At 66.3% G+C, this 111,559-nt stretch carries 81 protein-coding genes (1 of these 81 only partly in view); 42 read left to right on the forward strand and 39 right to left on the reverse strand.

Annotation, left to right across the window (positions count from 1 at the left end):
• A protein-coding gene (locus tag ACZ92H_RS16335) for a TonB-dependent receptor plug domain-containing protein (RefSeq protein ID WP_465050141.1) crosses the window boundary here: on the forward strand, positions 1–2,680 show its 3' portion. Its footprint begins 266 nt before the window's first position; 2,680 of the gene's 2,946 nt are visible here — the last part of the coding sequence; its start codon lies off the left edge, out of view; its stop codon occupies positions 2,678–2,680.
• A gap of 46 nt (positions 2,681–2,726) precedes the next feature.
• On the opposite strand, the gene ACZ92H_RS16340 is transcribed toward ACZ92H_RS16335, so the two are convergent.
• Complete coding sequence (locus ACZ92H_RS16340) at positions 2,727–2,894, reverse strand: hypothetical protein (protein WP_465050140.1); 168 nt, start codon at positions 2,892–2,894, stop codon at positions 2,727–2,729.
• Positions 2,895–3,200: 306 nt separating this feature from the next.
• Here ACZ92H_RS16340 and ACZ92H_RS16345 point away from each other — a divergent pair, with 306 nt between their 5' ends.
• The 6 genes from ACZ92H_RS16345 (at position 3,201) to ACZ92H_RS16370 (ending at position 13,347) form a co-directional block, all read left to right on the forward strand.
• Positions 3,201–6,245 carry a TonB-dependent receptor gene (locus tag ACZ92H_RS16345; protein WP_465050139.1) on the forward strand — a complete coding sequence of 1,015 codons (3,045 nt, stop codon included), beginning with the start codon at positions 3,201–3,203 and terminating at the stop codon, positions 6,243–6,245.
• A gap of 65 nt (positions 6,246–6,310) precedes the next feature.
• Entirely contained in the window at positions 6,311–7,708 is a 1,398-nt protein-coding gene (locus tag ACZ92H_RS16350; RefSeq protein ID WP_465050138.1) for a Gfo/Idh/MocA family protein, read from the forward strand.
• Between the two features lie 134 nt (positions 7,709–7,842).
• Positions 7,843–9,159 carry a DUF3472 domain-containing protein gene (locus tag ACZ92H_RS16355; RefSeq protein WP_465050137.1) on the forward strand — a complete coding sequence of 439 codons (1,317 nt, stop codon included), beginning with the start codon at positions 7,843–7,845 and terminating at the stop codon, positions 9,157–9,159.
• Positions 9,160–9,287: 128 nt separating this feature from the next.
• Complete coding sequence (locus tag ACZ92H_RS16360) at positions 9,288–9,800, forward strand: sigma-70 family RNA polymerase sigma factor (RefSeq protein WP_131370152.1); 513 nt, start codon at positions 9,288–9,290, stop codon at positions 9,798–9,800.
• Positions 9,797–10,789, forward strand: a complete 993-nt coding sequence (locus tag ACZ92H_RS16365; RefSeq protein WP_465050136.1) for a FecR domain-containing protein — start codon at positions 9,797–9,799, stop codon at positions 10,787–10,789. The genes ACZ92H_RS16360 and ACZ92H_RS16365 overlap by 4 nt, the downstream gene beginning before the upstream one ends.
• A gap of 95 nt (positions 10,790–10,884) precedes the next feature.
• The gene (locus tag ACZ92H_RS16370) at positions 10,885–13,347 is read left to right on the forward strand and encodes a TonB-dependent siderophore receptor (protein ID WP_465050135.1); all 2,463 of its coding nucleotides are present in this window, start codon (positions 10,885–10,887) and stop codon (positions 13,345–13,347) included.
• A 15-nt stretch (positions 13,348–13,362) separates the two neighbouring features.
• Here the strand turns inward: ACZ92H_RS16370 and ACZ92H_RS16375 are convergent, their stop codons facing one another.
• Together ACZ92H_RS16375 and ACZ92H_RS16380 are read right to left on the reverse strand one after the other, a co-directional pair.
• Complete coding sequence (locus tag ACZ92H_RS16375; protein WP_131370147.1) at positions 13,363–13,740, reverse strand: SirB2 family protein; 378 nt, start codon at positions 13,738–13,740, stop codon at positions 13,363–13,365.
• A gap of 87 nt (positions 13,741–13,827) precedes the next feature.
• Positions 13,828–14,274, reverse strand: a complete 447-nt coding sequence (locus ACZ92H_RS16380) for a GNAT family N-acetyltransferase (protein ID WP_131370145.1) — start codon at positions 14,272–14,274, stop codon at positions 13,828–13,830.
• A 323-nt stretch (positions 14,275–14,597) separates the two neighbouring features.
• On the opposite strand from ACZ92H_RS16380, the gene ACZ92H_RS16385 reads away from it, so the two are divergent.
• Genes ACZ92H_RS16385 through ACZ92H_RS16395 form a run of 3 tightly spaced genes read left to right on the forward strand, consistent with a single transcriptional unit; the run spans position 14,598 to position 17,952 of the window.
• The gene (locus tag ACZ92H_RS16385; RefSeq protein ID WP_465050260.1) at positions 14,598–15,821 is read left to right on the forward strand and encodes an MFS transporter; all 1,224 of its coding nucleotides are present in this window, start codon (positions 14,598–14,600) and stop codon (positions 15,819–15,821) included.
• Positions 15,818–17,203 (forward strand): NarK family nitrate/nitrite MFS transporter, encoded by a 1,386-nt coding sequence (locus tag ACZ92H_RS16390; RefSeq protein WP_465050134.1) that lies wholly within the window; start codon positions 15,818–15,820, stop codon positions 17,201–17,203. The genes ACZ92H_RS16385 and ACZ92H_RS16390 overlap by 4 nt, the downstream gene beginning before the upstream one ends.
• 56 nt (positions 17,204–17,259) lie before the next feature.
• Complete coding sequence (locus ACZ92H_RS16395) at positions 17,260–17,952, forward strand: carbonic anhydrase (RefSeq protein WP_131370139.1); 693 nt, start codon at positions 17,260–17,262, stop codon at positions 17,950–17,952.
• A 106-nt stretch (positions 17,953–18,058) separates the two neighbouring features.
• On the opposite strand, the gene ACZ92H_RS16400 is transcribed toward ACZ92H_RS16395, so the two are convergent.
• Positions 18,059–18,430 carry a ribonucleotide reductase subunit alpha gene (locus ACZ92H_RS16400; RefSeq protein WP_465050133.1) on the reverse strand — a complete coding sequence of 124 codons (372 nt, stop codon included), beginning with the start codon at positions 18,428–18,430 and terminating at the stop codon, positions 18,059–18,061.
• 252 nt (positions 18,431–18,682) lie between these two features.
• Between ACZ92H_RS16400 and ACZ92H_RS16405 the strand changes: the two genes are divergently transcribed.
• The 9 genes from ACZ92H_RS16405 (at position 18,683) to ACZ92H_RS16445 (ending at position 31,422) form a co-directional block, all read left to right on the forward strand.
• Positions 18,683–22,381: a nitrate reductase subunit alpha gene (locus ACZ92H_RS16405; RefSeq protein ID WP_465050132.1), complete on the forward strand. Its 3,699-nt coding sequence runs from the start codon at positions 18,683–18,685 to the stop codon at positions 22,379–22,381.
• Position 22,382: 1 nt separating this feature from the next.
• Positions 22,383–23,933 (forward strand): nitrate reductase subunit beta, encoded by a 1,551-nt coding sequence (gene narH, locus ACZ92H_RS16410; RefSeq protein ID WP_131370130.1) that lies wholly within the window; start codon positions 22,383–22,385, stop codon positions 23,931–23,933.
• A gap of 9 nt (positions 23,934–23,942) precedes the next feature.
• A complete protein-coding gene (narJ, locus tag ACZ92H_RS16415) occupies positions 23,943–24,611 on the forward strand; it encodes a nitrate reductase molybdenum cofactor assembly chaperone (protein ID WP_465050131.1) in 669 nt (222 codons plus the stop codon).
• Between the two features lie 35 nt (positions 24,612–24,646).
• A complete protein-coding gene (narI, locus tag ACZ92H_RS16420; RefSeq protein WP_131370127.1) occupies positions 24,647–25,333 on the forward strand; it encodes a respiratory nitrate reductase subunit gamma in 687 nt (228 codons plus the stop codon).
• Between the two features lie 140 nt (positions 25,334–25,473).
• Positions 25,474–26,220: a peptidylprolyl isomerase gene (locus ACZ92H_RS16425; RefSeq protein ID WP_465050130.1), complete on the forward strand. Its 747-nt coding sequence runs from the start codon at positions 25,474–25,476 to the stop codon at positions 26,218–26,220.
• A gap of 102 nt (positions 26,221–26,322) precedes the next feature.
• Positions 26,323–27,309, forward strand: a complete 987-nt coding sequence (moaA, locus tag ACZ92H_RS16430) for a GTP 3',8-cyclase MoaA (RefSeq protein ID WP_465050129.1) — start codon at positions 26,323–26,325, stop codon at positions 27,307–27,309.
• A 177-nt stretch (positions 27,310–27,486) separates the two neighbouring features.
• Entirely contained in the window at positions 27,487–29,373 is a 1,887-nt protein-coding gene (locus tag ACZ92H_RS16435; protein ID WP_465050127.1) for a type IV pili methyl-accepting chemotaxis transducer N-terminal domain-containing protein, read from the forward strand.
• Between the two features lie 21 nt (positions 29,374–29,394).
• The gene (locus ACZ92H_RS16440; RefSeq protein ID WP_131370115.1) at positions 29,395–30,057 is read left to right on the forward strand and encodes a response regulator; all 663 of its coding nucleotides are present in this window, start codon (positions 29,395–29,397) and stop codon (positions 30,055–30,057) included.
• Between the two features lie 153 nt (positions 30,058–30,210).
• Positions 30,211–31,422, forward strand: coding sequence for an NnrS family protein (locus ACZ92H_RS16445; protein WP_465050125.1), 1,212 nt, complete (start codon positions 30,211–30,213; stop codon positions 31,420–31,422).
• A gap of 7 nt (positions 31,423–31,429) precedes the next feature.
• Here ACZ92H_RS16445 and ACZ92H_RS16450 read toward each other — a convergent pair whose 3' ends face one another.
• The 4 genes from ACZ92H_RS16450 to ACZ92H_RS16465 form a co-directional block, all read right to left on the reverse strand.
• Positions 31,430–31,555 carry a hypothetical protein gene (locus ACZ92H_RS16450; protein WP_465050123.1) on the reverse strand — a complete coding sequence of 42 codons (126 nt, stop codon included), beginning with the start codon at positions 31,553–31,555 and terminating at the stop codon, positions 31,430–31,432.
• A gap of 81 nt (positions 31,556–31,636) precedes the next feature.
• Positions 31,637–32,008, reverse strand: a complete 372-nt coding sequence (locus ACZ92H_RS16455) for an Hpt domain-containing protein (protein ID WP_465050121.1) — start codon at positions 32,006–32,008, stop codon at positions 31,637–31,639.
• Positions 32,009–32,021: 13 nt separating this feature from the next.
• Entirely contained in the window at positions 32,022–32,645 is a 624-nt protein-coding gene (locus ACZ92H_RS16460; RefSeq protein WP_465050119.1) for a response regulator, read from the reverse strand.
• Between the two features lie 83 nt (positions 32,646–32,728).
• Complete coding sequence (locus ACZ92H_RS16465) at positions 32,729–33,364, reverse strand: hypothetical protein (RefSeq protein ID WP_131370104.1); 636 nt, start codon at positions 33,362–33,364, stop codon at positions 32,729–32,731.
• Between the two features lie 355 nt (positions 33,365–33,719).
• On the opposite strand from ACZ92H_RS16465, the gene ACZ92H_RS16470 reads away from it, so the two are divergent.
• Together ACZ92H_RS16470 and ACZ92H_RS16475 are read left to right on the forward strand one after the other, a co-directional pair.
• Positions 33,720–36,170, forward strand: a complete 2,451-nt coding sequence (locus tag ACZ92H_RS16470) for a membrane-bound PQQ-dependent dehydrogenase, glucose/quinate/shikimate family (protein WP_465050116.1) — start codon at positions 33,720–33,722, stop codon at positions 36,168–36,170.
• Between the two features lie 167 nt (positions 36,171–36,337).
• Positions 36,338–36,916, forward strand: coding sequence for a hypothetical protein (locus ACZ92H_RS16475; RefSeq protein WP_465050114.1), 579 nt, complete (start codon positions 36,338–36,340; stop codon positions 36,914–36,916).
• A 65-nt stretch (positions 36,917–36,981) separates the two neighbouring features.
• Here the strand turns inward: ACZ92H_RS16475 and ACZ92H_RS16480 are convergent, their stop codons facing one another.
• Positions 36,982–40,455, reverse strand: coding sequence for a DUF748 domain-containing protein (locus ACZ92H_RS16480; RefSeq protein ID WP_465050113.1), 3,474 nt, complete (start codon positions 40,453–40,455; stop codon positions 36,982–36,984).
• 256 nt (positions 40,456–40,711) lie between these two features.
• Between ACZ92H_RS16480 and ACZ92H_RS16485 the strand changes: the two genes are divergently transcribed.
• The 6 genes from ACZ92H_RS16485 (at position 40,712) to ACZ92H_RS16510 (ending at position 48,182) form a co-directional block, all read left to right on the forward strand.
• A complete protein-coding gene (locus ACZ92H_RS16485; RefSeq protein ID WP_465050111.1) occupies positions 40,712–42,856 on the forward strand; it encodes a TonB-dependent siderophore receptor in 2,145 nt (714 codons plus the stop codon).
• Complete coding sequence (locus tag ACZ92H_RS16490) at positions 42,856–43,551, forward strand: hypothetical protein (RefSeq protein ID WP_465050110.1); 696 nt, start codon at positions 42,856–42,858, stop codon at positions 43,549–43,551. The genes ACZ92H_RS16485 and ACZ92H_RS16490 overlap by 1 nt, the downstream gene beginning before the upstream one ends.
• Complete coding sequence (locus ACZ92H_RS16495; protein ID WP_465050108.1) at positions 43,541–44,566, forward strand: PstS family phosphate ABC transporter substrate-binding protein; 1,026 nt, start codon at positions 43,541–43,543, stop codon at positions 44,564–44,566. The genes ACZ92H_RS16490 and ACZ92H_RS16495 overlap by 11 nt, the downstream gene beginning before the upstream one ends.
• The gene (locus ACZ92H_RS16500) at positions 44,563–45,570 is read left to right on the forward strand and encodes a PstS family phosphate ABC transporter substrate-binding protein (RefSeq protein ID WP_465050106.1); all 1,008 of its coding nucleotides are present in this window, start codon (positions 44,563–44,565) and stop codon (positions 45,568–45,570) included. The genes ACZ92H_RS16495 and ACZ92H_RS16500 overlap by 4 nt, the downstream gene beginning before the upstream one ends.
• 55 nt (positions 45,571–45,625) lie before the next feature.
• Positions 45,626–46,018, forward strand: coding sequence for a DUF2946 domain-containing protein (locus ACZ92H_RS16505; RefSeq protein ID WP_465050105.1), 393 nt, complete (start codon positions 45,626–45,628; stop codon positions 46,016–46,018).
• Positions 46,019–46,106: 88 nt separating this feature from the next.
• Complete coding sequence (locus ACZ92H_RS16510) at positions 46,107–48,182, forward strand: TonB-dependent receptor (RefSeq protein WP_465050104.1); 2,076 nt, start codon at positions 46,107–46,109, stop codon at positions 48,180–48,182.
• Between the two features lie 292 nt (positions 48,183–48,474).
• On the opposite strand, the gene ACZ92H_RS16515 is transcribed toward ACZ92H_RS16510, so the two are convergent.
• The 3 genes from ACZ92H_RS16515 to ACZ92H_RS16525 all read right to left on the reverse strand — a co-directional run bounded on the left by ACZ92H_RS16515 (position 48,475) and on the right by ACZ92H_RS16525 (position 49,858).
• Positions 48,475–48,852: a response regulator gene (locus ACZ92H_RS16515; protein WP_465050103.1), complete on the reverse strand. Its 378-nt coding sequence runs from the start codon at positions 48,850–48,852 to the stop codon at positions 48,475–48,477.
• 164 nt (positions 48,853–49,016) lie between these two features.
• On the reverse strand, positions 49,017–49,340 hold the full coding sequence (locus ACZ92H_RS16520) for a hypothetical protein (RefSeq protein ID WP_465050101.1): 324 nt from the start codon (positions 49,338–49,340) through the stop codon (positions 49,017–49,019).
• Positions 49,341–49,666: 326 nt separating this feature from the next.
• Positions 49,667–49,858 (reverse strand): hypothetical protein, encoded by a 192-nt coding sequence (locus tag ACZ92H_RS16525; RefSeq protein WP_465050099.1) that lies wholly within the window; start codon positions 49,856–49,858, stop codon positions 49,667–49,669.
• 24 nt (positions 49,859–49,882) lie between these two features.
• Here ACZ92H_RS16525 and ACZ92H_RS16530 point away from each other — a divergent pair, with 24 nt between their 5' ends.
• Genes ACZ92H_RS16530 through ACZ92H_RS16540 form a run of 3 tightly spaced genes read left to right on the forward strand, consistent with a single transcriptional unit; the run spans position 49,883 to position 52,981 of the window.
• Complete coding sequence (locus ACZ92H_RS16530; protein ID WP_465050098.1) at positions 49,883–51,202, forward strand: D-serine ammonia-lyase; 1,320 nt, start codon at positions 49,883–49,885, stop codon at positions 51,200–51,202.
• The gene (dsdC, locus tag ACZ92H_RS16535; RefSeq protein WP_465050259.1) at positions 51,202–52,125 is read left to right on the forward strand and encodes a DNA-binding transcriptional regulator DsdC; all 924 of its coding nucleotides are present in this window, start codon (positions 51,202–51,204) and stop codon (positions 52,123–52,125) included. The genes ACZ92H_RS16530 and dsdC overlap by 1 nt, the downstream gene beginning before the upstream one ends.
• A gap of 43 nt (positions 52,126–52,168) precedes the next feature.
• Positions 52,169–52,981 carry a ferritin-like domain-containing protein gene (locus ACZ92H_RS16540; protein WP_465050097.1) on the forward strand — a complete coding sequence of 271 codons (813 nt, stop codon included), beginning with the start codon at positions 52,169–52,171 and terminating at the stop codon, positions 52,979–52,981.
• A 19-nt stretch (positions 52,982–53,000) separates the two neighbouring features.
• Here ACZ92H_RS16540 and ACZ92H_RS16545 read toward each other — a convergent pair whose 3' ends face one another.
• Complete coding sequence (locus tag ACZ92H_RS16545) at positions 53,001–56,369, reverse strand: hypothetical protein (protein ID WP_465050095.1); 3,369 nt, start codon at positions 56,367–56,369, stop codon at positions 53,001–53,003.
• 311 nt (positions 56,370–56,680) lie between these two features.
• Here ACZ92H_RS16545 and ACZ92H_RS16550 point away from each other — a divergent pair, with 311 nt between their 5' ends.
• The gene (locus tag ACZ92H_RS16550; protein WP_131370059.1) at positions 56,681–56,899 is read left to right on the forward strand and encodes a hypothetical protein; all 219 of its coding nucleotides are present in this window, start codon (positions 56,681–56,683) and stop codon (positions 56,897–56,899) included.
• Positions 56,900–56,922: 23 nt separating this feature from the next.
• On the opposite strand, the gene ACZ92H_RS16555 is transcribed toward ACZ92H_RS16550, so the two are convergent.
• Positions 56,923–57,990 carry a DNA topoisomerase IB gene (locus ACZ92H_RS16555; RefSeq protein ID WP_465050094.1) on the reverse strand — a complete coding sequence of 356 codons (1,068 nt, stop codon included), beginning with the start codon at positions 57,988–57,990 and terminating at the stop codon, positions 56,923–56,925.
• 92 nt (positions 57,991–58,082) lie between these two features.
• Here ACZ92H_RS16555 and ACZ92H_RS16560 point away from each other — a divergent pair, with 92 nt between their 5' ends.
• A complete protein-coding gene (locus tag ACZ92H_RS16560; protein WP_131370053.1) occupies positions 58,083–58,466 on the forward strand; it encodes a YkvA family protein in 384 nt (127 codons plus the stop codon).
• Here ACZ92H_RS16560 and ACZ92H_RS16565 read toward each other — a convergent pair.
• The 3 genes from ACZ92H_RS16565 to ACZ92H_RS16575 all read right to left on the reverse strand — a co-directional run bounded on the left by ACZ92H_RS16565 (position 58,463) and on the right by ACZ92H_RS16575 (position 62,240).
• Positions 58,463–59,641, reverse strand: a complete 1,179-nt coding sequence (locus ACZ92H_RS16565) for a serine hydrolase domain-containing protein (RefSeq protein ID WP_465050093.1) — start codon at positions 59,639–59,641, stop codon at positions 58,463–58,465. The two genes, ACZ92H_RS16560 and ACZ92H_RS16565, sit on opposite strands and share 4 nt — an antisense overlap.
• 109 nt (positions 59,642–59,750) lie before the next feature.
• Complete coding sequence (locus tag ACZ92H_RS16570) at positions 59,751–61,046, reverse strand: cation:proton antiporter (RefSeq protein WP_465050092.1); 1,296 nt, start codon at positions 61,044–61,046, stop codon at positions 59,751–59,753.
• A gap of 51 nt (positions 61,047–61,097) precedes the next feature.
• On the reverse strand, positions 61,098–62,240 hold the full coding sequence (locus ACZ92H_RS16575; protein WP_131370044.1) for a mechanosensitive ion channel family protein: 1,143 nt from the start codon (positions 62,238–62,240) through the stop codon (positions 61,098–61,100).
• A 261-nt stretch (positions 62,241–62,501) separates the two neighbouring features.
• On the opposite strand from ACZ92H_RS16575, the gene ACZ92H_RS16580 reads away from it, so the two are divergent.
• From ACZ92H_RS16580 to ACZ92H_RS16600, 5 genes are all read left to right on the forward strand, one after another.
• Complete coding sequence (locus tag ACZ92H_RS16580; protein WP_465050091.1) at positions 62,502–64,769, forward strand: alpha,alpha-trehalose-phosphate synthase (UDP-forming); 2,268 nt, start codon at positions 62,502–62,504, stop codon at positions 64,767–64,769.
• Entirely contained in the window at positions 64,769–65,560 is a 792-nt protein-coding gene (gene otsB, locus ACZ92H_RS16585) for a trehalose-phosphatase (protein ID WP_465050090.1), read from the forward strand. The genes ACZ92H_RS16580 and otsB overlap by 1 nt, the downstream gene beginning before the upstream one ends.
• Positions 65,532–67,385, forward strand: a complete 1,854-nt coding sequence (locus ACZ92H_RS16590) for a glycoside hydrolase family 15 protein (protein ID WP_131370036.1) — start codon at positions 65,532–65,534, stop codon at positions 67,383–67,385. Before otsB ends, ACZ92H_RS16590 begins: the two co-directional genes overlap by 29 nt.
• A gap of 212 nt (positions 67,386–67,597) precedes the next feature.
• Entirely contained in the window at positions 67,598–68,806 is a 1,209-nt protein-coding gene (locus ACZ92H_RS16595) for an energy transducer TonB (protein ID WP_465050089.1), read from the forward strand.
• Entirely contained in the window at positions 68,803–69,831 is a 1,029-nt protein-coding gene (locus ACZ92H_RS16600) for a DUF4034 domain-containing protein (protein WP_465050088.1), read from the forward strand. The genes ACZ92H_RS16595 and ACZ92H_RS16600 overlap by 4 nt, the downstream gene beginning before the upstream one ends.
• A 49-nt stretch (positions 69,832–69,880) precedes the next feature.
• On the opposite strand, the gene ACZ92H_RS16605 is transcribed toward ACZ92H_RS16600, so the two are convergent.
• The 16 genes from ACZ92H_RS16605 to ACZ92H_RS16680 all read right to left on the reverse strand — a co-directional run bounded on the left by ACZ92H_RS16605 (position 69,881) and on the right by ACZ92H_RS16680 (position 100,465).
• The gene (locus ACZ92H_RS16605; protein WP_465050086.1) at positions 69,881–72,211 is read right to left on the reverse strand and encodes a TonB-dependent receptor; all 2,331 of its coding nucleotides are present in this window, start codon (positions 72,209–72,211) and stop codon (positions 69,881–69,883) included.
• 382 nt (positions 72,212–72,593) lie between these two features.
• Positions 72,594–73,853 (reverse strand): PepSY-associated TM helix domain-containing protein, encoded by a 1,260-nt coding sequence (locus tag ACZ92H_RS16610; RefSeq protein WP_465050085.1) that lies wholly within the window; start codon positions 73,851–73,853, stop codon positions 72,594–72,596.
• A gap of 84 nt (positions 73,854–73,937) precedes the next feature.
• Positions 73,938–74,645, reverse strand: coding sequence for a 4'-phosphopantetheinyl transferase family protein (locus ACZ92H_RS16615; protein ID WP_465050084.1), 708 nt, complete (start codon positions 74,643–74,645; stop codon positions 73,938–73,940).
• Positions 74,638–75,261 carry an HAD-IB family hydrolase gene (locus tag ACZ92H_RS16620; protein ID WP_465050083.1) on the reverse strand — a complete coding sequence of 208 codons (624 nt, stop codon included), beginning with the start codon at positions 75,259–75,261 and terminating at the stop codon, positions 74,638–74,640. The genes ACZ92H_RS16615 and ACZ92H_RS16620 overlap by 8 nt, the downstream gene beginning before the upstream one ends.
• Entirely contained in the window at positions 75,258–76,016 is a 759-nt protein-coding gene (locus ACZ92H_RS16625; RefSeq protein WP_465050082.1) for an SDR family NAD(P)-dependent oxidoreductase, read from the reverse strand. Before ACZ92H_RS16625 ends, ACZ92H_RS16620 begins: the two co-directional genes overlap by 4 nt.
• On the reverse strand, positions 76,013–77,305 hold the full coding sequence (locus ACZ92H_RS16630; RefSeq protein ID WP_465050081.1) for an FAD-binding oxidoreductase: 1,293 nt from the start codon (positions 77,303–77,305) through the stop codon (positions 76,013–76,015). Before ACZ92H_RS16630 ends, ACZ92H_RS16625 begins: the two co-directional genes overlap by 4 nt.
• A complete protein-coding gene (locus ACZ92H_RS16635; RefSeq protein ID WP_465050080.1) occupies positions 77,302–78,264 on the reverse strand; it encodes a lysylphosphatidylglycerol synthase transmembrane domain-containing protein in 963 nt (320 codons plus the stop codon). Before ACZ92H_RS16635 ends, ACZ92H_RS16630 begins: the two co-directional genes overlap by 4 nt.
• Positions 78,261–79,145, reverse strand: coding sequence for a decaprenyl-phosphate phosphoribosyltransferase (locus tag ACZ92H_RS16640; RefSeq protein ID WP_465050079.1), 885 nt, complete (start codon positions 79,143–79,145; stop codon positions 78,261–78,263). The genes ACZ92H_RS16635 and ACZ92H_RS16640 overlap by 4 nt, the downstream gene beginning before the upstream one ends.
• Positions 79,146–79,259: 114 nt before the next feature.
• A complete protein-coding gene (locus tag ACZ92H_RS16645; RefSeq protein ID WP_131370007.1) occupies positions 79,260–81,500 on the reverse strand; it encodes a carbohydrate binding family 9 domain-containing protein in 2,241 nt (746 codons plus the stop codon).
• Positions 81,501–81,525: 25 nt separating this feature from the next.
• The gene (locus ACZ92H_RS16650) at positions 81,526–83,049 is read right to left on the reverse strand and encodes a glycosyltransferase family 87 protein (protein ID WP_465050078.1); all 1,524 of its coding nucleotides are present in this window, start codon (positions 83,047–83,049) and stop codon (positions 81,526–81,528) included.
• Entirely contained in the window at positions 83,049–84,416 is a 1,368-nt protein-coding gene (locus ACZ92H_RS16655) for an FAD-dependent oxidoreductase (RefSeq protein ID WP_131370001.1), read from the reverse strand. The genes ACZ92H_RS16650 and ACZ92H_RS16655 overlap by 1 nt, the downstream gene beginning before the upstream one ends.
• Positions 84,413–85,207 (reverse strand): DUF6875 domain-containing protein, encoded by a 795-nt coding sequence (locus ACZ92H_RS16660; RefSeq protein ID WP_131369998.1) that lies wholly within the window; start codon positions 85,205–85,207, stop codon positions 84,413–84,415. Before ACZ92H_RS16660 ends, ACZ92H_RS16655 begins: the two co-directional genes overlap by 4 nt.
• A gap of 148 nt (positions 85,208–85,355) precedes the next feature.
• Positions 85,356–86,693: an MFS transporter gene (locus ACZ92H_RS16665; RefSeq protein ID WP_465050077.1), complete on the reverse strand. Its 1,338-nt coding sequence runs from the start codon at positions 86,691–86,693 to the stop codon at positions 85,356–85,358.
• Positions 86,690–91,234: a non-ribosomal peptide synthetase gene (locus tag ACZ92H_RS16670; RefSeq protein WP_465050076.1), complete on the reverse strand. Its 4,545-nt coding sequence runs from the start codon at positions 91,232–91,234 to the stop codon at positions 86,690–86,692. Before ACZ92H_RS16670 ends, ACZ92H_RS16665 begins: the two co-directional genes overlap by 4 nt.
• Positions 91,231–94,587: a non-ribosomal peptide synthetase gene (locus ACZ92H_RS16675; RefSeq protein WP_465050075.1), complete on the reverse strand. Its 3,357-nt coding sequence runs from the start codon at positions 94,585–94,587 to the stop codon at positions 91,231–91,233. Before ACZ92H_RS16675 ends, ACZ92H_RS16670 begins: the two co-directional genes overlap by 4 nt.
• A gap of 4 nt (positions 94,588–94,591) precedes the next feature.
• Positions 94,592–100,465: an amino acid adenylation domain-containing protein gene (locus ACZ92H_RS16680; RefSeq protein WP_465050074.1), complete on the reverse strand. Its 5,874-nt coding sequence runs from the start codon at positions 100,463–100,465 to the stop codon at positions 94,592–94,594.
• A gap of 1,356 nt (positions 100,466–101,821) precedes the next feature.
• On the opposite strand from ACZ92H_RS16680, the gene ACZ92H_RS16685 reads away from it, so the two are divergent.
• From ACZ92H_RS16685 to ACZ92H_RS16695, 3 genes are read left to right on the forward strand one after another with little or no spacing between them, the layout of a single operon-like run.
• Positions 101,822–102,640, forward strand: coding sequence for an alpha/beta fold hydrolase (locus ACZ92H_RS16685; protein WP_131369983.1), 819 nt, complete (start codon positions 101,822–101,824; stop codon positions 102,638–102,640).
• 11 nt (positions 102,641–102,651) lie between these two features.
• Entirely contained in the window at positions 102,652–104,187 is a 1,536-nt protein-coding gene (locus ACZ92H_RS16690; RefSeq protein ID WP_131369980.1) for a hybrid sensor histidine kinase/response regulator, read from the forward strand.
• Between the two features lie 34 nt (positions 104,188–104,221).
• Positions 104,222–104,743, forward strand: coding sequence for a hypothetical protein (locus tag ACZ92H_RS16695; protein WP_465050073.1), 522 nt, complete (start codon positions 104,222–104,224; stop codon positions 104,741–104,743).
• A gap of 344 nt (positions 104,744–105,087) precedes the next feature.
• Here the strand turns inward: ACZ92H_RS16695 and ACZ92H_RS16700 are convergent, their stop codons facing one another.
• From ACZ92H_RS16700 to ACZ92H_RS16710, 3 genes are all read right to left on the reverse strand, one after another.
• On the reverse strand, positions 105,088–106,305 hold the full coding sequence (locus ACZ92H_RS16700; RefSeq protein ID WP_131369974.1) for an MFS transporter: 1,218 nt from the start codon (positions 106,303–106,305) through the stop codon (positions 105,088–105,090).
• A gap of 319 nt (positions 106,306–106,624) precedes the next feature.
• The gene (locus ACZ92H_RS16705; RefSeq protein WP_465050071.1) at positions 106,625–107,041 is read right to left on the reverse strand and encodes an SRPBCC family protein; all 417 of its coding nucleotides are present in this window, start codon (positions 107,039–107,041) and stop codon (positions 106,625–106,627) included.
• 28 nt (positions 107,042–107,069) lie between these two features.
• Positions 107,070–108,086: an aldo/keto reductase gene (locus ACZ92H_RS16710; RefSeq protein ID WP_465050070.1), complete on the reverse strand. Its 1,017-nt coding sequence runs from the start codon at positions 108,084–108,086 to the stop codon at positions 107,070–107,072.
• A 102-nt stretch (positions 108,087–108,188) separates the two neighbouring features.
• Between ACZ92H_RS16710 and ACZ92H_RS16715 the strand changes: the two genes are divergently transcribed.
• Positions 108,189–109,091, forward strand: a complete 903-nt coding sequence (locus ACZ92H_RS16715) for a LysR family transcriptional regulator (protein WP_131369966.1) — start codon at positions 108,189–108,191, stop codon at positions 109,089–109,091.
• Here ACZ92H_RS16715 and ACZ92H_RS16720 read toward each other — a convergent pair.
• The 3 genes from ACZ92H_RS16720 to ACZ92H_RS16730 all read right to left on the reverse strand — a co-directional run bounded on the left by ACZ92H_RS16720 (position 109,088) and on the right by ACZ92H_RS16730 (position 110,700).
• The gene (locus ACZ92H_RS16720) at positions 109,088–109,561 is read right to left on the reverse strand and encodes a DUF6328 family protein (protein WP_465050069.1); all 474 of its coding nucleotides are present in this window, start codon (positions 109,559–109,561) and stop codon (positions 109,088–109,090) included. The genes ACZ92H_RS16715 and ACZ92H_RS16720 overlap by 4 nt on opposite strands.
• 75 nt (positions 109,562–109,636) lie before the next feature.
• Entirely contained in the window at positions 109,637–110,362 is a 726-nt protein-coding gene (locus ACZ92H_RS16725; protein ID WP_465050068.1) for a hypothetical protein, read from the reverse strand.
• A gap of 125 nt (positions 110,363–110,487) precedes the next feature.
• A complete protein-coding gene (locus ACZ92H_RS16730) occupies positions 110,488–110,700 on the reverse strand; it encodes a hypothetical protein (RefSeq protein WP_076568831.1) in 213 nt (70 codons plus the stop codon).
• Between the two features lie 263 nt (positions 110,701–110,963).
• Between ACZ92H_RS16730 and ACZ92H_RS16735 the strand changes: the two genes are divergently transcribed.
• Positions 110,964–111,383, forward strand: a complete 420-nt coding sequence (locus ACZ92H_RS16735) for a YidB family protein (protein ID WP_131369956.1) — start codon at positions 110,964–110,966, stop codon at positions 111,381–111,383.
• Positions 111,384–111,559 lie beyond the last annotated feature (176 nt).

Consider the following 111,559-nt stretch of genomic DNA (forward strand, 5'->3'; position numbering starts at 1 on the left):
TGGCGGCTCGCAGGCGAACTTGCGCGGGATGGGCGCCCAGGGCACGCTGGTGCTGTTGAATGGCCGCCGCCTGTCATTCTATGGCGCGCCGGCCGGCTTCCAGACCATGTTCGTCAATATCGACGCGATTCCCGCCGCCGCCATCGAGCGCATGGAAATCCTCACGGATGGCGCGTCGGCCGTGTACGGCTCCGACGCCGTGGCCGGCGTCATCAACGTGATCACCAAGAAATCGTATCAAGGCCTGGAAGCGCGCGCCAATGGCGAATTCGCACCCAGCGTGAAAGCCTATGGCGAGCGCCAGGCCAGCCTGCTGTACGGCGTGGGCGACCTGGCCAGCGATGGCTACAACGTGTATGGCTCCGTGAATGTGTACCAGCGCGACCGCATCGCCCTGGCCGATACCTGGCAGAAGCGTCCCTCGTATTTTTACGTGAACAATCCCAATTTCATCCCCAACATGCGCGTGGGCGTGGGCAGCGAGCCGGGCGTGATGAACCCCGGCACCTTCTTTGTCTTCGACAAGGCCAACAACAATGCGCGCACCCAGCGCGCGGCGCCGGGCTGCAACAACAGCATCACGGAAGCGTCGGGCACGCGCTGCGTGTGGAATGCGCTGCCCAACCAGCTCGACACGGGGCCGACGTCGGAGCGTGCCACGGCCTACCTGAGCGGCCGTCTGAAACTGGGCGGCGACATGGAAGCGTTCGCGGAAGGCGCTTTCACCCACATCAAGATGCGTGGCGAGAATGGCCCGTCCAGCTTCAATAGCGGCAGCACGAACAACTGGTTTGCGCGCAACACGGGCAATACCCTGAACACTTTCGCCACGCCTTTCCTGAGTCCCAACAACGTCTACCTGAAAGGCAAGCTCGATGCCGACATGGTGGCCAAGATGGGCGGCGCGGCGGGCTTGAACTACCTGCTGCAGGATGCGACGGGCCACTTCGGCCAGAAGAACGTCGATGAAAACTACCGCGCGCTGGTGGGCCTGCGCGGCAGCATCGGCGGCGGCTGGGATTTTGAGACGGCGCTCAGCGTGGCGGGCAGCCATTCGACCCTGTTCCAGACGGCGAACATCAACATCAAGGGCTTCGAACAGGCATTCGGCCCGTTCACGAAAGACCCTGTCAGCGGCCGCACGTATATTTCGGACAATCCCGCCTACAAGTTCGGCGAAATCAGCGAAGCCAATGCGGCGCTCTTGCGCGCTGCCTACCCGACGTTTGCCATCGAATCGTGGACCAAGCTGATGACCTGGGACGCGAAGCTGGAAGGCACCCTGTTCAAGCTGGGCGAACGCGAAGTGCGCGCCGCCGTGGGCACCAACGTGATGCGCGAAAGCTTCCTCACGCCCGGCAACGCGGATGCGGCCAATGGCCTGATCACGCAGCAGGGCGGGTCGTGGTTCGACGGCAGGCGCACCATTGCCGCCGTGTTTGGCGAAGTGGTGGTGCCGCTTTCCGATACGCTGGAAGTCAACGCGGCCGCGCGCCTGGACAAGTACCCGCATTTTTCCGCCAACCTGGCGCCCAAGCTGGGCGTGATCTGGCGCGCGCGGCCCGACCTGATGCTGCGCGGGACATATTCCGAGGGCTTCCGCGCGCCCAACCTGGCCGAATCGGGGTCGGGCGGCGTCTTTGCGCAGGTGGGCGGCATCCGCGACACCGTGCGCTGCGACGAAACGAATGCCATGGCGCGCGCGCTGATGAAGTCCGCGGTGGCGACGGATGCGGACCTGGGCAAGAGCCTGCTGAACTCGAACTGCTCCACGACGGTGGGCGGCCTGACGCCGCCGAACCAGAACCTGCGTCCGGAAAAGGCCAAGATTTCCACCGTCGGCCTGGTCCTGCAGCCGGCCAAGGACGTGAGCATCTCCATCGACTACTGGTTCATCAACCGCCGCGACGAAATCGTGCGCCAGGACTTCAACGAGTTGTTTACGGAACTGGTGGACAAGTACGGCCCGACGCTGGCCGGCACCGCCAGCGCCATCCGCAACGACCTGACGGACGCGGACCGCGCCAACGTGGCGGCGGTGGCGGCCATGTGCGCCAATCCCGCCAATGCGGGCGTGTGTTCGGGCGGCGTGCCCGGCTACTCGGTGGGCAACCTGGGCGGCTTGATCAACTCGTACTCGAACCGCGGCCGCACGCTGATGGACGGCGTGGACATCGACGCGCGCACGCGCTTTGCGCTGGGCGACTGGGGCAAGCTGAGTACCGGCATCGCCGCCACCATCCGCAAGCGCGATACCCACGACGGCGAAGACGGCAGCGACATCAAGGGCAATACCGTCGGCTACTATGATTCGCCGCGCTACCGCGCCACCGTGAATGCGGACTGGAGCTACCGCAACTTCGTCAGCAGCGTCTTCATCAACTATTCGGGCAAGACGCGCTGGGCCTACGGCCCGTGGGACAAGGACAACACGCCGGAAAACTGCACCGCCGCCTCGGTGGCGCTGCCGGCTGGCCAGTGCAAGGGCGCGCCGTCGTACACCACGGTCAACCTGGCGTTCAGCTGGAAGCCCATCAAGCACCTGGACGTGGGCCTGAACGTGAAAAACGCCTTCAACAAGCAGCCGTACTACGACCCGAATGGCTGGGAAGGCTACAACCATAGCCAGAACCTGTTTGGCCGCCAGTTTGCCCTGTCCGCCAGCTACAAGTTCTTTTAAGGCATGCGGAGAGGGGTGTGACGATCGCTCCGGTCCGCTGACGCATTCATGCCTGGCGGACCGGAGTATTGCCAAAAAGAAAAAATAATATTTCGAAACGTGAAATACGAAAGAAAAGCGTAAGTCTCGAGTCAGCGGAACGCGGTTTTTTTGGGATTTTTGCGCCATCGCTCATGTTGATTTCTCCCTGGTGATGCCAGTTTTTCGTTTTCATGTATCCGTCATACCACGATAACGAAAGTTATGTGTGGGAAATTGCCGTATAACGAAAGATATTGGGCGTTTTTATACGTTTTTTAAGGATAAATTGCCGTCCTAACTTTCTTTTCATTGACGATACTTATTTTTCTTTTTAAAGTATTCCCAAGAAAACGAAAATTGGCCGATACGGACTGATTTTCCGGAAGGGCCGGCCGCCTGGCTGCGCCGTCCGACGATCACCATAACAATGGCGCCCTCCACAGCTTCGCCCTGGAGCGGGAAGGGCGCTGATAACCCTCGAAATAGACGGAGAGACAGCATGCATAGCACCCGACTCAAATTGCGCGACATCAGCCGCGCCGCCGCCATCGTCATCGCGCTGGCGGCCGGCGTGCCAGGCCAGGCCTGGGCACAGTCGAACGCCACCAGTACCATTTTCGGCGAAGTGAGCGCGCCGGCCGGCGCCACCGTGGTAGTACAGAATCTGGCGACGGGCGTGCAGCGCACCCTGACGCCCGATGCGTCGGGCCGCTATGTGGCCAATTCCATGCCGCCGGGCCGCTATGCGGTGCGCGTGCTGCGCGCCGGTGCGGTCGAAGCGACGCAGGAAGTCGAAGCACTGATCGGCGCCGGCGCCGAAGCCAATTTCGGCCCGTCCAGCGCGGCCGGCCCCGTGGGCCAGGAACAGACCGTCGTCGTGAAGGCGTCGCGCAACCCGATCGACGTGTCGAACACGAACAATGGCGTGATCTTCACGGCCAAGGAATTGAAAGCGCTGCCGGTCGGGAACGACGTGGCATCCATCGTCCAGCTGACGCCTGGCGTGGCACGCGGCACGAATAGCGTGTATGGCAATGCGCCGTCCATCGGCGGCTCGGGCCAGTCGGAAAACGCGTTCTATGTCAACGGCTTTCCCATCACGAACATCCTGACCCAGGTGGGCGCGTCGGAACTGCCGTTCGGCGCCATCTCGAACATGCAGGTGCTGTCCGGCGGCTATGGCTCGGAATTCGGCCGTTCCACGGGCGGCGTGATCAACATCACCACCAAGAGCGGCGGCAACAAGGCGGAATTCGGCGGCAAGGTGTCCATCATTCCCCGCTCGCTGAAAGGCAGCCCGGAAAACAAGTATTATCCGAACACGGGCGCCAATCCGGAAACGGATGGCAGCTTGCAGTACTGGAACCGCGACAACGGCAGCACCAGCAAGGTCGTCGGCCTGTACGGCAGCGGTCCGCTGATCAAGAACAAGCTGTTTGCCTTCGTGGCGCTGGAGCAGACGCGCACGGACGGCGGCGCCGTCGCCGGCGCGCGCGACGACTCGGACAAGGTCCTGCCGAACGGCTGGCGCGAGAGCAAGAGCAAGGTTGACCGCATGATGGCCAAGCTCGATTACAACCTGACGGACAACCATCACTTCGAATACACCAAGCTGTATGACCGCACGACAACCGACAGCCAGAGCTATGGCTTTGACTATGGCACGCTGAAGCGCAACAACGTACCGGGCGGCGGAAGCGAGACCACCGTCAACTGCTGCGGCTCGTCGGCTGCGCCCGGCGCCAATGTCGACATCTTCAAGTACACGGGCTACCTGACGGACAATCTGACGGTGACGGCCATGATGGGCCAGTCGCGCACCAGCCACCGCCGCACTCCCGACGGCTATGATCCCGGCCTGGCGCAAACCCAGTCCATCAAATCGACGCAGGTCCCGGGCCTGACCTATGTCAATCCACAATCGGTGACGGGCACCCTGACGGACCCGTCGTCGGAAGACCGCCAGAAGGCCAAGCGCCTGGACCTGGAATACAAGCTGGGCAAGCACTCGCTGCGCGGCGGCATCGACCGCATCGACGTGGAGTCGCAGGTGGGCCTGAGCCTGGCCGGCGGCTACCGCTGGCGCTATCTGAAGGCCGACGATCCGGCCGCGCCGATCAACGGCGCGTTTGAAACCCCGGCGCAGGGCGGCGGCTATGGCGCACAAGGCTATTATGTCAGCAAGGACCTGAACGCCAACCTGGCGCGTCCCACCAGCGTGCAGTCGGCGCAGTACATCCAGGATCACTACCAGGTCACGGAACGGGTGCTGCTGGACCTGGGCCTGCGCCGCGAACAGTTCACCAATTACAGCACCGACGGCGTGGCCTTCATCTCGCAGCGCAATATGATCGCCCCGCGCGTGGGCGCCACCTGGGATTACCTGGGCGACGGCACCCTGAAGTTCTTTGCCAACGGCGGCCGTTACCACCTGCCGGTGCCGTCGAATTTGTCGAGCAACATGGCCAGTCCCTTCCTCGCCACGAGCGAAATGTTCACCTACACGGGCGTCGATCCGGTGACGGGCGCGCCGACGGGCCTGCACGCCATCAGCAAGCCGTATTCGGCCAACAACGCGTATGGCCAGAGCCGCGATGCGCGCGAAGTGACGGCCGTTGGCCTGAAACCCCTGTCGCAGGACGAATTCTCGCTGGGCTTCGAGCGGGCCCTGAGCAAGAAGCTGGTGGTGGGCGCCAGCATCCTGTACCGCAAGCTGAACGACACCAACGACGACACCTGCGACGAGCGTCCGCTGCAGGCCTGGGCCGCGCGCAACAGCGTCGACACCAGCAACTGGGGCGGCTTCCAGTGCGCCATCATCAACCCGGGCCGCGACAACAGCCTGATGGTGGATTTCGACGACGGCAAGGGCCTGCGCCGCGTGGATATTTCGGCGGCCGAGTGGGGCAACCCGCTGCCGTCGCGCACCTACCGCGCCCTGAACCTCTTCGTCGAGCACCCGTACACGAATGGCTGGTACGGCAAGCTGACCTACACCTTGTCCGGCCTGAAGGGCAATATGGAAGGCCAGACGGACAGCATCGGCGGCGGCGACGTGGGCCTGACGGTCAGCGACGACCACAAGGAACTGATGTACAACGCGTATGGCTACCTGCCGGGCGACCACCGCCACGCGTTCAAGGCCTACGGCTTCATGCAGGTCATGCCGGACGTGACGGTGGGTGCGAACATGTCGCTGATCTCGGGTGCGCCGCGCAACTGCATCGGCGCGCTGCCCGACGACCTGAAGTTCGACAACGACTATGGCGATTCCTACTTCTACTGCAATGGCAAGCCGGCGCCGCGCGGCAGCCAGGGCCGCCTGCCATGGCAAGCCCAGCTGGACATGAATGTGGCCTATACTCCCAGCGCCATCAAGGGCCTGAGCTTGAAAGTGGACGTGTTCAATGTGTTCAACAGCCAGACCGTGACCCGCTACAGCGAAACGCGCGAAGACCATGGCGCCATCGCCCGCAACTACCTGCAGGTCGATGGACGCACGGCACCCCGTTCGGTGCGCTTCACGGCTGAATACACTTATTAACCGCCTGCCGGCCTGCCTTGCGCGGGCTGGCTTCAACGATTACCAACGGAAGTGAGAAGAGACCAATGACGACACAAATCAATCGCCGCAATTTCCTGTCCGCCAGCGCCGCGCTGGCCGGTGGCGCCATGGCCGGCAGCGCCTTGCTGCCTGGCGCCGCCGCTGCCGCTCCCGCTCCCGCCGCCGGCCGCGACAAGGTCCGCCTGGGCGTGATCGGCACGGGCATGCGCGGGCAGGTGCTGCTGGCCGAACTGGTGCGCCGCGACGACGTGGAAGTGGTGGCGCTGTGCGATATCGAGCCGATCATGCTGAAACACGCGCTGGGCCAGGTGGAAAAAGCCGGCAAGCCGCGTCCGCGCACGTATGGCGAAGACCGCGACCAGAAAGCCTACAAGCGCATGCTGGACGCGGGCGGCCTGGATGGCGTGATCATTGCCACGCCGTGGGAATTCCACGCGCCGATGGCGATTGCCGCCATGCAGGCGAAGATCGCCGTCGGCTGCGAAGTGGTGGCCGGCATCACCCTGCAAGACCACTGGGATGTGCTCAATACCCAGCTGAAAACCGGCACGCCGTACATGCTGCTGGAAAACGTATGCTATCGCCGCGACGTGATGGCGGCGCTGCAGATGGTGCGCGCCGGCCTGTTCGGCGAACTGCTGCACCTGCAGGGCGGCTACCAGCATGACCTGCGCGCCGTGAAATTCAACAGCGGCAATCCGGCCAAGCCGTATGGCGGCGGCGTGGAGTTCGGCGAAAAGGGCTGGTCCGAAGCCCATTGGCGCACGCAGCATTCGGTGGAACGCAATGGCGAACTGTATCCGAGCCACGGCATCGGCCCCTGCGCCATGTACACCAACATCAACCGCGGCAACCGTTTTACCCGCATCAACGCCTTCGCCACCAAGGCGCGCGGCTTGCACGACTATATCGTCAAGCAGCCGGGCGGCGCGCAGCATGCGAACGCCAAGGTCAAGTTCAAGCTGGGCGATGTCGTCACCACCACCCTGGCGTGCGAAAACGGCGAAACCATCATCCTGCAGCACGACACGAGCCTGCCGCGTCCGTACTCGCTGGGCTTCCGCGTGCAAGGCACGGACGGCCTGTGGATGGACTTGAACAATGCCATCCACATCGAAGGCGTCAGCAAGCCGCACCAGTGGGACGACTTCAAGGCTTACCAGGACAAGTATGACCATCCCGTCTGGCGCAAGTACGCGGCGCAGGCGGAAGGCGCGGGCCACGGCGGCATGGACTTCTTCGTCATCCACGCCTTTGTCGAGGCGCTGAAGGCGAACGCGCCGATGCCGATCGATATCTACGACGCCGTGACGTGGAGCGCCATCACGCCGCTGTCCGAGCAGTCGATCGCCGCCAACTTCCAGACCCTGGATTTCCCCGACTTCACGGGCGGCCAGTGGAAGTCGCGCAAGCCGATCTTTGCCCTCGACGGCAAGTACTAAGCCTTCGCAACCCGCTACCGCGCCTGCCGCCGTAGCGGGTTTTTTCTGTCCCTATCCGTTTTTCAACCGCGGCGCGCGCCGCAGGACGCTTTGCGCCTGCCGCCCGCCGCAAGCTGTACCACCAGGAGACGTCGATGAAACACAGAAGTGCAGTACTCTACGCAGTCCTTTCCAGCGCACCGCTGCTGCTGGCCGCTTGCGGCAGCGGTGGCAGCAGTGCCGGCGCCAGCGTGATCCAGGCAGCCACGGGCCTGGCACCCGTGGCGGGCACGCCGGCGACCGTGGCACTGGCCGGCAATGCCTTCATCACCAGCGCCGACGCCAGCGCGCAGGAAGTCATCAATGACAATGGCCTGGCCAACTGGACCAGCCCGAACACGGTGACGAGCGCGTACTTCCGCGTCGGCGCGGCCGGTCCCGTGACGGTGGCGCTGGACGCCAGGCTGGCCGGCAGCACCAGCAGCGTGGTGCGCGTGACGGTAGACGGCCAGCCTTTCGACGTGGCCCTGGCGGGTACGGCCAGCAAGACGTATGCGGTGGGTACCGTCAACGTGGCCGCGCCAGGCTATGTGAAGGTGGACTTGCGTGGCGTGAGCAAGGCGGGCGGCTATTTTGGCGATGTCTCGGCGCTGAAGGTGACGTCGAACGCCGCGCTCAATTACGCCAGCGATCCGGCCAATTACTACTGGTCGCGGCGCGGCCCGTCCGTGCACATGGGCTATACGGTGCCGGCCAATACCGAGTATTTTTATAACGAGATGACGATACCCGTGGGCCAGGACGCCATCGGTTCCTACTTCATGGCCAACGGCTTCGGCCAGGGCTACATGGGCATCCAGGTGAAATCGGCCAGCGAGCGCTGGATCCTGTTCTCCGTATGGGACGCGGACAATGGCGCCAAGACCACCCTGGTGAGCAAGGGCGCGGGCGTGGTCGACAACGCATTCGGCGGCGAGGGCACGGGCGGCCAGACCTATTTGTCGTACAACTGGGCGGCCGGCACCACGTACCGCTTCATCACGCGCGCGCGGCCCGACGGCAATGGCGGCAGCGATTATTCCGCCTGGTTCTACGCGCCGGAGACGGGCAAGTGGCGCTACATCGCCACCTGGAAGCGGCCGGCCATCAGCACGTATTTGACGGGCGTGCATTCCTTCCTCGAGAACTTCATCGACACCAGGGGCTATACGGAGCGCCGCGTGCAGCTGGGCAACCAGTGGGCGCGCAATGTCTCGGGCACGTGGTCGGAGGTGACGGCCGGGAGGTTCACGGGCGACGCCACGGCCACCAACGCGCAGCGCATGGACTACGCGGGCGGCCTGGAAAACGGCAAGTTCTACCTGCATAACGGCGGCTTCTTCGCCGACTACGTGAACACCAGCCAGAACTTCACGCGTCCGGCGACGGGGCAGGCGCCCGCCGTCGACGTGGCGGCCTTGCCGCTGCAGTAAGCGCGGTGGCGCGGTAACGCCCGCCCCGCGCCTGCCACGCGCGGGGCCTGGCTTTCTCAGGATGGTTGCGCGGGACCAGGTCGCCAGTTAGAATGCGAATCATTATTGTTTGCGCATGGGGATATCCAGTGTCGGCTGCCCAACCCGGCGTTCACCAGGAGGTGGGCAGCCTGTATCACGATCATCACCGCTGGCTGCAGGGCTGGCTGCGGCACAAGCTGGGCAACGCCTTTGACGCTGCCGACGTGGCGCATGACACTTTCATGCGCCTGCTGCACCGGGAAGAGCGCATCGCCGCGCGCGAGCCGCGCGCTTTTCTGACGACGGTGGCCAAGGGCGTGCTGGGCAATCTGTACCGGCGCCGCGACCTGGAAGCGGCCTACCTGGAAACCCTGGCCAGCCTGCCGGCGCAGTGCGCGCCCGATCCGGAAGCGCAGGCGATCCTGCTTGAAGCGCTGTTCGACATCGACCGCCGCCTCGATGGCCTGGCGCCGCCCGTGCGCCGCGCCTTCTTGCTGTCGCAACTCGATGGCATGCCGCAGGCGGCCATCGCGCTTGAATTGAATGTCTCGCTGGCCACCGTGCAGCGCTACCTAGTCAAAGCCATGCACCAGTGCTTTTTCTCCCAGCCTCAAGCATGAGCATGGGCGACGGCGCCGCGCCGGAAGCGGCCAGCCTGCAAGCCGTCGAATGGCTGGTGCGCCTGCAGGCCGGCGATGGCGCGCCCGACGTCGAGCAAGCATGGCGGGCCTGGCGCGACAGCGACCCGGAAAACGAACAGGCATGGCAGCATATCGAAGCGTGCATGGCGCGCATGCGCGGCTTGCCCGCGCCGCTGGCGCACGGCACCCTGGCGCGCAAGCCCGTGCACGCGCAGGCGCATGCGGCGCGGCGCCAGTCCCTGAAACTGCTGGCGCTGCTGGCCGCGGGCGGCGGCGCCTGGCTGGCGGGCGGCGATGAACAGGCGCGCTTCTGGCTGGCCGATTACCGCACCGGCACGGGCGAGCTGCGCCACATCGTGCTGGAAGACGGCACGCGCATCGCGCTCAATACGGCGTCCAGCATCGACGTGCGTTTCGCTGCGGACCAGCGCCTGGTGACGGTAATCCAAGGCGAGATCATGGTCACGACCGCGCGCGATGCGGCGGGCCGGCCCTTTTTCGTGCAGACAGCCCAAGGCCGCCTGCAGCCCGTGGGCACGCGCTTTGCCGTGCGCGTGGTAGGCGAACGCACGCAGCTGGGCGTGTTCGAAGGCGCCGTCGATATTCTGCCCGGGCCGGCGTCCGAGGCGGCGCGCAGGCTGCGGGCGGGCCAGCAAGCCAGCTTCACGGCGGCGGGCATCGGCGCCGTGCAGGCGCTGCCGGCCGGCGCCGATGCGTGGACGGCCGGCATGCTGGTGGCGCACGACATGCCGCTGGCCGATTTTGTGCAGGAACTGGCGCGCTACCGCCACGGGCGCCTGGCGTGCGACCCGGCCATCGCCCGCCTGCGCGTGTCCGGCATCTACCCGCTGGCCGACACGACACAGGTGCTGGACATGCTGACGCGCACCTTGCCCGTCGACGTGCGCCAGACCACGCGTTTCTGGGTGACGGTGACGCCGCACCGGCCCGGCGCCGGTCGCGCCTGACGTGCCGAATAACTATTTTCAGAAAAATGAGGGGTTTGCGGTTTTCGCGTGACAAGCACAGTGAACCCTTCATTCACTTTCTGGAAAATCGTCCCATGCCTGCTCAAACCTCTGCTCTGTTCCCCGCCGTTTCCACCCGCTGCCGGCGCAGCGCCGCCGCCATCGCCGTCAGCCATGCCCTGTGGCTGCTGGCCGCCGGCGGCGCCGTGGCCGTCGCGCCCGCCGCCATGGCCGCCAGTGCCGGCCGTGTCGCCATGACGATACCCGCCGGCACGCTGGAACAGGTGCTGGTGCGCTTCGGCCAGCAGACGGGCACCATGATCTCCTACCAGGCCGCCACGGTGGCGGGCAAGCGCAGCGCCGGGCTGGCGGGCAGCTACAGCGTGCCCGAAGCGCTGGGCGCCATTGTCGCCGGTGCGGGCCTGCGCGCCGTGCCGCAGGCGAATGGCGGCTACGTGCTGGAAGCGGCGCCGGCCAGCGCGGGGCAGACCATGCCCGAGATGACCGTGACGGCCGCCGCCGAGGCGAAAGGCACGACGGAAGGCAGCGGCTCGTATACGACGCAGGCCATGCGCTCTGCCACCCGCCTGGGCCTGTCCGTGCGCGAAACGCCGCAAGCCGTCAGCGTGGTGACGCGCCAGCAGATGGATGACCAGAATTTGCAGACGGTGGAAGAGGTGCTGCAAAACGCGGCCGGCGTGGCCATCAACCGTTACGACAGCGACCGTACCTCGTTCTTCGCGCGCGGTTTTTCCATCGCCAGCTACCAGTACGACGGCATTCCCACCACGGTCGACAATGCCTACAACGTGGGCGACAGCACCCTGGACATGACGGCCTACGACCGGGTCGAGATCGTGCGCGGCGCCACGGGCCTGCTGACGGGCGCGGGCGAACCGTCGGCCACCATCAACCTGGTGCGCAAACGCGCCTCGTCGACGCAGCTGGCCGGCGCTGCCGCCCTGAGCCTGGGCTCCTGGAACAATGCGCGCGCCAGCGCGGACCTGTCCGCGCCGTTGATGGCAGATGGCAGGGTGCGCGGACGCGTCGTGGCCAGCTACCAGGACAGCGAATCGTATGTGCGCCTGTACCACGGCAAGAAAGCCATGGCCTACGCCACCGTGGAAGCGGACCTGGCGCCCGGCAGCGTGCTGATCGCCGGCTATGAATACCAGGACAACCGCCCGCGCGGCGGCATGTACGGCGGCTTGCCGCTGTGGTACGCGGATGGCGAACGGGCCACGTTTTCCCGTTCCACCACCACGGCCGCCACCTGGAGCCGCTGGTTCAGCAGCAGCCAGACAGCCTTTTTGCGCCTGGAGCAGGAGCTGGGCAGCGGCTGGAACCTGACGGCCATGCTGAATCACGGCTGGGGCAACTACTCGGCCGCCGAAACCTTTGCGTATACCTGGCCGGACAAGGCGACAGGGCAGGGCGTGACGGGCAGCCCCGGCTTTTATTCGGGCACGCGGCGCCAGGACAGCGTCGACGCCTATGTGCAGGGGCCCGTGCAGCTGCTGGGGCGCACGCACGACCTGGCCTTCGGCGTCTCGGGCAGCAACCAGTTCGCCAGCAATCCGGGCATCTCGGGCGGCAGCATCGACTATGGCAATTTTGACCGGTGGCAGGGCGCGGCGCCGGAGCCGGACTGGAACGACCCCGACTTTTACCGCTGGAAGCTGCTCGACACGGTGCAGCAGCGCGGCATCTATGGCACGGCGCGCTTTTCGCTGGCCGATCCCCTGAAGCTGATCGTCGGCGCGCGCTACAGCCGCTACAAGGCGGACCATGTCGACGACTGGGGCGGCAGCTACGCGTACGCCAAGCATGCCGTCACGCCGTATGCGGGCCTGGTGTGGGATATCGATGCGCGCCATGCGCTGTACACCAGCTACAGCAAGATCTTCAAGCCGCAAGGTAACCAGGACCGCTACGGCCGCTACCTCGATCCCGTGCAGGGCAAGAATCTGGAAGCGGGCGTGAAGGGCGAATATTTCGGCGGCAAGCTCAATGCGGCGCTGGCCGTGTTCCGCATCGCGCAAGATGGCCTGGCGCAGGAAGACACGGGCCAGTTCGTGGGCAATTCCCTGACGCAGGCGTATTACGCTGCCGATGGCACCACCAGCAAGGGCGTGGAACTGGACCTGTCGGGCCAGCTGGCGCAGGGCTGGAACGTGTCGGCCAGCGTGTCGCACGCGGCGGCGGAAGACAACAAGGGCGCGCGCCTGAACAGCTATGTGCCGCGAACCCTGGCCCGCGTGTTTTCCACGTACCAGATGCCTGGCGGCTGGCGCGCCTTGTCCGTGGGCGGCGGCGTGAACTGGCAGAGCGGCGCCTACCGCGACGCCACGGGACCGAAGGGTGTCGAGCGCGTGGAGCAGGGCGGCTACGCCGTGGCCAGCCTGATGGCGAAATACGCGCTGTCGCGCCAGCTGTCCGTGCAGGCGAACGTCAACAACCTGTTCGACAAACACTACTACAGCCAGGTCGGCATGTATAACCAGGGCTACTGGGGCGCGCCGCGCAATGCCAGCGTGACCCTGCGCTACCTCTTCTGATGGCGTGATTGCTGCTTACAGCGGCCAGGCCTGCTTGGTGACGGCGACGGCGACGATGTAGGCGAAGACCAGCACGGCGAGGGCGAACGCGGCGCCGCGCACGGCGGGCGTCTTGCCCCGCTTCAGGGCGATGGTGCCCAGCGCGATGTAGGCCACCAGCGCGCACAGCTTGGCGGCCAGCCACGGCGCGCTGCCGGGCGACTGGCCGCTCCACACGGCCAGGGCGATGGCGCTGGCCAGCAGGGCCGTGTCGACCAGGTGCGGCAGCACCTTCACCCAGCGCTGCTGCAATTTCGCGGGCGCGCGCAGCATCCACGCGCCGCGCAGGAGGAACAGCGCGCCGCTGGCGGCGGCACAGCCCATGTGGAAGTGCTTGAGACTCAGATAATCCATGTGGTGTCGGCAGGTGCGTTGATTGACGGAGGCGCCAGCATAGCCGCCTTTGCCGCGCCGCGCCATACGCCTTCGGGAGGACGGCCCTCAGCGCAGGAATGCGACATACACCAGTTCAGGGTCGCCCTCGTCGAGGTGATCGATCTGCCCGCTGGGCACGAAGCCCGCGCTGGCGAACAGCCGCTGCGCGGCCAGGTTCGACCGGTTCGTCGACGTGAACAGCTTGGCCGTCCGGCATGCCGCCATGGCGGCGGCCAGCAGGCGCAGCCCCACGCCGCGGCGCTGCTGCGCGGGCGCGACCACCACCAGCGGCACAAAGCCGTGGTCGAAAAAGTCATGCCGCAGCACGACATAGCCAGCCACCTGGCCCGCATGCAGAGCCACGTGGCAGTGGCCCTTGCCGGTGTCGGCCCGCACGGCGTCGCCCCGGCCAGAGTGCGCCTGCGCATACGTGTCGCAGGCCAGCATGGCCTCCACATCGCCGGGCAGGGCCACGCGGGTGATGATCTCGTCTGCTTCCCTTGCATTTTCCATGGCGTTCCTCTTGATGTCGGCGCCCAGTGTGCCTAAAACCGGCCGTCTTGTAAAAGTTTTGTCACCGTGCGCCGCCATCCAGCCTAGCCGGCCCTTGCCCCGCCTAGTCACTTTTGCCGATACGGCTATCCAGATTGCCTTCCCAGAATCACCCTGTGGCCGATAGTGCCTGGCGCGCCTGCCACGTAAGCTGGTCGGGACGGCTGGCCAGACGGCCAGTGCATTCATGGAGAAACATCGTGGCTACCCTAGATGGCACCAACAAGAACAGTAACAACAATTACCCGGCGGTTGACGGAGGCAGGCGGCGCAAGCAGGCGTCCGTGCTGGTCAGCAGTACCTTCGCCTTCACGATCTGCTTCGCGGTATGGATGATGTTTGCCGTACTGGGCATCCCCATCAAGACCAGCCTTGGCTTGAGCGAAACGCAATTCGGCCTGCTGGCCGCCATGCCCGTGCTGACGGGTTCCCTCGTGCGCGTGCCGCTGGGCATCTGGACGGACAAATACGGCGGACGCCGCGTGTTTTTCCTGCTGATGCTGGCCAGCGTCGTGCCCATTTATCTGATCGCCTACGCCACCGCCTACTGGCATTTCCTTTTGCTGGGCATGTTCGTCGGCCTGGCGGGCGGCTCGTTTTCCGTCGGCACGCCCTACGTGGCGCGCTGGTATGAAAAGGAGCGCCGCGGCCTGGCCATGGGCATTTTCGGCGCGGGGAACTCCGGTTCCGCGCTGACCAAGTTCGTCGCCCCCGGCATCGTCGCCGCCTTCGGCTGGCAGATGCTGCCGAAGGTGTACGCGGTGGCCATGCTGGCGACGGCCATCCTCTTCTGGCTGTTCTCGTACACGGACAAATCGCACCTGGCGCCGTCGGGCGAAAGCTTTGCGGAGCAGATGAAGGTGCTGAAGGACCCGCGCGTGTGGCGCTACTGCCAGTACTACTCGGTGGTCTTCGGCGGCTACGTGGCGCTGGCGCTGTGGATGACGAAATACTACGTGGCCGAATACGGCTTTGACCTGAAGCACGCGGCGCTGCTGGCGGCCTGCTTCTCGCTGCCGGGCGGCGTGCTGCGCGCCGTGGGCGGCTGGATCTCGGACAAGTATGGCGCCGCCAAGGTGACGTGGGCCGTGATGTGGGTGTGCTGGGTGTGCTTCTTCCTGCTGTCCTATCCGCAAACGCAGATGGTGGTGGAAACCGTCACGGGGCCGCTGGCTTTCCATATCGGCCTGTCGCCGCTGTGGTTTACCGTCCTGCTGTTCATCGTCGGCATCGCCATGGCAGTCGGCAAGGCGTCCGTCTTCAAGTTCATCGGCGATGATTTTTCCCATAACATCGGCGCCGTCTCCGGCGTCGTCGGCCTGGCCGGCGGCTTGGGCGGCTTCATCCTGCCCGTGATGTTCGGCGCCCTCGTCGATTTCACGGGGGTGCGCTCGAGCGCCTTCATGCTCTTGTACGGCACCGTCTGCGTTTCCCTCGTCTGGATGCATTTTTCATTCAAGCCGCTGCGCGCGGCACCCGCCAATCAACCTGCAGGAGTATCAACATGAGCCGCTACATGATCAATACGTGGGAGCCGGAAACCCCGAGCTTCTGGCAAACGACAGGCAAGGCCACGGCCGCGCGCAATCTGTGGATTTCGATTCCCGCGCTGCTGCTGGCCTTTGCCGTGTGGATGGTGTGGAGCGTGGTGGTGGTGAACCTGCCCAACATCGGTTTCACCTATAGTAACAACCAGCTGTTCTGGCTGACGGCCTTGCCGGGCCTGTCCGGCGCCACCCTGCGCATCTTTTATTCGTTCATGGTGCCGATCTTCGGCGGGCGCCGCTGGACGGCCATTTCCACGGGATCGCTGCTGATTCCCGCCATCGGCATCGGCCTGGCCGTGCAGGACGTGAACACGGGCTATCCGACCATGCTGATCCTGGCGCTGCTGTGCGGTTTCGGCGGCGGCAATTTCGCCTCGTCGATGGCCAACATCAGCTTTTTCTATCCGAAGGCCAGCAAGGGCTTCGCGCTGGGCATGAATGCGGGCCTGGGCAACCTGGGCGTGTCGGTGGTGCAGTTCGTCGTGCCGCTGGTGATCACCTTTGCCGTCTTCGGCGCCTGGGGCGGCGAGTCGATGACCTGGGTGAAGAATGGCGTGAGCAAGGAGATGTGGCTGCAGAACGCGGGCTTCATCTGGGTGCCGTTCATCGCCTTGAGTACCTTGCTGGCCTGGTTCGGCATGAATGACCTGGCCTCGGCCAAGGCCTCGTTTTCCGAGCAGGCCGTGATTTTCAAGCGCAAGCACAATTGGCTCATGTGCTGGCTGTACACGGGCACCTTCGGTTCCTTCATCGGCTATTCGGCCGCTTTTCCGCTGCTGATCAAGATCCAGTTCCCCGACGTCAATCCGCTCGATTACGCCTTCCTCGGGCCCCTCGTCGGCGCCCTGGCGCGGGTGGCCGGCGGCGTCATCTCGGACAAGCTGGGCGGCGCGAGGGTGACGCTGTGGTCGTTCCTGCTGATGATAGGCGCCGTGCTGGGCGTGCTGTACTTCATGCCGCAAAACGGCATCGGTGGCCATTTCAACGGCTTCTTCTGGATGTTCATGCTGCTGTTTGCGGGCACGGGCATCGGCAATGCGTCGACCTTCCGCATGATACCCGTGATCTTCCTGACGGAACACCAGCGCGCCGCCGAAGGCAAGGGCAAGGCGGCGCAGGAACAAGCCATCGTCGACGCCAACAAGGAAGGCGCGGCCGTCTTGGGCTTCACCTCGGCCGTGGCGGCGTATGGCGCCTTCTTCATCCCGAAAAGCTACGGCACCTCGATTGCGCTGACGGGCAGTCCCGACGCGGCCCTGTGGTGCTTCATCGGCTTTTATGTCAGCTGCATCGCCATTACCTGGTGGTGCTATGCGCGCAAGAACGCGCCCATGCCTTGCTGACGTTGGAACGCCTGGCAAGCCGGTCTTGCCAGGCGTTGAGGAAATGAGAGAGTGTGATGGAAGAACTGGAAAAATTCGTCAACGGCTTCAGCCTGTTTCAGCAGCAGTATTTCAGCGAGCCGCAGACCTTGTATGATAGCCTGCGCGATGGCCAGCACCCGAGCACCTTGCTGATCGGCTGCTGCGATTCGCGGGTCGACCCGATGCTGCTGACGGGCAGCGACCCGGGCGACATGTTCGTGGTGCGCAATATCGCCAATCTGGTGCCGCCATGCACGCCGGAGGCGCCGCCCGGCGTCAGTTCGGCCATCGAGTTTGCCGTCTGCAAGCTCGAAGTGGCCAGGGTCATCGTGCTGGGCCATGCGCGCTGCGGCGGCATCCGCGCGCTGCTGCAGCCGCAGCCGCGCGCGCAAGGCCAGGAAACGGACTTCGTGGGCCAGTGGATGCGCATCGCCGAACCCGTGGCGCAGCGCGTGCGGCGCGAGCTGGCGCACCGCTCGGCGGAGGAACAGCATCACGCGTGCGAGCTGGCCAGCATATTGCAGTCGCTGGACAACCTGCTGACCTACCCTTGGCTCAAGCGCAGGGTGGAGCAGGGCGCGCTGAAACTGCACGGCTGGTATTTCGACATCGACAGCGGCGCCCTGATGGCGTATTCGGCGCGCCAGCAGCAGTTTTTGCCGCTGGTCTGTCCGATCGAGCGGGCGCGCCACCTGCATCAGCGGCCGTGGCCGGATGCGGCCAGCTAGGCCGGCACGTGGGCCGGCAATGTGCCGGATGACGCTGCGCTAATCCGACCTACTCCTACTCAAGGCAGGTCGGATTAGCCCGCAGGGCGTAATCCGACAAGCTCCCTCAGCTAAACCGCAGCAAATCCCCGCTGCGGTCAAACGCCAGCAATGTATCGATGCGGCCTTGCTCGATGGCCGCCACCATGGCGCGCAGGGGCGCCTCGCAATCGTGCGGCGCTGGTGCCTGGCCATTCGTGCCCGCCAATCCCGCCACGAAGACCACGTCCCAGTGCGTCTGCATCTGCGTCGATTCCTCCTTCAATGCTGCAAAGCTGTCCAGTTCATCGGGCAGCTTGTCGGCGCACATCACGGGCGTGAGCGACTTGCCCCGGCCGCCGGGCTGGGGCTGCGCCTGGGTAAAGGTAAACAGCAGGCGTTGCGGCTGCTCCTGGGCGCGGGCGCTGCGCAGCAGGCTGGCGTAATCGGTGATGGGCATGGTTTTCTCCTGGTTGAATGATGGCGGCAGCGATGGTGATAGATATACCGCAGCGCGCGGGCCGCGCCCATAGGCACAAGTGACTAGCCGGGTAACTACCCGCCTATGCATTCCTGGTGCGCGAAACCGACTTCTTGCCAATACCGTGGCGCGGGGCGCCTCGCTAGACTGGTTGCATCGACGCTCGGGCCATCCGGCCTGCGGCGTTTTAATGACCTGGCGCCGCTGCCTGCGGCGCAATGTGGAGGTAGCATGAGTCACTTTCTGGACCGTCTGAAATTTTTTAGCAAGAGCGCCGAACCGTTCTCGAACGGCCATGGCAGCGTGGTCGATGAAGACCGCACGTGGGAAAACGCCTACCGCCAGCGCTGGCAGCACGACAAGATCGTGCGCTCCACGCATGGCGTGAACTGCACCGGCTCGTGCAGCTGGAAGGTGTATGTCAAGAATGGCCTGATCACCTGGGAAACCCAGCAAACGGATTATCCGCGCACGCGGCCCGACCTGCCCAACCACGAACCGCGCGGCTGCCCCCGTGGCGCCAGCTATTCCTGGTACGTGTATTCGGCCCAGCGCGTGAAATACCCGATGGTGCGTGGCCGGCTGATGGAAATGTGGCGCGAGGCGCGCAAGACCATGGATCCCGTCACGGCCTGGGACTGGATCAGCCAGGACGAGGAACGCTCGAAGCAGTACAAATCCATTCGCGGCCTGGGCGGCTTCGTGCGCGCCAGCTGGGATGAAACGAATGAAATCATCGCCGCCGCGAATGCGCTGACGATCAAGAAATACGGCCCGGACCGCATCATCGGCTTTTCGCCGATTCCCGCCATGTCCATGGTCAGCTATGCCTCCGGCACGCGCTACCTGTCGCTGATCGGCGGCGTGGCCCTGAGTTTCTATGACTGGTATTGCGATTTGCCGCCCGCCAGCCCGCAAGTGTGGGGCGAGCAGACGGACGTGCCGGAATCGGCCGACTGGTACAACTCGACCTATCTGATGGTGTGGGGCTCGAACGTGCCGATGACGCGCACGCCGGACGCCCACTTCTACACGGAAGTGCGCTACAAGGGCACGAAAACCGTGGCCATCTCGCCCGACTATGGCGAAATGGTGAAGTTCGGCGACATCTGGCTGGCGCCCAAGCAGGGCACGGACGCGGCGCTGGCGCTGGCCATGGGCCATGTCATCCTCAAGGAATTCCACGCCGAAGGGCAGAGCGCCTACTTCCGCGACTATGCGCGCCAGTACACGGATTTCCCCATGCTGGTGCTGCTCAAGGAGCACAACGGCACCCTGGTGCCCGACTACTTCCTGCGCGCTTCGCACCTGGACAACAACCTCGACGAGACCAATAACCCGGAATGGAAAACCCTCGTCATCGACGAGAGCACCGGGGCGATCACGGCGCCGGCCGGCTCCATCGGCTTCCGCTGGGGCGAGTCGGGCAAGTGGAACCTGGAACAGAAGGCGGGCGGCAGCGGCGCGCCCATCGTGCCGATGCTCTCCATGATCAACGACAGCGACGCCGTCACGGAAGTGGGCTTTGCCTACTTCGGCGGCAAGGACGCGGCCGACATGCTGCTGCGCAAAGTGCCCGTGAAAACCATCCGCTTGGCCGATGGCACGACGGGTATCGTCACCACGGTGTTTGACCTGACCCTGGCCAACTATGGCATCGACCGCGGCCTGGGCGGAGCCAACGTGGCGGACAGTTATGACGACGATGTGCCCTACACCCCCGCATGGCAGGAAAAGCACACGGGCGTGAAACGCGCCGACGTCATCACCGTGGCGCGCCAGTTCGCGGAAAACGCCGACCAGACGCGCGGCAAGAGCATGGTCATCGTGGGCGCCGGCCTGAATCACTGGTATCACATGGACATGACCTACCGCGGCATCATCAACATGCTGATGATGTGCGGCTGCATCGGCCAGTCCGGCGGCGGCTGGGCCCATTACGTGGGCCAGGAAAAGCTGCGTCCGCAAACGGGCTGGACGCCGCTGGCCTTCGCCCAGGACTGGGTACGCCCGATGCGCCAGATGAACGGCACTTCATTCTTCTATGCCCACACGAGCCAGTGGCGCCATGAAAAGCTGGAAACGGGCGACATCGCCTCGCCATCGGCGGCCGGCTCCACGGGCGAGCTGACCCTGCTCGACTACAACGCCAAGGCCGAGCGCATGGGCTGGCTGCCATCGGCGCCGCAGCTGCAAACCAATCCGCTGGAGGTGGCGAAGGCCGCCAAGACGGCAGGGCAGGCGCCAGCCGCATATGCGCTGGACCAGATCAAGGCGGGCCAGCTGCAGTTCTCGTGCGACGACCCGGACAACCCGGCCAACTTCCCGCGCAATATGTTCGTCTGGCGCTCGAATATCCTGGGCAGCTCGGGCAAGGGCCACGAATACTTCCTGAAATACCTGCTGGGCACGCAGAACGGCTTGCTCAGCGACGAAGACGATTGCCTCAAGCCGCAGCAGGTGAAGGTGCGGCCGGCCGCCGAAGGCAAGCTCGATCTGCTGGTGGTGCTGGACTTCCGCATGTCGACCACGTGTTTGTATGGCGACGTGGTGCTGCCGACAGCCACCTGGTATGAAAAGGATGACTTGAACACGTCGGACATGCACCCGTTCATCCACCCGCTGTCCGAAGCCGTGCAGCCGCTGTGGCAATCGAAATCGGACTGGGAAATCTACAAGGGCATCGCGGAGAAATTCTCGGAAATCGGCGGCGAGCTGCTGGGCACCCAGCAAGACATCATCCTCACGCCGCTGATGCACGATACCCCGGGAGAACTGGGCCAGCCATTCGATCCCAAGGACTGGCGCGCGGGCGAATGCGAGGCCATTCCCGGCAAGACCATGCCGAACATGACGGTGGTGGAGCGCAATTACCGCGACGTCTACAAGAAATTCACCTCGATCGGCCCGCTGCTGGAAAGCATCGGCAATGGCGGCAAGGGCATCTCCTGGAAGACGGGTCATGAGGTGGACGTGCTGCGCGGCGTCAACCGCACGGTGCTGGAAGAGGGCGTGTCGCAGGGCCAGCCGCGCCTCGATACGGCCATCGATGCGGCCGAGATGATTTTGTCGCTGGCGCCGGAAACGAATGGCCACGTGGCCGTGAAAGCGTGGGCCGCGCTGTCAAGCATCACGGGGCGCGACCATACGCACCTGGCGCTGCCGCGCGAGCATGACAGCATCCGCTTCCGCGACGTGCAGGCGCAGCCGCGCAAGATCATCTCCTCGCCCACGTGGTCGGGCCTGGAAAGCGAGGAAGTGAGCTACACGGCCGGCTATACCAATGTGCATGAACTGATCCCGTGGCGCACCCTGACGGGCCGCCAGCAGTTTTACCAGGACCATTTGTGGATGCGCGATTTCGGCGAAGGCCTGTGCGTGTACAAGCCGGCCATCAACACGAAGACGACGCAAGCGCTGCTGGGCACCAAACCGAATGGCAACAAGGAACTGGCGCTGAACTTTTTGACGCCGCACCAGAAATGGGGCATCCACTCCACCTATTCGGACAACCTGCGCATGCTGACCCTGTCGCGCGGCGGTCCCCACGTGTGGCTGTCGGAAACGGACGCGCAGGCGGCCGGCATCGTCGACAACGACTGGATCGAGGTCTTCAACGTGAACGGCACCCTGACGGCGCGCGCCATCGTCAGCCAGCGCATCCCGGCCGGCATGACGATGATGTACCACGCGCAGGAAAAGATCATCAACGTGCCTGGCGCGGAGATGACGGGCAAGCGGGGCGGCATCCACAACTCGGTGACGCGCGCCGTGCCCAAGCCCACGCACATGATAGGCGGCTACGCCCAGCTGGCCTACGGCTTCAATTACTACGGCACGGTGGGCTCCAACCGCGATGAATTCGTATTGGTGCGCAAGATGAACAAGGTCGACTGGCTGGAAGGCCCGTTGCAGGAAGAAGGAGCATAATATGAAAATCAGAGCGCAAATCGGCATGGTGCTGAACCTGGACAAGTGCATCGGCTGCCACACCTGTTCCGTCACGTGCAAGAACGTGTGGACCAGCCGCGACGGCGTCGAGTACGCGTGGTTCAACAACGTCGAGACGAAACCGGGCATCGGCTATCCGAAGCAGTGGGAAAACCAGGACAAGTGGAATGGCGGCTGGCGCCGCACGGATGCGGGCAAGATCGAGCCGCGCCAGGGCAGCCGTCTGAAAATCCTGGCGAACATCTTCGCCAACCCGAACCTGCCCGCCATCGACGAGTACTACGAGCCGTTCACCTACGACTACGAGCACCTGCAAAGCGCGCCGCTGTCGCAGACGCCGCCGACGGCCCGCCCGATCTCCGTGCTGACGGGGAAAAAGATGGAGAAGATCGAGTGGGGACCGAACTGGGAAGATGACCTGGGCGGCGAATTTGCCCAGCGCAGCAAGGACAAGCTGTTCGACAATATGCAGAAGGAGATGTACGGCACCTTCGAGAATACCTTCATGATGTATCTGCCGCGCCTGTGCGAGCATTGCCTGAACCCCACGTGCGTGGCGTCCTGCCCGTCCGGCTCCGTCTACAAGCGCGAAGACGACGGCATCGTGCTGATCGACCAGGACAAGTGCCGCGGCTGGCGCATGTGCATCTCCGGTTGCCCGTACAAGAAGATTTACTACAACTGGTCTTCCGGCAAGGCGGAGAAGTGCACCTTCTGCTTCCCGCGCATCGAGGCGGGCCAGCCCACCGTGTGCTCGGAAACGTGCGTGGGCCGCATCCGCTACCTCGGCGTGCTGCTGTACGACGCCGACAGGATCGAGGCCGCCGCCTCCGTGCCGCAGGAGCAGGACCTGTACCAGGCGCAATTGGGCCTGTTCCTCGACCCGCACGACCCGGCCATCATCGCCGAGGCGCGCCGCCAGGGCATCCCCGACCTGTGGCTCGATGCGGCGGTCAAGTCGCCCGTCTACAAGATGGCCGTCGAGTGGAAGGTGGCGTTTCCCCTGCATCCGGAGTACCGCACCTTGCCGATGGTGTGGTACGTGCCGCCCCTGTCGCCGATCCAGGCGGCCGCCGAATCGGGCAAGCTGGGCGTGAACGGCATGCTGCCGGACACGCAAAGCCTGCGCATTCCCGTGCAGTACCTGGCAAACCTGCTGACGGCCGGCGACCAGCCGCCCATCGTCTCTGCGCTGGACCGCATGCTGGCCATGCGCGCTTACATGCGCAGCAAGACGGTGGAGAAGGTGGAAAACCTCACGGTCCTCAAGCAAGTAGGATTGACCAAGGCGCAGGTGGAGGACATGTACCACATCATGGCCATCGCCAACTACGAAGACCGCTTCGTCATCCCCGGCAGCCACAAGGAAATGGCCGAGGACAGCTTCAACGAGAAGGGCAGCTGCGGCTTCAGCTTCGGCAACGGCTGCTCGGACGGGGTCAGCGAGCCGACCTTGTTCGGCAAGAAAAAACACGGTTCGGCCATCTTCATGCAGATGCCGAAGTCGCGCAAAACGGCGCCAGGCGCCTGAGGAGCCGAGATGAACAACCCGATGAACCACTATCACATCCTTTCGCGCCTGCTGCTGTATCCGGAGCCCGAGCTGGTCGCCCACCTGCCGCAGCTGGATGCCGCGCTGGCGGCCATGCCGGAACAGCACGCGCTGCTGCAGCCCCTGCTGGCGCATTTGCAAACGAGCGCCCTGATCGACCTGCAGCAGCAGTACGTGGCCACGTTCGACCGCAATCCCTCGCATTCGCTGCACCTGTTCGAACATATCCACGGCGAATCGCGCGACCGGGGCCAGGCCATGGTCGACCTGATGGAGGAATACAAGCGCCACGGCCTGCAGATGGTGGGCGACGACTTGCCCGACTTCGTGCCCCTGTTCCTGGAATTTCTGGCGCAGCTGGACGAAGCCGCATCGGCGCCGCTGCTGGGCGACGCCGTCCACGTGCTGGCGCACATCGGCCGCAAGCTGGCGGCCAACGGCAGCCCGTACGCGCCCGTCTTCACGGTGCTGGAGCGCCTGAGCCCCGTGGCGGCGGAAACATTGGCCGAGCCGCCCGTGCGCGACATGGACGAAGCGCTGGAAACCTTCGGTCCCGGTGCGGACGGCGTCGAGCCGCTGCTGCGCCCGGGCCAGGGCCAGGTCGCGGGCGGCGTCCATCCCGTGCATTTTCACCCGCAGCCGCGGCGCGCCGCCTGAATGGCATTCAGCGCCCGCATGAGGAGGAGTACATCATGAATCACTATCTGCATCAATTCATCTTCGGGATTTACCCGTACATCGCCCTGGCCATCTTTTTGCTGGGGAGCCTGATCCGCTTTGACCGCGAGCAGTACACGTGGAAGTCCGATTCCAGCCAGCTGCTGCACAGGGGCAGCCTGCGCCTGGGGAACATCCTGTTCCATATCGGCATCATCGGCCTGCTGTTCGGCCATGCGGCCGGCTTGCTCACCCCCGTTTGGGTGTGGGATGCGCTGGGCGTGTCGCACACCTTGAAACAGGGCGTGGCCATGGCGGCCGGCGGCGTAATGGGCGGCCTGTGCCTGGCCGGCATCCTGATCCTGCTGGCCCGGCGCTTCGGCAATGCGCGCCTGCGCGCCGTCACCACGGCCGGCGACAAGCTGGTGATGCTGTGGATCCTGCTGACCCTGCTGCTGGGCCTGTCGTCGATTTTCGTCTCCGCCTCGCACATGGATGGCCACATGATGGTCTTGCTGATGACCTGGGCGCAGCATATCGTCACCTTCCGCGCCGATGCGGCCAGCTTCATCGTCGACGCGCCGCTGGTCTTCAAGCTGCACCTGTTCATGGGCATGTCGCTGTTCGTCATCTTCCCGTTCACCCGCCTGGTGCACGTGTGGAGCGGTTTCGGCGCAGTTGCCTATTTAGGCCGCACCTGGCAGCTGGTGCGCCGCCGTTAAAAAAACGCCATGAAAAATCTGCTGCGCGCAGCGATTTGCGGCCTGCGATGCTCACTGTGCATGCGCACAGCTGCGCTTCTCAGCCGCAACTCATCTCCGCTCACGACGATTTTTCAGGCTATTTATGGAAGGAAAGTAAGATGGGAATCTCCGTCAATGGCATCGATATCGACGATGCCGACATCGCCCGCGAATTGCCGCATCACGACGGTGCCGGCAACCCCTTGAAACAGGCCGTGCATGAACTGGTGCTGCGCCGGCTGCTGCTGGACGAGGCGCAGCGCCTGGGCGTGCAGGGCGGCAGCGATGACGACCGCATCGAAGCGCTGTTCGCGCAGGAAGTGCGCGTGCCGCCCGCCGACGATGCGGCGTGCCGCACGTTTTATGCGCAGCGCCCGCAGCTGTTTCGCAGCGGCGCGCTGGTCGAGGCGCGCCACATCCTGTTCCAGGTGACGCCGGAGGCGCCATTGGAACTGCTGCGGGCCACGGCCCAGGCCGTGCTCGATGCCTTGAAGCTGGCGCCCGATCGCTTCGGCGAACTGGCGGCGCAGTACTCGAACTGTCCGTCCGGCGCCCTGGGAGGCAGCCTGGGCCAGCTGTCGCCGGGCCAGAGCGTGCCGGAATTCGATGCGCTCGTGTTTCGCCTGGAAGCGGGCGCGCTGGCCGGCCATTTGCTGGAAACGCGCTTCGGCTACCACATCGTGCAAGTGCTGCGCCGGGTCGAAGGCCAGGCCATGGCCTACGAGGCGGTGCAGGCGCAGATCGCCGACCGGCTGGCGCGCGCCGCCTGGCAGCGCGCCGTGCACCAGTATCTGCATGTGCTGGTGGGCCGCGCCGAGATCGCCGGCATCGAGCTCGAAGGCACGGCCGGCCCGCTGGTTCAGTAAGTAGAAATGCGTAGTCCGGAAGGCGTAGGCCGCTAGGCATTCTGGGGCACAGCCAAATCATGCCCCAGCCTTTACAATCAAGGAAGAAACAGGAGTAGCGTCATGGGTAGCGTCAAGTTGCAGGACCGTTTTGGCCGTGCTATCGATTATGTGCGGCTGTCCGTCACAGACCGCTGCGACTTGCGCTGCAATTACTGCATGCCCAAGGGCTTTCGCGGTTTTGAAGAGCCGAAGGACTGGCTGACATTCGACGAGATCGAGCGCCTGATTGGCATTTTCGTGCGCCTCGGCACGCGCCGCGTGCGCCTGACGGGCGGCGAGCCGCTGTTGCGGCGCAATCTGCCCGACCTGGCGCGCAAGCTGTCCGCGCTGCCCGGCCTGCACGACCTGTCGCTGTCGACCAACGCCACGCAGTTGGGCAGGCACGCCGCGGCCTTGCGCGCGGCAGGGGTGGACCGCATCAATGTCAGCCTCGATTCGCTCGACCGCGCCTGCATGCAGCAGATCACGGGACGCGACAGCCTGCGGCCCATCCTCGATGGCCTGATGGCGGGCAAGGCGGCCGGCTTCGATCCCATCAAGATCAATATGGTGGCCATGCGCGGCGTCAACGACGGCCAGATCGAGGCCATGGCGGCCTTCTGCATCGAGCAGCAGTTCATCCTGCGCCTGATCGAAGCCATGCCGATGGGCAGCACGGGCCGCAACGCCCGCTACATGCCGCTGACGGTCGTGCGCGAGCGCCTGGCCCAGCGCTTCGGCCTGGTGCCGCAGGCGGCGGAGCTGGGCGGCGGGCCGGCGCGCTATCTGGCGACGCCGGACGGGCGCGCCAGCATCGGTTTCATCACGCCCATGTCGCAGCACTTTTGCGCCACCTGCAACCGCGTGCGCCTGTCCGTCGATGGTACCCTGTATCTGTGCCTGGGCCAGGAAGAGAAATTCGCCTTTGGCCCCATGCTGCGCGGCGGGGCCACGGATGCAGAGCTGGAGGCGGCGATCCGCGCCGCCATCGAACTCAAGCCGCAGCAGCATGATTTTAATACGCAGCCGGACAAGATAGTGCGCTTCATGGCGCAGACCGGTGGCTAGGATGGACACCTGGCCAAACCTGCTACGCGTCGCGCCTTGCGGCCGGCGATGCTCACCGTACTGGAGTACGGTTGCGCTTCTCGGCCGCAAATCACTGCCGCTCGCTACGGTTTTGCCAGGTGTCGCGGCAACTGGGGTGCGCTTGTTAAAGCTAAAGGAACTATGAAATTCAAGGCGATGTTTTCCTCCTGGCAGAAGCTGTCGACCAAGATCGTCGGCGCGCTGCTGCTCATGCTGGTGCTGGCCTTGAGCGCCATCGGCTGCACCTTGTTCCTGTCGTGGCAGCTGGAAGGCAGTTCGGCCGCCATCAACGAGACGGGCCGGCTGCGCATGCAGACCTACCGCCTGACCCTGCTGCTGGCCAGCGACGCCCGCGATCAGGCGCAGCAGCAGGCGCTGCTCATCGACGAGACCCTGGCCAAGATCGCCCACGGCGACCCACAGCGGCCCCTGTTCCTGCCGCCCAGCGGCGCCATCAAATCCGAATTCGAGCGCATCGGCCAGGCCTGGCGCGCATCCCTGCGTCCGGCCGCGCTGGCGGCCGATTCCACGCTCAAGGCGCGCCAGTTCGGGCATGACGCCGACGTGTTTGCCGGCCAGGTCGACCAGCTGGTGCGCTTGATCGAGCACGACAGCGAGCAGCGCACGTTCTGGCTGCGCGCCTCGCAGATGGTGCTGCTGGCCATGGCCATCCTCGGCACGGTCAGCATGATCTACCTGATGTTCATGCTTATCATCGAACCCGTGACGCGCCTGCGCCTGGGCATGCAGCGCATGAAGGAGCGCGATTTCAGCGTGCGCCTGGCTGTCGAGAGCAATGACGAATTCGGCCAGCTGGCCAGCGGCTTCAACCAGATGGCCGACCGCCTGCAGGCGCTGTATGGCAATCTGGAAGAGGGTGTGCGCAGCAAGACGGCCACCCTGGAATACCGCAACCGCGAACTGGCGCTGCTGTACGAGAGCGCGGCTTTCCTGCAGCGCCCGCAGCCTTTGGAAGCCATCTGCGGCGGCTTCATGCAGCGCATCGTCGAGCATTTCGAAGCCGATGGCTCCACGGTGCGCGTGCTCGATGCGGAGCGGGGCAACCTGCACATGGTGGTGCATACGCGCCTGTCCGAGGAACTGGTGGCGTCCGAGCACTGCCTGAAGGTGGGCGACTGCCTGTGCGGCACGGCCGTCGAGATGAATGTGGCGAAGGTGCACGACATGCGCCGCATCGACAGGGCGCATGAACTGCGCTGCCACCGCGAAGGCTTTGCCACCGTGTCCGTGTTCCAGATCCATGCGCACGAACAGCACCTGGGTTTTTTCAACCTGCATTTCCGCCTGGCGCGCGTGTTTTCCGCGCGCGAGCTGGCCTTGCTGGAAACGCTGGGCCAGCTGCTGGGAATCGCGCTGGAAAACCTGCGCCTGGCCGCGCGCGAACGGGAAATGGCCGTTTCGGAAGAGCGCAACCTGGTGGCGCAGGGCCTGCACGACAGCATCGCGCAAAGCCTCAATTTCCTCAACCTGCAGGTGCAGATGCTCGACGACTCGGTGCGCCATGCGCGCTTCGAGGAAGTGGCGGGCATCGTCCCGGCCCTGCACGCGGGCGTGAAGGAAAGCTACGAGGACGTGCGCGAGCTGCTGGCGAACTTCCGCAGCCGCCTGATGGAAGACGACTTGATCGGCTCCCTGCGCGCGGCGCTGGACAAATTCCGCCGCCAGACGGGCATCGCCGCCGACCTGCTGGCCGATGTCGATGGCGCGCCATTCCCCCGCGAACAGCAATTGCAGCTATTATTCATCGTGCAGGAAGCGTTGTCGAACATCCGCAAGCACGCCCAGGCAAGCCACGTCGAGGTGCGCCTGGCCGATGACCAGGACTTTACCCTGACGATCAGCGACAATGGCGTGGGCTTCGATGCGTGCGCCGTGCTGGAGAAGGGCGACAGCCATGTCGGCATCCATATCATGCGCGAACGCGCGCAGCGCATCGAGGCCACGTTCGACGTGCATGCCAGCCCTGGCGGCGGCACCACCGTCGAACTGCACTTGTCGCGCGAACAGCGGCGCGCCGCATAGCAACTACCTGAAAGTAAAAACATGGAGACTCCCGATCAGCCCATCACCGTCATGCTGGTGGACGACCACGCGCTGTTCCGCAGCGGCATCCGCTCGCTGCTGCAGCGCCATACCGATTTTGCCGTCGTCGGCGAAGCGGCCGATGGCGTGGAAGGCATCAAGCGCGCCATCCAGCTGCAGCCCGACGTGGTGCTGCTGGACCTGAACATGGCCGGCATGTCGGGCGTGGAAGCGCTGCAGCTGATGCAGCACGACTGCCCCGACACGGCCATCGTCATGCTGACGGTGTCCGAAGATGCCGACGACCTGGCCACGGCCCTGCGCGCGGGCGCCTGCGGCTATCTGATCAAGAATATCGACGCCGACTACCTGGTGCGCGCCATCCGCCGCGCGGCCGCCGGCGAAGTGGTCATCGCCGAAGCCATGACGGGCAAGCTGGTGGCGCAGCTGCAGGCGGGCACGCGGCGCGAGGAGCCCGTGTCGGAACTGGACAAGCTGACGCCGCGCGAAAAGGAAATCATCGATTGCCTGTCGCGCGGCGAGAGTAACAAGGGCATCGCGCGCACCCTGGACCTGGCGGAAAGCACGGTCAAGATCCATGTGCAGAACGTGCTGAAAAAACTCAACCTAAATAGCCGCGTGCAGGCGGCCGTGTACGCGGTGGAGCACCGGCAGGGCAAGTAGCCTTGGCCTCATGTGGGTCTGACGCGCCGGGTCAGCCCCCATGGCCATTTTCTGCCGTCCCGTTTCCGGCCATCTTACTAGTCCTTTTTGCCGATGGCTGTTCTTGTGCTTTTAAAGTAGTATATTGAATATATCTTTTAATGCGAGCCGACCATGGCCATTACGCCCATCCGCGAACCTTCCATTTCCCGCGCCACCGCAGGCACGGCGCCCTGGCGCCCCGGCCACCCCGTCTGGCAGTTGGGCTTTCGGCCGTTTTACCTGCTGGCTGCGCTGTTTGCCGCCGTCAGCATCCCCCTGTGGCTGGCCAGTTACCTGGGCTGGCTGCCGGACGGCCTGCAGGTGGGGCTGGGTTGGCACATGCATGAAATGGTGTTCGGCTTCGCCGTGGCCGTCGTCGTGGGGTTTTTATATACGGCGGGGCGCAACTGGACGGGCTTGGCCACGCCGCATGGCGCGCCGCTGATGGCGCTGGCGGGGCTGTGGCTGGCGGGACGCGTGGCCATGGCGGGCTTTCCCGGCGTGGCGGCGGCGCTGGCCGACTGGCTGTTCCTGCCGCTGGCCGCCTGGCCCTTGTACCGCGTGCTGCGCCGCGCAGGCAATACGCGCAACCTGTTCCTCGTCGGCTTGCTGGCCCTGCTGGCGCTGGCCAATGGCCTGTACCATGCAGCCGCGCTGGGCTGGCTGGCGCTGGCGCTGTCCGTCCCCGTGCAGGCGGCCATCTTGATCATCGTGCTGATCGAGTCCGTGATCGGCGCGCGCGTCATTCCCATGTTTACACGTAATGGCGCGCCGGGCAGCACGCCCGTGGCCAGTCCGAAACGGGCCATGCTGGCTGCGGCGTGCATGGCGACGGCCGGCATCGCCTGGCTGGCGGGCGCGCCGGGAGCGCTGACGGCGCCGCTGAGCCTGGCTGCAGGCGCGCTGTCACTGGCCAGCCTGCTGGCCTGGCAGCCGCAGCGCACCTTGCGCGTGCCGCTGCTGTGGATCCTGCACCTGTCGTATGCATGGATAGGCATCGGCTTTGCGCTGCTGGCGCTGGCCAGCCTGGGCTGGCTGCCTGCCAGTGCCGCGTTTCACGCGCTGGCGGTGGGCTCGATGGCGGGCCTGATCATCGGCATGATGACGCGCACGACCCTGGGCCACACGGGACGTCCCCTCAAGGCGGGCAGGGCGGAGGCGTGGATGTACTGGCTGATCCAGCTGGGTGCGCTGGCGCGCCTGCTGGCGGCGGCGGGGCCAGGAGCCTTGTATATGCCGGCGCTGCTGGCGGCAGGCTTGTGCTGGTCGCTGGCGTTTGCCTTGTTTGCGCTCGTGTATGCGCCCAGGCTGTGGCGCGCCAGGGTGGACGGGCGCGAAGGCTGAGGGCGCTTCAGGATGGGCGCCAGGCCAGCAGTTTCTTGATGTCGGGCGCCCAGTAGGACAGCGATTCGCCGACGACGAAGATCAGCATGCCCAGCATGAAAGCTTTCAACAGCAGGTCACGGCACCAGATCATCTTGAACTCCCTCGTATAATTGAGATAAGTATAACACTTGCATTTAAGAATTAATCACTGATTGACAAGTAAACGCGCTGTTCAGACCCGGCTATCCTGGTACTCGGCCATGCCGCGCCGCACTTCCGTTTCCACCTGGGCCAGCATCTGCGCCGTCTCGTCGAGCCAGCCGGACGCCGGGCATTCCTGCCGGCGCGCCAGCTCTTCCAGCGCGGCCAGGCGGCTGGCCAGCGCATCGGCGCCCAGCAGCGCCACGCTGCCGCGCAAGCCGTGGCTGCTGTGCGCGATGGCCTGAGGCATGCCGCTGCGCACGGCCTGTTCCAGCTGGGCCGCCTGGGCCGGCGCCGTGTCGAGATAGGTCTGGCAGAGCGCGCGGAACAGGGGCAGGTCGTGGCAGGCGGCATGCAGCAGCCGGGCCGGATCGATATGCTGATAGGACGCCGTGGGCGACATGGCCGGCCGGGATTCAGGCGCTGGCGGCGCGCCGCGCATGGGCGGCGCAGCAGGCGCGCAGGTAGCCGCGCAATTCGTCGTAATTGACGGGCTTGGCAAAGAACACCACGCCCGGCGGCACGCCGCCCCGGTCGTGCAGCGCTTGCGGCGGCAGGCTCGACAGCATGGCCACATGCATGTCCGCCAGCAGCGGGTCGGCCAGGATGGTGCGTATCACTTCGTAGCCGTCGATGCCGTCCATGATGATGTCGCTCAATAGAATGTCGGGTTGGTCGCGGGCGATTTCCATCAGCGCCTGGTAGCCGTTTTCGCAAAAGCGCAAGCTTGCCGGCAAGCCCCAGGAAGCGATCTGTTGCTGATACAGCGCCCGCTCCATGGGATTATCCTCGATCACCAGGATGGAGGGCGGCTGGCCGTTCTGCGCCTGCTTTCCCGGGCGTGGCGGAGGCGTATCCTGACTATGTTGTGTGTAGCCGCTCTTGTAGGCATGCACGGCGGACAGGGGAATGCGCCGGTGGCCGCCACGGGTTTTCCACGCCTCGATGATGCCCGCTTCCACCAGCTGCTGGACCGAGGTGACGGAAATGCCGAGAATTTCGGCAGCTTGTTGTGTGGTACAGACGTCGGCTGCTTGCATGGGAGCCCAGGTTCGGTGAGGATGAGGCCATCATACGCAGGCATGGCGTGAAAATCAAATTTGCCAAATCTCACGAATTGCAGTCAGCGCTGGCTGGCCGTATCGCTGCGCCGCTCTTCGTGGCGCTGCGGCTGCTGCAGCCGCGTCACTTCGCCAGAGAGCACCTCGAGCGCCACCAGCAGGTCCGCATGCAGGCGCCGCTGCGCCTCGATATCATTGTTGAAGCTGGCATGCACGGCCGCGCCGGACAGGTGCCGCAGCTGGACCAGGCCCAGTGCCGTGCTGGTATCGAAGATTTCCTGTTCCAGCACGCGGGCCGATGCCGTGCGGGCGTAGCGCAAGGCATGGGCGATGCCGGCCAGGCGGTCGCGCGTCTCGGCCACGAACAGCGACAGGATTTCGCCTTGCACCAGCCGGTCCTCGCCAAACATTGCATCCAGGCGCGCCTGCTGGAAAGGGGGCGCGCGGCGCTCCGCGGGTGCCGGTGGTGCCAGGCGTTCGGCCATCATGGCAGGGGCATTGCGCGCCTGCAGCAGCTTGGGCAAGCCGCCAGGCGTGCCGGGCGCCGCTGTCTTGCCAGCAGCGGCCATGCGCCAGCGGGGACGGCGCCACAGCACGGCGGCCAGCAGCAACAGCAGTCCCGCAAGCGCCAGCCCTGGCCGTACCAGGGTCATGCCGTCGTGGCGGGCCAGCAGATAGGTGTAGATGAAGGCGCTCATGGCAGTGCCTGCCAAGGGGACGCGTGACGGAAAGAGGCGTGCGGCATGGTGGAACTCCTGTCGAAGACGTTGCGCCGCGCCTGCTGTGCGACGAATTAAACGTTTTTCACAAAAATCACGATTAATTCATTTTAAGGCAATATTCATTTTATTTGAGAAATTTATTTTTTCCTGATGTGCCACTGTCGTGGCGGCCCCGGCAGGGGCGGTGTGGTGAAAAGCAACACCGCATCAAGACTGCGTTCTGGCGTGTGCCACGCTTTGTTAATTAGTGAAAAAATGTAATTTCCTTGATTGCCCTCAATACGGTGCGCAGGCGCGCACCGCCGAATGACAACGCCTCTAAAGGAGCATCATGAGTGCCTCTCCCCGGCCTGGACCCCTGCTCATCATCACCGCAGTCATTTTCATCTTGCTTGGCCTGGCGCTTGCCGGTGGCGGCGCCTGGCTCGTCAGCCTAGGCGGCTCCTGGTACTACGTCGTCGCCGGTATCGGCATGATAGTTGCCGGCGCGCTCGTGTGGAAAGGGCGGCGCAGCGCCCAGCCGTTTCTGGCGCTGCTGCTGTTCGCCACCCTGATCTGGTCCGTGATCGAAGTCAAGTTCGACTGGTGGCAATTGCTGCCGCGCCTGGATATCTGGTTCGCCGCCGCCGTCTGGCTGCTGCTGCCGTTCATCGACCGGCGCCTCGATCCGCCCCTGGCCGCGGGAGTGAAGCCGCGCGACGCGGGCAAGAGCGCCTTGCTCGCCGCCGTCGTGGTGACGGCTGCCGTGGGCGTGTTTTCCCTGTTCCAGGATTACTACACCCTGCACGGCGAGGTGCCGGCCGAGAACATGGCGGGCAAGCCCGAGGGCGACTACGCGCCTGGCGTGGCGCCCAACGACTGGGCCGCGTATGGCCGCTCCGGCTATGGCGACCGCTACGCGCCGGCCGCGCAGATCACGCCGGCCAATGCTTCGCAGCTGAAACAGGCATGGGTCTACAACACGGGCGACTTCAAGGGGCCGAACGACCCGGGCGAGATCGCCAACGAAGTCACGCCATTGAAAGTGAACGGCATGCTGTACCTGTGCACGCCGCATAACATCGTCATCGCGCTGGACCCGGACACGGGCAAGGAGATCTGGCGCCACGATCCGAAGATCAACCGCGACGCATCGAGCTACCAGCACATGATCTGCCGCGGCGTGGCGTACTGGGACGTGAACGCGGGCCGCGCCAAGGACAATCCGGCGCCGGAAGCGGCCGGCATGGAATGCCCGCGCCGCATTTTCGCGCCCACCATGGATGCCACCCTGATCGCCGTCAATGCCGACACGGGCGAGGCCTGCAAGAGCTTTGGCGAAAATGGCGTGATCGGCCTGTACCATGGCATGGGCATGAAGAAGCGGGGCTTTTTGATGCCCACCTCGCCACCGGCCGTGGCGCAGAACGTGGTGGTGATGGCCGCCAGCGTTACCGACAACTTTTCCACCGAAGAGCCATCGGGCGTGATCCGCGGCTACGATCCCGTCACGGGCAAGCTGATGTGGAACTGGGACGCCTCTAACCCGGACGACACGGCGCCCATCGCCGACGGCAAGACCTATACCAATAATTCGCCCAATTCCTGGGGCGTCTCCAGCGTGGATGAAAAGCTGGGCATGGTGTATGTGCCGATGGGAAATGAGACGCCCGATACCTGGGGCGGCAACCGCAATCCCCACGGCGAGAAATACAATAGTGCCATCGTCGCGCTGGACCTGGCGACGGGCAAGGTGCGCTGGGTCTACCAGACCGTGCACCATGATATCTGGGACATGGATATCGGCGGCCAGCCCACCCTGGTCGACATCGACACGCCAAAGGGCAAAGTGCCTTCCGTGGTGGCCACGACGAAACGCGGCGACATCTACGTGATCGACCGGCGCGACGGCAGCCTGGTGGTGCCGGCGCCGGAAAAACCCGTGCCGACCGCCAACGCGGCGCCTGGCGACAAGCTGTCGCCCACGCAGCCGTTCTCGGCGCTGACCTTCCTGCCCGAGAAAAACATCAGCGAAACGGACATGTGGGGCACGACGCCGTTCGACCAGCTGGCGTGCCGCATCATCTTCCGCCAGCACCGCTATGAAGGCCCGTTCACGCCGCAAACCGTGGCCGAAGGCAAGATCAAGGGCGCCATCATCTCGCCGGGCCCGCTGGGCATCTTCGAGTGGGGCGGGGCGGCCGTCGATCCAGGCCGGCAATTGCTGCTGGTCAACCCCGACTATATGGGCTTCCTGGAACGCCTGGTGCCGCGCGCGCAAGCCAATGCACCCGGTGGCACGGGCACGGAAATGGGCTTGCAGCCGCAGACGGGCGTGCCATTCGCCGTGGAAATCAAGCCTTTCCTGTCGCCGCTGGGCTTTCCTTGCCAGGCGCCGCCCTGGGGCTACGTGGCTGCCGTCGACCTGCGCACCATGAAGAAAGTGTGGATGCACAAGAATGGCACCACGCGCGACAGCGCGCCCGTGCCCATCGCCCTGCCGCTGGGCGTGCCCAGCCTGGGCGGCATCAGCACCACGGGCGGCGGCGTGGCCTTCCTCAGCAGCACGCTTGACTACTACATCCGCGGCTATGACGTGCGCAATGGCAAGACCGTGTGGAAAGCCCGCCTGCCGGCAGGCGGCCAGGCCACGCCGATGAGCTATGTCTCCGACAAGACGGGCAAGCAATATGTCGTCGTCATGGCCGGCGGCCACGGTTCGCTGGGCACGAAGATGGGCGACAGCCTGGTGGCGTTTGCCTTGCCGGACGAGGTGGTGAAGGAGGAGCGGAAAGGGAAGTAAGCAAGTCCGTTGCGGCACTGTCAATCGACGGTGCCGCACATTGTATTGGCGAGCGGTTCTGTGATTAATTGACGCTGCAGTTTTTATATTTGCATGTTGCTTGTGGGAATGCCATTTGTTAGACTGCAATTCGGTATTTCACTTTAAATAACGTGTGAATGATTTCAATGACAAAGTTACGACTTTCCGCAATAACAGCAATGCTCCTTTCCTTGATCGCCTGTTCTCCCAAAGCACCTGATGCCAATACGCAGGCTGCGGCAAATAGCAGCCCTGTTGCCGCTGTTGCGGAAGTCAAGCCGGCAAGTCCATGGTATTACTTCACCAACGAAGATAAAATGAGCAGCGATATGGTCTACTTTGCCAATGTGCATAGTAGTAATACTGTCGATTTTGCTTTTCCGTATAACGGTGTGCAGACTGCCAGTCTGACACTGACGAGTGATAGCCGGCCGAAGAAGAGTGTGATGTTCTCGATCGAGAAGGGCCAGATACTGTGCCAATCCTATCAGGATTGCCTGGTACAGGTGAGATTCGACGACAGTCCGCCGGGTTATTACAAGGCCGTTGGCTCCTCTGATCAAAGCACGACAACGATCCATTTTCGCGATGGAGATAAATTTTTCAAGGAATTGCAAAAGGCAAAAAGACTGCGCATTGCAGCGGAAATGTATCAGGAAGGATCGCCTGTATTTGAATTTGATGTCGGCACATTCGATCTGCAAAAATTCCTGCCCAAGAAATAAATTCAAATAAAGTTGTTTCCTGATGAAAAGCGTTGTCCGCAAGCTTGTTGCGGACAACGCCATTTTTATTTCGCCGCCAATCCCAGCTTCAGTCCCACCGGCTTGCCTGGCGCGGCCTCCGTCTTTTCCGGCGCACTGGCGCTGACGCGCGACGCTGGCGTGCCATCCTGCTGCAGGGCCGCCAAAATCGCCGCGCTGCGCTGGGCGCCCAGTTTGCTGAGCGCATCGGCAGGCAGCGGCTGCCTGGCTTCCAGCTGCTCGCGCAAGCCGTTGTAGAAGGCGCCCGTGTCGGCCACTTGCGGTTCCCCTTCGATCAGCTTGCCAAGGCGCTGCCAGACGGGGATGTTTGCCGTCGCCGGCGCGGAGGCGCTGGCGGAGGCGGCCGCCGCTGATGCAGGGGCCGCCGATTCCGCCGCCTTTTTTTGCTTGGCCAGTTCCGCCTTGCCGAAGCGTTCCGCGTACAGGTCGCGCAGGGCGCCGCGCACCTTGCGTTCGCCCAGGTTCAGCGGTCCCGGCTCTTCGCCTGCTTCCAGCTTGATGCCGGCCTTGGCGGCGACGGCGCGGCGCACGGCTTGCGCGCGCAGGGCGGCCGCATCCGTGTCGCTGTACTGGCCCGGCACGGCCAGCTTCAGCTGCTCGCGCTTGGCGAGAATTTGCGCCACCTGCTTGAGTTTTTCCCGCTCGGGCGGCAGCAGCACGGCGCTGCCGGGATCGAAGTCGACGGCTTCGAGCTTGTCGGCGCTGATGCCCAGCAAGTTGCCCAGGGCGCGGAACGGCGCCGTGACGATTTTCGTCAGCACATTGCCCACGGCTTTCCAGATCAGCGCGCCATAGCTGAATTGCGGGTCGCTCATGTCGCCCGACACGGGCAAGCCCAGGTCGATGCGTCCGTCGCTGTCCTTGAGGATGGCCAGCGCCAGTTCCAGTGGCAGCTTGAGGGCGTCCGGGCTGTCGATGCGCTCGCCCAGGGTCAGCTTGTCGAGCACGACCTGGTTGGTGCCATCGAGCTGGCGGTTGCGCACCTTGTACTGCAAGTCCAGCGAAATCTTGCCTTCCGCCACCTTGTAACCGGCAAACTTCATCGTGTAGGGCGACGCGGACACCATGTCGACGTTCTTGAAGACCACGTTTAAGTCCGTGTTGTCCGTGGGGGCGAAGGGATTTAATTGCCCGCGCACGCGGGCCAGGCCGAACTCGTCGATGCGGCCGTCCAGCTCGATCTGGCTGCGCGCATCGCGTTTGGTGGACAGGCCCGTGATGACGCCATTCAATTCATAGATCTTGGCGGCGAACTGGGGCCGCAGGCTGAGGTCGGCGAAGTCCAGCTTGGCATTCTGCAGGCGCACGCGGCGCACGCGCACGGGGAAGGCGGCGTCGGCGGCCGGCGTGGCGGCGGCCGATGGTGCGGGAGCAGGGGCGGTGGCCGGCTCCGGCACTTTCACCAGCAGGCGCTGCGCGTTCAGGCTGCGGTCGTTTTCGATGATGAGCTGGGCGTTCGGCTCGACCACGCGCAGTTCGGGGATGTCGACAAAGTCGGGCCCCACGCTGGCCGTCAGCTTGTCGGCGCGCACGCTTTTCCACGAGGCAAAGCGCTTGCCATCCGTTTCATTGAGCACGAGGCCCGCGACATCCACGCCGCCCACGTAACGCATTTTCGGCGCTTTGGGCGCGCCGCCACCCGTCGTCAGGCGGCCGCTGCCGGAGAGCGAGCCGCCCGCCAGCTTCAGTTTCAGATGCTGGGCCAGCAAGGGTTGCACGGGCGCCAGGGTCAACTGTTTCAGATTCAATTGCGCATCGACGGCACCCGTGCCGGGCACGAACTTGCCGTTGGCAGTGAGCAAGCCGCCTTCGCGCAAACCCACGCCCAGCTCGAACGGCAGCGCCTGCTGCATGTCGTTGCTGACGTTTTGCAGGGACAGGCGGGCGTCTTGCAGATTGCCCTTGATGCCCGTGCCAGCGTCGTCGAAACGGGCGCCGAACTTGCTCAGTTCTACCTTGTCTACCTTGGTGGACCAGGGCGCGGATGGCGCGTCCTTGGCCGGATCAGCCTTGCCGGAGGCAAACACGGGCAGCTTTTGCGCGATGGCAAAATCGCCCTGGCGGTTGCGCGCCAGGTCGATCTGCGCGCCGCTGGCCGTCACGGCGCCCAGGTGCACGGTATGCGCCGCCAGGTCGATCTTGCCTTCCGTAAAACCCAATTGGGCCAGCTTGAACGGCGTTTGCGTGCCCCGCTGCATGGCCAGGTCGGCCAGGCTGAAGTTGGCGCCGTCGACAATGATGCTGTTTCCCGTCTGCCCTTGCTGCAAGGCCAGTTGCAAGTTCAGCTGCAGCTGCCTGGCGCTCAGTTGTAGCGCTGGCGAGACGGTTTCATCGATGGCGGACACGTCCACATTGGCCAGCGCTAGCTGATGCAAGTCCACTTTCCACTTGCCCGGCTTTGCTGCTGCGGCAGGTGCGGCCGTTGGTGCTGTGGGATTGCCCGCCCGCATCAGGTTCGCCACGTCGATTTCACCCTTGGCATCGCGGCGCACGGCCACCTTGCCGCCGTACAGGTTGATCTTGTCTATCGTGACGCTCTGGCGCGCCAGGTCGGCGTTGACGCCGGCAATGCCCAGGGTGCTCAATGCGGTAAACGGTTCTCCCTTGCCGTCACGTACCAATGCCAGGTCGCGCAAGGCCAGGCCCGCGCCCTTGAGGCGGGCTTCCAGCTTGCCGTCCGCATACGAAAAGGCGTAGGGCAGGCGCGCCGACAGCTTGCCGCTCGTCACCGTGGCGCGCGTGTAGGCTTTCAGGTAGGCGGCCAGGCCGGGCAGGGAAGCGTCGTTCAGGATCAGTTCGCCATCACCGCGGATGGGATTCAAGGACGCCGTGCCGCGCCAGTGCAGCTTGCCGCCGCGCGATGCGTCGGCGCTGAGGCTGTAGCTGCCGTTGGCGTCGGGCAAGGTCGAGATATTCTCGAGCGTGAAGTCGATGGGCGTGAAGTTGTCGGCATAGCCCGCCTTCTGGTCTTGCCAGTCGACCTTGCCCTGTTCCAGCGCAAAGTGCCCGATGATCAGGCGCGGCATCGCGCCGTCGCTCTTGTCCGGGTGGTTGCGTTGCCAGGTGGCCAGCACTTCGGCCAGGTTGAACTTGCCGTCCGGCGTGATGGTCAGCTGCGCCTGCGGCGCCGTGATGCGGATTTCCGCCAGGCTCCAGGCGCGGCGCACGATGGACTTCCATTCCAGCTGCACGGCCAGGGCGCCGATGGACAGCAGCGGCGCGCCGCCCGCTCCACCCGCGCTGGCCGCTTCCTTGAAGGCGATCTCGTCCGCTTCCAGGCGCAAGGTAAAAGGATTGAAGCGCACGTCGGCGATGCTGGCCTGGCGCGCCAGTTCCTTTTCGGCCAATTTGGGCAGCTGGTGCTTGATGGCGTAGGGCACCAGCCAGAAGCCGGCCGCGCTGTAGGCGGCCAGCACGCAGCCTGTGCCAACGGCCCAGCGCTGCCAGCGTTTCCAGCGAAATGATTTCGTCTGCACGCTTTTCTTGTCGATTGTGTTCACGAACTTACCTTTTGATCTTGTGGGGCGGCGCGTCCTGCGCGCCGTGACTGTCAGTATGCCTCTTTGCGAGCTCGTCTGCAAAATCCAAACGTGTTCAAGTGATAACAGGCAGCGTGACGGACTGTTTCTCTTGTGAAAACCCGGACATTCTCACGAATTATCACTTATTCATTGCGAATGATTCTCGTTACGGATATCATGCGGCGTAACTTGAAGTTTCCTTCTATTAATGTTTTCTGTTGAAAGACCCGTCTTTATGCGTGCAGCTTTTCCTTCTTTGCAACTCCTTCCAGTGGCCGCGGCCCTGTCCCTGGCCTTCGCCTCCCACGCGGCGACTGCTGCGAATGGCGCCAATGGCCAGGACGATCTGACGGCTGGCGATGAGAAAGTCATGCAGGCGGTGCAAGTGACCGGCGCGCGCGCGCAAGGCCTGGTGCCTACCACGACGGAGGCGGGCAGTTTTCGTGGGGCCAACATCATGGACGTGCCATCCACCGTCAACGTGATCACGCGCGAATTGCTGGAGCAGCAAGCCGTGTCCGGCCTGTATGACGCCGTGCGCAATACGGCGGGCGTGACGCGCCAGCAGAATGGCGGCGATACCTGGGATCAGCTGGTGGTGCGCGGCATTGCCGTGGAAAACCGCACGAACTACCGCTTGAACGGTTCCATGCCCATCATGAACTTCTCGCAGGTATCCATGGAAAACAAGGAGCGGGTGGAAGTGCTGAAGGGCGCTTCGGCCCTGTATTACGGCTTCACGTCGCCGGCCGGCGTGGTCAATTTTGTCACCAAGCGGGCCGGCAGCAAGCCTGTCACGAGCATGGGCCTGAGCCTCGATGACCGCGGCAGTGCCGTGGCGAATGTCGACATTGGCCGCCGTTTCGGCGCGGACCAGGAATTCGGCGTGCGCGTGAATGCGGCCGGCGGCACGCTGGGTTCCTGGCTGGACAATGTCGGCAATGGCAACCGCAGCTTCCTGTCGACGGCGCTGGACTGGCGCGTGACCAACAAACTGCTGCTGAAGGCGGACCTGGAATACGACCGCCGCCGCGTCACGGAGCAGGCGGGCGTGGCCTTGCCTGCCGCCGTGAAAGGCGTGATCACCTTGCCGCGCGCCGTCGACCCGCGCAAGCTGATCGGCCCGGACTGGTCGAACTTTGAAGCGCAGACGAAAAACGCGCAATTGCGCGCCGACTACGCCATCGCCGACGGCTGGGCCTTGACGGTGGAAGCGGGGCACTCGGAAACGGCGCGCGACCGCCGCCTGGCGATCTTCCGCCTGAATAACGCGGCTGCCGTGGAAACGGGCGCGGGCCGCATCACGGGCAACATGCAGCACCACGTGACGGCGTCGGACTTGCTGCGCGCGGAACTGGCCGGCAATTTCAACACGGGCTTCATCGCCCATGAACTGACCCTGGGCGCCTCGCGCACGGACAAGTCGCAGGACCCCATTTACCAGAGCAATTACACGATCGCGGCGCAAAACCTGTACAACCCCGTGCCGGTGACGAATGTGGTGTTCGGTCCCAAGCCCACCACGCCGACGACGGCCGCCCTGGACACGCGCGACACGGGCCTGTATGCGCTCGACCGCATGGTCTTCAGCCCGCAATGGCAAAGCGTCATCGGCGTGCGCCGCACCAGCTATCAAAGCGACCAGGGCGCCAGCCACTATGACGTGAGCAAGACCACGCCGATGGTATCGCTGGTCTACAAGCTGACGCCAGCCATTTCCTTCTATGCCTCGTCGGCGCGGGGCCTGGAAGAGGGCGAGACGGGTCCGACGGGCACCGTCAACCAGAATGTCAAGATGGCGCCCGGCGTCAGCAAGCAAAAGGAACTGGGCGCGCGCTGGATGACGCCGGGCGGCACCTTGCTCTCGGCCGCCATGTTCGACATCACGCGTCCCGGCTACTACACCAACAGCAGCAATGTCTTCACCTCGGATGGCGAACAGCGCTACCGCGGCCTGGAACTGTCGACCCAGGGCAAGCTGACGCGCCAGCTGTCGTGGCAGACGTCGGCCCAGTTCCTCGACCCGACGTTCGAGAACATCAACGCCGACTACAACGGCAAGGCGCCGGAAAACGCGTCCAAGCGCACGGCCAGCGCCTTCCTCGCCTACGCCTTCGATGCCGTGCCGGGACTGTCCGTCAATGGCGGCGCGTATTATTACAGCGCCCGTCCCGTCAACGACCTGAACCAGGCATTCCTCGGCGGCGTGACCTTGTTCAGCGCCGGTGCCCGCTATGCCAGCACGGTCATGAACAAGGCCGTCGTGTGGCAGCTCAACGTGGAAAACGCGGCGGACAAGCGCTACTGGGCTGGCGCGGGCACGCGCCTGGCTTCCGGTGCGCCGCGCGCCATCAAGCTGTCGATGAAGGTGGACCTGTGATGCGCCTGCTCAACACCGCGTTGGCGGCGGTCCTGCTGGCCGGCACGATGCATGTGCAGGCGGCGCAGGTTGCACCTGGCAAACAGGTGCTGCTGGTGGTGCGCCTGGAAGGCAAGAGCCTGCCTTTCGACCAGAAGATCAAGGAACACCTGGAGTCGCGCGGCTATGCCGTCACCCTGCACAGCCAGTACGCGCCCGTGTCCGGCGCGCAAGGCAAGGACCTGGTGATCCTGTCGTCGACCATCCGCGGGCGCGATATGCTGGGCGCCTACCGCAACGTTACCGTGCCCGTGCTGACGTGGGAAAACGACCTGTATGACGACCTGTCGATGACGGGCAAGCGGGCCGGCGTCGACTATGGCACGGTGGAAAAATCACGCTATGTGTGGCTGGTCAACGCGCCGCACGCGCTGGCGGGTGGCTTGCCGGCCGGCACGGTGGACATCTATCAGAAGCAATCGACCATGAGCTGGGGCAAGCCGGGCCTGGGCGCGACGACGATCGCCACCATCTATGGCGAGCCGGAAAAAGCCGCCATCTTCGGTTATGAAAAGGGCGCCACCATGGATTACGAAAGCCTGGCGCCCGCGCGGCGCGTCAGCTTCTTCCTCGACAATGAAACGTTTACGAATCTGTCGCCGGCCGGCTTGCGCCTGTTCGACGCGGCCGTGGACTGGGCCAGCGATGGCAAATAAGCCTTCCTTGCCGCTGGCTGCCTTCCTGCTGGTCCTGTCGGCACCGGCATGGGCCGCAGCCACGCTCGACCCCGCCTTGCCCGCATATGTGCCGCAGCCCGTCAAGGTGCCGGCTACGGCCGCTTATGTGGACCGCGGGACGGGCGCGGCCATGATCGGCGGCGCCGAGCACGTGGCCACCGCCGTGGGCCAATGGAATGCCCTGTTCGCGGCCAGCCATCCGGGCATCGTGCTGGGCTTTGACGGCAAGGGCACGAGCAGCGCCGTGCCGCTCTTGATGCATGACAAGATCCTGTTCGGCGCCATGGGCCGCGCCATCAATGCCATCGAGCTGGTGCCTTACCGCAAGATCGTCGGGCGCGACGCGCTGGAAATCCGCATCGCGCACACGGCGGCCACGCCGGACGGCCACCTGGCCACTTCCCTGGCCGTCTACGTGAACCGCGCCAATCCCCTGACGCAGCTGACGGCGGCGCAAGTGTCGCAAATCCTGTCCATCGGCAATCCCGGGGGCGACTTTAGCCGCTGGGGACAGCTGGGCTTGAGCGGCGAATGGCGGGCGCGCGCCATCCACCCCTACGGCACGGCGGCCTGGACGGGCTTTGGCGACTACTTGCAGCGCGAACACTTCCAGGGCCGCGTACTGGCGCCCAATCACGAAGAGCTTGGCAACACGGCCGCCATCACGGGGCGCATCGCGCAAGACCCGGCCGGCATCGGCGTGGCCGCGCTGGGCGTGCGCCATCCGCAGCTGCGCCAGCTGGCCATCGTGGGCGCCGACGGCCAGGCGGCGACGGGCACGGACGAGGAAGTGGTCTCCGGCCGCTACCCGTACGGCCGCTACGTGTATTTCTATGTGCGCCGCCTGCCGGGCCAGGCCGTCGATCCGCTGGCGAAGGAATACCTGCGCCTCGTGCTGTCGCGCGAAGGGCAGGCCATCATCGCCGCGCAGCCCGGCGGCTACCTGCCCCTGACGGCCGCGCAGGCCAGGACTGAACTGGAAAAACTCGAATGACGCCATTAAAAATGAGCACCTTGGCCGCTTGCTGCCTGTTGGCAAGCAGCCTGCATGCCGCGCCCCTGGCCGTGGACCCCGCGCAAGCGTATGTGAACCATGACGGCACCGTGGCCATCGTCGGCAACGATGGGCTGGAGGAAGTGATCACGCAGTTGAACGCGCTGTTTACGCGCCAGCATCCGCAGGTGCGCTTCAGCCTGCGCATGGAAGGCTCGTCGGCCGGCATGCCCGCGCTGACGGCGGGTGCCACGGCATTTGCGCCGCTGACGCGCGACATGTGGCCGGGCGACCAGGCGGCCTTCCGCCAAGTCTTTGGCTACGACGCCACGCCCGTGCGCATCGGCTACAACGGCCACGGCCCCCGGCCGCCGGCCAAGACGCCGCCCGCCGTGTACGTGCACCGCGACAATCCGCTGGCGGGCTTGACGATGGAACAGCTGGGCCAGGTATTCACGGCGGGCGCGCCTGCCGGCGACGTCCACCTGTGGTCGCAGCTGGGCGCGACAGGGGAGTGGGCGCCGCGCCGCATCCACCCCTACGGCTTGCGCGACGATGGCGGCTTCGCCACGGGCTTGCGCCATGCGCGTTTCGGCAAGCGTCCGTTCGCGGCCCAGTACGAGGCGCTGGCCTCGCGCGAAGCCGTGATCCGCGCCGTGGCCGCCGACCGCTACGGCATCGCCGTGCTGGGCTGGGTGAATGCGGCGCCCATCTCGGACCAGGTGCGCGTGCTGCCGCTGGCGGCCGCGCCCGGCGCGCCATACTACGGTCCCGACAAAGCCACCGTGCGTGCAGGCAAGTATCCATTGACGATGCCGGTGCAGCTGTACGTGAACCGCGCGCCTGGCAGGCCGCTCGATCCGCTGGTGAAAGCGTATCTGCAGCTGGCCCTGTCGCCGCAGGGACAAGCCATCCTCGACGCGCAGCAGGATAGCGAGGAAGGGTATTTGCCGCTCAGCGAGACGGATTTGCTGGCCGAGCGCAGGAAACTGGACGCTTTGTAACGTTTCCTTGACGGCGCGGCTGGGCACGGGGCAGGGCGGCCGTTATAATGCCGCCATGTTTATTCGCCAAGGCCGCGCCGTCGTCGTCCTGTGGATCGCGTGCTTCGCCATCCTCATGGCCGCGCTCGCCCCCACCTTGTCGCGCGCGTTCACCGTCGCCAGCGGCCAGGCCGTGCCCAGTTTCGAGATCTGCTCCGTGGCGGGCGGCATGAACATGCTGCCCGTGAAATTGTCCACGGAGGCGCCCGATCCCGCCAAGGGCGCCATGCGCATGGATTGCCCGTGCTGCAGCATGCATGCGGCCACGTTGGACATTCCTCCCACCACCCTCGTGCTGGCGTCCGGCGAAGTCCTCACTGGCTTGCTGCCCCTGCTGTTCTACCAGTCCGCCACGCCCCTGTTTGCCTGGACGCCCGTCCAGCCCCGCGGCCCGCCCACCGCTTTCTGACCTGTCCCTTCCCCGAACTGCCTTGCGCCGCATGCCTTGCGTGCGGGCGGCCGTTCGTCTTGCCCATACAGAATCTGAAAGCAGCACCATGAAACATTTTCCATTCATTATTTCTTTTGTTATCGCCATGCCCGCCCTGGGCCAGGCCCGCAGCGAGCCGGTCTTGCCTGAGATGAAAGTCATCGTCACGGGCGTCAAGGATGGCTACCGTCCCGCCGCCGACACGGCGCTGATGCTGTCGAGCACGCCCGGCTACAGCGTGGCGGCCGGTGGCGGCGTGTCCGGTTTGCCGGTAGTCAATGGCTTTGCCGATGACCGCTTGAAAATCCGCATCGACGGCATGGAGCTGACGTCGGCCTGCGCCAACCACATGAATGCGCCGCTGTCCTACATCGACCCGCGGCAGGTGCAGCGCATCCGCCTGATCGCGGGCGTCACCCCCGTCAGCATGGGCGGCGACAGCATCGGCGGCAGCATCGAGGTGCAGTCGCTGGCGCCCGTGTTTGCCCAGCCCGGCGCGGGGCTGCTGACGCAGGGCAGCCTTGCCGTGTCGGGCCGCAGCGTCAACAACAGCGTGGCCACCAGCGTGAACGCCTCGGCCGCCAGCGATACCCTCGGCATCGGCTACAGCGGCGCCGCCACGCGCAGCCACAGCTATGAAGATGGCCATGGCAACACCGTGCTGGCCAGCATGGTTGAAAGCATCAACCAGGCCATCGTGCTGGCGGCAAAAGGCCAGGGCCAGCAGCTGACCCTGCGCGCCGGCGTGCAGCACATTCCCTACCAGGGTTTCCCGAACCAGTACATGGACATGACGGACAACCACGGCCAGTTCGCCAATCTGGCCTACCAGGGCACGTTCGCCTGGGGCATGCTGGACGCGCGCGCCTACTGGCAGCAGACGGACCATGAAATGGGCTTCTTCACGCCCGAGCGCACGGGCACGATGCCGATGCTCACGCATGGCCGCAACACGGGCTATGCGCTGATGGCCACCTTGCCCACGGCGGCGGGCGCGCTGCGCCTGGGCCAGGAATGGCACGGCTTCCGTCTCGACGATTATTGGCCCGCCGTGCCCGGTTCAATGATGATGGGGCCGCGTACCTACCTGAACATCAATGACGGCAAGCGCGAGCGCACGGTGCTGTTCGGCGAGCTGGAAACGCGCCACGATGCCCGCTGGACGAGCATGCTGGGCCTGCGCGGCGAATCCGTGCGCATGGACACGGGCGACGTGCAGTCGTATGGCGCGAACATGATGAACATGGCCGATGCGATGGCCGCCGCCGCCTTCAATGCGCGCGACCGCCGCCAGCGCGACACGAACATTGATGCTTCGGCACAAGCGACCTACGCGCCCGATGCGGCCAGCCGCTATGAATTTGCGCTGGCGCGCAAGGTGCGCTCGCCCAATCTGTACGAGCGCTACTCGTGGGGACGCGGTTCGATGGCCATGACCATGACCAACTGGTTCGGCGACGGCAATGGTTACGTGGGCAATATCGACCTCAAGCCCGAGACAGCGTACACGGCGGCCTTCACGGCGGACTGGCATGGCGGCGACGAGGGCTGGTTCCTGCGCGTCAACCCGTATTACAGCAAGGTCGACAACTATATCGACGTCGACGTGCTGGCGGCGTTCCACCCCTACATGCAGATGGGCGCCAAGGGCAACTTGCTGCAGTTTGCCAACCACGATGCGAAAGTGTACGGCGTGAATCTGGCGTGGCAGCGGCCGCTGGCGCGCAGCAGCCGGTGGGGCAGCTTGAGCGCCAGCGGCAATGCGGCCTGGACGCGTGGCCAGCGCAGCGACGGCGGCGACCTGTACCGCATGATGCCGCTCAATGCCTTGCTGGCCGTGGAGCACCGGCTGGGCGCCTGGAGCACCAGCATCGAAACGAAGGTCGTTGCGCGCAAGGACAGGGTCGACGCGCGCCGCCTGGAGCGGGAAACGGGCGGCTATGCGCTCGTCAACGTGCGCAGCAGCGTGGCGCTGGGCAAGATGGCGACGCTGAACGCCGGGGTCAGCAACCTGTTCAACCGTGCGTATGCGGACCCGCTGGGCGGCATCTACCTGTCGGGCCTGAAGGCAAACGGCGGCGCCCTGCAAGCCTTGCCGGCCGAAGGCAGGTCGATCGACGTGGGCTTGCAGCTGAGCTTCTGAGGCTGGCCAGCGCAGGCCGCGCCTTCCTGCTGCCCATGCCGCGGGAGGCAGGCGTCCGCCGGCCAGGGGCGCAGTCTGCACGGCGGCTGGCCGCCGGTGAGCGCGTGGCATGGCGAGTGCGCGATAACAAGGCGGAACTGGCCAGCCATGAAATGGTGCCTGGCGAAGTGGATGCCGGCACGCTGCCGGATTCGGGCTGCCCGACATAATGCGGCTGCTGCCGCATGCAATCGCCTGCGCTGACAGGCAGCGCCATGGCCGGCCGCGCGGGAGTTCCGGACGGGAGCCCGCTTCACGTTGCCGTACCCAGCAGGCCCAGTATGTCATCGAGGCTGGCTGGCTTGACCAGATGATGGTCGAAGCCGCCATTCCTGGTCCTGGCACGGGTAAGCTCGTCGCTCCATGCGGTAAAGGCAATCACTTTTGTCTCCTGGAATTTCGACGCCTGCCTGAGGCGGGACGCGACCTGGAATCCGCTGACTTCGGGCATGCCCAGGTCAAGAAACACCACGTCCGGTTCAAACGTGTCGGCCATGCGCAGCGCGTCGGCGCCGCCATACACGGGAATGGCTTCATGGCCGCTGATGACGAGGAATTCGGCGACGATGTCTGCCGCGTCACGGTTGTCGTCGACGACCATGATGCGCAGTGGAGGATGTTGGGTTGCCACGAATGTCTGCCTGCATTGCCTGCCCGGACAGGGCAGTGCGGTAAGCCAGCAGGTTCAGGGCGGCAAGAAATGGGGCAGTCAGGGGCTGTGACTGAATGATGGGATTGCTTAGTGGAAATCATACAGGAATTTCGTCCACTACAGGCCAAGCAATGCATCAGCGTTCACGTTCCGGCTTTTTTGCGCCGCGAGCCCGTCAGCACGCGCAGGGCAGTGGCGATGGGCACCTTGTTTTTTGCCAGGTAGGCGGCCGCAGTGGCCGTGTCGAGCATTTCCTGGAAGATGATGCCGACCTCGACCTTCTGAGCCGTCAAATCATCCTGCCTTGCGCAGTCCGTTACCTGCATATTCGGTATAGTCACTTTGTCATTCTTGGAGCGCATTTTTGCCTCGGCCATAAAGAGAAAAATGTCTCCTTTTGTTTGCCTTAAAGATAACTTATTTTTGTGCCTTTGTGGAAACTTTTCTTTAATCGATAGTGCCTTCAAGAATTAAATTTAGCTATCGGCGGGGCGCAGGGCGGTTGATTTTGGATATTGCTGAAAGAACATGCAGTTGCATGCTTGGGGCGGTGAAGTCGAATGCCGTGCATGGCATGGCGCCTGGCAGACGGGGAGACGATCCGATGCAAGTAATGAATACGGCCGTTGAATTTCCCCTGCCCATCGGCTATTGCGATGGCCAGCCGCATTGCGACGGAGGGGATGCGGCAGGTGAGGGCAGGCGATGACATCCTGCCGCTGCAGGAGCAGCGGGTGCCGGCGAAGCCTGCCTGGCGGTCCTGATACTGGCGCGCGTCGTGCCGCGGCCAGGCTCACTCGAGACGGTCAACGCCAAGATGATCGAGGATCTGTTCATGGCCGACTGCCATTCGCTGCAGGCCCTGTACCACGGGATCAATGGCGCGCAGGGCGATGGCGGCAGTGGCGGCGCATGGTTGATGCCATGTCACCCATCGCCTGATGAACCATCCTTTGCCAGCAGCGTCCGGATGCGGTCTAATCATGGCTTGTCCAGTCACGAGCTTACCATGCTGCCCACTTCCGCCATCGCCGCCCTGCGCGCACAATTCCCGCTCATCCATGCACTGACGGCCTTGCAGCCCCTGAGCTGGTTCAATCCCGGCATCGCTGCGGCGGCCGAGGGCTTGCAAGACGTGGGCTTGACGGCGGCCGACGTGGCGCAGGCCGGCGCCCGCCTGGCGCGCTTTGCGCCCTACCTGGCCAGGGTCTTTCCGGAAACCCAGGCCAGCGGCGGCATCATCGAGTCGCCCGCCGTGCCGCTGCCCGCCATGCAGGCGGCGCTGGGCTTCGCGCCTGGCAAGCTGTGGCTCAAGCAGGATAGCCATTTGCCCATTTCCGGCTCCATCAAGGCGCGCGGCGGCATCTACGAGGTGCTCAAGCATGCGGAAACGCTGGCGCTGGACGCCGGCCTGTTGAAAGAGGGCGATGACTACAGCCTGCTGGCCAGCGACGCCGTGCGCGCCTTCTTTGGCCAATATGCGATCGCCGTCGGTTCCACGGGCAATCTGGGCTTGTCGATCGGCATCATGAGCGCAAAGCTGGGCTTTCGCGCCACCGTGCACATGTCGGCCGATGCGCGGCAGTGGAAGAAGGATACATTGCGCAGCCACGGCGTCACCGTCGTGGAATACGCCACCGACTACAGCGTGGCCGTGGAAGAAGGGCGCAAGCAGGCGCAGGAAGATCCCGCTTGCCACTTCGTCGACGATGAAAACTCGCACGATTTATTTCTCGGCTACGCGGTGGCGGGCGGGCGCCTGAAGACCCAGCTGGCAGACGCCGGCGTGGCGGTCGACGCGCAGCACCCCCTGTTCGTCTACCTGCCATGCGGCGTCGGCGGCGGCCCGGGCGGCGTGGCGTTCGGCCTGAAGCTGGCGTTCGGCGATGCTGTGCACTGCGTGTTCGTCGAGCCGACGCATTCGCCCTGCATGCTGCTGGGCGTGCATACGGGCTTGCACGAGCGGATCAGCGTGCAGGATATCGGCATCGACAACATCACGGCCGCCGACGGCCTGGCCGTGGGCCGGCCGTCCGGCTTCGTCGGCCGGGCCATGCAGCGCCTGATCGACGGTTACGCCACCGTCAGCGATGAAGAACTGTACCGCCTGCTGGCGCTGCTGGAGCAGACGGAGCAGTTGCGCCTGGAACCGTCCGCCGTGGCCGGTTTCGCGGGCATCGCCCCCGTGCTGGCCGCGCCGCAATATCAACAGCACCTGGCCGCGGCCACGCACCTGGTGTGGGGCACGGGCGGCAGCATGGTGCCGCAGCAGGAAATGGCCGCCTACGTGGCCCGTGGCCGCGCCTTGCTGGCCGCCGGAGCCACTTGATGCGGGCCGGCGGCGCGCAGCGCATGGCCACGCTGACGGCCGGCCAGTTCGCCAACCTGCACACCTTTCTCGTGGCGGCGCGCCACGCCAGCTTCGCGCTGGCCGCGCAGGAACTGGCGCTCACGCCCAGCGCCGTCAGCCACCGCATCGCCCGGCTGGAAGCGGGCCTGGGCATGCAGCTGTTTGAACGCCTGACGCGGCAGGTGAAACTGACGGCAGACGGCGCACGCATTTTTGCCGCCCTGCAAACGGGGTGGGAGGGCTTGCACGCGGCCATCGCCGGCGGCGATGCGCTCACGGGCAGCATCACCGTGCATGCGCGCCCGTCCGTGGCGCAATGCTGGCTGGTGCCGCGCCTGGCGGGGTTTACGGCGCGCTATCCCGACCTGGACCTCGACCTGCGCGTGGGCAATGACAGCGTGGACTTTCGCGCCGGCCAGGTCGACCTGGCGCTGCATTATGGCGATGGCAGCTGTCCCGGCCTGGCGGCGCGCAAGCTGATGGATGAATGGCTGGCGCCCGTCTGCAGCCCGGACTATGCGCGCCGGCATGGCTTGCAGGGCGCGCCGCACAAGTTGGCGGACGCGACGGTGCTGCACGACACGCTGGCCTGGCCCGCCTGCGCGCCCGATGCCGAATGGCGGCTGTGGCTGGCGGCGCAGGCGCCAGGCGCGAGCTTGCCCGCGCGCAGCCTGCGCTTCGACCGCGCCGACCTGTGCGCGCAGGCGGCCATCCACCACGCGGGCGTGGCCATGGGCCGGCGCCAGCTGGTGCAGCCGTGGCTGGACAGCGGCCAGCTGATTCTGCCGTTCGGCCCTTTTGCCTTGCGCAGCCCGCAGGCGTATTACCTCGTGCATGCCGCGCGGCCCCTGCCGGCAAGAGTGCAGGCCCTGTCCGACTGGCTGGCGGGGCAGGCAATTTGATACACTGCGCCCCTTGTTGAAGAACCTGCCCGAAAGAACCGCCATGCCGTCATCCCCTCCGAACTCCACCGCGCCAGCGGAATTGCGCGCGACCGCGCTCGCTTGTTTGCTGGAACCGGACCCGGCGATCAAGGTGGCGATGGTGGCGGCCATGGCCGAAGCCGCGCTGGCGCTGGACGTCAAGGCGCCCCTGGCGCCGTCAGGCGCCGTGCCGGGCCGTCCCGAACGCCCGGAACTGGTGCCGCCGCGCCTGGTGGGAAGGCGTTCGATGATCACGCCGGAAGGGCGCGCCATGCTGGTGCACGCGCTTGCGCATATCGAGTTCAACGCCATGAACCTGGCCCTCGACGCCCTGTGGCGCTTCCCGGACTTGCCGGCCGAGTACTACACGGACTGGCTGCGCGTGGCCAAGGAAGAAGCCACGCACTTTGCCATGCTGCAGGCGCACCTGCAGGTGCTGGGTCATGCATATGGCGACTTTCCCGGTCACGACAGCCTGTGGGAAATGGTCGACAAGACGCGCGGCGACGTGCTGGCGCGCATGGCGCTGGTGCCGCGCACCCTGGAAGCGCGGGGCCTCGACGCGATTCCGCCGCTGCGCGCCAAGCTGGCGCAGGCGGGCGACCTGGCCGCCGCCGCCATCCTCGACATCATCCTGCGCGACGAAGTGGGCCACGTGGAAATCGGCAACCGCTGGTACGGCTACCTGTGCGAGCAGCGGGGCCTGGAGCTGCGCGCCACGTATGCGGAACTGGCGGCGCGCTACGAAGCGCCGACCCTGCGCGGCCCGTTCAACCTGGAAGCGCGGCGCCGGGCCGGGTTTTCGGAACTGGAACTGTCCGATTTGCCTTCCTGACGGCAATGCTGCGCCAGGTTCACGGATGGGCCGTCAGGCTGATGTGCCAGTGGCTCAGGTGTCCTTTTTCGATGTGGACTTTCATCGGCTTGAGCCAGGCGCCCGCGCCGGGGATCTTGTCGGCCGGATTGGCGGAAAAGCGGCCATCGACGAGGGCCAGCTTGACGAAGCTGGGGCCGATGTAAACGACGCGCGTCCTGGCCGGCGACGCTTCCTGGGTCAGCATGGCGCGGTTGGCCGCGATCCAGGCCTGCAGGGCCGCCAGCTTCGGTTTTTGCGCCGGGTTGCTGACCACTTCCGCCTTCGCCGCGTCGATCAGTTTCTGGATGTCGGCGCCATTGTGCTGGCCGCCCAGGGTATCGGAGTAGCCGCCCGCGCCATCCGCATAGCGCAAGTCGATCTGCTGGCCGTCGCTGTGGCCGCTGTGGCCGAGGATGGAGCGGCCCGTGGCCGTCTGCGTCACGTGCTGGCCGCTGATGTCGTCGAAGCGGTAGGCATTGCCCGCCAGCCAGGCGATCGCCAGGCGCGTGGCCCAGGAGTCGCCGCCCGCATCGCGGGAGCCATAGCGCCGCGCCGCCAGCGCCGCTTCATTGTTGGCCAGGTACAGGGGAATGTAGGCCGTGCTGCCCTTGAGTTCCACTTGGCCCCCTTCGGCCGGGTCGGAGCTGGCATCCGTATTGTCGACGCGGCCCTTCAGGCGCACCGTGATGACAGCCTTCTTGTCGAGCTTGGCGCCTGCGAAAACGGGCAGCACCAGGCCGGGGAACTTGACCTTGCCGGCGCTCTTGGTATGGGGTTGAGTCAATAAATTCACCGTGCTGAATTCGGGCTTGCCGCCGCCGGCCGAAATGCCGATATTGACTTCCGTGATCGTCGCCGCCGCCGGCGTGTAGCGCAATTCCAGCGGCAGGGTGTGGGTGGCTGTGGTGGCACCTTGCGACACGGAGACATACGGCCCGGGCAGGTTGCCCGTCACCTTGATGGGCTGCAGCACGGGATGGCTGTCCTTGTTGGGCGAGAGGAATTTCGCCAGCGTCACCTTCAAACCCTTGCATACGAGGCTCAGTTCCACCGTCGTGACGGTGGCCAGCGAGCTGTCGCCGATATTCGTCGCGCTGACGTTGCCGCCCAGGGTCAGCGCGCCATCCTTGGTCTGCTTGCTGACGTCGACGCATTCCGTCTTGACGATCGTGCCCTGCGTGTAGTGCGTCTGGTTGACGGCGCCCGCGGCAGCCAGGTTTACCCCTGGCAAACCGGTCACGGCATACGACCAGGTATCGTTGTACTGGCTTTGCGCCGTCGTGTAGACGGGATACTCGGCCGTGGTGACGGTAATTTTTACGCCCACGTTTTTCGTGCCTTTCGGCACGGTGTAGCTGACGGGCACGGTGATGGTCTGGTTTTGCGCGGCCGCCGTGGCCGTGAACGACTTGCTGCCCTCGTCATCCTGCAGCGTTGCATCCGGCCCGGAACGGGGGACGGCTGCCTCGCTGCGCGCGGGGGGTGGGGCGCCATCCTGCGTGACCGTGCCGGCGACATAGCTCTGCGCCGCGCCGCGCTGGGTCAGGCCGGCGCCGTACGGATAGACGATGTCGACGCTGACGGTGGTGCTGGTGTCGAACACTACGGCGCTGACGCTGACGACGTCCGGGTGTTCGAGGTCGTTCAGGGTCAGCTGGTAGGTGTCGGGCAGCACGCCCTGGAAATGGAAGGCGCCCGTGGCGTCGACCACGGCCACCTGGCGCTGGTGGCTGTTATAGCCGGCCAGCAGTATTTTCTTGCCGGCCAGGCCAGTGGCGTTGCCGCCGGCAGGCGTGCGCAGCCGGCCTTGCAGCACGGTAGCCGACTTGACGACGATCAAGGCATAGCTGGCCGTGAATTCGCCGTCCTGCGAGACGAAATTGAGGTCCATCTCATAGACGCCATTGGGCAGGAAGAGCAGCATCTGCTGCATGGCCGTGGCGCTGATGCGGAATGTATTGCTGGCCGCGTCGAAGACCCAGTACTGCCTGAGGCTGAGGGAGGCGCCGCCCGGCGTCGACACCAGGCCGTCGCTGTCGTCCTGCAGGGCCATCGGCGCGGCGCCCACCAGGCGGAAGGCCAGTCCGCCCGGCTGCAGGCTGTTGTTCGGTCCCAGGCCCGTGATGGCGAGGACGGGCGCCGTGGCGGGCAGGCCGCCATCGTCGTCCGGCTCCACATAGGTGTCGATGGCGGTGGGCAGTTCCGTCTGGATCAGCACGTCCAGGGTCGTGACGCTGCCGCCCTTGCTGAGGAAGAACTGCGCATGCTGATCGACGCCCGTGTCGCCCGGCGTGGAAAAGCGCAGGCTGCCGTCCTGCAGCAGCACGTCCGTGATGGCGCCGCTGGCCTTGACGCTGTCGGCGCCGTCTGGAAAGCCCAGGTCGGCCAGCGACAGCACGACCACCTGCGCGGGCCGCACGGGATCGAGCGCGATGCTGCCGTTGGCGCTGAAGGTCCACGCCAGCCCCGCGCTCTGGAACGCCACGCTGCGCTCGATGCGCAGCATGATGGTGTCGTCCGGCGTGACGGTGGCGCCCGCGTCGATGCTGCCGGCCAGCACCTCGCCATCGATGATGGTGCTGCCTTCCGGCGCGCCGGTCAGCACGGCTTGCACATTGCTGGCCGCCGCGCTGCCATTGTTGCGGATGTGCACGCGGTAGGTGTAGTCCCAGGCCGTGCGGCTGACGCGCTGCTCGGCGACCTTGTCGAGCCCCGTCACCTCGAAGTCCCCGGCCGCCTGGGCGGTGGCGGCGGCCAGCTTGACTTTCGGCGTGGGCGGCTGCGTGGGATCGTTCGGCCCGCCGCAGGCGCACAGGCCCAGCGCCAGGACCGGCGCCAGCGCGGCGGCGCCCAGCTGCCGGCGCCGCAGGCAGGCCATGGCCAGCACGCCGGCCAGCAGCAGCCATGGCGTGGAAGGCAGGGGCATGGCCGTGGGCTGCGTGACGCCCGCCTCGAGCTCGATGAAGGAGACGGGGTCGAGGATGGAAAACGGCTGGGCGCCGGGACTGCCCGCGCCCAGGTAATCGAAGGTCAGCGAGAAGCCGGCGGCCGTGGCGCCGGGCGCGATGCCGCCGGCCAGCGCCAGCGCGTCGAGGTAGCCGCTGGCGGGGATGGCCGGGTCCGGCTGCACGAGCAGCAGGTCCCAGCCGGGCACGGGGGACGCATCGCGCAGGTTGGCATACAGGCCGGCGCTGAAAAACAGGGTGAATTCCTCGATGGGGACGGACAGCGTGGTGTTGCTCAGCGTGTAGTCGTAGCGCCACTGCGTGCCGCCCAGCGATGTCGCCGTGTAGCCGATGCTGGTGGCATGCGCGGCGCTCGTCGCGCACAGCAGCAGCACCAGCAGCGCCTGTTTGATGATGTTCATGATTGCTCCCTGATATACAGGCGCCAAGCGTGCCCGGTCAAGAGGTGAAGCAGGAAGCATTCCTGAACAAAAAGTCCTTTTGAAACAATGATTTGAGCGCTGGCGGCGCAATGCCGCACCTGGCTGTGTCAATTGTGCCGACACGCGGGCGCGCGTCATGCCGCGCAGCGCCCGACGGTCGCTGGGCAGATCCGGGCGCTGTCAGCGCTGTCCTACCTATCTCGTCGGTACCGTCCGATTGTATGCCATGCGGAAAGACGCGATGATCGTGTCTATGCTGCAACAGCCAACCAATCAGACGGGAGTATGCGATGCACAAGCCAGGCCAGCCTTTTCATGTGAACAAGCCCTTTGTCTTGATTTGCCTGTTCACCATTTCGACCCTGGCGGCCAGCTACCTGCCTGGCGACGACAATACCGACGCTGGCGCCGCGCCCGTGGCGCGCGAGGCGGGGCATGACAGCTTGCCCGTGTGCGGCAACGATGCTCTCAAGCTGTCGGCCCATTGCCAGCCGGCACGCCAGGCGTGATGGCCGACGCCATGGCACGCAGGTCAGGCGCCTTGCAGGCGCTGCTGCAACAGGGCCAGCACGGCCGCTTCTTCCGGGGCCAGCGCAGGCAGCTCTTCCTGTAATTGCTGCCGCGCTCGCGCGCGCAAACCCTCCAGTAAACTGCCATCCAGGTACGATTCCAGCACGGCCGGGTGCACATAGCACTTGCGGCAGATGGTCGGCGTGTTGCCCAGCTTTTTTGCCACTGACTCGATCGCCTGCACGATGTTTTTCTTGGCTTGCGCCTCGGAATCGACTTGCTCGAACGCTTGCAGGGCCAGCGCGGCCAGCAGGGTACCCGACCAGGTGCGGAAATCCTTGGCCGTATATTCTTCGCCCGTCACCTCGCGCAGATAATCGTTGACGTCGCCCGAGTCGACGCCGTGGCGCTCGCCCGCATCATCGATGTATTGAAACAGTTCCTGGCCCGGCAAGTCGCGCATGCGCTGCAGCACCTTGGCCAGGCGGCGGTCGCTGAGGCGGATGTCGTGGCGCACGCCGCTCTTGCCCTTGAAGTGGAATTGCACGGCGCTGCCGTCGATGTCGACATGGCGCGTGCGCAAGGTGGACAGGCCGAACGATTTGTTGGTGCGCGCATATTCCTCATTGCCAATACGCATCATCGTCAATTCCAGCAGGTGCACGATGGTGGCCAGGACTTTTTCACGGGGCAAGCCCGGCAGCGCCATGCTGCGCGCGACGGCGGCGCGGATGGCGGGCAGGGCGTTGCCGAAGCCCAGCATGCGCTCGTACTTGACTTCGTCGCGCACCTGGCGCCAGCGCGCGTGGTAGCGGTATTGCTTGCGGCCCCGCGCATCGCGTCCCGTGGCCTGCAGGTGGCCATTCGCGCGCGGGCAGATCCACACATCCGTCCAGGCCGGCGGAATGGCCAGCGCCCTGATGCGCGCCAGCACGTCGTCATCGCGCACGGGCTGGCCATCCGCGTCCGCGTAGCGGAACTTGCCCGGCTTGCCGAGACGGGCGATGCCGGGCTGGTGGTCGCCCGTGTAGCGCAGGCCGGCTGCGCGGGCCGTGGTGGTGGGAGAGGCGGTCGTAGTAGAAATATCCATATTCCCAGCTTACCCTGCACGGCGCGCGCGTGGCGCGCCGTTATGCTAAGGTGCGCTTTCGTAGAGCCGCAGGCGGCAGACAGGAGCAGCAGATGTTTGGCAGAAAAAAGAATCTGGAAGAAGACCACGCCCCCAGGGCGGAGCAGCAGTACGAAAAAAAATACACGGATGACAGTTTCTGGGACAAGGTCGTCAAGTTCGCCAAGACGGCCGGACGCGAAGTCATCGAAAAGGCGCTGTGGCTGTATTACGCGGCGCAGCAGCCGAACACGCCGCTGTGGGCCAAGACGGCCATCTACGGCGCGCTCGGCTATTTCATTTCGCCCATCGATGCGATTCCCGACATCACGCCCGTGATCGGTTACGCGGACGACCTGGCCGTGCTGGCGGCCGCCGTCGCCACGGTGGCCACCTACATCACCGCCGACGTCAAGGAACGCGCGGCGGACAAACTGCGCGGCTGGTTCGGCGCTTAACTCTTCGCCGGCCCCGTGCCGTGCGCCAGCAGGCGCCGCACCACCTCCCTTTGGAAGGTACGAAATTCCTTGTCGGCGCTGACGTTGGCGAAGGCCAGCACGGCCGTCTTGCTGGCGCGGTCGACGCAGACGATGGCGGCGGCGCCCGGATCGTTGCCGTGCAGGGTGGCCAGCGGCATGCCGTCGACGTCGCGCAAGACCCAGCCCAGCGCCTGGCGCGCGGCCAGTTCGACGGGCAGCAGGCTGGCTTCCTGCGGCGCAAAAAACAGTTGCATGGTGGCGTCCTGCAGGTAGCGGTGGCCATCGACCCGGCCGCCATTGCTGAAGATGGCCAGGAAACGGGCGAAGTCGTTGGCCGAGCTGCGCAGCAGGCCGGCCGGCCAGTCGGGATAACCGGTGGGCGGCAGCGCCTGCACGCCAGGTTCCTTGTGCGCATAGGGCGTGGCGACGACGGCGCGGCGCGGCAGGCTGGCCAGGCTCCAGGCCGTGTCGTTCATGCCCAGCGGCTCGAACAGGCGTTCATGCGTCCAGGCCGCAAAGCCGTCGGGATCCAGGCGGCCCACCAGATAGCCCAGCAGGGCGATGCCGACCCTGCTGTAGCGCCATTCCGTGCCGGGCCGGGCCGCAAACGACAGGTCCGCGTCATACCATGCGCCGCCGCGCGACAGATAGCCCTTGACGAAGTCGCGCAGGGGCAGGCGCGGGTCGCCCTGCACGGCAAAGGCTGCCGTTTTTTCGTACACGGCGTCGGAAATGCCCGAGGTGTGGCTCAGCAGATGGCGGAAGGTGACGGGCACGTCGGGAAACTTCGGATGCATGAAGGGAAAGTCCAGGTAGGCCGACACCTTGTCGTCCAGCTGGAAGGCGCCTTGCTCCAGCAGCATCATGGTGGCCGTGGCCGTGACCAGGCTGCTGACGGACGCCAGATGAAACACGGTATCGGCATCGGCTTGTCGGCCGGCCGCGATATCGGCCCAGCCATAGCCGCGCGCGAACAAGGTGGTGTCGCCGCGCACGACGGCCACGCCCATGCCTGGCGTTTCCGTGCGCGCCAGTCCATCGTGCATGAATGCATCGAACTCTTTTTCCCATACCAGTCTGGCAGGATCGGTGGCGCATCCCGCTTGCAGCAGGGCCAGCGAGACGCCCAGTCCCAGCACACTTCGTCGTTTCATTGCATCTCTCTTGGCCGTTTTTAATTATCTTAACAATATTTCCCGATTCGCCACGGCTAATTGGCGAATCATTGCTATGCGGCAATGACATTCCCGCCGCGCCATGGCGCTATTTGCGCCAGTAGCGGGCCAGCAGGGGCTTGACGGTGAGGCCGTGCGCGACGATGGAAAGGATGATGACGACGATGGTGATATTGGCCAGTTCGCGCGCCAGGCCCTGCGGCAAGCCGTGCGCGATGGCATAGCTGAGGTAATACATGGAGCCGATGCCGCGCACGCCGAACCAGGCGGCCAGGCCGCGCAGGCGCACGCTGGTGCCCGATGCCAGCAAGCCCAGCATCACGCTGGCGGGACGCGCCACCAGCAGCAGGAACAGCGCCACGCTCCAGGCCTGCCAGCTCCAGGCGGCGGCCGTGACGGCGCCGCCCAGCAGCAGCACCAGGGTCAGTTCGGACAGGCGCTCCAGGTGTTCCTTGAACACCAGCGATTCGCCGCTGACGGTGAGCGGCGAATCGCTGTCGTGCGGCTTGGCGGCGGACACGGCATGCGTCTCTTCCGCCTGCAGCAAGCCTTGCCGGTCTTTCGGCGCGCCGGCCAGCACCAGTTCCGTCTGGCGCAGGGCCACGCCGGCAAAGAAGACGGCGAGGAAACCCCAGGCGTGCAGCCACGTGGCCACGCCATACACGAGGGCGATCAGGCCCAGGCCCGCCAGGTCGTCCAGCACTTCGTGCTTCGGTTCCTTGCCGCGCACCTGCCAGCCCAGCCAGGCCAGCAGCGCGCCGCCGGCCGCGCCCAGGGCGATGGCGCCCGCGCTGGCCCACAGCAGATCGCGCCACAGCCACGTGCTGCCATGGGGGCCCAGCTCGTGCAGTCCCAGCAGGCCCAGGCCCAGCATGACGAAGGGAAAGCCGCTGCCATCGTTCATGCCCGCTTCGCTTGTCAGCATGAAGCGCAGCTGTTCGCTGTCGCCCGCGTGGCGCACCTGCACGTCGGTGGCCAGCACGGGATCGGTGGGGGCGAGGATGGCGCCCAGCAGCACGCCCGCGCCCAGGGGCAAGTCCAGCACCCAGCAGGCGAACGCGGCCACCAGGCCCACGGAAATGGCCATCGACAGCCAGGCCAGGCGTAGCGAGGGCAGCCAGCGGGCCAGGCTGAACGGCACCGGCATCTTGACGCCGGCGGAAAACAGGGAGATGAGGACGGCGATTTCCGCCAGGGTTTCCAGCAGGGGCGCCTGCTTGACGAGGTCCAGCGCAAACAGGCCGAGGAACATGGGACCCAGCAGCAAGCCCACGCCCAGGTAGGCCATGGCCGAGGTAAACGGGAGGCGCGCGATGCTGGCGGCGCCCAGGCCGCGCGCCAGCATCAGGCAGCCAATCAGGATGAACCAGGCGGTGGTGCTCATGCGCTGCATTGTAGCGGCGCGCGGGGGAGGGCAGCGCGCCGCACGGTTTTGTCAGGCCTTGTGCAGCGACACGCTCCCGTTTTGCGCCTGCATTTCGCGCAACTCGCGGGCTTCATGCCCTTCGTGCAGCTCGATCGGGTCGTGCGTGGCGCGCAGGCGGGGCAGGCCGTGCGGATAATTGGCCGTGATAAACGCCAGCATCTGTTCGCGCACGATGCAGCGCAGTTCGAAGGCCAGGCCCGAATCCTGCGCGCTGATGAGAAAACGCACGCGCACGGCCCGCTCGTTCGAGTCCGTCGCCTGCACCGTGCACACGCGCTTGTCCCATTGCGGCGCGGCTTCGCAGATGCGCGTCAGTTCGGCGCGCAGCGGCTCGAGCGGGATGCTGAAATCGAGCCACAGGAATACCGTGCCCAGCAAAGTCGAGGAGCTGTGCGTCCAGTTCTCGAACGGATTTTCAATAAACCATTGCAGCGGCACGATCAGGCGGCGCTCGTCCCACACGCGCACGACCACATAAGTGCCCTTGATTTCCTCGACCTTGCCCCATTCGCCGTTGACGATCAGCACGTCATCGATGCGGATCGGTTGCGAGAATGCAATTTGCAGCCCCGCGATGAAATTGCCCAGCACGGGACGGGCGGCGATACCGGCCACCAGGCCCGCCACGCCGGCCGAGGCCAGCAGGCTGGCGCCGATCTGCCGCGCGCCAGGCAAGGTCAGCAGCACGAAAGCCAGGCCCAGCACCACCACGATGGCGTGCGCGCTGCGCGTGAGCACGCGGGCCTGGGTGATCAGGCGGCGCGCGCGCAGGTTGTCCGCCACGTCGACGGGATTGATTTGGGAAATCGTGATGCTCAAGGTTTCGATGCATTTCATGGCCAGCCACGTCAGCGCCACGATCAGTGCCACGCTGGTGAGGTGCGACATGGCCACCAGGCCCGGCGTATCGTCAGGCGCGCCGGCCAGCACCATGCGCAGGCCGAAGACGATCACGCACAGCTGGCTGGCGCGGAAGGCCACGCGCGTGGCGTTGGTGGTGAACGGGCGGCCATTGGCCAGTCTTTTCAGCAGGCTGATGCCGGCACGGTGCACGCCGATGGCGACCACGGTGACGAGCAGGGCGGAAACGAGGACGGTCAGCGCCGAGCGCAGCGGGCCTCCCATCAGCGAGTGAAATGTGCTGAGATCCATAGGCGAAAACTCCTTGATTGATAAGTGAAATGGATGTCGGAAAGGCCTATTTTACGGGCAGACGGCGAAGCGGGGACGTGCGTTGCCGAACGGATAAGGCTGGCAAGAAGACGGATACTGGCAAAAATTGCTGCGCTGCGCCAATCCATGTTGATGTTTCAATACGGAAAGCAAACGGGCGCCGCCATCGAGGAAATATTGGCATACTTGCCATGCTTTTAGCTTCTGCAAAGGAAAACGATGATAGTACGATCACTCCGAATGTCCTTGCGCTTCATCCTGCCACTGGCTCTGGTGCTGGGATTGTTTGCCTATATCGTGGTACCCCTGCTCGATAATATTACCTTGCGCTGGTATGTGCGCGATCTCGACAGCCGGGCTGAATTGCTCGCTGGAACCCTCCGGCCCTCCCTTACCGAGTACCTGCCCGCCCAGGATGCCACGCGCATCGGCGAACTGTTCCAGGGCGCCACGCGCGACGAACGCCTGATCGCCATCGGCTTTTGCGACAATGCCGGCAAGCTGATTTATCGATCCGTGGAATATCCCGCCTCCATCGGCTGCTGGAGCACGCCAACGACGGGCGGCCTGTACAAATCCCTCGCGCAATTGCCGCAGGGCCAGGTCCACATCAGCGAAACGCCCGTGATGCAGGACGCTTCGCAGCTGGGTCGCCTGGTGCTGGTGCAGGACATGAGTTTTGTCGAGCGCCGCAATACGGATACCAAGCGTTTCATCTTTGCCTTCCTGGCCGTGCTGGCCGTGCTGATTTCCCTGATGACCGTGTTCGTGGCGCACCTGAGCTGGCGCGGCTGGCTGGCGGCCGTCAAGGATATCCTGCGCGGGGAATTGCTGTCGAAGAACAATGCCGCCGTGGCAGCCACTGCCGCGCCCGCCGCCGCGCCCGCGCCGCCGCCGGAAATGCAGCCGCTGATCGGCGACTTGCGCGAATTGCTGCAGGAATACCATCTGGAACGCCAGGGCGACAACGGCTGGTCGTCCGACTGGACGCCGGACAAGCTGCGCGCCCTGCTGGAAGCGGACCTGGCCGGCGACCAGGTGCTGGTGGTGTCGAACCGCGAACCGTACATCCACACGAAAACGGAAGAGGGCATCGCCGTGCAGCGCCCGGCCAGCGGCCTGGTGACGGCCGTGGAAGCCGTGATGCGCGCCTGTTCCGGCACGTGGATCGCGCATGGCGCCGGTTCGGCCGACCGCGAGACGGTAGATAAGCTGGACCACGTGCCCGTGCCGCCGGACAATCCCAGCTATACCCTGCGCCGCGTGTGGCTGACGGAAGAGGAAGAGCAGGGCTACTATTACGGCTTCGCCAATGAAGGCATGTGGCCGCTGTGCCATATCGCCCACGTGCGCCCCGTGTTCCGCTCGTCCGACTGGGAGCAGTACGTGAAGGTCAACCGGCGCTTCGCCGAGGCCGTGATCGCTGAGGCGAAGACGGACAACCCCGTCGTACTGGTGCAGGATTACCACTTCGCCTTGCTGCCGCGCATGGTGCGCGAAGCCTTGCCGAAAGCGACCATTATTACTTTCTGGCATATCCCCTGGCCGAATTCCGAATCGTTCGGCATCTGCCCGTGGCGCGAGGAAATCCTCGACGGCTTGCTGGGCAGCACCATCCTCGGCTTCCACACGCCATTCCACCGCAAGAATTTCCTGGAAACGGTGGACCGCTACCTGGAAACCCGCATCGAGCCGGAAGCATCCGTCATTTCGTATGGCGGCGAGATGACGCAGGTCGAGGATTACCCGATCTCTATCGCCTGGCCCGACGACAATCCGGAGCAGCCCGACGTGGCCACCTGCCGCGCGCAGATCCGCAGCGAACTGGGCGTGTCGGCGGATCATTTGCTGGGCATCGGCGTGGACCGGCTCGATTATACGAAAGGCATCGTCGAGCGCTTCCAGGCCGTCGAGCGCATGCTGGAACAGCAGCCTGGCATGGTCGGCAATTTTACCTTCGTGCAAATCGCCGCCCCCAGCCGCGCTTCCCTCGATGAATATCAGAGCTTCGATGCGCGCGTGCGCAAGATGGTCGAGCGCATCAACCGCCGCTTCGGCAGCGGCGACTACGTGCCCATCCTGCTCAAGGCCGAGCACCATGGCCAGGACGATTTGCAGCGCTATTTCCGCGCCTCCGAAGTGTGCATGGTGACGAGCTTGCATGACGGCATGAACCTGGTGGCGAAGGAATTCATCGCCGCCCGCGACGACGAGCTGGGCGTGCTTGTGTTAAGTCAATTCACCGGCGCCGCGCGCGAGCTGCACGAAGCGCTGATCATCAATCCCTACCATATCGAGCAGGGCGCCGACGCCCTGTACCGCGCCCTCGTGATGCCGCCCGTGGAGCAGCGCGAGCGCATGAAGAGCATGCGTGCCCGGGTAAAACATTTCAATGTGTACCGCTGGGCCGGACGCATGCTGCTGGACGCGGCCCGCCTGCGCCAGCGCGACAAGGTCATGACGAAGATCGACGCCCACAGCCGCATCAAGCGGCGCAAGGGGCTGTGATGGATGCGCTCACCGACGATAGCGGGGCCCTGCTGCAACTGCTGAGTGCGCCCGGCAGCGCCGTTTTCCTCGACTTCGACGGCACCCTGGTCGACCTGGCGCCCACGCCCGACGGCGTGCGCCTGGAGCCGGGCGTGGTGGAAGCGCTGGCGCTGCTGGCCGAGCGCCACGGCGGCGCGCTGGCCCTCATTTCCGGTCGCCCCGTGGCGCAGATCGATGCCATGCTGGCGCCGTTGCTCCTGCCGGTGGCCGGCGTGCACGGCGTGGAGCGGCGCGGCGCCGATGGCCAGCTGCATGTGGCGGCCACGCCGGACGTCTCTCCCGTGCTGGCGCGCGCGCAGGCGCTGGCCGCGCTGTACCCCGGCTTGCTGGTGGAACAGAAGCGCGGCGCCGTGGCCCTGCATTACCGGCTGGCGCCGGAACTGGAGCAGCTGTGCCTGCAAGAAATGACGGCGGCCGTGCAAGCGTGCCCCGGTATCTTGCTGTTGCATGGCAAAATGGTCCTGGAAGCCAAGCCGGCCGCCACCGACAAGGGCGGCGCCATCGCCGCCTTCCTGCAGGAAGCCCCGTTTGCCGGCCGCCGTCCCGTGTTCGCGGGCGACGACACCACCGATGAGGCAGGCTTTGCCTATGTACAACAAGTTGGCGGACAGGGCGTGAAAGTGGGCAGCGGCCGTAGCGTCGCCGCCTTGCGCCTGGCCAGTCCGGGCGCCCTGCGCCGCGCCTTGCTGGCCGCCTCCGTATCCCCAGAAGGAGTAGACGATGACCGTATCCCCGACAGCAGCCTATGACACCCCCAGCGGCGCGCATGCGCCCGCTGCCAGCAAGCCGCCCGCGCAAGCCTCGCTCAACTGCGGCGTGGTGGGCAATTGCGCCTTCAGCGCCCTGATCGACCAGGCGGGACAAGTCGTCTGGTCCTGCCTGCCCCGTTTCGATGGCGATCCCGTCTTCAACAGCTTGCTGGACGACACGCAAAACGGCAGCGTCTGGGCCATCGACATCGAGAACTTCGCCCGCAGCGAGCAATTCTATGAACCGAACACGGCCGTGCTGCGCACGCGCCTGTACGACACGGACGGGCGCGGCGTGGAAATCACGGACTTTGCGCCCCGTTTCCTCAGCCGCGACCGCATGTTCCGCCCGCTGATGCTGATCCGCCGCGTGCGTCCGCTGGACCGCGCCGTGCGCATCCGCGTGCGCCTGCGTCCCCGTTACGACTGGGGCCGCCTGGCGCCGCAGATCACGCAGGGTAGCCATCACATCCGCTACGTGGGACCGGAACAGACCTTGCGCCTGAACACGGACGTGTCGCTGAATTATGTGCTTAGTGAAACGTATTTCGTGCTGGGCAGCACCGCCAACTTCCTGCTGGGCCCCGATGAAACCCTGGCCGGCGGCATCGACGAGACGGCGCGCATCTTCGAGAAGGAAACCATCAACTACTGGCGCACCTACACGCGCCGCCTGGCCGTGCCGCTGGAGTGGCAGGACGTGGTCATCCGCGCCGCCATCACCTTGAAACTGTCGCTGTATGAAGACACGGGCGCCATCATCGCCGCCATGACCACCAGCATTCCCGAAGCGCCGGGCAGCAGCCGCAACTGGGATTACCGCTACTGCTGGCTGCGCGACGCCTTCTTTGTCGTGCGCGCGCTCAACAGCCTGTCGGAAGTGGGCACCATGGAGGAATACCTGCGCTGGCTGACGAATATCGTCGCCCGCTCGAAAGGCGGCCACATCCAGCCCCTGTACGGCATCGGCCTGGAAGAGCAGCTGCCCGAGTCGATACTCGACCACTTGCCCGGCTACCGCGGCAATGGCCCCGTGCGCGTGGGCAACCAGGCGCAGGAACACTTCCAGCACGATGTCTACGGCAACATCGTGCTGGGCGCGGCGCAGGCTTTCCTCGACCACCGATTGTTCCACAGGGCGGGAAAAGCCGAGTTTGCCGCGCTGGAAGCCGTGGGCGACCAGGCCTTCCGGCTGCACGCGGAACCGGACGCGGGCATGTGGGAGCTGCGCACGCGGGCCAGGGTCCACACCTCGTCCATGCTGATGAGCTGGGCCGCCTGCGACCGCCTGGCGAAAGTGGCGCACAAGCTGGGCTTGCCCGAGCGGGCCGAGCACTGGAACAGCCGTGCCGTGCTGATCCGCGAACGCCTGCTGCGCGAAGCGTGGAGCGAGGAACGCCAGGCGTTTGCCGAAAGCCTGGGTGGGCGCGACCTGGACGCGTCCGTGCTGCTGATGGCGGAAGTCAATTTCATCGACCCCATGGACCCGCGCTTCATCGCCACCGTCGACGCGCTGGAAGCGTCGCTGTGCGACGGCCCCTACATGCGCCGCTACGAAGCGCCAGACGACTTCGGCAAGCCCGAGACGGCCTTCAATATCTGCACCTTCTGGCGCATCGACGCCCTGGCGCGCATCGGCAGGAAGGACGAGGCGCGCAAGATTTTCGAAACCATGCTGCTGGCGCGCAACCACCTGGGCCTGCTGTCGGAAGACACGCACCCCGTGACGGGCGAAATGTGGGGCAATTTCCCGCAGACGTATTCCATGGTGGGCTTGATCAACTGCGCCGTGCGGCTGTCGGCGCCGTGGGATAGCGCCGTGTAACGTGCCCGTGGTGCCCGCGCTGCGGGCACCACGGGCCGGAAACAAAGGGAAGTCTTTTTCCAGGAGATAAACTATTTGATCGATAGCGGGAAATTGTGAAAATGCGTGCATATTCAATATTAACAAGATGATATGCTGCAGTTCGCATGCTCCGGTACGCTGCCCGATGGCGGCGGCGTCGATCAAACCATCTTCCAGTGAAGAGACTGTTCTTGATACTCCATTCCCTGTATTTGCCCATCTTGCGCCATGCGCTGCCATTCGGCGCGGCACTGTGGTGTACCGCCCTTGCCGCCGCGCCAGTCAAGGATCGGGGCCAGTATGCCGAAATCCTCGAGCAACTGCACCGCGAGGTGGCGCTCGTTTTCACGCTGGACGCGAAGTTGGAGCTCGATCCGCCTCTGCGGGCCTCGGCCATGGCGCTGGGCGACGCCCATCTGGCGCAGGTGGACCGGCTGCTGGAAAGCTGGCTGAACGAGGAGGCCGCGCAGCAAACCGATATGACGGCGGGCAGGGATCTCTACACGGCCGTACATGCCAGGGTGTTGAACGAACTGGCGATGTGGCAACTCGACGCTGGCGATGCAGCCTACGAGGAGTCGACACTGGCGGTGCTCAAGACGGCGTGGAAGGTTTGCGTGGGCAATGCCGATTGGCGCTTCAATGATTTTTCCAGGAAAGTAGCACGCATACAGGCCATGCCCGCCGGGCGGCGCGATGCCGCGCTGGCCACGGAGCGCCAATTACTGGCCCGCTGGGGCAACGCCCGGCCCGGCATGCCGGCCATGCCTGAACCGCTGCCGCAAGATGCCGTCGCCACGTTCATCCAGCGCTGGCAGGATGGCGCGCCACGGCCCGCGCTGGCATTGCCCCCCATGCTGGCGGATGCCTTGCTGTCGAAGCGCAGCGCGTATGCGGCCCTGGACCGCGATGAACAATGCGGCTTGCACCAATGGTGGCTGCAATTGAGCTTGCTGCAAGGGGCGACGCCGGCGCAGGTGCTGTACGGTTTTCGCTATGCCACCTTGAACGCCGCCAGCGAGCGCTATGCCGGCGCCTATGACGACACCGGCGGCGGCGCCATGCCCGCGGCAACCGGGTCCGGCTACCCGCAACTTGCCAGGCGTTTCAGTGCGACGGGCACTTCCACCGTCCGTGTGCAGCTCGATAGCGCCCAAGTGCCGCGGCAAGCGAGCATCGTCGAGCGCACGCTGCAAGTGCCGGGCATCCGCGGCGCCCGGCCCATCGCCTTCGAACAGATTTTTGACGCACCGGCGCTCAGCCTTGCGATGAAGGGAACCAGCTATCCGAAACCGGATGAAGGGGACAGTGTCCGTTATCAACTGGTGTGGGAACTGACCGACCCTGATGCAGGGCAGGACAGTCAACCGAAACAGACGGGAAAGGGAACCAATCCATGACCATTTCGGCACGCCGCGCGCGCAGCGCCTGCCTTTCCATGCTGGGCTGGGCCATTCTGGCCATCGGACCCGTTGCGCCGGCCCGGGGAGCACCGGACGAGCCGCCGCAAACTACCAGGGCGGCCGAGGACTTCTGGAGAGGCGACTTCGCTGCGCTGGACAGCAGGAATGCCGCACTCAGGGAAAGCGCCGCGATGACGGCCGAAGGGCGTCCGGAACTGATGATGTTCCGCAACGGAATACGGAACGTGATCGGCTACCAGGCCAAGCCGCGTGAACCGTATATCCGGGAACTGGAGGAACTTACCCTGCAATGGACCAGGCAGTATCCGCAATCGGCCCTGGCCCATATCCTGCACGCCAGGGTGCTGGTCGAGCATGGCTGGTCGTACCGGGGCGGCAGTTTCGCCAGCAAGGTGTCGCCGCAGCAAATGGCGCAATTCGAGCGCTATTTGCGCCAGGCTTTCGAGTATCTGAAGGTGCATGGCGAGGTGGCCCTTACCGACAGCTATGCCCATCTGACCCTGCTGGAAATTGGCCGGGCACTGAGCTTTCAGCAGAAACACATGGAGTCGATAGTACAGGATGGTCTGAAGCGCAATCCGCGCGACATGGAGTTGTATTTCGAGGTTGGCACGTCGCTGCTGCCCAAATGGGGCGGCGATGCGCAGGCGCTGGACAAGTATATCCGCCAGGTCGCCACGCAGACGCGGTCGCAATACGGCGCAGGCATGTATGGCTGGATGTATTCATCTGCGGCCCTGGGACAATACCAGCATGGGCTGTTCCAGAATACGCTGGCCGAATGGCCGCTGATTCAACAGGGGTATGAAGACATCCTCGAGCGCTATCCGGACGCCGTGGGCAGGCGCAACCGCTATGCTTACTTCGCCTGCATGGCCAAGGACAAGGCTACCTTGCAGGTGCAGCTTGCAAAAATCGGCAGCGGCCTGAAAACCTCCGAGTGGGGCGATAACGGCGAGCGCATCCTGGAAGGCTGCCAGCGCTTGGCCAACGAGACCTGAATCGCAGCCCTGGCAATTTGCATGGCTGTGGCCGCCGCCCCCCGGCGCCTTACAGCCTGCCCGTCAAGCCCAGCTGGAACCCCCGCCCCGGCAAGGGCGCGATGTATTTTAATGGGGAATTGTGCGGCCGCGCCTCTTCATCAAGCAGGTTGGTGGCGCTGAGGAAGATTTCGATTTCCCGCACGGAAGAATCAGGCAGCTGGAACGCGCGGCTGACCTGGAAGCTCACCATGGTGTAGCCATCGAGCGGCACCTCCTCGCTGACGCTCTTGCCCAGGTATTTCTGCTTTTCGTAGCGGGTGCCGGACAGGCGGCTCTTCCAGCCCTGGTGTTCCCACTGCAGATTGGCGCCGTAGCGGCTGGTGGGCATGTTGGGCAGGTAGGCGCCGTCGTTGTGCGCGCGCAGCGTGTCCGGCTGGTCCGCCTTGTTCCTGACCAGGTCGGCAAATGCGGAGAGGTCCAGCCTGCCGTAGCGGCCAAGGTGAATGGCCTGCGACGCGTCGGCCTCGAAGCCCCTGATGGTCGTGTCCGTCTGTTTCCAGTATTTCAGGGGCAGGCGGTTGGCCGTCTGCAAGCCCGAGTGGCCCAGGTACAGATAGTTTTCATACTTCATGGCGTAGCCGGTGGCCGACAGCTTGAAACCGCCATGGCCGAACAGGGCGGTGAGCTCCGTATTCCTGGCGCGCTCGGCCTTTAAGTCCTGGTTTCCCTCTTCCTGGGTCATGATGGAGTAGTGGCGGTTGCTCGCATACAGCTCATTGATCTCGGGGGCTCTTTCTGATGAGGAATAGCGCAGCTTCACGCCGAACAGCCGGCCCAGGGGGGCCGAGGCGCCCACGCTGTAGCTGTTCAGGCTGAACGCCCTGTCCTCCAGCTGTGAATTGGCAGCATTGCGCGCCGTCTTGAAGCCGCTCTCGTGGATCGCATGCTGCACGCGCTCATGGCGCAGGCCCGCGTCGAAGGAGGCCCAATCGACGTCGAGGTTTTGCTTCACGAAGAGCGCGCTGCTGCGGGTGCCGGCGTCGGGCAGGTAGCGCTGCGGCCCTGTCCCGCTGACCTCCCTGGCCTGGTAGGACAGGCCCAGCACGCCGCTCAACGGACCCGCGCGCCGTTGCGCCAGCAGCAGTTCCGCCTGGTTCGTGTCGAAGCGGTAGTCATTCGCCCTGGCCGCGCCGAGCCGCTCGCCCGTCGCATTGTTCAGGCGCGACACGCGCAGCTGCGCGCTTTCCAGGTAGGGGAGCGGGTCGCGCAGCAGCGCTTCCAGCGCATATTTATCCTGCTTGATGACGACGCTGACCGGCAACCCCTCGGCATAATTCGCGCCGAAGGACTGGTTCTCCATGGAAAAACCGGGCACGCCATAGTCGCTTTCCTTGGTATCGAGGCTGGCGGCCACGTAGCCCCGCTCGAAGAAATAGGTGCTGCCGACGGCAAAGTGGGCATTGCTGGCGTAGCTGTTGCCCAGGGTGCCGTGGTAGTCGGGCGTCACGTCCTTGTTGATCTTGTTCTGCGTCATCGCCGGCGTGCCCGGCACATAGGCGGGATTGGCGGGATTGACGTAGGTCTTGCGCTGCCAGACGGAGGTCGGATTGTTGGTAAAGAAGGAAAAATCACCGTCCGCCCAGTCAGGATTTTCCGTCATGAACTGATCGATAAAGGGCTGCGACGCCTTGTTGTACACCTGCTGGATGCGCGCTTCCTTCTGGCAGCTGTCGGCCAGGAAGGTGTTCACGCCGCCGTTTGCCGGGAACAGCTGGCTGTTGCACACGCCCGCCTTGCTGTTGCCGGGAATATCGTAGTGCCCGATCTTCTGGAAGGACAGCTGCACATTGGTCGAGAAGTGCCGCCCGTCGTTGAAGTTGGCGCGCAAGCCCTGGGCATCGGCATCGTTGATGCCCTTGCGCAAGACGAGTTCCACGTCGTTCCGCTTGCTTTCCATCTTCCTGGACACGAGGCCGGAATCGACGTCGACGCTGCCGCCGATGGCATTGCCGCCATGGCGCACGCTGTCCGATGACTTGTTGACCGTGGCGCTGCGCGCAAACAGGGGGTCGAACGGGATGTTGATGTCGCCGCTGAGGGCATTCATGCCGAGGATGGACTGGCCGTCTTCGAGAATCTGCACGCGACTGCCGCCCAGGCTGCGTATCACGGGCGCACCCGCGTTCGGCCCGAAGGCGCTGCTTTGCACGCCGGAGACATGTTCGAGCATGCCGCCCAGCGTGCTGTTCCCGACACGGTCATTGTCGACGACTACGATGCTGTCGATGGCCGAGGGCCTGTCCGCGCGGACTTTGATGGTCTGCAAGGCGACGTCGTCCGCCCCGTAGGCGAGCGGGGCGGTGGACAGCATGGCGGCTGCGAATACGTGATGGCGCATAGGTCTCTCTGAAAGGGGAAAGCGCTGCCGGTGGTGGAAGCGGCAGGCGCGGAATGTTAAATGCAATTGAGTTGCAATAATAGCGGGCGCGACTTGCTATTGCAAGTAAACTGCATTTAAGTGCGGCGCATGGACGGTGGAACGGGGCGTGCGCTGTTGCCGGGCTGGCGTGGCAAGCGCAGCGCCGGCGGCCGGCGGGTGCCGGCGAATGGGGGGTAAGGTACGGAGGTGGGGTGCTGCGCGCGCTGAGGCGGCAGGCAAGGCGTGCGACGCAGGCGGGCGGGCAGGAGAAGCCCGGCCAGCCTGCGCGGTGCTGAAGCCACTGGAGGTGGCTACAACTGGCTACAAGTGGTTACAAGCGCTTGGCTTAGAAGCGGCCAGGTCAGGCGGACGGCACGGTCCTTCTCGCCTGCAGCCGGCGCGAGCGCCGCTTGCGTTCCCAGATGACGATGCCGGTGACGGACAGCATGGCCACCATCACGCCCATGAAGGACATCATGATGCGCCCCGGCATGCCGAGGATGCGGCCCGAGTGCAGGGGGAATTGCAGCTGCACGAAGACGTCGGCGGCCGTGCCTTCCCAGGGCTTGTGCTGGCCGATGATGCGGCCGTCCATGCCGTCGATGTAGAGGTTCGACAGGCCCATGCCGGCCGCGCCGAATTCGTCGGCGGGGTCGAAGAAGGAGACGTTGTAGAACGAATAATTGCCGCCGTAATAAATGCCGCCGAGGGGCGAGGTGATGCCGCGCTGCACGGCGGCCCGCCTGGCGATGTCCACCGCCTGCTCGAAGCCGATCACGGGCGTGACATACGTGCCGTAGGGCGCCGGTTTTTGCGTTTCATACGGGCCCGGCGTGGTGGTGGAAACGAGCGACATGACGGGATAGAACACTTCGCGGTACAGGTTCAGCGAGAACGAGGTGAAGGCCACGACGATGATGATGCCCCACACCCACAGGCCGCCCGCGCGGTGCAGGTCGAAATTGAGCTTGTAGCCGCCGGCGGCCCAGCGCACCACCCACGACGGTTTCCAGCGCTGCCACCAGCTGGCGGCGTCGCGGTGGCGCGGCGCCTCGTCCTGGGCGCGGGGACGCAGGCGGCGCGGCGTGGTCAGGTAGAACGCCACCATGCTGTCGAGCAGCCACACGAGGGCCACCGTGCCCATCAGCCAGTAGCCCCAGCGGTCCGTGCCCCAGAAGGCGGGCACGTGCAGGCTGTAGTGCAGGTGGCGCAAAAACGGCATCAGGCTGCGGCGCGACAGGGAAATGGCGGTTGAATCGCGCGTCCCCGTGATCTGCGCCGTGACGGGGTCGATGTAGACGGTGTTGTAGTCGAGCGCGAACGGCTTGCCGGTGGCCGGATCGGTAAGCGGGCGCACCATGAAGGCGGCCGCATGGCCTTCTTCCAGGCCCAGGGTCAGGTAATTGACTTCCACGCGGGGGTCGGCGGCCGCCACTTTTTGCGCCAGGGCAAATGGCGGCTGCAGCGGGCCGCGGCCGGGCGTGTCCATGATGTCCGCGTTGAGCCACTCGTCCAGTTCGTGGTCCCACGACGTGACGGCGCCCGTCAGCCCGGCAACGATGAGGAAGAGGGCGATGGTCAGGCCAGCCCAGCGGTGTATGACGGTCCAGAAAGCGCGCATGCGTGTTGAAACCCTGCAAAACTTGTTGAGAAATCCGCATGGCGACAAATGCGAAGCATTCTCATTATCGAGGGTGGGGGTGTTTTATGCAAGCGCTTGTCCGGACGGCAACAGGGTGCCGGGCCAGGCGCGGAAGCGCATCCACACTGGCCTGGCGCCCTGGCTGGCCATGCACAGGCTGGCCGCGTAGCCGTCGGCCGGGTACAGGGGATAGACCCAGGCGGCGCAGTGCGGGTCCTGCGCATCGGTGACGGGGCCGGGACCCGCCGGCGCGGCAAAGGCCAGCAGGGCGGGGTCCTTGTGCAAGCCCATGCCCAGCAGCTTGCAGTACGCTTCCTTGTGCGTCCACAGCTGCAGGAAGTGTCCCTGGCGCCGGGCGGGCGGCAAGGCGGCCAGCGCCGCGCGCTCGGCCGGAGCGCAGACCAGCGGCGCCAGCGCCGCGGCGTCAAGGCCGGAGCGATCCTGTTCCAGGTCGATGCCGACGGGCACCTGCGCCACGGCCACCAGGGCCAGGGCGCCGCTGTGGCTGAGGTTGAAATGCAGTGCATGGCGTTCCAGCACGGGTTTGCCCAGCGGCCCTTCGGCCAGCGCCAGCATGGCCGGCGGCTGGCCCGTGTGGTGGGACAGGATGTGGCGCAGCGCGGCGCGCGCGCGCCGGTGGCCGCGCTGCAGGGCATCGCCCCGGTAGCGCGCCGCGCGCGCCTGCTCCTGCGCGCTCAGGCACGGCGCCAGAGCGTCGAGCGCGGGGTCGTCCAGGTCGACGAGCCACAGGAAGACGGCCGCGTCATGCATGGCGCGCTCCCGCCTGGGCGACGAAGCGCCCGCCGCGCCACAAAAAGGCGTGGCGGGCCAGCGCCAGCATGGGCAGGTCGGCCGCGCTGTCGCCATACGCATAGCCGATGTCGTGCGGCGCGCGCGCCAGCCAGCGCCGGATGCGGCGCACCTTTTCCTCGCCGTGGCAATTCGGCCCCGCCAGCGGCGAGGCGATGCAGGCGCGAAAGCCGTGGCGCCGCGCCCACGCCTGCAGATACAGTGCGGGCGAGGCGCTGACCAGCACGCAGGCATGGCCCTGCGCCTGGTGCCAGCGCAGGCGCTCCATGCCTTGCGGACGCAGCAGGGCGTCCAGCGGCGCGCCCGCGTAGGCTTCGGCCAGCCGCGCCAGCGCGGCGGGGTCCATGCCGCCCAGGCAGCGCGCCAGCAGGCGGCGCTTGGCCACGTCGTTGCGCAGCAGGCCGCAGGCGTACGCCAGCAGCACGGGCGACAGGCGCAGCAGCTTGGCCGCCAGGCGCGGCGTGCCGCAGGCCTGGCGCAGGAAGGGCAGCAGCGAGTCGCGCCGGCTCAGGGTGCCGTCAAAGTCGAACAGGGCGGCCAGCGGCCGGGCGCTGGCGGCGGTGCGGGCGGCCGTCACAGGCGCGTGCGGTGGAAGACCGCGTCGGGGACCAGGCGGATGGCCAGCATGATGTAGCGCCAGAAGCCGGGCAGGTAGGCTTGCGCCTGGCCGCGCCGCATGGCCGCGACGATGCCCGCCGCCACCGTGTCGGCGCTGGCCCACAGGGGCCCGCCCTTGTCCAGGCCATCCGTCATGGGCGTGTCGACAAAGCCGGGCTTGATGGTCAGCACGGCCACGCCATGCGGCGCCAGGCGGTGGCGCAGTCCCTGCAAATAGATGGCCAGCGCGCCCTTGGCCGTGCCGTACATGTAGTTGCTTTGGCGGCCACGGTCGCCCGCCACCGAGCCGATGGCCGCCAGCACGCCCTGGCCGCGCGGCTGCAGCAGGTTGGCGGCCAGCGCCAGGATGGCCATGGCGCTGCCGCCATTCGTCGTCCATTGGGCCAGCATCAGCGGCACGGAAGCGGCGCAAGCCTGCTGGTCGGGCAGGCAGCCGTGGGCCACCAGCACGGCGTCGATGCCGCCCAGCGCCGTATCGGCGCGCGCCAGCAGTCCAGCGTGCAGGCTGTAGTCGTCGAGGTCGGCGCATTCGCCATCGATATGCGCGCCGTCGGCGCCGGCGCGCACGCGCAGGTCTTGCAGCAGGGAGTCGAGCTTGGCGCCGTTGCGGGCGATGCAGTGGACGCTGGCGCCGCTGGCGACGAGGCGGCGCGCCGTGGCGTGGGCGATGGCGGAGGTGGCGCCGAAGATGACGGTGCGTTGCAATGATCTCATGGGTTGACTCTTCTCCAGAAGCTTGATGAAAATCGGGGATCGACGAAGGCGCTGAACGCTTGCCAGGCGGGAAAGCCGGCACGGAACAGGCTGGCGGGCATGCGCGCATCCTTGGCCGGGTACAGGGCGCCGCCCGCCTCGGCGACGATGGCATCGAGACTGGCGAACAGGCGCAGGCTGTCGGCGCCCCGGTTGGGAAAATCCAGCGCCAGGGTGGCGCCGGGCCGGGCGAACGACAGCATGCCGGCTGCCGGCCGCGTGCCAAAGGTCTTCAGCACGGCCAGGAACGAGCCCTGGCCGCTGCCGGCGATGCGCGCGAGGATGGCGGCGATGCCGTCGTGGCTGCCGGCCGGCGGCAGCACGCACTGGTACTGGTAAAAACCGCGCGGACCATAGATGCGGTTCCAGTCGCGCACGCCGTCGAGCGGATAGAAAAAACCGCCGTGATGGCGCAGCGACGGCGCCGGCGGCAGGGGCCGGTGGTAGTACAGGGCGTTGAAGGCGCGCAGGCTGGGGCCGTTGACCAGCGAGACGGGCGGCGTGACGGCCATGCGGCGCTGCGCATGACGGGACAGGGGCAAGGCGTGCTGCGGCGGCGCGTGACGGGCGCTGCTGAAGATGCCGCGCGGCTGGCGCGCCAGGCAGTCGATCCACGCGACGGTGTACGGCATGTCGCGTTCGGCTGCTGCGTTGAGTTCCCAGAAGCGCTCGAGGCCCGTGAAGCGCCGCTCCTCGACCAGCATGTAGGCGTTGGCCACCGGCATCAGCTGCAATTCGGCCCAGACGATGCAGCCCGTCAGCCCCAGTCCGCCCACCGTGGCGGCGAACCACTGCGGCTGCCGGTGCGGCCCGCACAGCAGCCGGCTGCCGTCCGAGCGCAGCAGCTCGAAGGCGCGCACGTGGTGGCCGAAGCTGCCCGCCACATGGTGATTCTTACCGTGCACGTCGTTGGCGATGGCGCCGCCCACCGTTACCTGGCGCGTGCCGGGGGTGACGGGCAGGAACCAGCCTTGCGGCAGCGCCAGGGTAAGGATTTCCCCCAGCAGCACGCCGGCCTCGCAGCGCAGGACGCCGCTGGCGCGGTCAAAATGGATGAAGCGGTCCAGGCCGCGCGTCAGCAGCAGGTTGGCGCCATCGTTCAGGCAGACATCGCCATAGCTGCGGCCATTGCCGTGCGCCAGCACGCTGCCCTCCGCGGCGGGCAGTGCCGCATCGCGCGCATGCAGGACCAGCTGGCGCGCATGGGCCGCCTGCGGCAAGCCATTCCAGGAACGCACGGCCGCGCTCATGAGGGCTGCGCCTGGGCATGGCGGCTGGACGACAGGGCGGCCACGCCCAGGGCCACGGCAAACCACAGGGTCGTCAAGCGGATCAGGACGGTGGCGGCCACGGCTTGCGCCGGCGCCATGCCCTGCCACAGCAGCAGGCTGACCATGGCCGCTTCCGTGCCGCCCAGGCCGCCCGGCAGGAAGCTGAGGGCGCCGGCCAGCATGGCGCTGGCAAACACGAGGCAGGCGAACGGCAGGCTGGCGCCTGCGTCCAGCCACTGTAGCAGGCAATGAAAGGCCAGCGCTTCTGCCGTCCAGGCCGCCAGCGCAAGGGCCAGCGAGGCGGCCAGCAGGCGGGGCGCGTGGCAAGCCTGCGCCTGGCGCAGCAGCCGCGCCAGGTGGCCCGCCAGCACGCGCCCGCGCCCGCCGGCGGGCCTGGCCGCGCTCCAGGCCGCCAGCCAGGCGGCCGGCGCCGCGCGCGTCAGCAGCCACATGCCGGCCAGCGCAGCGGCGCTGGCGGCGCCCACCAGCGGCAGCATGGGCGGATACTGGCTCAGGCCAAACAGGGCCAGGCAGATTACGGCCAGCAAGTCCGACAGGCGTTCGCTGAGCAGCGCCGCCAGGCTGTGCGCATGCGGCACGCCCAGGCGCGCCAGCAGCACGCCGCGCAGCGCTTCGCCGGCCTTGCCTGGCGTCACCGTCAAGGCGAAGCCGGCCAGGTAGATGCGCAGGCTGGCGCGCCACGGCACGTCGTGGCCCATGGCGCGCAGGTAGCACTGCCAGCGGCAAAAGCGCAGGCCGTAGTTGAGCAGCGACAGGGCCAGCATCAGCGCCGCGCCGGCGGCGCCCACGCGCGCGGCGGCGTCCCCCAGCGCGGGCAGGCCGCCCCACAGCGAAAAGGCCAGGTAGCCGGCGGCGCCCATGGCGATGGAAAGCAGGAAGGCGCGGTAGCGCCATCCCGACAGCGGTGCGCCGCTCATGGCAGCACACTGAAAGTGACCGCCAGCCAGCATGCCACGGTCAGCAGCAAATGGCGGTCGGTCAGCAGGTCATGCGCGGTGTCGTTGCCCTGCGCGCGCAGGTGCAGCAGAAACAGGTAGCGAAAGATGCCGTACACCACGAACGGCACCGTGTAGATCAGCTTGGCCGTGCCATGGAGGGCGATGGTGTCGCGGCTGACCGTGTACAGGCTGTAGCTGAGCACGGTGCAAGCGGCGCTGACGGCGATGAACTGGCCCAGCATGGCGCCGCTGTAGTCGTCCAGCACGGGCCGCGCGCAGGCGCCGCCCGGCACGGCGCGGGGGCCGTCCGCCGCCGCCAGCTGCATCAGCTCCGCATGCCGCTTGGCGAAGCCGAGGAACAGGGTCACCATCAGGCCGCACAGCAGCAGCCATTGCGAGGGGGCGATGCCGATGCCCACGGTGCCGGCCAGGATGCGCAGCATGAAGCCGGCCGAGATGACGAAGACGTCGAGTATCACCACGTGCTTCAGGTACAGCGAATAAGCCACGTTCAGCGCCAGGTAGGTCAGCAGCAGCGCCGGCACGGCCACTCCCACGGCGGCGCCCAGGGCCAGCGCGGCGCACGCCAGCAGCACGCAGGCGCACCAGGCCGCGGGCGCCTTGATCTCGCCGCTGGCGATGGGGCGCCGGCATTTTTGCGGATGCTGGCGGTCCGCCTCGGCGTCCAGCAGGTCGTTGAGCACGTAGACGGCGCTGGCCATGGCGCAAAACGCCAGGAAGGCCAGCGCCGCGTGCGTGGCCGTGGTGGCGTCGCGCTGCGTGGCAAATAGCAGGCCCAGCAGGACGAAGCCGTTCTTGATGTACTGGTGCGGCCGCAGCAGCCGGATCAGCGCGCGCATGCGGCGCTCCCCGTGGCGGAGAAAAAAATGGTGTGCATGGTGAAGCTCCCGTTGCTTGCAAAAACCAGGGCGGGCGCGCCGCGGCGAGGCCGGCCCTGGAGGAAATGAGCGGCCTTACAGCTGGAACAGATAGCTGAACTTGACGAAGACCTTGCGGCCTGTGTGCATGTCGAGGTCGCGCGTGCGCTGCAGCAGCTGCGGGTTGCCGATCAGCTGCAGGTTTTCCTGGCGGTCCGTGTAGCCCGCATACGCCGTCGTGCCGGGACTGAGCACATAGCTGAACAGCAGGTCGCCCGTCAGGCGCTTGCCGCCCTCGATGCCCGTCAGCGCCCGGTTGGTCTTCAGGTGGCTGTAGTCGAGGATCAGGTGGGCGGCCAGGAAGCGGCTGTGCTGGTAGCGCAGCTTGGTGCGCGACAGCAGCTCGCGGTAGACCATGCTGCCCGTCGGCAGGCCCGCCACGCCCGCCTGCGTGCGCAAGTCGTTCCAGTACAGGGTCTGCTCGACGCGGAACTGGGCCACGGGGGTGAACTTCAGGTTGGCCGAGACGCTGCGCGCGTCGCCGAGGAAGGGCGCCAGGCCCGGTGCCGGCTGGTAGTTGATGACCTCGTTCTGGCCCACGGTGACCCAGCCCGTCAGCCAGCTCAGCCATTCTGTGCTGGCCGCCAGCGAGTAGCCGGACTTGCGGAAGTCCAGGCCCGCGTATTTCTCGAACCCGTCCAGCTTGTGCGCCTCGAAGGTGGTGGCGCGCAAGCCGTTGACGCTGAAGAAGGCGTCGCTGGACCAGTCCTGCAGCGTGTTGTCATGGTCCTTGGTGCCCACGGCCTTGATGCTGGGGCCGGCGCTGACGAGCCATGGCGCGTCCGGGAAGTTCCACAGGTAGGACGCCGTCTGCGTCGTCTGGCGGATATCCGTGCGGGGAATGAAGGCCAGCGCGGGATCGAAGTCGCGCGTGATGTCCAGGTACTGGCCCGCATAGTTGAAGTTGCGGTCCGAGCGGCTCGCCTCGACGAAGGCCAGGCGCCCGCTGTGGTCGGGCAAGCCTTCCATGCTGGACTTGCTGTGCGCCAGCTGGCTGCTCAGCACCCAGTTCTCATCGATCTTGTAGCGCAGGTCGACGCCGGCCACGCGGTTGCTCTGCTGGCCGAACTTGCGGTCCGTCAGCAGCACGCCCACGTTGGAGTCGCCGGCGAAATCGTTTTGTACGCGGGCCACGGCGATGCGTGCCGTCTTGCCATAGTCGCGGCTGTCGCGCGGCAGCGCTTCGCCCGGTGCCAGGTCATCCATCAGCAGGCCGCCCACGGACCAGTGGCCTTCGCGGCCCGTCAGGCGCGCGCCGTAGCGCGGTTCGGCGATGCGGCGCGAAAAGAACAGCGGCTGCGGCGTGGTGAAGAAGCCTGAATTTTCCAGGAAGAACGGACGCTTTTCCGGGAACAGCACTTCGTAGCGCTTGTCGATCAGCACCTGCGGCTCGTCCGACTCGACCTCGCTGAAATCGGGCTTGTAGGTCAGGTCGAGGGCGAACTTGTCGGCCAGCACCAGCTTGGCGTCGAGGCCGGCCTGGTTCTTGTCGTCGCGGTCCCAGAAGGTCCTGGCCGGGTCGCTGGCGTTCAGGGCGCGGCTGCGGCCGATATAGCCATACGGAATCAGCTGGATGTTGCGCCCGGACGTGATCGGCTCGGGAATCTGCACGGGCGCCAGCTGCGGCACGAAGGCGGCCTGGCGCTTGGTGATGTAGGGCCAGTAGGAAAACTCGTTCAGGCGCGGCACGATGCGGCCCACGGCGATGCCCCAGTTCTGCACGTCGGCGCGGTTGAAGCGCAGGCTCTTGAACGGGATGGCCATGGTGACGACGTAGCCGGTGGGCGTGATCTTGCCGTCCGACTGCCATTGCGTGTCGAAATTGAAATCGTCGCCCAGGCCTTCCGTGTGCTTGGCATCCATCTGCACGCCGTACGGGTTGGCATAGAAGCGGAACGAGCGCTGCTTGTCGTTGAAGGAGTCGATTTCCAGCTGCACCGCGTCGTCGCCGGGCAAGTCTTCGCGGCGGGCGATGCGCGCGCGCACCAGGGCCGGGTCGTCCGTGCAGACGAAGACGGCGTACAAATGTTCGTCGTCGTACGACAGGTAGGCCTTCGTTTCCAGCAGCGACGGCTCGCCGTCGCCGGGCGCGTACTGGCGGAAGCCCTTGATTTCCACGCCGGCGTCGGCCGGCACCTTGCCGATGTAGTCGGCCAGCACGGGCGCATGCGCGGCGCGGGGGATCTGCAGGCGCTCGTCGGCCAGGGCGGGAGCGGAAAAGGCCAGCATCAGGCACAGGGCGGTGCGGCGCAGCGGGGTCAGGATAGCTTGTTTCATCGTGGTTTTTCTTTCTGAATGGGGGTCAGGCGGCCGCGGGCGACGCGGACGCGGTGGTGTTGGCGCTGTCTTGGGCGGCGGGGCGGCGCAGCACGGGCCACAGCCAGAAGGCCAGGGCCAGCAGCTGGCTGGCGGTGGAGACGGCCAGCAGCAGGGGCAGGTGCTGCGGCTGCACCAGGCCGATCGGCATGACGATGGCAAAGGCCAGCCACAGCACGCCGTAGGCGGCGCTGCGCAAGCCGCGCCGCGCTTGGCGCCCGGCCTGGCCGGCGGCCAGCAGGCACCACAGCCACAGGGCGGGGAACAGCGCGTAGTCGTCCGGCACGAAGGGGCTGCGCACGGCGGCCAGGCCCAGCAGGCCCAGCCAGACGGCGGCCAGTTCCAGGCGCGAATACGCGCTGGCGCGGCGCGCCGCCAGCCAGGCCAGCGCCACCACCACCACGCTCCACAGCAGGGCCACGGCGGCCAGGTGGCGGTATTCCAGGCCATCGAGGCCGAACAGTTTGAGCTTGAGCACCAGGGCCGGCACCGAGTAATTGATGGCGACCACCGCTTCCAGCCCTTCGAGCTGCATCCAGGTCCACACTTCGCCGCTGGCGATGCGCGGCATTTCATAGCCGACGAAATCGCGGAAGGGCTGGGCGCCCAGCATGGCGTAGGCCAGCGCCGCGTACAGCAGCGAGAAGGCGATGCTCCACGCCAGCGCGCGCCAGCGCTTGCAGAACAGCAGGTAGGCGCACAGCACGCCGGGGAAGATCTTGAACAGGGCCAGCGCCATCACGGCGCCGCCGGCCTCGTCGCGTCCCCGCTGGAACAGCAGCATGGCCAGCAGGGCCAGGGCGATGGCGGCCAGCTGGAAGTTCCCCGTCTGCATGGTGATCAGGGTGGGCAGGGCCAGCCAGGCGGCCGGCAGCAGCAGCGCGGCGCGGCGGCCCGCGGCGCCGCCGATCCAGGCGCAGACGGCCAGCATGATGGCCGCCACCAGTGCCGCATCGACGGCGAACCAGACGGCGCGCATGGCCACGAAGCCCGCGCCCAGGGACGCCGCCAGCTGCGGCAGGATCAGGAACGGCGGCGGATACAGGTATTCGTCGAGCTTGAAGCGTCCCTCGTTGCCCGCGTAATGGGCGCTGTCGTAGATGTTCGCCGCCCCCGCGCTGGCCAGCTCGGACGCTTTCCAGTACGAGGAAAAGCAGCTGTGGTTGACGTAGAAGGGGTCGTACCAGATGGCCGACAGCTGCGGCTGCTGCGGATCGGCCATGAACAGGGCGACGCCGGCGATGCGGGCCACGGCCAGCGCGGCCAGCGCCAGCCACAGCAGGCTGAGCACGGGATGCGCGCGCAGCAGGCCGTCCAGCTCGCGCGGCAGGTGGCGGGCCAGCACCGGGCTCAGTCCCAGTGCGATGGCCAGCGGCAGCAGCGCCAGCGGCGACGGCGCCGCTTGCAGGGCAGTGGCGGCGACGGCCGCGCAGATGCCGAAGAAGGCGCACAGCAGCAGCGCCACGGCCAGGCGCTCCCACGCGCGGCCTTGTACATGTACAGGATGCATCAGTTACCTCCAATCAGGGTCAGGGACAGGACAACGGCGGCAATGCCCAGCATCGCCAGCGCCAGCGCGCCCGAGGCGTGCAGGACTCTTTCCTGGCGCCGCGCCCTTTGCAGCGCGTCGCCGTAGGGCATGGTGGTGTGGGCGATCATGGTGTACAGCGGCAGCCAGCCGCGCGGCCAGGCGCGGTTGAGCAGCAGGTCGAGCTTCTTGCGGGCGACGAACCACGGCGACTGCACTTTTTGCCGCAGTTCCGTGAAGTTGGCTTTTGACAGTTGCGCCAGCGCATCCGTGTGCCGCCGCCGCGCCAGCTCGTAGCTGGCAAACGCGCTGGCCGTGTCGCCGCGCGCCGCAGCGAGGGCGGTCATCAGGGTGCAGCAATCCTCGAACGCGGAATTCATGCCCTGGCCATAGAACGGATACACGGCATGGCAGGCGTCGCCCACCAGCACGGCCCAGTCGCCGAAGCGCCACGGCGCCGTGCGCGTGGTGATCAGGGTGCCCGTGGGGTGGCGCGACCACTGTTCCAGCAGGCCCGGCAGCAGGGGCAGCAGGTCGGGGAAATACTTGGCGAACAGCGCCGTCACGTCGTCCTCGCTGCGCACGCTGGCAAAGCTGTCTTCTCCCTCGAAGGGCAGGAACAGGGTCAGGGTGTGCGAGCCGTCCTGGTTCGGATGCGAGACGAACAGGCAGTGGCTGCGCGGCCACACGTGCAGGGCCGTCAGTTCGATGGCCGAGCTGCCGTCCGCGCGCGGCGCCAGGGTCAGCTCCTTGTAGCCCCATTCCAGGTATTCCTGCTGGTAATCGGCGCGCATGCCGTGCTGCAGTTCGCGGCGCATGCTGGAAAACGCGCCGTCGGCGCCCACCACCCAGGCCGGATGGGCCGTGATGCGGCGTCCGCCCGGCGTTTCCAGTTCCAGCTCGCGCTGCGCCTTGTCGGCGCGCAGCAAACGGTGCTCGAAATGCAGTTTTACCTGCGGATGCTGCTCGGCCTGGTCCAGCAGCAGGTGGTTGAGCAGGTTGCGGTCGATCGAATGCAGCACTTCGCTGTCATCCTTGCCATACGCCTGGTAGCGCGTGCTGCCGTCCGGCGCGTGGATGACCCTGCCGCGCATGACGACGGCGTGGGCCAGCACCTGCTCCAGCAGGCCCACCATCTGCAGGGCTTGCATGCCGCGCTTGGACAGGCCCAGGTTGATCGAACGGCCCGCCGCGCCATCCTGGCGGCGCGGGTCGGCGCGGCGTTCATACACGTCGACGCCATGGCCTTGCCGCGCCAGCGCCAGGGCCAGCAGGGAGCCGGCCAGGCCGCCGCCGACGATGGCGATGCGGTCGCTACGGGCGCCGTGGGTAGCTTGGGCGGCGCTCATGCCGTCTCTCCCGCGCCTGCCGCATCGGGCTGGCCCTGGCCTGCCTGCCACTGTTCGATTTCGGCGGCCACCACGCCGTCGAGCGCCTGCTCGAAGCGCGACCAGCCCAGGCTGCCGGCCAGGCGGAACAGGTAGGCGCGCAGGTAGGCGGCCCGCACGGGCGCCGCGTAGGCCGCGCGCAGCAGGAAAGGCAAGTCCGAATCGACCATGTGGCGCATGGCCAGCATGGGGATGGGGCTGCGCAGGGGGCGGAACTCGGCATTGCGCAGGCCGGGGCTTTCGTTGCTGGCGTGGAATTCACCGAGCATCAGGCCCTTTTCCACGAAATCCTTCTTCAGCAGTTGCTGCACCTCGTCGACGACGCCCGCGCCCTCGGCGCCCAGGTTGGGGAAGATCACGAGGAAAGCCTTGTTGATGGCGTCCGGGCCGCTGGTCGGTTCGGTGGCGAGGAAGAGGTCGCGGTAATACAGGATCACGCGGGAAATGCTGTCGAGCGTGGGTTCGCGCTCGGCGATCTCGGCCATCCAGATGCTGTCCTGCTCCAGCGCCACAGGGACGAAGGGGCAGACGGCGCCCTTGCGGCCCAGTTCCGGGTGGCTGCGGGCGAGGAAGGCGCGCATCCATTCCAGCACGCTGGCCAGCGCGGAGTGGCTGGGATAGTCGCGCGCCACCTGGGAAACGCGCATCAGTCCGTATCCGGGACCGTGCGCGGCGGCGGCTGGCTTGTCGTGATGGGCGACCGGGCACTTGTTGGGCGCCGGTGCCGTGTGCAGCATGTCTGTGTCAGTCATCTTGCTTGCTCCAGTGGGTCGTTGTTGTTGCGATGTCGTGGTCACGTTGTTATGAATTTGCTACTGCATTGCGTTGTTGAAGAAAAAGCGTCCCCATCACGCTGCGGGGCAGCGCTTTTTCATTCACCTTGGTACTACCGAGAAAAAATCAGGCGGGCTGGGCGTCCCCTTCGGGCGGAGGCTGGGTCCAGGCGTCGGGCAGCTCGTCGGCGCGGCGCAGGGCCGGGATGCTGTAGGCCAGCATGGCGACCAGGCTCATCGCCAGGCCCAGGACGATGAACATCAGGCCCATGCCGCGTCCCGCGCCCGTGCCGATCAGCTGGCCGATGGAGCCGGCCAGCGCGCCGCCCGGCATCAGCAGCGGCTCGAAGACGTGTTCGGCGAGCGGGCCCGCCAGGCAGTAGCCGACGGGCATGGCCGCTTCCGACAGCACGCGCTGGATGGCGAAGCAGCGCCCCTGCAGGCCCGGCGGCACCTTGCTTTGCCACAGCGAATCGTTCGACGCGCTGATCACGGGCAAGGTCAGGAAGAACACGAAACCGGCCGCCGTCACCAGCACGAACGATGGCGCCAGGCCATGCGCGGCCAGGGCCAGTCCGGCCAGCAGGGAAAAGCCCAGCACGCCGTTGATGCGCTTCTTCATGCCCCCCGAGGCGGCCATCAGCACGCCGCCCAGCAGCAATCCCGCGCCGCCGATCGACATCTGCACGCCCAGCAGGGCCGGATCGGCCATCGACAGCACCAGCGGCGTGATGGTGATGGCGGCGATGCCGAACAGGAAATTGCAGGTGCCGAAGACCAGCAGCAGGCCGAACAGGCTGTTGCGCTCGCGCACATAGCGCCAGCCCGTCGCCGCCTCGCGCCACAGGCTTTGTCCTGCGCTGTCCTGGCTGCGCGGCGGACGGGGGATGCGCGCCAGCAGCATGGCGATGAAGGCGGCGACGAAGGACAGGGCGTCGATCAGCAGCACGCCCGGCAGGCTGATCAGGCTGACCAGCACGCCCGCCAGCAGGGGGCCGGCCACCTGGGCGATGGCGCCGCCCGTCTGCACCAGGCCGTTGACCCGGCTCAGCTGGCCGTGCGGCACCAGCAGCGGGATGCTCGACGCATAGGCGGGGCCATGGAAGGCGTTGGCCAGCGCCGTGGCGCCCACGCACAGGTAGATGTGCCAGATGGCCAGCTGGCTGTTCATCAGCAGTCCCGCCAGCACCAGCTGGGCGCTGGCCGAGACGATGTCGCAGCACAGCATGATGCGGCGGCGGTCCCAGCGGTCGACGAGGGCGCCCGCGAACGGCGCGATCAGCAGGGCCGGCACGGCCATGGCCACGAAGATCAGCGCGAACTGGGTGGTCGACCCCGTCGTGCGCAAGACCCAGATGCCCAGCGCAAAGCTGGACAGGCGCGAGCCGATGCCCGAGGTCATCTGGCCGAACCAGATCAGCAGGAAGTCGCGCAAGCCCGCGTAGCGGCGAGTAGACGTGTTCATGCGCATGCCCTTTCCTGTGGCGTGGCGCCGGCAAGGGGCAGGTAGCCCTGGCCGCGCATGTAGGCGAGGCAGGTGGCGAACAGGACGCCGTCGGCCGGCGGGCACACCTGGCCCAGCGCGGCGGCCATGCGTTCGGTGGCGCCGCAGTCGAAGCCCGGTTCGCGCGCGTCGGCCTGCTCGGGGAACAGGGCGGCAAAGCTGGCCAGCGCGTTTTCCTCGCCGCCGGCCACCGCCTGCTGCAGGGCGGCGCGCCATTCGGCATAGCCGGCCAGGCGCACCGGGTGGCCGGCCGCGCGCAGGCCGTCCACCAGCGCATGGGTGGACAGGCGGGCGGGATTGAGGAAGTGCCAGGTGCCGCCGGCGCCGTCGTCGGCCAGCACGCGGCCGGCGATGACGGCGCTGACGTAATCGACGGGCGCCATGTCGTAGCTGGCGCCGGCGATGTCGGGCACGAGGCCCAGCTGCGCGCAGCCCTTGATCCAGCTGCTGAAGTAGTCGCCCAGGTTGGCGCTGCCGCTGCCGCTGTCGCCCGTGATGCGGGCCGGCCGGTACAGCGCCACGGGCACGCCGCGTCCGCGCGCCACCAGGGCCAGCTGTTCCGCCACCCACTTGCTCTGGTTGTAGCCGCCCTGCTGGCTGTGCGCCGTGGGCGGCGCGTCGCTTTCGCGCACGGTGGCGCCAAGGTAGTCGGCGCTGACGTACACGCCCAGGGTCGAGACCATGTGCACGGCCTTCAGCGCGCCCGTGGTGGCCAGGCGCAGCACCTCCAGCGTGCCGCCCACGTTGGCGGGCGCCAGGCTGGCGTACGGCGCGAGGAAATTGACTTGCCCGCCGTTGTGCACGATGGCGTCGGCGGCGCTGGCCACGGTGGCATAGCCATCGTCCGTGAGGCCCAGGCGCGGCGCGGCCAGGTCGCCCGGCAGCGGCGTGAGGCGCGCCGCATAGCGCTCCTGCCACAGGCCGTACTGCTGCAGGTTGGCGCGCAGGCGCCGCGCGCCGTCGGCGGCATCGTCGGCGCGCACCAGGCATAGCAGCTGCGCGGCGCTGGCGTCGAGCAGGTCGCGCAGCAGCCAGGCGCCAAGAAAGCCCGTGGCGCCCGTGACGAGGATGGCGCGCGGCGGCCCGGCCCGGCGCGGCGCCGCGCGCGCCGCATCGATGTCGGGCGGCAGCACGGCTTGCGCGGCCAGGTCCAGCACTGGCGCGGCGACGCCGGCCAGCAGGTCGTCCACGACGCGCGACAGGGCGGCGATGCTGGGCGCGGAAAACACGGCCGTCAGCGGCACGTCGACGCCGAAGGCGCGCGCCAGCTGGAACACCAGCGGCAGGGTCAGCAGGGAATCGCCGCCCACGCTGAAGAATTCATCGTCCGTGCTCAGGCCTGCGCGGCCCAATAGTTCCTGCCACACGGCCAGCATGCGCTCCTCGGTGGCTGTCGCCGGCGCGACGATGCTGCGCGCGTCCAGCTCGTGCAGCGCCTGCGTGGGGGCGGGCAGGGCGCGCCGGTCGATCTTGCCGTTGCCGGTCAGCGGCAGCGCCTGCAGGCGCTCGAAGATGGCCGGCAGCATGGCGTCGGGCAGGCGCGCCGCCAGTCCGGCGCGCAGGGCGGCGCCCGTCACGCCGGGGCCGACAAAATACGCCACCAGGCGCTTGTCGCCTGGCGCCACTTCTAGCACGGTGGCGACGGCCGCCTGCACGCCGTCGCAGGCCAGCAGCGCGCTTTCCACTTCGCCCAGCTCGATGCGCACGCCGCGCAGCTTGACCTGGTGGTCGCGCCGGCCGAGGAATTGCAGGCTGCCGTCGCTGTTCCAGCGCGCCAGGTCGCCGCTGCGGTACATGCGTGCATGCTCGTGCCCGCTGTAGGGATCGGCGACGAAGCGTTCGGCCGTCAGCGCCGGCGCATGGCGGTAGCCGGCCGCGACGCCGGCGCCGCCGATGGCCAGCTCGCCCGCCGCGCCGCGCGGCGCCAGCTGCAGGTGGCGGTCCAGCACATAGGCGCGCACGCCGGGCAGCGGCTGGCCGATGGGCAGGTCGCTGCCTTCCAGGCCGGCGCCATCCACGGTGATGAAGGCGGTGGCGCAGACGGTGGCCTCGGTGGGGCCGTAATGGTTGGCCAGGCGCACGCGCTTGCCCGTCAGGCGGGCAAAGCGGCGCACCTGCTCCACGGGCACGGCTTCGCCGCCGAACATCATCAGGCGCAGGCCGGGCAGCACGCTGCCCGTGGCGCTGGCGGCGCCATCGAAGGCGTCCGTCCAGCGGCGCCACAGGGCGGCCGGCGCGTCGATGGCCGTGACGGCGTGGCGCGCGCAATACGCTTCCAGCTCCATGGCGCCCAGCTGGTTCGGCGCGCCATGCAGCACCAGGGTGGCGCCGCAGGCCAGCGCGGGGAAAATGTCGCCCACGGAGGCGTCGAACTGCAGCGGGGGAATCATCAGCAGGCGCTGGCCGGCCAGGTCGTGGACCTTGGCGAAGCCTTGCAGCAGGTGCAGCACGCTGGCCTGGCTGACGCTCACGCCTTTCGGCGTGCCCGTGGAGCCGGAGGTGTAGATCAGGTAGGCGGGCGTGCCGCCATCGACGGCGGGCGCGGTGAACGCGGCGCCGTCCGGCGGCGCACCGGCGGCCAGCACGGGCAGCTGGCCGGCAATGGCCAGCGCCTGCGCCTGCGCGGCGGCCGGCGCGACGATGGCGGTGGCGCCGGCGTCGTCCAGCATGAAGCGCAGGCGCGCCGCAGGCAGCGCGGGGTCGAGCGGCACGTAGGCGGCACCGGCGGCGACGATGGCCAGCAGCCCCACGAGGGCATCGGCCGAGCGGTCGGCCAGCAGCGCCACGTGACGGCCCGGCCCTGCATCCGACGCCTGCAGGCGCGCGGCCAGCGCGGTGGCCGCCGCGTGCAGCTGCGCATAGCTCAGTTCAACATCGCCATCCACGATGGCCGCGGCCTGCGGCGTGAGCGCGGCCTGGCGCGCCACCAGGGCGTACAGGCCGCCGTCGGGCAAGCCTTGCGTGGCGGCATGCGCGCCGCCATCGCCCAGGGCCAGCAGCTGCGCCCGCTGCGCGGCCGGCAGCAGGTCGAGGCGCGACACTTGTGTGGCGGGCGCCTGCACGATGGATGCCAGCAGCTGCGTGAACTGTTCCGCCAGGCGGGCGATGGTGCCTGGCTCGAACAGGGCCACGCTGTAGTCGATGACGCCGGACAGCGCGCCGTCGAGTTCCACCATGGACAGCGTGATCTCGAAGCGGGCCGCCTTGAACGGCGGCTCGAACGGGCTGGGACGCAGGCCGTGCCAGGCCGCCTGCGCCGCTTCCTCGCTGGCGCTGGCGGCGGGCGCCTGCAGCACGAACATGGTCTGGAACAGGGTGCTGCGGCCCGGCACGCGCTCGATCCGCAAGCCGTCGACGATGCGCTCAAGCGGCGCTTCCGCATGCGCCAGCGCGTCGAGGAAGTGCTGGCGGTTGCGCGCCAGCAGGGCGCTAAACGGGGGATCGTCCGACAGGTCCGCGCGCAGGGCCAGGGTATTGACGAACAGGCCGATCAGCGGCTCGCATTCGGGCGCGCCGCGGTTGGCCACCGGGGTGCCGACCACCACGTCATCCTGGCTGGCCAAACGCGCCAGCAGCACCTGGAAGGCCGACAGCAGCGCCATGAAGACGGTCGCGCCCTCCGCCTGCGCCAGGGCCTTGACGGCGTGCGACAAGGCGGGCGGCACAGCGAAGGCGTGGCGTTCGCCGGCGGGCGACAGGCTGGGGCCGCGCGGCGCGTCGGCCGGCAGTTCCAGCAAGCCGCTGCTGCCGGCCAGGGCCTCGTGCCAGAAGGCCACCTGGCGCGCCAGCGCGGCCTGGCGCGGCGGCGAGGCTTGCCAGCGCACGATGTCGGGGAAGGCCAGCGGCAGGGGCGCCAGCGGCGACGGCGCGCCCGCGGCATGGGCGCGGTACAGGGCCTGCAGTTCGCCATACAGCACGTTGAGCGACCAGGCATCGGCGATGATATGGTGCAGCACCACCACCAGCGCGTATTCCTGCGGCGCCAGGGTCACCAGGCTGGCGCGCAGCAGCGGCGGGCGGGCCAGGTCGAACGGGCGCTGCGTCTCGGCACCCGCGTAATCCAGCGCGGCCGCGTGGGCGGCGGCGAATGCCAGGTGCGACAGGTCGAGCCGCTGCACGCTGAAGGGCGCGTGCGCCGCCACCGTCTGCAGCGGCTGGCCGCCTTCCTCGCCAAAGCCCGTGCGCAGGGCAGCGTGGCGCGCGATGATGGCGCAGAATGCCGCTTCCAGCGCGGCGGCGTCGAGCGCGCCGCTCAGGCGGCAGTGTTGGTACAGGTGATAGGCGCCCGTGCCGGGCTGCAGGCGCTCGAAGAACCACATGCGCTGCTGCGCCGGCGACTGCGGCAGCGGCGTGCCGTCGGCCAGCGGCGGCAGGGCGCGCACGGCATCGCTCATGGACAGCTGCGGCGCGGCGCCCGCGGCCAGGCGCTGGCGCAGCAGGGCCAGCTGCTGCGGCGTCAGGCGCGCCAGGCGCGGGTCGTCGTGGAGGGGGGATAGGCTCATGTGTTTTCCAGTGCGCCGCCCAGCAGCGCTTCGATGTTGTCGTCCGAAAGGCCTTCGAGCTGGTCCAGCATGCTGGCCAGGTCGCCCGCATCCACGCTGTCGAGGCGGTTGCGCATCAGCGCCGCGCCGAAGGCCGCCACGGTGGGCGCCTCGAACAGCAGGCGCAGGCTGAGTTCGCCGCCAAAGGCCTTTTGCGCGCGCATTACCAGCTGCGTGGCCAGCAGCGAGTGGCCGCCCAGCTTGAAGAAGTTGTCCTCGATGCCCACGCGCTCCAGCCCCAGCACTTCCTGCCACAGGCCGCAGAGGATTTCCTCGTCGCCGTTGCGGGGCGCGACATAGCTGTGGCCGGGCGCCGCCTCGATGTCGGGCACGGGCAGGGCATTGCGGTCGACCTTGCCGTTCGGCGTCATCGGCAGGTGCTCCAGCATCACGTAGGCCGAGGGCAGCATGTAGTCGGGCAGCTGCGGCGCGATGGCGTCGCGCAGGGCCGCCGCCTGCAGCGCTTGGTCCGCGTGGGACAGCACATAGGCCACCAGGCGCTTGTCGCCGGGACGGTCTTCGCGGCAGATGACGACGGCCTGGCGCACGCCCGGCTGTTCGGCCAGCACGGCCTCGATCTCGCCCAGTTCGATGCGGTAGCCGCGCAGCTTGACCTGGTTGTCGATGCGGCCCAGCACTTCCATGCTGCCGTCGCGGCTCCAGCGCGCCAGGTCGCCCGTGCGGTACAGGCGCGCGCCCGGCTCCGGCGAATGCGGGTCGGCGAGGAATTTTTCCGCCGTCAGCTCGGGGCGCGCATGGTAGCCCTGCGCCACGCCGGCGCCGCCGATCAGCAGTTCGCCCGGAATGCCGGGCGGCAGCGGCTGCAAAAAGGCGTCGGCCACGTACAGGCGCGTATTGGCGATGGGCCGGCCGATGGCGATCGGCGCGCCGTCCGCCTCGATTTTTTCCACGCTCGACCAGATCGTCGTTTCCGTGGGCCCGTACATATTCCACAAGGTGCCGCCGCCGGCCAGCAGGCGGTCGGCCAGTTCGCGGCTCAGCGCCTCGCCGCCGCACAGCATGGCCATGCCGGGACGGCTTTGCCAGCCCGCGTCGAGCAGCATGCGCCAGGTCGCGGGCGTCGCCTGCAGCATGCTGGCCTGCGAGCTGTCGAGCAGGCGCGCCAGCTCCATGCCGTCGGCCGCCGTGGCCGGGTCGGCGATCTCGATGCGCGCGCCCACCGTTAGCGGCAGCAGCAGTTCCAGCACGGCGATGTCGAACGACAGGGTGGTGACGGCGCACAGGCGGTCGGCGGCCGTGATGCCGGGCCGCTCCAGCATCGCCAGCAGGAAGTTGACGACGGCGCCATGCGGCAGGCGCACGCCCTTGGGGCGGCCCGTGGAGCCGGAGGTGTAGATCACGTAGGCCGTCTCGCCGGCCGCCACGGGCGCGGGCGGCGCCACTTCGTTCAGGCGCGCCTCTTCCAGCAGCACCAGGGCCGGGCCGCTGGCCGGCAGCAGCGGCGCCAGCGCGCGCTGCGTGACGACATACCGCGTCTGCGCATCGTCGAGCATGAAGGCGATGCGTTCGGCCGGGTAGATGGGGTCGAGCGGCACGTAGGCGGCGCCCGCCTTGAGGATGCCCAGCAGCGCCACCAGCATGTCGGGCGAGCGCTTGACGAACAGGCCCACCAGCTCGCCCGGCTGCACGCCGCGCGCCAGCAGGTGGCGCGCCAGCGCATTGGCGCGCTGGTCCAGCTCCGCGTAACTGAGTTCCCGTCCCAGGTGCGACAGCGCGATGGCGTGCGGCGTGCGCGCCGCCTGCGCCTCGAACAGCGCATGGACCGTGCGCGCGCCGCCGTCCGGCAGGGCGCGCGCCGTGTCGTTCCAGTCGTGCAGCACGCTGCGCCGCTCGGCGGGCGTGAGCAGCTCCAGCTCGGACAGGCGGCGGTCCGGGTCGCCCAGCGCGCTTTGCAGCAGCTGCTGCAGGTGGCCGGCCATGGCGGCGATCGTGGCGGCGTCGAACAGGTCGGTCGCGTATTCGATGTACATGGCGAGGCCATTGTTTTCCTCGCTGGCGAACAGGGTCAGGTCGACGCGCGAGGTGCCCGACGAGATGACGCCAGGTTCGATCGGCGACAGCACCAGCCCGTGCAGGCGGATTTCCTCGGACGGGAAGTTCTGGAAGAACAGCATCACCTGGAACAGCGGCGAGTGGCTCAGCGAACGGTCGATCTTCAGCACGTCGAGCAGGCGTTCGACCGGCATGTCCTGGTGCGCGTACGCGCCCAGGGTGCCATCCTTGACGCGCGCCAGCAATTCGCGGAAGGTGGGGTTGCCCGTCAGGTCCGTGCGCAGCGCCAGGGTATTGGCGAAAAAGCCCACCAGCGCCTCGAGTTCCTGGCGCGGCCGGTTTGCCACGCCCATGCCGATGACGAGGTCGAGCTGGCCCGTGTAGCGCGCCAGCAGCGCCTTGAAGGCGGTGGCAAACACCATGAATGGCGTCGCGCCTTCCTGGCGGCTCAGGCGTTTCAAGCCGTCGTACAGGGTCGGGTCGAGGCGGTGCACGGAAGCCGCGCCGCGCCGGCTTTGCTGCGCCGGGCGCGGGCGGTCGCCCGGCAATTCCAGCACGGGCGGGTGGCTGAGCAGGCGCTGCTGCCAGTAGGCGAACTGCTTGCGCATGGTCTCGCCCTCGTCGTCGAGCAGGGCGTTCTGCCACAGCGTGTAGTCGGCGTATTGCAGCGGCACCTCGGCCAGCGGCGACGGCAGTCCCGCGCAATAGGCGTCGTACAGCTGGCACAGTTCCGTGTAGATGATGGTGTAGGACCAGCCGTCGAGCGCGATGTGGTGGCCGTTCAGCACGAACAGGTGCTGTTCCTCGTCCAGGCTGATGAGCACGGCGCGCAGCAGGGGCCCCGTGCTGAAGTTGAACGGCGTGCCCGCCTCCTGCTGCGCCAGCGCGGCCGCTTCCTCGCGCCGTTGCGCGGCCGGCACATGTTCCAGGCTGACGCGGCGCAGCGGCACGGGTGCCGGCGGCAAGATGCGCTGCTGCGGTCCCACGTCGTCGGTGACGATGGCCGTGCGCAGCACTTCATGGCGGCGCACGATTTCGTCGAGGCTGCGCTGCAGGATGGCGCAGTCGGGCCGCCCGCGCATCCACATGGCCGACGGCACGTTGTAGGTGGCCGAATTCGGGTCCATCTGTTCCAGGAACCACAGGCGGTTTTGCGCATGCGAGACGGGAATGCGCGCGGGCCGCGGCTGGCGCGTGATTTCCCGGCGCGCGGCGGGCGCCGTCTGCTTGCTCAGCTGCTGCATCAGCAGCGCGCGTTTTTCCGGCGAAAGGCCGGCCAGGCGTTGGTTCAAATCGGTCATGTCATCATCCCAGGATAGGCGAGCCGCCGACGGGCGCTGGCGCGTGCTGCAATTGCGCGCTGGCCTGTTCGTCGCTCAGGTTGTCAAGTTGTTTCAGGAGTTCGTCGAGTGCGTCCGCATGCTGGCTGGCCAGCTGCAGGGCGATGGCGTCGGCCATCTGCGCCAGGCGCGGCGCGTCAAACACGGCGCGCAGCGGAAAATCGATGGCGTAGTGCTGGCCGATGCGCGCCACCAGCCGCGTCGCCAGCAGCGAATTGCCGCCCACGTCGAAAAAGCTGTCGCCGGGGCCCACGCTGGCCAGGCGCAGCAGGGGGCGCCACAGCTGCGCCAGCACTTCCTGCTCGGCCGACAGGGGCGCCGCCGGCGCGGGCGCGGCCAGGTCGGCCGGGTCGGGCAAGGCATGGCGGTCCACCTTGCCGTTGGCGTTCAGCGGCCAGCGTTCGAGCACGACAAACGCCGCTGGCAGCATGTAGGCGGGCAGCTGGGCGCGCAGCGCTTCGCGCGCGGCCGCCGCGTCGAAGCCGGCGCCCGCCGTCAGGTAGGCCACCAGGCGCTTGTCGCCGGGGCTGTCCTCGCGCGCCAGCACCAGCGCCTCGCGCACCCCGGCGCAGGCGGCCAGGCGCGTCTCGATCTCGCCCGGCTCGATGCGGTAGCCGCGGATCTTCACCTGGAAGTCGTTGCGGCCGGCAAATTCGATGCTGCCGTCCGCGCGCCACTTGCCCAGGTCGCCGCTGCGGTACAGGCGCGCGCCCGGCTGCGGCGAAAACGGATCGGCGATGAAGCGCTCGGCGCTGTGCTGCGGCAGGTTCAGGTAGCCGCGCGCCACGCCATCGCCGCCGATGTATAGTTCGCCCGGCACGCCCACGGGCACGGGCTGGCCCAGCGGGTCGAGCAGGTAGACCTGCGTGTTGCCGATGGGCCGGCCGATGGGAATGGCGCGCGCCTCGTGCGGCGCGCCCGTCACGGCATGGGTGGTGGCAAACGTCGTCGTTTCGGTGGGGCCGTAGCCATTGAGCAGGTGGCGCGGCGGGCGCGCCTTGTCCATCACCCGCGCCACCACTTGCGGATCGAGCACGTCGCCGCCCGCCAGCAGCCAGCGCAGGCCGCCGAACGCCTCTTCCAGCGCATCGGCGTATTCATGGAACAGGCCCGCCGTCAGCCACAGGGCCGTCACGCCGCCATCGGCCAGCGCGCGGTTGAAGCGCGCCGGATCGAGCAGCGTGTCCTGGTCGAGCACCAGTACCGAGGCGCCGTTCAGCAGCGGCGCCCACAGCTCCCAGGTGGCCGCGTCGAAGGCCGGGTTGGCGCAGTGGGCCACGCGGTCGCCGTGCTCCAGCGGGGCAAAGCCGCTGTCGACGGCCAGGCGCACGATGTTGCGGTGTTCGACCATCACGCCCTTGGGAATGCCCGTCGACCCCGAGGTGTACATGACGTAGGCCAGCGCGTGGGCATCGATGCCGGCGACGGCCGGATCGGTATCGGGCAGGCTGCTGGGGGGCGCTACGCCAGGCTCGGCCAGCAGCAGCGGCGGGCCGCCAGCGGGCAGGCGCGCGGCCAGCGCGGCGCTGCTGACCACCAGCGCGGGCGCCGCGTCGGCGAGGATGTGCGCCAGGCGCTGCGGCGGGCAGTTCGCCTCCACCGGCACGTAGGCGGCACCCGCCTTGAGGATGGCCAGCATGGTGATCACCAGCGCGTCGCTGCGTTCGAGCAGCACCAGCACGCGCTGGCCCGGCTGCACGCCGGCCGCCAGCAGCGCGTGCGCCTGGCGGTTGGCCTGCGCGTCGAGGGCGGCATACGTCAGGCTGCGCGCGCCATGGCGCAGTGCCAGCGCCTGCGGCGTGCGGGCCGCCTGCTGCCGGAACAGCGCAGGCACGGTTTCCTGGCGGGTCGGCGCGACGCTGGCGCGGTTGAAGTCGCGCAGCACCTGCCGGCGCGCCGCCGCATCCATCAGCGGCAGGCGGCCCAGCGTCAGGCTGTCGTCAGCCGCCATGGCCGCCAGCACGGCTTGCAGGCTGGCGGCCAGGCGCGCCATGCCGTCGGCGTCGAACAGCGCGCTCGCATATTCCAGGTGGCCGCTTACCTGTTCGCCGTCGTCGTCGAGCAGCAGGGACAGGTCGAAATGCGTGCTGGCCTGCGGCAGCGGCAGCGGGCGCGGATCGAACAGGGCGTCGCCGCCTTGCGGCGCCGGCGTGTTGTTGAGCGCCATGACGCTCTGGAACAGGGGGCTGTAGGCCAGGCTGCGCACGGGCTTGACGGCATCGACCACCTGGTCCAGCGGCAGGTCCTGGTGTTCGTACGCGGCCAGCGCCGTGGCGCGGATGCGCGCCAGCAGCGCGGCCACCGTGGGGTCGCCGTGCAGGCGCACGCGCAGGGCCAGCGTGTTGACGAAAAAGCCCGGCAGCGCCTCGAGTTCGGGCAGCGGACGGTTGGCCACGGGCGTGCCGATGACGATGTCGTCCTGGCCGCCCAGGCGCGACAGCAGGGCGCTCCAGCCCGCGAGCAGGGTCATGAACAGGGTGGCGCCATGGCGGGCGCTGAGGCGGCGCAGCGCCTCGGCCAGCGGCGGCGCCAGCGTGATGGCCAGGCGCGCGCCCCGGTAGCTCTGGCGCGCGGGACGGGGGTGGTCGAGCGGCAGTTCCAGCAGGGGCGGCGCGCCATCCAGCTGGGCGCGCCAGTACGCTTGCTGCGCCTGCAGCGGCGCCGCATGCGCGGCATGGCGCTGCCAGCGCGCATAGTCCGCATACTGCAGCGCGGGCGGCGGCAGCGGGTCGGGCAGGTCCATGCTGAAGGCCGCGTACAGCGCCGCCAGTTCGCCGCACAGGATGCCCAGCGACCAGCCGTCGCTGATGATGTGGTGCTGCACCAGCAGCAGCTCGTGCTCGTCGTCCGCGCGGCGCAGCAGCAGGGCGCGCAGCAGCGGCCCGCGCGCCAGGTCGAAGGGACGCGCGATTTCTTCCGCATGCAGGGCCGCGGCGGCCGCCTCGCGCCGGGCTGGCGGCAGGCTGGAAATGTCCGCCTGGCGCAGGGGGAAGGCGAACGGCGCGCCCGCCACCTGGTGCGGCACGCCGTCGCTGGCGCCGAAGTGCGTGCGCAGGATGGCGTGGCGCCGCAGCAGGGCGTCGAGCGCCAGGCGCAGCGCATCGGCTTGCAGCGGCCCGCGCAGACGCCACGCCACCGGCATGTGATAGGCGGCGCCGGCGGCGGCGTCAAGCTGGTTCAGGAACCACAGGCGCTGCTGCGTGTACGACAGCGCCACCTTGTCGCCCGCCGGCGTGGACTGCGCCGTCAGCGCCGGCAGCGCGGCGCCGGCCGGGGCGCCGTCGAGGATGGCGGCCAGGCCGGCCACCGTGGGCGCGCCGAACAGCTGGCCCAGGGTCAGCGCCGTGCCGCTGGCCTGGCGCAGGCGCGACACGAGCTGGCCGGCCAGCAGCGAATGGCCGCCCAGTTCAAAGAAATCGTCATGCCGTCCCACCTGTTCGATTGCCAGCAGCTCGCGCCACAGGCGCGCCACCAGCATTTCCTGCAAGCCGACGGGCGCCTCCACCTGGCGCCCGGACAGGGCGGCGCGGCCGGGCACGGGCAGGGCGCGGCGGTCCACCTTGCCGTTCGGCGTCATGGGGAACTGCTCCAGCAGCACGAAGGCGGGCGGCACCATGTAGGCCGGCACGGCTTGCCCCAGCTGCGCGCGCAGGCTGGCGATGAAGGCGGCGCCGTCCGCCGGCGTCATGTGGCCGGCAGCGGCGCGCACGTAGGCGGCCAGGCGCTTGTCGCCGGGACGGTCTTCGCGGCACACCACCACGGCCTGGCGGCAGGCGGGATGGCTGGCCAGCACGGCCTCGATTTCGCCCAGCTCGATGCGGAAGCCGCGCAGCTTGACCTGGTTGTCGATGCGGCCCAGCATGTCCAGGCGGCCGTCGCGCGTCCAGCGCACCAGGTCGCCCGTGCGGTACAGGCGGCTGCCGGGCACGCTGGAGAACGGGTCGGCGATGAATTTTTCCGCCGTCAGTTCGGGCCGCGCATGGTAGCCGATGGCCACGCCCAGGCCGCCGATCAGCAGTTCGCCGGGCACGCCCACGGGCACCGGCTGCATGTGGCGGTCGACCAGGTAGACCTGGGTATTGCTGACGGGCTTGCCGATGGTGATCAGGCCATCGCCGGGCAGCACCCGTTCGCCCGTCGAATAAATGGTGGTTTCCGTGGGACCGTACAGATTCCACAGCTGCGCCACCCTGGCCAGCAAGCCGTCGGCCAGTTCGCGCGTCATCGGTTCGCCGCCGCTGATGATGCGCAAGCCATGGCGGCCCTGCCAGCCCGCGTCGAGCAGCATGCGCCAGGTGGCGGGCGTGGCTTGCACGAGCGTGGCGCCGCAGGCGTCGATCAGTTCGGCCAGCGCCAGGCCGTCGGCCGCGGTGGCCGTGTCGGCGATGGCCACCGTGGCGCCGACGGTGAACGGCAGCAGCAGTTCCAGCACGGCGATATCGAACGACAGGGTGGTCACGGCGCAGATGGTGTCGCCGGCCGTCATACCCGGCTGGTGCAGCATGGCGGCGAAAAAGTTCACCAGCGCGCGGTGCGGCAGCAGCACGCCCTTGGGACGTCCCGTGGAGCCGGACGTGTAGATCACATAGGCGGGCGAGGCGGGATCGACGGCCACGCTGACGGCCGGCGCATCGGCCGCGCGTTCGGCGATGTCGTCGATGGCGAGGAATTGGCGCGCGCCGGCAGGCAGCTGCGCCTGCAGCGCGTGCTCGCCCAGTACCAGGCGCGCCCCCGAATCGTCGAGCATGAAGGCCAGCCGCTCGGCCGGATAGGCGGGATCGAGCGGCACGTAGGCGGCGCCCGCCTTGAGGATGCCCATCAGGCCGGCCACCAGCTGCGGCCCGCGGTGCAGGTGCAGGCCGACCAGGTCGCCCGGCTGCACGCCCAGCTCCAGCAGGCGGGCGGCGATGCCATCGGCGCGGCGCGCCAGTGCGCCATAGCTGACGCGCTGCCCGCCATGCACGATGGCCGTGCGCTCCGGCGCGCGTGCCGCCTGGGCATCGACGAAGTCGTGCGCGTTGCGCAGCGGACCCAGGGCCAGGGCGCTGGCGTTCCAGTCGTGCAGCAGCATTTGCCGCTGCGATGGCGGCAGCAGGGCCAGTTGCGCCAGCGGCAGGGCCGGATCGTCCAGCAACGAGCGCAGCAGCTGCTGCAGGTTGCCGGCCCAGGCGGCGATGCCATCCGCGTCAAACAGGTCCAGCGAGAAGTCGAGGCGGCCCGCGTAGCCGCCGCAGGCGGCGGCATCGAGCGCCAGCGCCAGGTCGAACGGGCTTTCCTGACCTGGCTCCAGCGCTTGCGGGCCGACAGCCAGCACGGCCTGGAACAGGGGGTGAAAGCTGTCGCTGCGCGGCGGCTGCAGCGCGTCAAGCAACTGTGCCAGGCATGCGGGGTGCTGCTGCGCCATGGTCAGGGCGTCGCCGGCCTGCGCCAGCAGGCTGCGGCCCGTGCTGGCGTCGTCGAGGCGCAAACGCAGCGGCGCCAGCCGGCCCTGTTCCAGCACGCCGATCACCAGGTCGTGCTGCCCGCTGAGGCGGGACAGGAAGGCCGTCCACGCGGCAAGCAGCACGGATTGTGGCGTTGTGTCGCAGCGCCGCGCCAGCCGCTGCAGTTGGGCGGCAGTGTCCGCGTCAAGGCTAAAGGGCTCGCTGCCCATGCGCCAGCTTTGGCGGGCCGGGCGGGAACGCTCGCCGGGCAATTCCAGCAGGGCGGGGGCGCCGTGCAAATGCTGGTGCCAGAAGGCGGCCTGTTCTGGTGCCAGGGGGGCGGCAAGGCCGGGTCCTGGCGAGGCACTTGCCAGGCGGCTATGCCGAAGAGTGTGGAAATAGTCTGTCAGAGCCATGGTGTACACCGAAAGTGAGGCAGTGAGTCAGTCCGGTCCGTGCCAGGCAAGCCGGGCGGGATCGGGGCGGAAATCAGCGTTGCGAATATAGCATCGGGATTTTCATTTCCCGGGCATCTTGGTGTTTTCAACTTAATAACAACACTTGGCCCTGATAATGATTTTTTAGCCAATTTTTCGATTATTCGTGCGCACGGGCGGGCGCCATGATCGATGGTGTCCGGCTAATCGTGGCGATAGCGGAAAACGGTGCTCATATCGGCAGATGAATATCTCGTTGGCATGTCGAATGCACAATCGTGGTGCAATGGCGGGCCGGCCTGGCAGCAGGTTCTGCGTGCCATGCAAGCCGGAATGCGCCCTGGAGGGATGCTGGAATGGCGAAATGACGGGGTGGAAAAAAATGGTGCAGTGCACGAGAATAAGGCAGTGCTGCGATGGCGGAAAAAATGATAAATGGCAGCAATGGAAGGTGGTTTGCGATGTTAACTACTTGTAATTTTTAGTAAAAAACAAAAACATGGAAAATATTATAAAAAGCCAATATGTCGGAATTAAATAGTAAAAAATATAAAATATTCATTGAAAATTCTGTCATAATAATAAGCTGCAAAATATGATTCTGTTTGTAGGGCAGATGGCATTATGGTTTTGCGGTACGGCATGCCGGCAACTTGCCGTTCCCGTGGGAGGGCTTGCCAGCGCTGCATTTTGCTGCCATCGGCCACATTAAAATGTTACCGGTAGTAGTGAATTTAAGAATTGCTTAAGTATTAAATATCATTTCCATATCATCACAAAAATTATCATCTTCATCATCGATTTTCGATATAAGAAATTTTTTATATTCAAATGTGAAAATAAAGAAAACGTATATGAAAATAAAATAATTTAATGCACTCTGGTAGAAAATTACTATCAAAAGTATGGTATGCAATGATTGGGAGAAATTGAATGCGAAAAGCCATCTACGCTAACTTTCGCGAAGTGGTGGCTAAGTGGCTATAAAAATGCTTTAGGTTTAAATGAATTTATTTTTGTGTGTATATGTGTGAGTTTTCTTCAGTATTGGAGATGGCGCAGCATTACAGCCAGGCCGATACCTGTCCGGCGATTATGTCCGGCGGACGGCGCGGTATTATCCGGCACGCCGGCACGGTAGTGGCTATCAATATGAAAGTTACTGAGGGGGAAGTCGGTGGACGCGCTGGCGCGGTGTCGGCGCAATGAACGGCGTGGGCAGAGACGGGCACAAGGGTGGCGCAATGTGGCGGGCTGGGTTATTCTTGCGTAGAAATTTAATAATAAATGTATTTCTGCGGAAACAATCTGCGGAAGCAAATGAACGGGGTGGGCATGCATATTCAGATTCGCAACAACGTCCGCGTCGCCGGGGAGGGCCCGGCGACCCTGGTGTTTGCCCACGGTTTCGGGTGCGACCAGACGATGTGGCGCTACCTGGAACCGCAGTTTCGCGCCCGCTACCGGACGGTGCTGTTCGACCTGGTGGGCAGCGGCCAGTCCGATCTGGCTGCCTATGATACGCGCCGCTATGCGACGCTCGACGGCTACGCCGACGACCTGCTGGCCGTGGTCGATTCCGTGGCGGGCGCCGCCGATGCTCCCGTGGTCTGCATCGGCCACTCCGTCAGCGCCATGAGCGGCTTGCTGGCCAGCATAGCCGCACCCGGGGTGTTCGCCGCGCAGATCATGCTGGCCCCATCCCCCTGTTATATAGATGAGCCTGCCACCGGCTATCGGGGCGGCTTTACGCGCGCCGACATCGACGACCTGCTCAATGCGATGGACAGCAATTATCTGGGCTGGGCCGGCGCGATGGCGCCCGCCATCATGGGCGCGCCGGGGCAGCCCGCGCTGGGCGCGGACCTTGCCAGCAGCTTTTGCCGTACCGACCCGGCCATCGCCCGGCATTTCGCGCAAGCCACCTTCCTGTCCGATCACCGGGCTGTCTTGCCACACAACACCACGCCGGCACTGATCGTGCAATGCAGCGACGACTTCATCGCTCCCTTGCCGGTGGGAGAGTATTTACGCGACATGCTGCCGCACAGCCAGTTGCACCTGGTCGAGAACGTGGGGCATTGCCCGCACATGAGCGCGCCTGACGCCAGCTACCGCGCCATCCGCCATTTTCTCGACGGTCTGCACCTGTGATGCGCGACGCCATGTCTTCCTTGCCTGACGCCAATAAATTGTTTGAGCACGCCGCCTGCGGCCTGCTGCTGTGCGCCAGCGACGGCACCATCCTGCAGGCGAATGCCACGTTTTGCGGCTGGCTCGGCTATGGCGCGGGCGAATTGCTGGGCAAGAAGAAACTGCAGGACTTGCTGACCATCGGCGGGCGCGTGTTTCACCAGACGCACTGGCTGCCGCTGATGCAGGTGCAGGGCAGCGTATCGGAAGTGCTGCTCGACATGCGCCAGCGCCAGGGGCAAGCGATTCCCATGCTGTTCAACGCCGTGCGGCGCGTGCACGATGGCGTGCGCTATGACGAGATCGCCGTCTTTGTCGCCAGCGACCGCAGGAAATACGAGCAGCAGCTGCAGCTGGCGCGCACCGAGGCGGGCGCGCTCAACGAGCAGCTGGAGGCGGCGGACCGGCGCAAGGATGAATTCCTGGCCACCTTGGCGCACGAATTGCGCAATCCGCTGGCACCGATCCGCAATGTGCTGGAAGTGCTGCGCCTGGCGCAGCTGGACGACCCGCAGCTGTGCTGGGCGCGCGACGTGCTGGGCCGGCAAGTGGGCCACATGACGCACCTGGTCGACGACTTGATGGAAGTGTCGCGCATCACGCGGGGCCGGCTGGAGTTGCGCCGCGCCAGCGTGGAATTGGCGCCCGTGGTGGAAGCGGCGCTGCACAGCGTAGCCAGCCTGGTGGCGCAGTCGGGCCACAGCGTGCACGTGGAGCCATGGCCGCATGCCATCTGGCTGGACGCCGATGCCACGCGCCTGGGGCAGATGGTGGCCAACCTGCTGACGAATGCCATCAAATATACGCCAGCCAATGGCGCCATCTGGCTGGCGGTGGCGTGCACGCCGCAAGAGGTTCTGATCAGCGTGCGCGATTCGGGTATCGGCATTGCGCCCGAACACCTGGACACCGTCTTCGACCTGTTTTCGCAGCTGGAACCGGCCCTGTCGCGCGCCCAGGGCGGCCTGGGCATCGGCCTGTCGCTGGTGCGCGGGCTGGCTGAATTGCATGGCGGCAAGGTCAGCGCGCACAGTCCGGGCGTGGGGCAGGGCAGCACGTTCGAGCTGCGCCTGCCGCTGCCCGCCGTGCCGCTGGCTGCGCCGCCCGAGGTCAACCGCCGCCTGCTGGCGGGCACGCGCGAAGGCAAGGTGCTGGTCATCGACGATAGCGCCGACGCCGCCGAAAGCCTGGCGCTGGCGCTCGACATCCTCGGCTATGAAGTGCGCACGGCCTACGATGGCGCGGCCGGTATTGCGGCGGCGCAAAGCTTTTTGCCGCGCGTGATCCTGCTCGACATCGGCTTGCCGCACATGAACGGCTACGACGTGGCGCGCCTCCTGCGCCGCGAACCGTGCGGCAAGGATGCCATCCTCGTGGCCGTGACAGGCTGGGGCCAGGACAAGGACCGCAAGATGGCGTCCGATGCGGGCTTTGACCTGCACCTGACCAAGCCCGTGGATTTTTACGAGCTCGATGCCGTGTTGCAGAAAATGCTGGATCTGGCGTAAGGTCGCGGCCCTCACGATCCCGGGATGACATGACATGCAAGCACTGGCGGAACTTGAACAGGCCTGCTTCCAGCTGCGCCACGGCCACGGCCAGCTTGACCGCTGCGTCGACTGGGCCGTGGAGCGCCTGCGGCTGGACCAGGAGGGCGACGGCCTGGACATCGTGCTGCTGGCCAGCGCGCGCGGCGCGCAAGAAGTGCTGCCGCTGGCCGACGCCATCATCGAACGTTACCGGGGCGCCGGACGCCTGAGCGACCAATTTCTGGCAGGGAAATACATCGCCGAGTTGCGCGACGCCTACCTGGCCGGCCGCGAACGCGTGTCATCGCTCGATGTCATCTTCACGCGGCTGTATCCCGCGCCCGGCTATCCCGGCTGGCTGGCCATGCTGAGCCGCAATTGCGGGTATGCGATAGACGTGGCGGATTTCCTGCTGCCGTTCGAGCACGAGCTGCACTATGTCGCGCACTTGTGGGCCGAGGCGGACAGCCTCGCCGATTTCGAGCAGCGCTATTCCCGCGAGACGTCGAACGGGCACGACGCGGGCGGCACCTGATGCGGCGCCTGCCAGGAAAAAAATCGATAGCTCTGCCTGTTTCCCCGGCGACGGGCGCGTCTGTGGCAGGAATCGAGAGACGCGACCGGCAGGTGTTCAGGGACGAGACCGGACTGGCATGCGAGGGGCTGTCTGCCGACGCTTCGGGCGATAGCGCGGTGGCATCGTTGGCGAGGCAGCTCTGGCCGGGTTGCTGATGGCGTGGCAAGTCGAACTGGGGGCAATGCGCGACGCCGGACAAGGCGCTGTTTGCGTGGACGGACGCGTAAAACGGGATGAATACTCCTGGCGAGCGCCGGAAGTGGAAGCGGCGACCGCCGGGCAGGCGGCCGCCAGGCTCACCATCAGGCAGGCTGCACGCCGCCCAGGCTGCGGCTGCGGTTTTCCACCAGCACGGAAATACCCAGCACGACGATGCCGCCGCAGGCCAGCATGGCGCCGACCCAGCCGGTCGAGTGCAAGCCCATGCCCATGGCGATGGCGATGCCGCCGGCCCAGGCGCCCAGCGCGTTGGCGATGTTGAAGGCCGAGTGGTTCAGGGCGGCGGCCACGGTTTGCGCGTCGCCGGCCACGTCCATCAGGCGCGTCTGCACGGCCGGGGCGACGGCGATGCCGGCGCCGATGGCGAACAGGTTGATGGCCGTCAGCCAGACATTGCTGCTGGTGTAAGTAAACGCGGCCAGCGCGACGACGTTCCACAGCAGCACGCCAAAGATGGTCCACAGGCGCGAACGGTCGGCCAGCCAGCCGCCGATCAAGTTACCCACCGTCATGCCGATACCGATGATGGCCAGCAAGATGGAAATGACGAGGGGAGACACTTTCGTGATTTCCAGCAAGGTTGGCGTGATAAACGTGTAGACGGCGAACATGCCGCCGAAGCCGATCGCCACCATCAGCAGGGTCAGCCACACTTGCAGGCGGCGGAAGACGCCCAGTTCGCGGCGCGGGCTGGAATCGCCGGCGGCCACCATCGGCACGAAGATGCGCACCATCAGCATGGTCAGCAAGCCCAGCGCGGCGACCAGCAGGAAGGCCGAGCGCCAGCCCAGGGTCTGGCCGATGTACGTGGCCAGCGGCACGCCAAAGATATTCGCCACCGTCAGGCCCATCAGCACGCGGGCGACGGCCTGGCCGCGCCTGTCCGGTTCGGCCAGCGCGGCCGCCACCAGCGCCGCCACGCCAAAATAGGCGCCATGGGGAATGCCGGCGACGAAGCGGGCCACCACCAGCAAGCCGTAGTTGGGGGCGATGGCGCTGAGCAAATTGCCACCCGCGAACATCAGCATCAGGCAGATCAGCATCAGCCGGCGCGGCATGCGGGCCAGGAAGATGGTGATCAGTGGCGCGCCGATGACCACGCCCAGCGCGTAGGCGCTGATCATGTGGCTCATCTGCGGCAGGGTGGTGCCCAGGTCGTCGGCCACGACGGGCAGGATGCTCATGGAGGCGAATTCGCCCGTGCCGATGGCAAGGCCGCCGATGGCCAGGGCCAGATCGGCGTATCCAGCGCCAAAAGGCGCAGTGACGCGCGGAATCAGGGGATCTACGGATGCGTGCATGTTCTTATTAGCAGGGTAAGGGTGGAACCGGGTGAAGGAGCGTGCTGTGGCTCAGCCGCAGGGATGGCAATGCGCCATCAGAGCGAAGTGAAGAAAGGCAAGGAGGAGACAGCCGCCCGGCATTTCGGGCTAGAAGAGCTGCCCACAGACAATATTGTAAAAGATTCGGGCAAGTTCTGCCGGCGGCTGGTCAAAATATGCTGCACCGCACACAATGGCGACTGCTCTTGTTGTTAACGATAACACGGAATCTGCCCGATTCCGCCACAGGGCGAGCGAAGAATACGCGGCTGTGGCGGAAATGGTCTTGCCGGGGGTACTACTTCGCCAAGCTTTGCTGCAGCGCTTCCAGGCCCGCTACATAGATGGCGTGGAACAGTTGCGTGACTTCCTGTTCGCTCACGCCCACGGGGGTGAAGCGGCCCGACCAGGTGACCCGCGCGCCGTCGCTGCCGGCGATCGCTTCCACTTGCAGGGTAGACAAGTAGTCGGTGGCGGGAAACGGTGCCTGCAGGATGGAATAGCTGTAGCTGCGGGCCGTGTTGTCAAACGCTTCCAGTTGCTCGACGATGACGTCGCCGGCCGGGTTGGCCAGGTGGCGGATGCGGCCCCCGTCGCTGAGGCTGCTGCTGGGAATGTAGGGCAGCCAGTCGGGCAGGCAATTGAAGCCGCCGATCAGTTGCCATACCTGCGCCGGCGTGGCGGCGAGGTCGATGGAGGTGGTGGTATGTGCCATGTAAATTCCTTGTCTGGTAGTCTATTAATCAGTTGGTGCCGGCTGGCAGCGGCGCGGACGGCGATACCAGCTGCTCGGCGCGCATCTCTTGCCAGAAGGCGGCGGGGATGACGCTGTGCAAGGCCTGCTGGTCTTCGGCCAGGCGTTCCGGACGGCTGGCGCCGGGGATCACGGCGGCGACAGCGGGATTGGCCAGCGAGAATTGCAGGGCGGCCGCCTTCACGCTGACGCCGTGGCGGGCGGCGATGGCCTTGATGCGTTCCACTTTCGCAATGATCTCGGGCGAGGCTTTCTGGTATTCAAAGTGCGCGCCGCCGGCCAGGATGCCCGAGCTGTAGGGCCCGCCCACGACGATGTCGACATTTTGTGCCGCGGCGGCCGGCATCAGGCGCTGCAGGGCCAGTTCATGGTCGAGCAGGGTGTAGCGGCCGGCCAGCAAAAAGGCGTCCGGCTGCGCTTCGGCCAGGTCCAGGGTCAGTTCCAACGGTTCCACCTTGTTCACGCCCACGCCCCAGGCTTTGATGACGCCTTCTTCGCGCAAACGGGTCAGCACGCGGAAGGCGCCCGTGCGGGCCGTTTCAAATTGCGCCAGCCAGTTATCGCCGTGGAAATCCTGGGCGATGTCGTGCACCCAGACGATGTCGAGGCGGTCCGTGTCCAGGCGCTTCAGACTGTCTTCGATCGAGCGCAGGGTGGCGTCGGCCGAGTAATCGTCGACGATCCTGTTCTTGCGGCCAAATTCGAACAATCCCCCTTTTTCGCCCAGTGCGCGGGCAGTTGGGTCTTCCAGTTCGTCGAGGATGAGGCGGCCGACCTTGGTGCTGAGCACGTAGTCATCGCGGCGGCGCTGCTTCAGGGCCGCGCCCAGGCGCAGTTCGGCCAGGCCGGCGCCGTAGAACGGGGCCGTGTCGAAATAGCGGATACCGCTGTCCCAGGCCGCGTCGACGGTCGCCAGCGCTTCCTGTTCCGGAATGTTGCGGAACATATTGCCCAGCGGCGCCGTGCCGAACCCCAGTTTGCCTGTCAGTAAGTGTTTGATTGTCATGGTATTTGCTTTCAATGTGTGGAAGAGTGAAGACAGAATAGCTGGACAACTTAAGCCTGTCCAAGACATAATTGGCGCAACTTGAGTCCTGAAAGGTCTGACATGCTGGACATACGCCAATTGCAATACTTCATCGCCGTCGCCGAGGAAGAACACGTGGGGCGCGCCGCCGAGCGCCTGCATATTTCCCAGTCGCCGCTGAGCCGGCAAATCGCCCAGCTCGAAGACAGGCTGGGCCTGACCCTGTTCGAGCGCAGCGCCCAGCGCATCCGCCTCACGCGCGATGGCCATACCTTCCTGGCCGAAGCGCGCGCCTTCATTACCCACGGCAACCGCCTGGAAGCACTGGCCAGGCGCCTGGGGCGCGGCGACGAAGGGGGGCTGTGCATAGGCTACATCGAAAACGCGATGCATGCGGGCGTGCTGCCCGATGGCTTGCGCACCTTGCGCGCCACGCGGCCGCAGGTGCACGTGGCCCTGTATAACCTGCATTCGGCGGAGCAGATCGAAGGCTTGCGCCAGCGCAGCCTCGATATCGCCCTGCTGTGCGAACCGCCGCTGCCGAACGACCCCGACCTCGACAGTGCGCAGGTGCTGAGCGATCCCATGCTGCTGGCCCTGCCGGAGACGCACCCGCTGGCGGCCAAGGCGGAACTCACGCCGGACGACCTGGCGGGCCAGGAGTGGATCGCCGTGCTGCACAAGGAAAGCGTGCTGAAACACGATAACTTCATCGCCGCCTGCGCGCGCGCCGGCTTTACGCCCGATATCCGCATGGAAGCGACGGAGCCGCTGACGGCGCTGGGTCTGGTGGCGGCCGGCCTGGGCATGGCCATGATCCAGCACAGTCTGCGCCAGCACGCGCCGGCCGGCGTCGTCGTGCGCGAACTGCCGTGGTTCAGCTACCGCACGCCCCTGTGGCTGGCGTGGCACAAGGTGAATTTGCGCCCGCTGGTGGGGATATTCCGGACAACCTTGCTGGAGCAGGCGGGCGTGGCCGCCTAGATTTTCCTGCTGCGTTTCAGGTGCAGGGGCAGCCACCACCACAGGCAGACGATGAGCGTGCCCATCAGCCCGCAGGCGACGATGCCGGCGATGTGGCCGAAGACTTCCGACATCACCAGATTGGTGCCGAGGATGAATGCCAGCGCCAGGGAAAAAGCGCCGCACATCATGATGCGGTCGGCCACCCGCTTGAAGCGTTCGCGGTCTTGCAGGGGGCGCATCACGCGGTGCTGGATGGCGGGCGCGCTGAGCAGCACGAGGCTGGTCATGGACAGGAAAAACGTCAGCAGGAAGACGATTTTTTCCGCCTGCACGATCTTCGCGAAGCCGCCATTGAAAGGCAGGATGATGAGGAAGGCCGTGAGCATCTGCGCGCCTGGCAAGAGGATGCGCAATTCGCTGAGCAGGTCGGACAGGTCGCCTTCGTCGCCGGACTGGTCATCGTCTTCCCGTGTTTGAGCGTGCGGCATGGCGGCGGTCCTATTCGTGGTCAAGGTGTCCAGTCTACGCGGCGGTGCGGTGCCTGACTGTGGGCGGGCGCACCTTCAGAAGCATTGCGCGAAGCGCTGGGGATGGCGCAGGGCGAATTCGCGCAAGCGCCACAGCGGTGTCGAGACGATGGCCGTGGCCGTGTAGCTGGCGTCGTGGCCGCAATGGCCGCAGGTATGGCGGCGGTGCGGCGCCAGCGCGAAATCGCCGAGATCGAGGTGCGGATGGCCGCAGCGGGCGCAGTCGCTGCAGCCCAGCGGCACGCCGGCATGCCGCGCCGCCATCCATGCCTGCGCGGCGGGCGGCGTGATGTTCAGTTGCATGATGTCAGGATGAAACAGGCCGGGCAGGGCGCGGCAGTCGATGGCCAGGGCGGGTGCGTCGCGCACCAGCAGGGCGCCGCCCAGGTCGGCCCTGGCGCGCAGCTGCAGCTGGCCGTCTTGGCCCAGGAGCAAGGTGGTGGCGTGAAACTGCAGGGGGTCGAACAGTTCCGGATACAGCACGTAGCCCATGGGGCTGGCATGTTGCCGGCAACGCTGCTGTCGTGTCGCCTGTTCGTCCGCCAGGTCGGCTTGCGCGCCCCAGTAGTGCTGGTGGGTGCGGCACCAGTGGCGCGCCGCGCCGTTGCGGAACTTGCCGGCGGGATGCAGCTCGCACTGGACGATGGCGTCCTGGCCCGCGCCGGCGCGAAAGTGGCCCGTGATGCGGGCCGTCGTCACGGCAAGATGGCCCGTGCTCGCCTGCAGGGGCCAGCACATGCCGGGCAAGGTCAGCGGCGTCACCCGCCGCCCCTGCGCGCGGCTATCGCCTTGCCAGGCGTAATCGGGCCGACACGCTGGCCGCAATGAGCAAGCCCGCCTTCATGGGCGGGCTTGGCGGTGCATTGCGCGCGGGGCATGGCCCTGCCTTATTCTTCCGTATCGGCCAGGGTGACGATGGCGCGCGCCCACTTGGCGTACTTCAGGTTCGCCAGGTCACGCACGGTCTTGATGTTGAATGCCTGCTTGAGCAGCTCTGCATCCTTCTCGCTGACGCCTTGCAGCGCATCGACGGGCGCATCGGCGATTTCCTTGAACGTCTTTTTTTCGTAGGCTTTGTCTACCGCTTTATTGATGTTCATATCTTGATACTCCTCAGTAAGTAGGAAAAATTATTCTACACGTTTTTGTTACCACTCAATTTACGCTTGCATGTCGTGCCGAAGCAAATATCATGGAGGTGGGTGACTCGGCAGTTATGCCGTCCCATGCCATCAATGCGGAAATTGCAATAATAGCATTTGTATTATTCATAGTATAATGATTTTCTGTGGCGGAGAATATTCCGCCCATACCGGGCGCCGCAGGCATGCGGCCTTACTTTGATAGCGTTCAGGAGATTACGATGAGTTTGCTAGACCAACTTGCAGGACAGGCGATGAGCGCTTTGGGCAACAAGGGCGCGGACGGTGAAGCCCCATCGGGGTTGATGGCCAGCGTGATGGAGCTGGTCAACCAGCATGGCGGCTTGCCGGGCTTGCTGCAAAAGTTCCAGGAAAGCGGCCTGGGCGACCAGGTGGCCAGCTGGATCGGCACCGGCGCGAATGCGCCCGTATCGGGCGAGCAGATCAAGGATGCGCTGGGTAGCGACACCATCACCCAGATCGCCGAGAAGGCGGGCGTGGCGCCGGACGCCGCTTCAGGCGGCCTGGCCGCGCTGCTGCCGCAGTTGATCGACAAGCTGACGCCGAACGGTCAGGTACCGGAAGGCACGGACCTGGTCAGCCAGGGCTTGAATATGTTGAAGGGCAAGTTCTTCGGTTGATCGCCAGCACCTGCCCAACAGAGAACCTCGCAGCGATGCGAGGTTTTTTAGGCTCTGTCCTCGTAAAATAGGGGAAATGCAGGAATCTTTCCTTGGCGCTGCTGTCTGACTCTGCATACCCGCCACACAGGGAGCAGACCATGCAGCCAGCCGAATGGATCAGCTTTATCGCGCAG

The organism is Janthinobacterium foliorum (genome assembly GCF_978021625.1).

Coding starts and splice junctions, on each gene's coding strand:
- ACZ92H_RS16590 (WP_131370036.1), top strand. CDS start 65,532: ATGACCGTATCCCCGACAGCAGCCTATGACACCCCCAGCGGCGCGCAT.
- ACZ92H_RS16345 (WP_465050139.1), top strand. CDS start 3,201: ATGCATAGCACCCGACTCAAATTGCGCGACATCAGCCGCGCCGCCGCC.
- ACZ92H_RS16715 (WP_131369966.1), top strand. CDS start 108,189: ATGCTGGACATACGCCAATTGCAATACTTCATCGCCGTCGCCGAGGAA.
- ACZ92H_RS16610 (WP_465050085.1), bottom strand. CDS start 73,853: ATGCGCGCTTTCTGGACCGTCATACACCGCTGGGCTGGCCTGACCATC.
- ACZ92H_RS16605 (WP_465050086.1), bottom strand. CDS start 72,211: ATGCGCCATCACGTATTCGCAGCCGCCATGCTGTCCACCGCCCCGCTC.
- ACZ92H_RS16365 (WP_465050136.1), top strand. CDS start 9,797: ATGAGCATGGGCGACGGCGCCGCGCCGGAAGCGGCCAGCCTGCAAGCC.
- ACZ92H_RS16680 (WP_465050074.1), bottom strand. CDS start 100,465: ATGGCTCTGACAGACTATTTCCACACTCTTCGGCATAGCCGCCTGGCA.
- ACZ92H_RS16445 (WP_465050125.1), top strand. CDS start 30,211: ATGGCCATTACGCCCATCCGCGAACCTTCCATTTCCCGCGCCACCGCA.
- ACZ92H_RS16645 (WP_131370007.1), bottom strand. CDS start 81,500: ATGAAACAAGCTATCCTGACCCCGCTGCGCCGCACCGCCCTGTGCCTG.
- ACZ92H_RS16370 (WP_465050135.1), top strand. CDS start 10,885: ATGCCTGCTCAAACCTCTGCTCTGTTCCCCGCCGTTTCCACCCGCTGC.
- ACZ92H_RS16545 (WP_465050095.1), bottom strand. CDS start 56,369: ATGAACATCATCAAACAGGCGCTGCTGGTGCTGCTGCTGTGCGCGACG.
- ACZ92H_RS16690 (WP_131369980.1), top strand. CDS start 102,652: ATGTCTTCCTTGCCTGACGCCAATAAATTGTTTGAGCACGCCGCCTGC.
- ACZ92H_RS16730 (WP_076568831.1), bottom strand. CDS start 110,700: ATGAACATCAATAAAGCGGTAGACAAAGCCTACGAAAAAAAGACGTTC.
- ACZ92H_RS16455 (WP_465050121.1), bottom strand. CDS start 32,008: ATGTCGCCCACGGCGTCCTATCAGCATATCGATCCGGCCCGGCTGCTG.
- ACZ92H_RS16660 (WP_131369998.1), bottom strand. CDS start 85,207: ATGACTGACACAGACATGCTGCACACGGCACCGGCGCCCAACAAGTGC.
- ACZ92H_RS16435 (WP_465050127.1), top strand. CDS start 27,487: ATGTTTTCCTCCTGGCAGAAGCTGTCGACCAAGATCGTCGGCGCGCTG.
- ACZ92H_RS16350 (WP_465050138.1), top strand. CDS start 6,311: ATGACGACACAAATCAATCGCCGCAATTTCCTGTCCGCCAGCGCCGCG.
- ACZ92H_RS16495 (WP_465050108.1), top strand. CDS start 43,541: ATGGCAAATAAGCCTTCCTTGCCGCTGGCTGCCTTCCTGCTGGTCCTG.
- ACZ92H_RS16575 (WP_131370044.1), bottom strand. CDS start 62,240: ATGGATCTCAGCACATTTCACTCGCTGATGGGAGGCCCGCTGCGCTCG.
- ACZ92H_RS16685 (WP_131369983.1), top strand. CDS start 101,822: ATGCATATTCAGATTCGCAACAACGTCCGCGTCGCCGGGGAGGGCCCG.
- ACZ92H_RS16485 (WP_465050111.1), top strand. CDS start 40,712: ATGCGTGCAGCTTTTCCTTCTTTGCAACTCCTTCCAGTGGCCGCGGCC.
- narJ (WP_465050131.1), top strand. CDS start 23,943: ATGAACAACCCGATGAACCACTATCACATCCTTTCGCGCCTGCTGCTG.
- ACZ92H_RS16395 (WP_131370139.1), top strand. CDS start 17,260: ATGGAAGAACTGGAAAAATTCGTCAACGGCTTCAGCCTGTTTCAGCAG.
- ACZ92H_RS16560 (WP_131370053.1), top strand. CDS start 58,083: ATGTTTGGCAGAAAAAAGAATCTGGAAGAAGACCACGCCCCCAGGGCG.
- ACZ92H_RS16500 (WP_465050106.1), top strand. CDS start 44,563: ATGACGCCATTAAAAATGAGCACCTTGGCCGCTTGCTGCCTGTTGGCA.
- ACZ92H_RS16450 (WP_465050123.1), bottom strand. CDS start 31,555: ATGATCTGGTGCCGTGACCTGCTGTTGAAAGCTTTCATGCTGGGCATG.
- ACZ92H_RS16405 (WP_465050132.1), top strand. CDS start 18,683: ATGAGTCACTTTCTGGACCGTCTGAAATTTTTTAGCAAGAGCGCCGAA.
- ACZ92H_RS16580 (WP_465050091.1), top strand. CDS start 62,502: ATGTCCTTGCGCTTCATCCTGCCACTGGCTCTGGTGCTGGGATTGTTT.
- narI (WP_131370127.1), top strand. CDS start 24,647: ATGAATCACTATCTGCATCAATTCATCTTCGGGATTTACCCGTACATC.
- ACZ92H_RS16380 (WP_131370145.1), bottom strand. CDS start 14,274: ATGGAAAATGCAAGGGAAGCAGACGAGATCATCACCCGCGTGGCCCTG.
- ACZ92H_RS16650 (WP_465050078.1), bottom strand. CDS start 83,049: ATGCATCCTGTACATGTACAAGGCCGCGCGTGGGAGCGCCTGGCCGTG.
- ACZ92H_RS16400 (WP_465050133.1), bottom strand. CDS start 18,430: ATGCCCATCACCGATTACGCCAGCCTGCTGCGCAGCGCCCGCGCCCAG.
- ACZ92H_RS16665 (WP_465050077.1), bottom strand. CDS start 86,693: ATGAACACGTCTACTCGCCGCTACGCGGGCTTGCGCGACTTCCTGCTG.
- ACZ92H_RS16340 (WP_465050140.1), bottom strand. CDS start 2,894: ATGAAAACGAAAAACTGGCATCACCAGGGAGAAATCAACATGAGCGAT.
- ACZ92H_RS16640 (WP_465050079.1), bottom strand. CDS start 79,145: ATGCGCGCGCTGATCCGGCTGCTGCGGCCGCACCAGTACATCAAGAAC.
- ACZ92H_RS16470 (WP_465050116.1), top strand. CDS start 33,720: ATGAGTGCCTCTCCCCGGCCTGGACCCCTGCTCATCATCACCGCAGTC.
- ACZ92H_RS16600 (WP_465050088.1), top strand. CDS start 68,803: ATGACCATTTCGGCACGCCGCGCGCGCAGCGCCTGCCTTTCCATGCTG.
- ACZ92H_RS16375 (WP_131370147.1), bottom strand. CDS start 13,740: ATGGATTATCTGAGTCTCAAGCACTTCCACATGGGCTGTGCCGCCGCC.
- ACZ92H_RS16530 (WP_465050098.1), top strand. CDS start 49,883: ATGCTGCCCACTTCCGCCATCGCCGCCCTGCGCGCACAATTCCCGCTC.
- ACZ92H_RS16475 (WP_465050114.1), top strand. CDS start 36,338: ATGACAAAGTTACGACTTTCCGCAATAACAGCAATGCTCCTTTCCTTG.
- ACZ92H_RS16655 (WP_131370001.1), bottom strand. CDS start 84,416: ATGAGCGCCGCCCAAGCTACCCACGGCGCCCGTAGCGACCGCATCGCC.
- moaA (WP_465050129.1), top strand. CDS start 26,323: ATGGGTAGCGTCAAGTTGCAGGACCGTTTTGGCCGTGCTATCGATTAT.
- ACZ92H_RS16465 (WP_131370104.1), bottom strand. CDS start 33,364: ATGAGCGCCTTCATCTACACCTATCTGCTGGCCCGCCACGACGGCATG.
- ACZ92H_RS16355 (WP_465050137.1), top strand. CDS start 7,843: ATGAAACACAGAAGTGCAGTACTCTACGCAGTCCTTTCCAGCGCACCG.
- ACZ92H_RS16460 (WP_465050119.1), bottom strand. CDS start 32,645: ATGCAAGCAGCCGACGTCTGTACCACACAACAAGCTGCCGAAATTCTC.
- ACZ92H_RS16735 (WP_131369956.1), top strand. CDS start 110,964: ATGAGTTTGCTAGACCAACTTGCAGGACAGGCGATGAGCGCTTTGGGC.
- ACZ92H_RS16550 (WP_131370059.1), top strand. CDS start 56,681: ATGCACAAGCCAGGCCAGCCTTTTCATGTGAACAAGCCCTTTGTCTTG.
- dsdC (WP_465050259.1), top strand. CDS start 51,202: ATGCGGGCCGGCGGCGCGCAGCGCATGGCCACGCTGACGGCCGGCCAG.
- ACZ92H_RS16540 (WP_465050097.1), top strand. CDS start 52,169: ATGCCGTCATCCCCTCCGAACTCCACCGCGCCAGCGGAATTGCGCGCG.
- ACZ92H_RS16555 (WP_465050094.1), bottom strand. CDS start 57,990: ATGGATATTTCTACTACGACCGCCTCTCCCACCACCACGGCCCGCGCA.
- ACZ92H_RS16570 (WP_465050092.1), bottom strand. CDS start 61,046: ATGAGCACCACCGCCTGGTTCATCCTGATTGGCTGCCTGATGCTGGCG.
- ACZ92H_RS16565 (WP_465050093.1), bottom strand. CDS start 59,641: ATGAAACGACGAAGTGTGCTGGGACTGGGCGTCTCGCTGGCCCTGCTG.
- ACZ92H_RS16615 (WP_465050084.1), bottom strand. CDS start 74,645: ATGCATGACGCGGCCGTCTTCCTGTGGCTCGTCGACCTGGACGACCCC.
- ACZ92H_RS16675 (WP_465050075.1), bottom strand. CDS start 94,587: ATGACCGATTTGAACCAACGCCTGGCCGGCCTTTCGCCGGAAAAACGC.
- ACZ92H_RS16425 (WP_465050130.1), top strand. CDS start 25,474: ATGGGAATCTCCGTCAATGGCATCGATATCGACGATGCCGACATCGCC.
- ACZ92H_RS16700 (WP_131369974.1), bottom strand. CDS start 106,305: ATGCACGCATCCGTAGATCCCCTGATTCCGCGCGTCACTGCGCCTTTT.
- ACZ92H_RS16720 (WP_465050069.1), bottom strand. CDS start 109,561: ATGCCGCACGCTCAAACACGGGAAGACGATGACCAGTCCGGCGACGAA.
- ACZ92H_RS16670 (WP_465050076.1), bottom strand. CDS start 91,234: ATGAGCCTATCCCCCCTCCACGACGACCCGCGCCTGGCGCGCCTGACG.
- ACZ92H_RS16710 (WP_465050070.1), bottom strand. CDS start 108,086: ATGACAATCAAACACTTACTGACAGGCAAACTGGGGTTCGGCACGGCG.
- ACZ92H_RS16525 (WP_465050099.1), bottom strand. CDS start 49,858: ATGATTAGACCGCATCCGGACGCTGCTGGCAAAGGATGGTTCATCAGG.
- ACZ92H_RS16510 (WP_465050104.1), top strand. CDS start 46,107: ATGAAACATTTTCCATTCATTATTTCTTTTGTTATCGCCATGCCCGCC.
- ACZ92H_RS16440 (WP_131370115.1), top strand. CDS start 29,395: ATGGAGACTCCCGATCAGCCCATCACCGTCATGCTGGTGGACGACCAC.
- narH (WP_131370130.1), top strand. CDS start 22,383: ATGAAAATCAGAGCGCAAATCGGCATGGTGCTGAACCTGGACAAGTGC.
- ACZ92H_RS16705 (WP_465050071.1), bottom strand. CDS start 107,041: ATGGCACATACCACCACCTCCATCGACCTCGCCGCCACGCCGGCGCAG.
- ACZ92H_RS16505 (WP_465050105.1), top strand. CDS start 45,626: ATGTTTATTCGCCAAGGCCGCGCCGTCGTCGTCCTGTGGATCGCGTGC.
- ACZ92H_RS16490 (WP_465050110.1), top strand. CDS start 42,856: ATGCGCCTGCTCAACACCGCGTTGGCGGCGGTCCTGCTGGCCGGCACG.
- ACZ92H_RS16635 (WP_465050080.1), bottom strand. CDS start 78,264: ATGAGCGGCGCACCGCTGTCGGGATGGCGCTACCGCGCCTTCCTGCTT.
- ACZ92H_RS16695 (WP_465050073.1), top strand. CDS start 104,222: ATGCAAGCACTGGCGGAACTTGAACAGGCCTGCTTCCAGCTGCGCCAC.
- ACZ92H_RS16630 (WP_465050081.1), bottom strand. CDS start 77,305: ATGAGCGCGGCCGTGCGTTCCTGGAATGGCTTGCCGCAGGCGGCCCAT.
- otsB (WP_465050090.1), top strand. CDS start 64,769: ATGGATGCGCTCACCGACGATAGCGGGGCCCTGCTGCAACTGCTGAGT.
- ACZ92H_RS16625 (WP_465050082.1), bottom strand. CDS start 76,016: ATGAGATCATTGCAACGCACCGTCATCTTCGGCGCCACCTCCGCCATC.
- ACZ92H_RS16390 (WP_465050134.1), top strand. CDS start 15,818: ATGAGCCGCTACATGATCAATACGTGGGAGCCGGAAACCCCGAGCTTC.